The 113,160-nt window shown below is 54.7% G+C and carries 114 protein-coding genes, 2 tRNA genes and 2 other RNA genes (1 of these 118 running past the window's edge); 69 read left to right on the forward strand and 49 right to left on the reverse strand.

Annotated elements, in window-relative coordinates:
* The first annotated feature begins 259 nt into the window (after positions 1–259).
* The gene (locus WFN75_RS03815) at positions 260–439 is read left to right on the forward strand and encodes a general stress protein (RefSeq protein WP_040076236.1); all 180 of its coding nucleotides are present in this window, start codon (positions 260–262) and stop codon (positions 437–439) included.
* A gap of 145 nt (positions 440–584) precedes the next feature.
* A complete protein-coding gene (locus WFN75_RS03820) occupies positions 585–1,490 on the forward strand; it encodes a DMT family transporter (protein WP_336995642.1) in 906 nt (301 codons plus the stop codon).
* A 44-nt stretch (positions 1,491–1,534) separates the two neighbouring features.
* On the opposite strand, the gene rutG is transcribed toward WFN75_RS03820, so the two are convergent.
* From rutG to rutA, 7 genes are read right to left on the reverse strand one after another with little or no spacing between them, the layout of a single operon-like run.
* Positions 1,535–2,863, reverse strand: a complete 1,329-nt coding sequence (rutG, locus tag WFN75_RS03825) for a pyrimidine utilization transport protein G (protein WP_212477593.1) — start codon at positions 2,861–2,863, stop codon at positions 1,535–1,537.
* A gap of 21 nt (positions 2,864–2,884) precedes the next feature.
* On the reverse strand, positions 2,885–3,379 hold the full coding sequence (rutF, locus tag WFN75_RS03830; protein ID WP_040076233.1) for an NADH-dependent FMN reductase RutF: 495 nt from the start codon (positions 3,377–3,379) through the stop codon (positions 2,885–2,887).
* Between the two features lie 9 nt (positions 3,380–3,388).
* Positions 3,389–3,979, reverse strand: a complete 591-nt coding sequence (locus WFN75_RS03835; RefSeq protein ID WP_212477595.1) for a malonic semialdehyde reductase — start codon at positions 3,977–3,979, stop codon at positions 3,389–3,391.
* 9 nt (positions 3,980–3,988) lie between these two features.
* Positions 3,989–4,789 carry a pyrimidine utilization protein D gene (rutD, locus tag WFN75_RS03840; RefSeq protein ID WP_207293445.1) on the reverse strand — a complete coding sequence of 267 codons (801 nt, stop codon included), beginning with the start codon at positions 4,787–4,789 and terminating at the stop codon, positions 3,989–3,991.
* A gap of 7 nt (positions 4,790–4,796) precedes the next feature.
* Positions 4,797–5,183, reverse strand: a complete 387-nt coding sequence (gene rutC, locus WFN75_RS03845) for a pyrimidine utilization protein C (protein ID WP_336995643.1) — start codon at positions 5,181–5,183, stop codon at positions 4,797–4,799.
* Between the two features lie 11 nt (positions 5,184–5,194).
* Positions 5,195–5,887 (reverse strand): pyrimidine utilization protein B, encoded by a 693-nt coding sequence (rutB, locus tag WFN75_RS03850; RefSeq protein ID WP_040076228.1) that lies wholly within the window; start codon positions 5,885–5,887, stop codon positions 5,195–5,197.
* Positions 5,887–6,978: a pyrimidine utilization protein A gene (gene rutA, locus WFN75_RS03855; RefSeq protein WP_046886637.1), complete on the reverse strand. Its 1,092-nt coding sequence runs from the start codon at positions 6,976–6,978 to the stop codon at positions 5,887–5,889. Before rutA ends, rutB begins: the two co-directional genes overlap by 1 nt.
* A 285-nt stretch (positions 6,979–7,263) precedes the next feature.
* Here rutA and rutR point away from each other — a divergent pair, with 285 nt between their 5' ends.
* Positions 7,264–7,902 carry an HTH-type transcriptional regulator RutR gene (gene rutR, locus WFN75_RS03860; RefSeq protein WP_040076226.1) on the forward strand — a complete coding sequence of 213 codons (639 nt, stop codon included), beginning with the start codon at positions 7,264–7,266 and terminating at the stop codon, positions 7,900–7,902.
* Here the strand turns inward: rutR and WFN75_RS03865 are convergent.
* Positions 7,899–8,294 carry a lysozyme inhibitor LprI family protein gene (locus WFN75_RS03865; RefSeq protein WP_233803830.1) on the reverse strand — a complete coding sequence of 132 codons (396 nt, stop codon included), beginning with the start codon at positions 8,292–8,294 and terminating at the stop codon, positions 7,899–7,901. The genes rutR and WFN75_RS03865 overlap by 4 nt on opposite strands.
* A gap of 61 nt (positions 8,295–8,355) precedes the next feature.
* Positions 8,356–12,318: a trifunctional transcriptional regulator/proline dehydrogenase/L-glutamate gamma-semialdehyde dehydrogenase gene (gene putA, locus WFN75_RS03870; protein ID WP_336995644.1), complete on the reverse strand. Its 3,963-nt coding sequence runs from the start codon at positions 12,316–12,318 to the stop codon at positions 8,356–8,358.
* Between the two features lie 420 nt (positions 12,319–12,738).
* On the opposite strand from putA, the gene putP reads away from it, so the two are divergent.
* Entirely contained in the window at positions 12,739–14,247 is a 1,509-nt protein-coding gene (gene putP, locus WFN75_RS03875; RefSeq protein WP_207293447.1) for a sodium/proline symporter PutP, read from the forward strand.
* A gap of 103 nt (positions 14,248–14,350) precedes the next feature.
* On the forward strand, positions 14,351–14,770 hold the full coding sequence (locus WFN75_RS03880) for a DUF3574 domain-containing protein (protein ID WP_046886633.1): 420 nt from the start codon (positions 14,351–14,353) through the stop codon (positions 14,768–14,770).
* A gap of 32 nt (positions 14,771–14,802) precedes the next feature.
* Here WFN75_RS03880 and WFN75_RS03885 read toward each other — a convergent pair whose 3' ends face one another.
* Positions 14,803–15,987 carry a NupC/NupG family nucleoside CNT transporter gene (locus tag WFN75_RS03885; RefSeq protein ID WP_046886632.1) on the reverse strand — a complete coding sequence of 395 codons (1,185 nt, stop codon included), beginning with the start codon at positions 15,985–15,987 and terminating at the stop codon, positions 14,803–14,805.
* A 251-nt stretch (positions 15,988–16,238) separates the two neighbouring features.
* Between WFN75_RS03885 and efeU the strand changes: the two genes are divergently transcribed.
* From efeU to phoH, 4 genes are all read left to right on the forward strand, one after another.
* Positions 16,239–17,072, forward strand: coding sequence for an iron uptake transporter permease EfeU (efeU, locus tag WFN75_RS03890; RefSeq protein WP_046886631.1), 834 nt, complete (start codon positions 16,239–16,241; stop codon positions 17,070–17,072).
* A 43-nt stretch (positions 17,073–17,115) separates the two neighbouring features.
* A complete protein-coding gene (gene efeO / locus WFN75_RS03895; RefSeq protein WP_212477606.1) occupies positions 17,116–18,243 on the forward strand; it encodes an iron uptake system protein EfeO in 1,128 nt (375 codons plus the stop codon).
* Between the two features lie 5 nt (positions 18,244–18,248).
* Entirely contained in the window at positions 18,249–19,532 is a 1,284-nt protein-coding gene (gene efeB, locus WFN75_RS03900) for an iron uptake transporter deferrochelatase/peroxidase subunit (protein ID WP_336995645.1), read from the forward strand.
* Positions 19,533–20,029: 497 nt separating this feature from the next.
* On the forward strand, positions 20,030–20,818 hold the full coding sequence (phoH, locus tag WFN75_RS03905; protein ID WP_040078532.1) for a phosphate starvation-inducible protein PhoH: 789 nt from the start codon (positions 20,030–20,032) through the stop codon (positions 20,816–20,818).
* A gap of 129 nt (positions 20,819–20,947) precedes the next feature.
* On the opposite strand, the gene WFN75_RS03910 is transcribed toward phoH, so the two are convergent.
* The 4 genes from WFN75_RS03910 to WFN75_RS03925 all read right to left on the reverse strand — a co-directional run bounded on the left by WFN75_RS03910 (position 20,948) and on the right by WFN75_RS03925 (position 21,768).
* Positions 20,948–21,083: non-coding RNA, RtT sRNA (locus WFN75_RS03910), on the reverse strand.
* 46 nt (positions 21,084–21,129) lie between these two features.
* Positions 21,130–21,217, reverse strand: a tRNA-Ser gene (locus WFN75_RS03915).
* Between the two features lie 281 nt (positions 21,218–21,498).
* A non-coding RNA gene (locus WFN75_RS03920) (RtT sRNA) lies at positions 21,499–21,634 on the reverse strand.
* A 46-nt stretch (positions 21,635–21,680) separates the two neighbouring features.
* Positions 21,681–21,768 (reverse strand) — tRNA-Ser (locus WFN75_RS03925).
* A 230-nt stretch (positions 21,769–21,998) separates the two neighbouring features.
* On the opposite strand from WFN75_RS03925, the gene ghrA reads away from it, so the two are divergent.
* The 4 genes from ghrA (at position 21,999) to WFN75_RS03945 (ending at position 24,912) form a co-directional block, all read left to right on the forward strand.
* Positions 21,999–22,937, forward strand: coding sequence for a glyoxylate/hydroxypyruvate reductase GhrA (gene ghrA / locus WFN75_RS03930; protein WP_040076215.1), 939 nt, complete (start codon positions 21,999–22,001; stop codon positions 22,935–22,937).
* Positions 22,938–23,020: 83 nt separating this feature from the next.
* A complete protein-coding gene (locus tag WFN75_RS03935) occupies positions 23,021–23,758 on the forward strand; it encodes a phosphatase (RefSeq protein ID WP_233803868.1) in 738 nt (245 codons plus the stop codon).
* Between the two features lie 20 nt (positions 23,759–23,778).
* Positions 23,779–24,333: a TorD/DmsD family molecular chaperone gene (locus tag WFN75_RS03940; protein ID WP_212478666.1), complete on the forward strand. Its 555-nt coding sequence runs from the start codon at positions 23,779–23,781 to the stop codon at positions 24,331–24,333.
* A 96-nt stretch (positions 24,334–24,429) separates the two neighbouring features.
* Positions 24,430–24,912 (forward strand): DUF1097 domain-containing protein, encoded by a 483-nt coding sequence (locus WFN75_RS03945; protein ID WP_207293454.1) that lies wholly within the window; start codon positions 24,430–24,432, stop codon positions 24,910–24,912.
* Between the two features lie 46 nt (positions 24,913–24,958).
* Here WFN75_RS03945 and csgG read toward each other — a convergent pair whose 3' ends face one another.
* The 4 genes from csgG to csgD are packed head-to-tail and all read right to left on the reverse strand — an operon-like array spanning position 24,959 to position 27,304.
* A complete protein-coding gene (gene csgG, locus WFN75_RS03950) occupies positions 24,959–25,792 on the reverse strand; it encodes a curli production assembly/transport protein CsgG (protein WP_040076211.1) in 834 nt (277 codons plus the stop codon).
* Positions 25,793–25,818: 26 nt separating this feature from the next.
* Complete coding sequence (gene csgF / locus WFN75_RS03955) at positions 25,819–26,235, reverse strand: curli production assembly/transport protein CsgF (protein WP_040076210.1); 417 nt, start codon at positions 26,233–26,235, stop codon at positions 25,819–25,821.
* A 24-nt stretch (positions 26,236–26,259) separates the two neighbouring features.
* On the reverse strand, positions 26,260–26,649 hold the full coding sequence (gene csgE, locus WFN75_RS03960; protein WP_040076209.1) for a curli production assembly/transport protein CsgE: 390 nt from the start codon (positions 26,647–26,649) through the stop codon (positions 26,260–26,262).
* A 4-nt stretch (positions 26,650–26,653) separates the two neighbouring features.
* Positions 26,654–27,304, reverse strand: coding sequence for a biofilm master transcriptional regulator CsgD (gene csgD / locus WFN75_RS03965; protein WP_212478665.1), 651 nt, complete (start codon positions 27,302–27,304; stop codon positions 26,654–26,656).
* Between the two features lie 744 nt (positions 27,305–28,048).
* On the opposite strand from csgD, the gene csgB reads away from it, so the two are divergent.
* The 6 genes from csgB to WFN75_RS03995 all read left to right on the forward strand — a co-directional run bounded on the left by csgB (position 28,049) and on the right by WFN75_RS03995 (position 31,917).
* Positions 28,049–28,501 carry a curli minor subunit CsgB gene (csgB, locus tag WFN75_RS03970; protein ID WP_046885728.1) on the forward strand — a complete coding sequence of 151 codons (453 nt, stop codon included), beginning with the start codon at positions 28,049–28,051 and terminating at the stop codon, positions 28,499–28,501.
* Between the two features lie 39 nt (positions 28,502–28,540).
* Entirely contained in the window at positions 28,541–28,996 is a 456-nt protein-coding gene (csgA, locus tag WFN75_RS03975; RefSeq protein WP_212478664.1) for a curli major subunit CsgA, read from the forward strand.
* Between the two features lie 61 nt (positions 28,997–29,057).
* Positions 29,058–29,384, forward strand: coding sequence for a curli assembly chaperone CsgC (gene csgC / locus WFN75_RS03980; protein WP_336995646.1), 327 nt, complete (start codon positions 29,058–29,060; stop codon positions 29,382–29,384).
* Positions 29,385–29,538: 154 nt separating this feature from the next.
* A complete protein-coding gene (locus WFN75_RS03985; RefSeq protein WP_212478662.1) occupies positions 29,539–29,856 on the forward strand; it encodes a type 1 fimbrial protein in 318 nt (105 codons plus the stop codon).
* 98 nt (positions 29,857–29,954) lie between these two features.
* Positions 29,955–30,497, forward strand: a complete 543-nt coding sequence (ymdB, locus tag WFN75_RS03990) for an O-acetyl-ADP-ribose deacetylase (protein ID WP_040076201.1) — start codon at positions 29,955–29,957, stop codon at positions 30,495–30,497.
* Positions 30,433–31,917 carry a phospholipase D family protein gene (locus WFN75_RS03995; protein ID WP_212478670.1) on the forward strand — a complete coding sequence of 495 codons (1,485 nt, stop codon included), beginning with the start codon at positions 30,433–30,435 and terminating at the stop codon, positions 31,915–31,917. Before ymdB ends, WFN75_RS03995 begins: the two co-directional genes overlap by 65 nt.
* A 34-nt stretch (positions 31,918–31,951) precedes the next feature.
* On the opposite strand, the gene mdoC is transcribed toward WFN75_RS03995, so the two are convergent.
* Positions 31,952–33,112, reverse strand: coding sequence for a glucans biosynthesis protein MdoC (gene mdoC / locus WFN75_RS04000; protein WP_336995647.1), 1,161 nt, complete (start codon positions 33,110–33,112; stop codon positions 31,952–31,954).
* A gap of 273 nt (positions 33,113–33,385) precedes the next feature.
* Between mdoC and mdoG the strand changes: the two genes are divergently transcribed.
* The 3 genes from mdoG to WFN75_RS04015 are packed head-to-tail and all read left to right on the forward strand — an operon-like array spanning position 33,386 to position 37,727.
* Positions 33,386–34,921: a glucan biosynthesis protein G gene (mdoG, locus tag WFN75_RS04005; protein ID WP_207293457.1), complete on the forward strand. Its 1,536-nt coding sequence runs from the start codon at positions 33,386–33,388 to the stop codon at positions 34,919–34,921.
* Positions 34,914–37,442: a glucans biosynthesis glucosyltransferase MdoH gene (mdoH, locus tag WFN75_RS04010; protein ID WP_046885721.1), complete on the forward strand. Its 2,529-nt coding sequence runs from the start codon at positions 34,914–34,916 to the stop codon at positions 37,440–37,442. The genes mdoG and mdoH overlap by 8 nt, the downstream gene beginning before the upstream one ends.
* Before the next feature lie 57 nt (positions 37,443–37,499).
* The gene (locus tag WFN75_RS04015) at positions 37,500–37,727 is read left to right on the forward strand and encodes a YceK/YidQ family lipoprotein (protein ID WP_040076197.1); all 228 of its coding nucleotides are present in this window, start codon (positions 37,500–37,502) and stop codon (positions 37,725–37,727) included.
* Here the strand turns inward: WFN75_RS04015 and WFN75_RS04020 are convergent, their stop codons facing one another.
* From WFN75_RS04020 to WFN75_RS04030, 3 genes are all read right to left on the reverse strand, one after another.
* Positions 37,728–38,102 carry a MysB family protein gene (locus tag WFN75_RS04020; protein WP_040076196.1) on the reverse strand — a complete coding sequence of 125 codons (375 nt, stop codon included), beginning with the start codon at positions 38,100–38,102 and terminating at the stop codon, positions 37,728–37,730. It lies immediately after the preceding gene.
* A 97-nt stretch (positions 38,103–38,199) separates the two neighbouring features.
* The gene (gene mdtG, locus WFN75_RS04025) at positions 38,200–39,450 is read right to left on the reverse strand and encodes a multidrug efflux MFS transporter MdtG (RefSeq protein ID WP_212478658.1); all 1,251 of its coding nucleotides are present in this window, start codon (positions 39,448–39,450) and stop codon (positions 38,200–38,202) included.
* A 126-nt stretch (positions 39,451–39,576) separates the two neighbouring features.
* Complete coding sequence (locus WFN75_RS04030) at positions 39,577–40,503, reverse strand: Kdo(2)-lipid IV(A) acyltransferase (RefSeq protein WP_212478657.1); 927 nt, start codon at positions 40,501–40,503, stop codon at positions 39,577–39,579.
* Positions 40,504–40,721: 218 nt separating this feature from the next.
* Between WFN75_RS04030 and trhO the strand changes: the two genes are divergently transcribed.
* Positions 40,722–41,771, forward strand: coding sequence for an oxygen-dependent tRNA uridine(34) hydroxylase TrhO (gene trhO / locus WFN75_RS04035; RefSeq protein WP_046885718.1), 1,050 nt, complete (start codon positions 40,722–40,724; stop codon positions 41,769–41,771).
* A gap of 44 nt (positions 41,772–41,815) precedes the next feature.
* Here trhO and WFN75_RS04040 read toward each other — a convergent pair whose 3' ends face one another.
* The 10 genes from WFN75_RS04040 to mdtH form a co-directional block, all read right to left on the reverse strand.
* On the reverse strand, positions 41,816–42,391 hold the full coding sequence (locus WFN75_RS04040; RefSeq protein WP_040076191.1) for a YceI family protein: 576 nt from the start codon (positions 42,389–42,391) through the stop codon (positions 41,816–41,818).
* Position 42,392: 1 nt separating this feature from the next.
* Positions 42,393–42,959, reverse strand: coding sequence for a cytochrome b (locus WFN75_RS04045; protein WP_207293461.1), 567 nt, complete (start codon positions 42,957–42,959; stop codon positions 42,393–42,395).
* A gap of 254 nt (positions 42,960–43,213) precedes the next feature.
* Positions 43,214–43,333: a YceO family protein gene (locus WFN75_RS04050; protein WP_046885716.1), complete on the reverse strand. Its 120-nt coding sequence runs from the start codon at positions 43,331–43,333 to the stop codon at positions 43,214–43,216.
* 57 nt (positions 43,334–43,390) lie between these two features.
* Entirely contained in the window at positions 43,391–44,506 is a 1,116-nt protein-coding gene (gene solA, locus WFN75_RS04055) for an N-methyl-L-tryptophan oxidase (RefSeq protein ID WP_336995648.1), read from the reverse strand.
* 116 nt (positions 44,507–44,622) lie between these two features.
* Complete coding sequence (gene bssS / locus WFN75_RS04060) at positions 44,623–44,877, reverse strand: biofilm formation regulator BssS (protein ID WP_040076189.1); 255 nt, start codon at positions 44,875–44,877, stop codon at positions 44,623–44,625.
* 269 nt (positions 44,878–45,146) lie between these two features.
* Positions 45,147–45,392, reverse strand: coding sequence for a DNA damage-inducible protein I (gene dinI, locus WFN75_RS04065; RefSeq protein ID WP_046885715.1), 246 nt, complete (start codon positions 45,390–45,392; stop codon positions 45,147–45,149).
* 74 nt (positions 45,393–45,466) lie between these two features.
* Positions 45,467–46,513 (reverse strand): dihydroorotase, encoded by a 1,047-nt coding sequence (pyrC, locus tag WFN75_RS04070; protein ID WP_336995649.1) that lies wholly within the window; start codon positions 46,511–46,513, stop codon positions 45,467–45,469.
* Positions 46,514–46,637: 124 nt separating this feature from the next.
* Complete coding sequence (locus tag WFN75_RS04075) at positions 46,638–47,198, reverse strand: lipoprotein (protein ID WP_046885713.1); 561 nt, start codon at positions 47,196–47,198, stop codon at positions 46,638–46,640.
* Between the two features lie 124 nt (positions 47,199–47,322).
* Entirely contained in the window at positions 47,323–47,970 is a 648-nt protein-coding gene (gene grxB / locus WFN75_RS04080) for a glutaredoxin 2 (RefSeq protein ID WP_046885712.1), read from the reverse strand.
* A 62-nt stretch (positions 47,971–48,032) separates the two neighbouring features.
* The gene (gene mdtH, locus WFN75_RS04085) at positions 48,033–49,241 is read right to left on the reverse strand and encodes a multidrug efflux MFS transporter MdtH (RefSeq protein ID WP_046885711.1); all 1,209 of its coding nucleotides are present in this window, start codon (positions 49,239–49,241) and stop codon (positions 48,033–48,035) included.
* A 232-nt stretch (positions 49,242–49,473) separates the two neighbouring features.
* Here mdtH and rimJ point away from each other — a divergent pair, with 232 nt between their 5' ends.
* The 4 genes from rimJ to murJ all read left to right on the forward strand — a co-directional run bounded on the left by rimJ (position 49,474) and on the right by murJ (position 53,309).
* A complete protein-coding gene (rimJ, locus tag WFN75_RS04090) occupies positions 49,474–50,058 on the forward strand; it encodes a ribosomal protein S5-alanine N-acetyltransferase (RefSeq protein WP_040076182.1) in 585 nt (194 codons plus the stop codon).
* Between the two features lie 9 nt (positions 50,059–50,067).
* Complete coding sequence (locus WFN75_RS04095; protein ID WP_040076181.1) at positions 50,068–50,718, forward strand: YceH family protein; 651 nt, start codon at positions 50,068–50,070, stop codon at positions 50,716–50,718.
* Between the two features lie 2 nt (positions 50,719–50,720).
* The gene (locus tag WFN75_RS04100; RefSeq protein WP_336995650.1) at positions 50,721–51,644 is read left to right on the forward strand and encodes a Gfo/Idh/MocA family protein; all 924 of its coding nucleotides are present in this window, start codon (positions 50,721–50,723) and stop codon (positions 51,642–51,644) included.
* Between the two features lie 129 nt (positions 51,645–51,773).
* A complete protein-coding gene (gene murJ / locus WFN75_RS04105; RefSeq protein ID WP_040076179.1) occupies positions 51,774–53,309 on the forward strand; it encodes a murein biosynthesis integral membrane protein MurJ in 1,536 nt (511 codons plus the stop codon).
* Between the two features lie 53 nt (positions 53,310–53,362).
* Here the strand turns inward: murJ and flgN are convergent, their stop codons facing one another.
* From flgN to flgA, 3 genes are all read right to left on the reverse strand, one after another.
* Positions 53,363–53,788 (reverse strand): flagella biosynthesis chaperone FlgN, encoded by a 426-nt coding sequence (gene flgN, locus WFN75_RS04110; RefSeq protein WP_040076178.1) that lies wholly within the window; start codon positions 53,786–53,788, stop codon positions 53,363–53,365.
* Between the two features lie 7 nt (positions 53,789–53,795).
* Complete coding sequence (gene flgM, locus WFN75_RS04115) at positions 53,796–54,083, reverse strand: flagellar biosynthesis anti-sigma factor FlgM (RefSeq protein ID WP_336995651.1); 288 nt, start codon at positions 54,081–54,083, stop codon at positions 53,796–53,798.
* Between the two features lie 93 nt (positions 54,084–54,176).
* Positions 54,177–54,836: a flagellar basal body P-ring formation chaperone FlgA gene (gene flgA / locus WFN75_RS04120; RefSeq protein ID WP_046885740.1), complete on the reverse strand. Its 660-nt coding sequence runs from the start codon at positions 54,834–54,836 to the stop codon at positions 54,177–54,179.
* A gap of 159 nt (positions 54,837–54,995) precedes the next feature.
* On the opposite strand from flgA, the gene flgB reads away from it, so the two are divergent.
* From flgB to flgL, 11 genes are all read left to right on the forward strand, one after another.
* Complete coding sequence (gene flgB / locus WFN75_RS04125) at positions 54,996–55,412, forward strand: flagellar basal body rod protein FlgB (protein WP_046885708.1); 417 nt, start codon at positions 54,996–54,998, stop codon at positions 55,410–55,412.
* Between the two features lie 2 nt (positions 55,413–55,414).
* Positions 55,415–55,819 (forward strand): flagellar basal body rod protein FlgC, encoded by a 405-nt coding sequence (gene flgC / locus WFN75_RS04130; protein WP_040076175.1) that lies wholly within the window; start codon positions 55,415–55,417, stop codon positions 55,817–55,819.
* Between the two features lie 11 nt (positions 55,820–55,830).
* Positions 55,831–56,526 (forward strand): flagellar hook assembly protein FlgD, encoded by a 696-nt coding sequence (gene flgD, locus WFN75_RS04135; protein ID WP_040076174.1) that lies wholly within the window; start codon positions 55,831–55,833, stop codon positions 56,524–56,526.
* A gap of 26 nt (positions 56,527–56,552) precedes the next feature.
* Positions 56,553–57,815: a flagellar hook protein FlgE gene (flgE, locus tag WFN75_RS04140; RefSeq protein ID WP_263616318.1), complete on the forward strand. Its 1,263-nt coding sequence runs from the start codon at positions 56,553–56,555 to the stop codon at positions 57,813–57,815.
* Positions 57,816–57,835: 20 nt separating this feature from the next.
* Positions 57,836–58,591, forward strand: coding sequence for a flagellar basal body rod protein FlgF (locus WFN75_RS04145; protein WP_046885706.1), 756 nt, complete (start codon positions 57,836–57,838; stop codon positions 58,589–58,591).
* Between the two features lie 11 nt (positions 58,592–58,602).
* Entirely contained in the window at positions 58,603–59,385 is a 783-nt protein-coding gene (gene flgG, locus WFN75_RS04150) for a flagellar basal-body rod protein FlgG (protein WP_040076171.1), read from the forward strand.
* A 57-nt stretch (positions 59,386–59,442) separates the two neighbouring features.
* Positions 59,443–60,141 (forward strand): flagellar basal body L-ring protein FlgH, encoded by a 699-nt coding sequence (gene flgH / locus WFN75_RS04155; protein ID WP_040076170.1) that lies wholly within the window; start codon positions 59,443–59,445, stop codon positions 60,139–60,141.
* Between the two features lie 12 nt (positions 60,142–60,153).
* Positions 60,154–61,251, forward strand: coding sequence for a flagellar basal body P-ring protein FlgI (locus WFN75_RS04160; RefSeq protein WP_040076169.1), 1,098 nt, complete (start codon positions 60,154–60,156; stop codon positions 61,249–61,251).
* A complete protein-coding gene (gene flgJ / locus WFN75_RS04165) occupies positions 61,251–62,204 on the forward strand; it encodes a flagellar assembly peptidoglycan hydrolase FlgJ (protein ID WP_040076168.1) in 954 nt (317 codons plus the stop codon). The genes WFN75_RS04160 and flgJ overlap by 1 nt, the downstream gene beginning before the upstream one ends.
* A gap of 75 nt (positions 62,205–62,279) precedes the next feature.
* Positions 62,280–63,923 carry a flagellar hook-associated protein FlgK gene (gene flgK / locus WFN75_RS04170; RefSeq protein WP_046885705.1) on the forward strand — a complete coding sequence of 548 codons (1,644 nt, stop codon included), beginning with the start codon at positions 62,280–62,282 and terminating at the stop codon, positions 63,921–63,923.
* Between the two features lie 14 nt (positions 63,924–63,937).
* Complete coding sequence (gene flgL, locus WFN75_RS04175) at positions 63,938–64,891, forward strand: flagellar hook-associated protein FlgL (protein ID WP_212478648.1); 954 nt, start codon at positions 63,938–63,940, stop codon at positions 64,889–64,891.
* Between the two features lie 79 nt (positions 64,892–64,970).
* Here flgL and WFN75_RS04180 read toward each other — a convergent pair whose 3' ends face one another.
* Positions 64,971–66,185, reverse strand: coding sequence for an MFS transporter (locus tag WFN75_RS04180; RefSeq protein ID WP_212478647.1), 1,215 nt, complete (start codon positions 66,183–66,185; stop codon positions 64,971–64,973).
* 109 nt (positions 66,186–66,294) lie between these two features.
* Between WFN75_RS04180 and WFN75_RS04185 the strand changes: the two genes are divergently transcribed.
* On the forward strand, positions 66,295–67,236 hold the full coding sequence (locus WFN75_RS04185) for a LysR family transcriptional regulator (protein ID WP_336995652.1): 942 nt from the start codon (positions 66,295–66,297) through the stop codon (positions 67,234–67,236).
* 44 nt (positions 67,237–67,280) lie between these two features.
* Here the strand turns inward: WFN75_RS04185 and rne are convergent, their stop codons facing one another.
* Positions 67,281–70,457, reverse strand: coding sequence for a ribonuclease E (gene rne, locus WFN75_RS04190; RefSeq protein WP_336995653.1), 3,177 nt, complete (start codon positions 70,455–70,457; stop codon positions 67,281–67,283).
* 571 nt (positions 70,458–71,028) lie between these two features.
* Between rne and rluC the strand changes: the two genes are divergently transcribed.
* Positions 71,029–71,982, forward strand: coding sequence for a 23S rRNA pseudouridine(955/2504/2580) synthase RluC (rluC, locus tag WFN75_RS04195; RefSeq protein ID WP_040076159.1), 954 nt, complete (start codon positions 71,029–71,031; stop codon positions 71,980–71,982).
* Between the two features lie 29 nt (positions 71,983–72,011).
* Here the strand turns inward: rluC and WFN75_RS04200 are convergent, their stop codons facing one another.
* Positions 72,012–72,596, reverse strand: coding sequence for a Maf family protein (locus tag WFN75_RS04200; RefSeq protein WP_212478644.1), 585 nt, complete (start codon positions 72,594–72,596; stop codon positions 72,012–72,014).
* Between the two features lie 140 nt (positions 72,597–72,736).
* Here WFN75_RS04200 and yceD point away from each other — a divergent pair, with 140 nt between their 5' ends.
* The 14 genes from yceD to ptsG all read left to right on the forward strand — a co-directional run bounded on the left by yceD (position 72,737) and on the right by ptsG (position 85,063).
* Positions 72,737–73,258: a 23S rRNA accumulation protein YceD gene (yceD, locus tag WFN75_RS04205; protein WP_006174678.1), complete on the forward strand. Its 522-nt coding sequence runs from the start codon at positions 72,737–72,739 to the stop codon at positions 73,256–73,258.
* Positions 73,259–73,274: 16 nt separating this feature from the next.
* Entirely contained in the window at positions 73,275–73,448 is a 174-nt protein-coding gene (rpmF, locus tag WFN75_RS04210) for a 50S ribosomal protein L32 (protein ID WP_003857964.1), read from the forward strand.
* Positions 73,449–73,527: 79 nt separating this feature from the next.
* Positions 73,528–74,562, forward strand: a complete 1,035-nt coding sequence (plsX, locus tag WFN75_RS04215; protein WP_154298858.1) for a phosphate acyltransferase PlsX — start codon at positions 73,528–73,530, stop codon at positions 74,560–74,562.
* Positions 74,563–74,568: 6 nt separating this feature from the next.
* Positions 74,569–75,522, forward strand: coding sequence for a beta-ketoacyl-ACP synthase III (locus tag WFN75_RS04220; RefSeq protein WP_046885700.1), 954 nt, complete (start codon positions 74,569–74,571; stop codon positions 75,520–75,522).
* 15 nt (positions 75,523–75,537) lie between these two features.
* Positions 75,538–76,467: an ACP S-malonyltransferase gene (fabD, locus tag WFN75_RS04225; RefSeq protein ID WP_207293473.1), complete on the forward strand. Its 930-nt coding sequence runs from the start codon at positions 75,538–75,540 to the stop codon at positions 76,465–76,467.
* A 12-nt stretch (positions 76,468–76,479) separates the two neighbouring features.
* Positions 76,480–77,214 carry a 3-oxoacyl-ACP reductase FabG gene (gene fabG / locus WFN75_RS04230; protein WP_040076152.1) on the forward strand — a complete coding sequence of 245 codons (735 nt, stop codon included), beginning with the start codon at positions 76,480–76,482 and terminating at the stop codon, positions 77,212–77,214.
* A 154-nt stretch (positions 77,215–77,368) separates the two neighbouring features.
* Positions 77,369–77,605, forward strand: a complete 237-nt coding sequence (acpP, locus tag WFN75_RS04235) for an acyl carrier protein (protein ID WP_003857954.1) — start codon at positions 77,369–77,371, stop codon at positions 77,603–77,605.
* Positions 77,606–77,697: 92 nt separating this feature from the next.
* Positions 77,698–78,939 carry a beta-ketoacyl-ACP synthase II gene (gene fabF / locus WFN75_RS04240; RefSeq protein ID WP_040076150.1) on the forward strand — a complete coding sequence of 414 codons (1,242 nt, stop codon included), beginning with the start codon at positions 77,698–77,700 and terminating at the stop codon, positions 78,937–78,939.
* A gap of 121 nt (positions 78,940–79,060) precedes the next feature.
* Positions 79,061–79,870, forward strand: a complete 810-nt coding sequence (gene pabC, locus WFN75_RS04245; protein WP_233802231.1) for an aminodeoxychorismate lyase — start codon at positions 79,061–79,063, stop codon at positions 79,868–79,870.
* 2 nt (positions 79,871–79,872) lie between these two features.
* Positions 79,873–80,895 carry a cell division protein YceG gene (gene yceG / locus WFN75_RS04250; RefSeq protein WP_212478640.1) on the forward strand — a complete coding sequence of 341 codons (1,023 nt, stop codon included), beginning with the start codon at positions 79,873–79,875 and terminating at the stop codon, positions 80,893–80,895.
* Positions 80,885–81,526, forward strand: coding sequence for a dTMP kinase (gene tmk / locus WFN75_RS04255; RefSeq protein ID WP_040076147.1), 642 nt, complete (start codon positions 80,885–80,887; stop codon positions 81,524–81,526). The genes yceG and tmk overlap by 11 nt, the downstream gene beginning before the upstream one ends.
* Complete coding sequence (gene holB / locus WFN75_RS04260) at positions 81,523–82,527, forward strand: DNA polymerase III subunit delta' (protein WP_336995654.1); 1,005 nt, start codon at positions 81,523–81,525, stop codon at positions 82,525–82,527. The genes tmk and holB overlap by 4 nt, the downstream gene beginning before the upstream one ends.
* Before the next feature lie 10 nt (positions 82,528–82,537).
* Entirely contained in the window at positions 82,538–83,332 is a 795-nt protein-coding gene (locus WFN75_RS04265) for a metal-dependent hydrolase (protein WP_040076145.1), read from the forward strand.
* A 297-nt stretch (positions 83,333–83,629) separates the two neighbouring features.
* Entirely contained in the window at positions 83,630–85,063 is a 1,434-nt protein-coding gene (gene ptsG, locus WFN75_RS04270) for a PTS glucose transporter subunit IIBC (protein WP_040076144.1), read from the forward strand.
* Positions 85,064–85,198: 135 nt separating this feature from the next.
* Here ptsG and fhuE read toward each other — a convergent pair whose 3' ends face one another.
* Positions 85,199–87,385 (reverse strand): ferric-rhodotorulic acid/ferric-coprogen receptor FhuE, encoded by a 2,187-nt coding sequence (gene fhuE, locus WFN75_RS04275; RefSeq protein WP_212478638.1) that lies wholly within the window; start codon positions 87,383–87,385, stop codon positions 85,199–85,201.
* Between the two features lie 351 nt (positions 87,386–87,736).
* On the opposite strand from fhuE, the gene hinT reads away from it, so the two are divergent.
* The 8 genes from hinT to WFN75_RS04315 all read left to right on the forward strand — a co-directional run bounded on the left by hinT (position 87,737) and on the right by WFN75_RS04315 (position 93,833).
* Complete coding sequence (gene hinT, locus WFN75_RS04280; RefSeq protein WP_040076141.1) at positions 87,737–88,093, forward strand: purine nucleoside phosphoramidase; 357 nt, start codon at positions 87,737–87,739, stop codon at positions 88,091–88,093.
* Positions 88,094–88,097: 4 nt separating this feature from the next.
* Positions 88,098–88,472, forward strand: coding sequence for a YcfL family protein (locus WFN75_RS04285; RefSeq protein WP_046885692.1), 375 nt, complete (start codon positions 88,098–88,100; stop codon positions 88,470–88,472).
* Between the two features lie 10 nt (positions 88,473–88,482).
* Positions 88,483–89,133, forward strand: coding sequence for a penicillin-binding protein activator LpoB (lpoB, locus tag WFN75_RS04290; RefSeq protein WP_040076139.1), 651 nt, complete (start codon positions 88,483–88,485; stop codon positions 89,131–89,133).
* Positions 89,114–89,938, forward strand: coding sequence for a thiamine kinase (thiK, locus tag WFN75_RS04295; protein WP_336995655.1), 825 nt, complete (start codon positions 89,114–89,116; stop codon positions 89,936–89,938). Before lpoB ends, thiK begins: the two co-directional genes overlap by 20 nt.
* 11 nt (positions 89,939–89,949) lie before the next feature.
* Positions 89,950–90,975 (forward strand): beta-N-acetylhexosaminidase, encoded by a 1,026-nt coding sequence (gene nagZ, locus WFN75_RS04300; RefSeq protein ID WP_336995656.1) that lies wholly within the window; start codon positions 89,950–89,952, stop codon positions 90,973–90,975.
* 35 nt (positions 90,976–91,010) lie between these two features.
* Positions 91,011–91,553, forward strand: coding sequence for an alpha/beta hydrolase YcfP (gene ycfP / locus WFN75_RS04305; RefSeq protein WP_040076135.1), 543 nt, complete (start codon positions 91,011–91,013; stop codon positions 91,551–91,553).
* Positions 91,554–91,791: 238 nt separating this feature from the next.
* Positions 91,792–93,096, forward strand: a complete 1,305-nt coding sequence (locus tag WFN75_RS04310; protein ID WP_040076133.1) for an NAD(P)/FAD-dependent oxidoreductase — start codon at positions 91,792–91,794, stop codon at positions 93,094–93,096.
* Positions 93,097–93,293: 197 nt separating this feature from the next.
* Positions 93,294–93,833 (forward strand): glycine zipper 2TM domain-containing protein, encoded by a 540-nt coding sequence (locus WFN75_RS04315; protein WP_072039520.1) that lies wholly within the window; start codon positions 93,294–93,296, stop codon positions 93,831–93,833.
* 540 nt (positions 93,834–94,373) lie between these two features.
* On the opposite strand, the gene WFN75_RS04320 is transcribed toward WFN75_RS04315, so the two are convergent.
* Complete coding sequence (locus WFN75_RS04320; protein WP_046885690.1) at positions 94,374–95,009, reverse strand: TetR/AcrR family transcriptional regulator; 636 nt, start codon at positions 95,007–95,009, stop codon at positions 94,374–94,376.
* Positions 95,010–95,254: 245 nt separating this feature from the next.
* Between WFN75_RS04320 and bhsA the strand changes: the two genes are divergently transcribed.
* Positions 95,255–95,512, forward strand: coding sequence for a multiple stress resistance protein BhsA (gene bhsA / locus WFN75_RS04325; RefSeq protein ID WP_040076128.1), 258 nt, complete (start codon positions 95,255–95,257; stop codon positions 95,510–95,512).
* A 77-nt stretch (positions 95,513–95,589) separates the two neighbouring features.
* Here bhsA and ldtC read toward each other — a convergent pair whose 3' ends face one another.
* The 3 genes from ldtC to WFN75_RS04340 all read right to left on the reverse strand — a co-directional run bounded on the left by ldtC (position 95,590) and on the right by WFN75_RS04340 (position 101,321).
* Positions 95,590–96,543 carry a L,D-transpeptidase LdtC gene (gene ldtC / locus WFN75_RS04330; protein ID WP_442913258.1) on the reverse strand — a complete coding sequence of 318 codons (954 nt, stop codon included), beginning with the start codon at positions 96,541–96,543 and terminating at the stop codon, positions 95,590–95,592.
* Between the two features lie 141 nt (positions 96,544–96,684).
* The gene (mfd, locus tag WFN75_RS04335) at positions 96,685–100,131 is read right to left on the reverse strand and encodes a transcription-repair coupling factor (protein WP_336995658.1); all 3,447 of its coding nucleotides are present in this window, start codon (positions 100,129–100,131) and stop codon (positions 96,685–96,687) included.
* 128 nt (positions 100,132–100,259) lie between these two features.
* A complete protein-coding gene (locus WFN75_RS04340) occupies positions 100,260–101,321 on the reverse strand; it encodes an acyltransferase family protein (RefSeq protein ID WP_336995659.1) in 1,062 nt (353 codons plus the stop codon).
* A 268-nt stretch (positions 101,322–101,589) separates the two neighbouring features.
* Between WFN75_RS04340 and lolC the strand changes: the two genes are divergently transcribed.
* Genes lolC through cobB form a run of 5 tightly spaced genes read left to right on the forward strand, consistent with a single transcriptional unit; the run spans position 101,590 to position 106,529 of the window.
* Positions 101,590–102,789 carry a lipoprotein-releasing ABC transporter permease subunit LolC gene (gene lolC, locus WFN75_RS04345; RefSeq protein ID WP_207293487.1) on the forward strand — a complete coding sequence of 400 codons (1,200 nt, stop codon included), beginning with the start codon at positions 101,590–101,592 and terminating at the stop codon, positions 102,787–102,789.
* The gene (lolD, locus tag WFN75_RS04350) at positions 102,782–103,483 is read left to right on the forward strand and encodes a lipoprotein-releasing ABC transporter ATP-binding protein LolD (RefSeq protein WP_040076120.1); all 702 of its coding nucleotides are present in this window, start codon (positions 102,782–102,784) and stop codon (positions 103,481–103,483) included. Before lolC ends, lolD begins: the two co-directional genes overlap by 8 nt.
* Positions 103,483–104,727: a lipoprotein-releasing ABC transporter permease subunit LolE gene (lolE, locus tag WFN75_RS04355; protein WP_040076119.1), complete on the forward strand. Its 1,245-nt coding sequence runs from the start codon at positions 103,483–103,485 to the stop codon at positions 104,725–104,727. The genes lolD and lolE overlap by 1 nt, the downstream gene beginning before the upstream one ends.
* Positions 104,728–104,780: 53 nt before the next feature.
* On the forward strand, positions 104,781–105,692 hold the full coding sequence (gene nagK, locus WFN75_RS04360) for an N-acetylglucosamine kinase (RefSeq protein ID WP_233802215.1): 912 nt from the start codon (positions 104,781–104,783) through the stop codon (positions 105,690–105,692).
* 15 nt (positions 105,693–105,707) lie between these two features.
* Positions 105,708–106,529: a Sir2 family NAD+-dependent deacetylase gene (gene cobB, locus WFN75_RS04365; protein WP_040076117.1), complete on the forward strand. Its 822-nt coding sequence runs from the start codon at positions 105,708–105,710 to the stop codon at positions 106,527–106,529.
* A 34-nt stretch (positions 106,530–106,563) separates the two neighbouring features.
* Here cobB and potD read toward each other — a convergent pair whose 3' ends face one another.
* The 4 genes from potD to potA are packed head-to-tail and all read right to left on the reverse strand — an operon-like array spanning position 106,564 to position 110,372.
* Positions 106,564–107,610: a spermidine/putrescine ABC transporter substrate-binding protein PotD gene (gene potD / locus WFN75_RS04370; RefSeq protein WP_336995660.1), complete on the reverse strand. Its 1,047-nt coding sequence runs from the start codon at positions 107,608–107,610 to the stop codon at positions 106,564–106,566.
* Positions 107,607–108,398: a spermidine/putrescine ABC transporter permease PotC gene (potC, locus tag WFN75_RS04375; RefSeq protein ID WP_040076115.1), complete on the reverse strand. Its 792-nt coding sequence runs from the start codon at positions 108,396–108,398 to the stop codon at positions 107,607–107,609. Before potC ends, potD begins: the two co-directional genes overlap by 4 nt.
* Positions 108,395–109,252 (reverse strand): spermidine/putrescine ABC transporter permease PotB, encoded by an 858-nt coding sequence (gene potB, locus WFN75_RS04380; RefSeq protein WP_040076113.1) that lies wholly within the window; start codon positions 109,250–109,252, stop codon positions 108,395–108,397. Before potB ends, potC begins: the two co-directional genes overlap by 4 nt.
* Positions 109,236–110,372, reverse strand: coding sequence for a spermidine/putrescine ABC transporter ATP-binding protein PotA (gene potA / locus WFN75_RS04385; RefSeq protein WP_052452763.1), 1,137 nt, complete (start codon positions 110,370–110,372; stop codon positions 109,236–109,238). The genes potB and potA overlap by 17 nt, the downstream gene beginning before the upstream one ends.
* Positions 110,373–110,623: 251 nt before the next feature.
* Between potA and pepT the strand changes: the two genes are divergently transcribed.
* Positions 110,624–111,847 (forward strand): peptidase T, encoded by a 1,224-nt coding sequence (gene pepT / locus WFN75_RS04390; RefSeq protein ID WP_040076112.1) that lies wholly within the window; start codon positions 110,624–110,626, stop codon positions 111,845–111,847.
* 47 nt (positions 111,848–111,894) lie between these two features.
* On the opposite strand, the gene WFN75_RS04395 is transcribed toward pepT, so the two are convergent.
* Positions 111,895–113,016, reverse strand: a complete 1,122-nt coding sequence (locus WFN75_RS04395; protein ID WP_207293493.1) for a ribosomal protein uL16 3-hydroxylase — start codon at positions 113,014–113,016, stop codon at positions 111,895–111,897.
* 92 nt (positions 113,017–113,108) lie between these two features.
* Positions 113,109–113,160, reverse strand: partial view of a two-component system sensor histidine kinase PhoQ gene (phoQ, locus tag WFN75_RS04400; RefSeq protein WP_263616300.1) — the final stretch only. 1,412 nt of this gene lie beyond the right edge of the window; only the last 52 of its 1,464 coding nucleotides appear in the window; its start codon lies beyond the right edge, outside the window — the gene reads right to left on this strand; the stop codon is at positions 113,109–113,111.

Consider the following 113,160-nt stretch of genomic DNA (forward strand, 5'->3'; position numbering starts at 1 on the left):
GTTGCAATATGAAACATATTTGCCGTATCGAATTTTCGGAACGATAAGAGGTGCTTATGTGTAAGCGGCAAGAATTTTCATACGAAAGGCTGATTTCCTGTTGCTGAATATTACGATTCACTGGCCGGATGCCCTATGTCCACTAAGCTTAGTTTCACGCGGCGCAGATAAACTCGCTGAGTAAGTGTCGCCAGGTGAAAGAATCCTCTTTTACTGAATGCAGTATGATGTCTAATATGTCGAACTCTGGAGGTAGAACATGGCTAACCATCGTGGTGGGTCAGGTAATTTCGCAGAAGATCGTGAAAGAGCATCAGCAGCAGGCCGTAAAGGTGGCCAGCAGAGCGGGGGTAATTTCAAAAATGACCCTCAGCGTGCGTCAGAAGCTGGCAAAAAAGGGGGCAAAAACAGTCACGGCAGCGGTAACAATAGCAAGTAGTGACTAAAGTCTACGATACGGATAGCGTAATCCGTAACGTTGCTCCCACCGCCGGATAGCCCGGCGGTTTTTTTTATCTCCGCAACATTGAACTGTTATCACCGACATCGCACACTAGCGGATTGATTCTTGTCTTTGGTGTTACATGTCTGCCTCTCGTTATGCTTTCTCCGTTAAACCGCAAGAAGCGCTATTAATTCTCATCACTATGTTCTGGGGTGGCACGTTTCTGGCCGTCCAGTATGCGGTGACTCTGAGCGATCCCTTTTTCTTTGTCGGCCTGCGCTTCGCCACGGCGGCGATTGCGGTGGCGTTAATCTCACTGAAATCTTTGCGCGGGCTTACGCTTAAAGAGCTCAAAGCCGGCGTGGCGATCGGCGTGGCGATCGCCATGGGTTACAGCCTGCAAACCTGGGGTTTACAAAGCATCTCCAGCAGTAAATCGGCCTTTATCACGGCGATGTACGTTCCGCTGGTGCCACTATTGCAATGGTTATGCCTCGGCAGAATACCGGGAATCATGTCCTGTGTGGGCATCGTGCTGGCCTTTATAGGCCTGATACTGCTGGCCGGGCCGGGCGATAATCTGCTGGCATTAGGACCGGGTGAGATCATTACCCTGGTAGGCGCGATTGCCATTGCGGCGGAGATCATTCTTATCAGCGCGTGGGCGGGACAGGTCGATGTAAAACGTGTCACCGTGGTGCAGCTCGCTACCGCCTCGCTGGTGGCATTTGGCGCGATGGTTCCTGCCGGCGAAGCCGTTCCAGCGCTGTCGCCGGGGCTGATTGTTGTTGCGCTCGGTCTGGGCATTTTTAGCGCCATTATTCAGGTCACCATGAACTGGGCGCAGAAAAGTGTCTCCCCGACGCGTGCGACCGTCATCTACACCGGCGAACCGGTCTGGGCCGGTATTTTTGGCCGCATCGCCGGCGAACGACTGCCTGTCCTGGCCCTGCTTGGCGGCGTCTTTATTGTCGTGGGTGTGCTGGTGAGCGAACTGAAGTTAAAAAAGAAGCGTAAAGTGGCCAGTGAGCTAACCTCAGACTAAATCGTGGTGAACAGAAATGCCCCTCATCGGAGGGGCATTGGCTATTAACTGTCCTGCCCGACAACCTCCCCCTGGGGGACGGCTGCCGCCCGTCGGCTTAACAGCGCATTCAACAGAATTGCGCCGAAGGTCGCGGTGCCAATGCCGCCCAGAGTAAAGCCACCCAGCGACAGGGCAAAATCTCCCGCCCCCAGTACCAGCGTCACCGCCACCATGATCAGATTCCCGTTCTGACTCAGATCGACATGGTTTTGCACCCAGATGCGCGCTCCCGCCACGGCAATCAGGCCAAACACCACGATCGAGGCGCCGCCAATCACCGGAGCAGGAATGGTGTGGATCAGCGCGCCAAACTTCGGCGAGAAGCCCAGCAGCAGGGCAATTACCGCCGCGGCCACAAACACCAGCGTAGAGTAGACTTTGGTCACCGCCATCACGCCAATGTTCTCGGCATAGGTGGTCACGCCGCTGCCGCCCACCGAGCCTGAAAGCAGGGTCGCCAGTCCGTCACCGACAAAGGCGCGGCCCATGTACGGGTCCATATTGCGCCCGGTCATCCCCGCCACCGCCTTCAGGTGGCCCAGGTTTTCCGCCACCAGGATCACTGCCACCGGGGCAATCAGCATCATAGCCTGGCCGCTAAACGTGGGGGAGGTGAGCTGCGGCACACCAAACCAGGCGGCGTTGTGTACCAGCGTAAAATCCACCGGTTTCCCCAGCCCGAGCACGTTAGTGACCAGCGCATAGAGCAGGCAGGCGATGATCAATCCCACCAGAATCAAAAGCCGTTGCACCATGCCGCGGGTGAAGACCGCGACCAGGCCAATGCACAGCACCGTCATCACCGCCATCCAGCTATCAAATGCCGAGCCAGAGACCCCTTTCACCGCAATCGGCGCCAGGTTAAGGCCAATGGCCATCACCACCGCCCCCGTGACCACCGGCGGCATGAGCCGCTCTATCCAGCGGGTACCGCTTTTCATCACGATCAGCCCAATCAGGGTATAGACTGCCCCGCAGGCGATAATTCCCCCCAGCGCCACGCTGAGATTGGGGTTTACCCCCTGGCCGCTAAAGCCGGTGGCAGCAATCACTACCCCCACAAAGGCCGCGCTGGAGCCGAGATAGCTTGGCACCCGCCCCCCGGTTATCAGGAAGAACAGCAGGGTGCCGACGCCTGACATCAGGATCGATAAGTTCGGATCCAGCCCCATCAGGATGGGCATCAGCACCGTGGCACCAAACATCGCCACCGCGTGCTGCACCCCCATCACGGCGGTCTGAGGATACGAGAGTCGTTCATCCGGCGCGACCACGCCGCTACCCGTAGAGGTCGATTTCAACTGCCAGTGGGGAAAACCGAACATTGCCATGGGCAAACTCCTTCAGGAGGGTTAACAGGCTGGTCGCATAAGTGCGTGATAGCCGCGATCAAACCACACCAGCCCCTGCGGCGCGGGGTGGCACGTAATAGCCACGATGCTACAAAACAGAATGTCGTGGGTGCCCACGCTCACCACCTGGCTAATGTGGCAATCGAACGACACCAGCGCCTCTTCCAGCCGCGGGCAGCCGGTCTCCCCCCTCTGCCAGCGGGCGGCGGCGAAACGCTCCACCATCGGCGTTTTGCCGCCAAACAGATTAGAGAGCGGTTCTTGTCCGGCGCTCAGGGTATTCACGCACAGGGTGCGGTTTTCGCTAAACGTGGGCCACACCGAGGCCCCCCGGTTCAGGCACACCAGCAGGGTCGGCGGCTCGTCAGTGACGCTACACACCGCACTGGCGGTAAAGCCCGCCTGTCCGGCAGGACCGTCCGTGGTGATGATATTCACCGCCGCCCCCATGCAGGCCATGGCGTCGCGAAAGGTCTGTTTATCAGGAAGGGTCATGATGGCTCCTTACGCCAGCCCGCAGGCGTCTTCAAAGGTGAGGCGCGGCAGGCGGGCATACACTTTGCTGGCATCGCCATAGCCGATGTTAACGAGCAGATTGCTCTTGAGAGGGGTGCCGGTGAAAAAGGCGGCGTCCACCTTCTCTCGGTCGAAGCCGGACATCGGCCCGGTATCCAGCCCCAGCGCCCGGCAGGCGAAAATGAGATAGGCCGCCTGCATGGCGCTATTACGGAACGCCGTCTCCTCGGCCAGCGCCGGGCTTGAGGTAAACCAGCTTCGCGCATCGCCGTGCGGAAACAGCGCAGGGAGGCGATCATAGAACGTGCTGTCCCAGGCGACGATGGCCGTCACCGGAGCGGTAAGCGTCTTTTCCAGGTTGCCGCTGGAGAGCGCGGGGCGCAGCTTCTCTTTGCCCTCCGGCGTACGGATAAACACGAAGCGCGCCGGAGAACAGTTAGCGGAGGTGGGCCCCCATTTCAGCAGCGCATAGATCTCGCGCAGGGTCTCGTCACTCACCGGCTGGGGCAGCCAGCCGTTGTGCGTGCGCGCCTGGGTAAACAGCGTATTGATTGCGGTGGGGTTGAGTGCTTCGCTCATTTCGACTCCTTAAAAAACGGGTTCGGGTCTGTGTAGCAGGCTGGCCAGCCCGTTCAGCAGCAGGGTGTTAAAGGACTCGGGTTCGGTGACATTGCAGGCGTGGCCGCCATGGCGCATCACCACCTTTGTGCTGCGGGGCAGGGCCGCATGCAGCGCTGTGGAGCAGACCGTCGGCACCAGCAGATCGTCGGCGGAACAGATCACCTGCACCGGGCAGGCCACGCGCGCAGCCTGATGGCTAAAATCGGCTGACTTGAGGGCGGCGAGCCTGCGCAGCAGATTGGTTTTGCCCTGGAAGTGGGCCAGCGCCAGCGCCTCTTCCGCCTCCATACGTGGCGCACGGGCGGCCATCCAGTCTGCCGGGTAGAGAAACAGCGGCTGGGCCTCGACCCACGCCTGAGCACCGCCCGCATGCAGGAGCCGCTCGCGAATCTGGAAGCAGCGTCGGGTGTGTGGATTAAGCGTCAGCCACCCGTTGATGCAGACCAGCGCGCTCACGGCCTCAGGCGAGTCGATGGCCAGTTGCAGCCCCACCAGGGCGCCCAGCGCATGACCCACCACGGCATAGCGTGAGATGCCCGCTGTTAAAAGCGCCTCGTGAAGTTCCCGGGCCATCTGTGCCAGGGAGTAATCCTCGGGCAGCGTCGCGGTATTGCTACCCGTGCCGCGCTGGTCGTAGCAGACCACCTGATACTCCTGCTCCAGCGCGGCGAGCTGAGGAAGCCAGTAGCTGGCGCTGCCCCCGAGCCCCGAAATCAATACCACGACTGGCGCGCCCGCCCAGGGCGGCGGTGAGACGGAGAGTTTCATCAGTCCCTCACTTAGCGATATGCGCAACAGAGGCGATCTCAACCAGCGCTTCCGGCTTCACCAGTCCGCACTGAATGCAGAATCGCGCCGGCTTATCGCCGGGGAAAAACTCCGCGTAAATTTCGTTAATCGCGGCGTAGTTTTTCCAGTCGGTGATAAAGATGCTGTTGAAGGTCACATCCTCCAGGGTGCCACCCGCCGTCTCGATAACGCTTTTGATGGTCTCGAGCACGTGGCGGGTTTGCCCCTTTGGGTCGTCGGGATAGACCACGTTATTCTGCTTATCAAACGGCAGGGTACCGGAGACATAGACCACGCCATCGGCAAGGGTGCCCGGCACAAACGGGGCGATGGGGGTGCTGGTGCCTGGCGGGATAATGATGGATTTAGGCATGGCGTGACTCCTCAGGCGATACGGGCAAGTGTGGCGGGTGAAAGGGCATGGCAGAAGCTTTCGACATCGCTGACCCAGCCAAAAAAGGTTTCGATATTGAACAGCGCGGCCTCTTGCGCAAATGCAGGGCCCGCCTGGTGGGTCGCGTCCTCCAGCACAACGCCGAAATATTCGAGGAAAAAGCCGTCGCGAAGGGTCGACTCCACGCAGACGTTGGTCGCGATTCCGGTAAAGACCAGATGACGAATGCCCCGGCTTCGCAGGATGCTGTCCAGCGGGGTGTTGAAAAAGCCGCTATAGCGCGGTTTTGGCAACACGATATCGCCGGGCTGAGGCACCAGCTCATCCACGAGCTGGTAATCCCAGCTCCCTTTTGCCAGCAGCTTGCCCTGCAGTTCAGGCCGTTTGCGCATGGTTTTCAGGGCGTTCGATTTGTGGTAGTTGGGGGAGCCGGGGCCTCCCGCCTCGACGTACTGCTCATCCCAGCCGTTCTGGAACCAGATGATCAGCATCCCCGCTTCTCGTGCGGCGGTGACGGCGGTATGAATGTTCTCAATCACAGGCCGGGTGGTGGAGACGTCAAATCCGGCCAGATCGAGATAGCCTCCCGGGGTGGCATAGGCGTTCTGCATATCCACCACAATCAGGGCACTCTGCTGCGGCGCAAAGGTAATCGCCTCCGGGCGTGCAGGTAAGGTTGTCATTACGCGACCTCCCGGGTGGTAGCCGGGATATTCGCCCGACACTGCATCAGGGGCTGAATGCGTTCCCCGAAGGCCTCGATGCCCATCAGGAAATCGTCAAAGGTAAGCAACACCCCTTCGGCACCCGGTACGCTGGCGACTTCATCCAGCATTTTCGCTACGCTGGCGTAAGAGCCAACCAGCGTGCCCATATTGATATTCACCGCTGAGGTGGGGTCGGCCATCTGGCGCACGTTGGTGTCGGTGCCGGAGCGGGTGTCTTTCTGGCTCTGCTCGGTGAGCCAGCTCAGGGCCTCTTCGTCTGCCCCTGCTTTATAGTGTTCCCACTTCGCCCGTGCAGCCTCGTCGGTTTCGTCAGCAATCACCATAAACAGGACGTAAGAACCCACGTGGCGCCCGGTTTTCTCCGCCGCCTGCTGCATGCGAGCGGCCGTCGGCGCGAAGGCACTCGGGGTATTGACCCCTTTGCCGAAGCAGAAGTTAACGTCCGCATGCTCGGCGGAGAAGGCCATGCCCGCATCGCTCTGTCCGGCGCAGATCACCTTCATTGGCACCTGCGGCTGCGGGCTGACGCGACAGTCGTTCATGGTGAAGTAGTCGCCCTTGAAATCGCTTTTCCCCGTGCCCCACAGGTCGCGCAGGACGGTGACATATTCGGTCAGGTAGTCGTAACGTTTTGAGAAGTACTCGTCGCCCGGCCAGAGCCCCATCTGCTCATATTCGGGCTTCTGCCAGCCGGTGACCAGATTCACGCCAAAGCGTCCACCGGAGATAGAGTCGATGGTTGAGGCCATCCGCGCCACAATGGCCGGCGGCAGCGTCAGGGTCGCGGCGGTCGCGTAAATCTGGATGCGGGTGGTCACCGCCGCAAGGCCCGCCATCAGCGTGAAGGAGTCCATGTTGTGATCCCAGAACTCGGTTTTACCGCCAAAACCGCGCAGCTTGATCATCGAGAGGGCAAAATCAAAATGGTAGTGCTCTGCTTTTTGCACAATCGCTTTGTTCAGCTCAAAGGTCGGCAGGTACTGGGGGGCATGGGTGGAGATCAGCCAGCCGTTGTTGCCGATAGGGACAAATACGCCAATTTTCATCACAAACCTCTCTTACTCTGTGTGGGGTGAAAGTCAGACGTGGCGCTGCATCCTGCATCTCCTCTTCAGCCGCGTACTCCTGTTTTGCAAAGGCGATGCCAGTTTTGAAAAGGTTAATGTTATTAGTGTGTTAAAAGTAAGTTGATAAAAAAGGCATTTGAAAAGTGGACTAAACGGTCAAAAAGTCTGCACATAAATCAGGCAGTCATGCGCGATCGCGGTGCAGAATATCGTGTCATGTCAGGGGTTTTGCTATGCTGTTGGCAAAGAAAAAGGAGTGAGCACATGGCACAAGGCGCAGTGAAGGGCACCGGTAAGCGGTCGCAGGCGGTGAGCGCAAAGAAAGCGGCGATCCTGGCGGCGGCGCTTGAGACCTTTTCCCAGTTTGGCATCCACGGTACTCGCCTCGAACAGGTCGCTGAGCTGGCCGGGGTGTCGAAAACGAATCTGCTCTATTACTACCCGTCTAAAGAGGTGCTGTACGTGGCGGTATTACGCCAAATTCTTGACGTCTGGCTGGCACCGCTGAAGGCGTTTCGCGAGGAGTTCACTCCGCTGGTGGCCATCTCGGAGTACATTCGCCTGAAACTGGAAGTGTCGCGTGACTACCCACAGGCCTCCCGGCTTTTCTGTCTGGAGATGTTGCAGGGCGCTCCGCTGCTAAAAGAAGAGCTGACCGGGGGCGTGAAAGCGCTGGTGGATGAAAAATCGGCGATTATTGCGGGCTGGGTGGCCAGCGGCAAACTGGCGGCGGTGGATCCGCACCATCTGATCTTTATGATCTGGGCCGCGACCCAGCACTATGCTGACTTCTCGGCGCAGGTAGAGGCGGTGACGGGCAAGACCTTACAGGATGAGGCGTTCTTCCAGCGCACCGCCGAAAACGTGCAGCGGATGATTATCGAAGGGATCCGCGTGCGTTAGTTGGCCGGGGGAAGCGGGCAGCTCAAATCGCCCTCTTCACACTGCATCAGGCTGGCGAGCATGGCTTCGCGCTCGCTGGTCTTCTCGGTAAGGCACTGATTGATGATCATGGGCTGTACGGAGCCGCCCTCGGTGCCTGAGCCGATAAAGGCGCAGTCAGCGTCGCGCAATTTAATCCACGCCAGTTGGGCGTTTTTCAGCAACCCTTGCTGCGCGCCAGCCGCACGCTTCATTGCTGCCTGGTATGTCTGGTTCAACTTACTATCCGCTTCCTGATACTGTTTTGCCGTGCAGATATTCAGATCCAGTTGCGTCGTCGCGTTTGCGCACTCATCCGCCAGCGCACTGGCGCTTAACAGCAACGCGATGCCGGCGATCAGTAAAGATTTCATGTTTTCTCCCAGGGCCTAAAACGAAAAAAGCTCCGTTACCGGAGCTTTTATTAGCATAGCGTTAACCGATTGTCATCAGGCTTGCGTTGCCCCCGGCTGCGGCGGTGTTGACGCTGAGCGAACGCTCAACGTACAGACGCTCCAGCAGCAGATTCGTTTCACCGCGGGCGAAGCCCTGCACTGAAACAATCGCCCCCTCGCGGGCCGCAACCTCTTCGCACAGTTCCCGCAGCTGGTCAGAGTCGCCGTGGTAAATCACCGCATCGAACGGCTGGCGGGCCAGCTCCTCTTGTTTTGCAAAGTGGATCCGCTCGTTGACCGCCTTAGGCAGCTGTTTAGCCAGGTCGCGGTGCAGGCCATCTTCTGGCCACAGCACTTCACAACCCGTTGCCAGCGCACCGGCCAGCTGGACCAGGGCATCCTGCTCGTTTTCCGCCACACAGAGCACACGCTCACGCGGCATCAGCGTCCAGGTGTTGCGCTCGCCGGTTGGGCCCGGAAGCAGACGCTGCGTACCGGCCTGCGCCAGCTCGCCATATTGCAGGCACAGGGCATGCAGTTCCGGGCGTTTCTCTGCCCAGGCTGCCAGCGCCTCCAGCGGACGGGTAAGGACGGTTTTCACCTGGGTGTCCACCGCGTACTGCGCATCCTGACGCGCCAGGGTTACACCCAGTGCGTTCTCCGGGCGGTTCGCCAGCAGACGATAAAGGTACATTGGACCACCGGCTTTCGGACCGGTACCCGACAGGCCTTCACCACCAAACGGCTGCACGCCGACCACGGCACCGACCATGTTGCGGTTGACGTACAGGTTGCCCACTTTGGCGCTGCCCGTCACCTGCGCGATGGTTTCGTCGATACGGGTATGCACGCCGAGAGTCAGACCGTAGCCGGAGGCGTTGATCTGTTCAATCAGCGCGGCAAGGTTATTACGGCTGTAGCGCACCACGTGCAGCACCGGGCCGAAGACCTCTTTTTTCAGCTCATCGAAGCTGGCGAGCTCAATCAGGGTCGGTGCCACGAAGGTACCGGTTTTCCACTCACGAGCGTCGTCACTATTTTCACGGACGGCCTGGTAGACCGGGCGGCCTTTAGCACGCATCGCCTGAATGTGATTTTCAATGTTGGCTTTCGCTTCGGCATCGATGACCGGCCCGATATCGGTGGTGAGACGACCCGGGTTGCCCATGCGGCACTCGGCCATCGCACCACGCAACATTTTCAGCGTATGGTCGGCAATGTCGTCCTGCAGGCAGAGAACACGCAGGGCGGAGCAGCGCTGACCCGCGCTGTCGAAGGCGGAGGAGAGCACGTCTACCACCACCTGTTCGGTCAGGGCAGAAGAGTCGACAATCATGGCGTTCATGCCGCCGGTTTCCGCAATCAGCGGCGTTGGGCGGCCCTGTGCGTCAAGACGGGTAGCAATGTTGCGTTGCAGCATCGAGGCCACTTCAGTGGAGCCGGTAAACATCACGCCGCGCACCCGGGTGTCGGCGGTGAGCTGAGCACCGACGGTTTCACCGCGTCCTGGCAACAGCTGCACCACGCCCGGCGGTACGCCCGCTTCCAGCAGAATAGAGATGCCCTGGGCCGCAATCAGCGGGGTTTGCTCAGCCGGTTTTGCCAGGACGCTATTGCCTGCGGCCAGCGCGGCGGCAATCTGGCCGGCGAAGATCGCCAGCGGGAAGTTCCACGGGCTGATACAGACGACCGGCCCCAGAGGACGATGCGTTTCGTTATCGAAATCATCGCGCACCTGGCCTGCATAGTAGTGCAGGAAATCGACCGCCTCACGCACTTCGGCGATAGCATTACTGAAGCTCTTGCCCGCTTCGCGCACCAGGATGCCAATCAGTTGCTGCATCTGGTCTTCCATCAGCACCGCGGCGCGCTCCAGAATGGCGGCACGTTCCTGCGGCGGGGTGGCGAACCAGATCGGGGCGTTATTCACTGCGCTATCCAGCGCCTGGTTAACTTCCTCTTCGGTGGCTTCACGCACATAGCCAACAATATCTTTTGGCTCTGCCGGGTTGAGCACCGGCTGCATATCACCGTCAGCCACCGGCTGTTCGAGGATCGGTTTGGCCTGCCATTTATGCAGGGCGCTGTTCAGCAGGGAAGAGGAGAGGGAGGCCAGACGGTGTTCGTTCGCCAGGTCCAGACCCGCGGAGTTGACGCGACCTTCGCCGTACAGATCGCGCGGCAGGGCAATTTTCGGATGCGGCAGGCCAACCTGACCTTCCTGCGCGGCCATTTTCTCTACCGCCTGTACCGGATCGGCCACCAGCTCATCCAGCGGCAGGGTGGTATCGGCGATACGGTTAACGAAGGAGGTATTAGCACCGTTTTCCAGCAGACGACGAACCAGATACGCCAGCAGCGTTTCGTGGGTGCCGACCGGAGCATAAATGCGGCATGGACGGTTGAGTTTCCCTTCCGCCACTTTACCGGTAACCTGCTCGTACAGAGGCTCACCCATACCGTGCAGACACTGGAACTCATACTGACCCGGGTAGTAGTTCTGCCCCGCCAGCTGATAAATCGCCGCCAGCGTGTGCGCGTTGTGGGTTGCAAACTGCGGGTAGATCAGATTGGGCACGCCAAGCAATTTTTTCGCACAGGCAAGGTAAGAGACATCGGTATACACCTTGCGGGTATAGACCGGGTAGCCTTCCAGCCCTTCCATCTGGGCGCGTTTGATTTCGCTATCCCAGTAGGCACCTTTCACCAGACGGATCATCAGGCGGCGACGGCTGCGCGAGGCCAGGTCAATCAGGTAATCAATAACGAACGGACAGCGTTTCTGATAGGCCTGAATAACAAAGCCGATCCCGTTCCAGCCCGCCAGCTCTGGCTCAAAGCACAGTTTTTCCAGCAAATCTAATGAGATCTCCAGACGATCGGCCTCTTCGGCGTCGATGTTAATGCCAATGTCATACTGCCGCGCCAGCAGGGTCAGGGATTTCAGACGGGGATAGAGCTCTTCCATTACGCGGTCGTACTGCGCGCGGCTGTAGCGCGGGTGCAGCGCCGAAAGCTTAATGGAGATACCCGGGCCTTCATAAATGCCGCGCCCGTTGGAGGCTTTACCGATGGCGTGGATCGCCTGCTGATAAGAGACCATATAGGCCTGCGCATCGGCGGCGGTCAGGGCCGCTTCGCCCAGCATATCGTAGGAGTAGCGGAAGCCTTTGTCTTCCAGCTTGCGGGCGTTCGCCAGCGCTTCGGCGATGGTTTCGCCGGTCACAAACTGCTCGCCCATCAGGCGCATCGCCATATCCACGCCTTTGCGGATCAGCGGTTCGCCGCTTTTACCGATAATACGGTTAAGGGAGCGGGAGAGGCTGGCTTCGTTGTGGGTAGAGACCAGGCGACCGGTAAACAGCAGTCCCCAGGTGGCGGCATTAACAAACAGCGACGGGCTGCGGCCAATGTGTGACTGCCAGTTGCCGTTGCTGATTTTGTCGCGGATCAGGGCATCGCGGGTGGCTTTGTCCGGAATACGCAGCAGCGCTTCGGCCAGGCACATCAGGGCGACACCCTCCTGAGAGGAGAGGGAGAACTCCTGCAGCAGGCTCTGCACCATGCCGGCACGGCCGCTGGCGGTTTTCTGGTTACGCAGCTTCTCGGCCAGCTGGTATGCCAGGTTATGCGCCTGAGTCGCGATCGGCTCGGGCAGGCGGGCCTGCTCCAGCAGCATTGGCACGGCGTCGGTCTCTGCACGGCGGTAAGCGGCAGTGATGGCGGCACGGCTGACAGACTGCGGCAGGATCTGCTCGGCGAACTCCAGGAAGGGCTGATAGCTCTCTTCCGCTGCGTCGGCCGTCTCGTCGCCCTCGTTAGCCGCGCCGTTCAGCAGGGCTGGCAGCTCCGGTAACCCCTCTTCGCTCTCCAGTCGCTCCAGATAATTAAAAATGGCCTGCTTAATTAACCAGTGCGGCGTACGGTCAATGCGGGTCGCCGCGCTCTTAATCCGTTCGCGGGTTGCGTCATCCAGCTTAACCCCCATGGTGGTCATGCCCATGCCAAAACTCCTGTTGTTCTTTAATGATGTTCTAACGTTTCGAGAAATATCCACCATGTTGCAACTTTGTGCAACCGTGTTAATTGTGACAGGGCTTGCAAGCTGAAAAATGAATGGATTGTTAACGACTGGTTAGCTGAAAAAAGAGGTGGCCGGCGGCGGCTAAGGCCCGTTTTTATGCGGTGCTTAACACTTTTACAAGGTGCAACCCGTAAAAGCGTGAGCGAGTGCAACCTATAGGAAAGACCTATAAATTCTGGGATGAATTCGGTGTAAATGCAGTGTTAAATCGTTTGTGTGCGAGCACTGCTTACGGCAGGATACGCGCGGCCAACAGAAATAGAGATCATCATCACGTTCCGATGATGCAATAACAAGACAATCCGGATGATTGTCGCAGAACATTTGCGGAGTAGTTATATGGCAATAAGCACACCGATGCTGGTGACCTTCATCGTTTATATTTTTGGCATGATCCTTATTGGCTTCCTGGCCTGGCGATCTACCAATAGCTTTGATGATTATATTTTAGGTGGCCGCAGTTTAGGGCCGATGGTGACAGCACTCTCAGCGGGCGCCTCCGACATGAGCGGCTGGCTGCTGATGGGCCTGCCGGGTGCCATCTTCATCTCTGGTATTTCAGAAAGCTGGATCGCGATTGGTTTGACCGTCGGGGCCTGGATCAACTGGAAACTGGTGGCGGGCCGTCTGCGCGTACATACCGAAGCCAACAACAATGCGCTAACCCTGCCGGACTACTTCACTGGCCGCTTCGAAGATAACAGCCGCGTGCTGCGCATCATCTCGGCGGTGGTAATTTTAGTGTTCTTCACCATCTATTGCGCTTCCGGCATTGTGGCCGGTGCGCGTCTGTTTGAAAGCACCTTCGGTATGAGCTATGAGACCGCGCTGTGGGCCGGTGCCGCAGCGACCATCCTCTATACCTTTGTCGGTGGGTTCCTGGCCGTCAGCTGGACTGATACCGTGCAGGCGAGCCTGATGATCTTCGCCCTGATCCTGACGCCGGTCATTGTGATTATCACCGTGGGTGGGTTTGGCGATTCGCTGGAAGTGATTAAGCAAAAAAGCATTGAAAACGTCGATATGCTGAAAGGGCTTAACTTCGTCGCTATCGTCTCCCTGATGGGCTGGGGGCTGGGCTATTTCGGTCAGCCACACATTCTGGCGCGCTTTATGGCGGCGGATTCTCACCACACCATCGTGCATGCGCGTCGTATCAGCATGACCTGGATGATTCTCTGCCTGGCGGGTGCCTGTGCAGTAGGCTTCTTCGGTATCGCTTACTTCAATAACAATCCGGCGCAGGCGGGCGCGGTGAACCAGAACGCCGAGCGCGTATTCATTGAGCTGGCGCAGATCCTCTTTAACCCATGGATCGCCGGGATTTTACTGTCCGCTATTCTGGCCGCGGTGATGTCCACCCTGAGCTGCCAGCTGCTGGTCTGCTCCAGCGCCATTACGGAAGATCTCTATAAGGCTTTCCTGCGTAAAGGGGCAAGTCAGAAAGAGCTGGTATGGGTAGGGCGCTTTATGGTGCTGGTGGTGGCGCTTATTGCCATTGCGCTGGCGGCAAATCCGGATAACCGCGTACTGGGTCTGGTGAGCTACGCCTGGGCGGGCTTTGGTGCCGCTTTCGGCCCGGTAGTCCTCTTCTCCGTACTCTGGTCGCGTATGACCCGTAACGGCGCGCTGGCGGGGATGATCATCGGTGCGGTTACCGTTATCGTCTGGAAACAGTTCGCCTGGCTGGGCCTGTACGAAATCATCCCGGGCTTTATCTTCGCCAGCCTGGGTATTGTGATCTTTAGCTTGCTGGGCAAAGCGCCATCTGCGGCCATGCAGAAACGCTTTGCTGAAGCGGATGCCCATTACCACACGGCACCGCCGGTTAAGCTGCAGGCGGAATAAGCCTGACGCACGCTCTCTAAGCCGGGTACGCCCGGCTTTTTTATTGCTAAATTTTCTGTTTTACGTTGATATCTCGGGGCTTATAACAATGAGGATAGCAACCATGATGTTCAAAACAGGGTTAATGGCAGGCGCACTTTTACTGCTGGCTGGCTGCAGCGCACCGTCGCAACACGCGGCGGTAGCGGAATGTAAAGCCGATAACCAGATGCAGCAAACCACGCTCTATTTCGGGCTTAACCGCCCGGCAGGGGCAGAGATTACCGGTGCGGAGTGGCAACAGTTTGTCGATCAGGACGTTACCCCACGTTTTCGTGATGGCTTAACGGTGTTTGATGCACGTGGGCAATGGCTGGGGAACGACGGGAAAGTGGCGCGGGAGCCGAGCAAGGCGCTGATGCTGATTCACGGTAAAGACGCGCAGAGTGAGAAAAATATTGAGGCACTGCGGGGGATTTATAAATCACGCTTCGCCCAGGAGTCGGTGATGCGTATTGACCAGCCGGTGTGCGTCCAGTTTTAACGAAAAACGGCGGGATACCCCGCCGTCAAGATTTACAGCACCAGGCCGGCAAAGCTCGCCGAGAGCAAGCTCACCAGCGTCGCACCGTAGACCAGGCGCAGGCCGAAGCGTGATACCACGTTACCCTGCTGCTCGTTCAGCCCTTTAATTGCCCCGGCGACGATACCGATAGAGGCAAAGTTGGCGAACGAAACCAGGAACACCGACAAAATGCCCAGCCCGCGCGGCGTCATCTCCGCGGCAATTTTTTGCAGCTCAATCATCGCCACAAATTCGTTCGCCACCAGCTTGGTGGCCATAATGCCACCTGCGTGCAACGCATCGCTGAGCGGGATGCCCACCAGCCAGGCCAGAGGATAAAACACATAGCCCAGGATCTGCTGGAAGCTTAAACCAAAGATGCTGGAGAAGAGGGCGTTGACGGCGCTAATCAGTGCAATAAAGCCAATCAGCATCGCCAGAATAATCATCGCCACCTTAAAGCCAGCCAGAATATACTCTCCGAGCATTTCGAAGAAACTCTGGGATTCGTGCATCTTTTCCAGCTTAATATCCGGCTCAGCTTCCGGGCGCGTCGGATTAATGACCGACAGAATGATAAAGGTGCTGAACATATTCAGAATCAGCGCCGCCACCACATATTTGGCCTCCAGCATCGTCATATAGGCACCCACGATCGAGAGCGAGACGGTCGACATGGCCGTGGCCGCCATCGTGAACAGACGACGGGAGGAGAGATCGCCTAACACCCCTTTATAAGCAATGAAGTTTTCTGACTGGCCGAGCGTAAGGGAGCTGATCGCGTTAAACGACTCCAGCTTACCCATGCCGTTCACTTTTGCCAGCGCGCTACCAAGCAGGCGAATAAAGATCGGCAGAATGCGCCAGTGTTGCAATATCCCAATCAGGGCGGAGATAAAGACGATGGGGCAGAGCACGCCAAGGAAGATGAAGGCCAGCCCTTTATCACCCATACCGCCAAAGACAAAGTTGGTGCCCTCGGCGGCATATTTCAGCAGCGTTTCAAAGAAGCCCGAAACATATTTAATAATGAATAGACCGCTTTCGGCATGCAGGAAAAAGAACGCCAGCGCTATTTCGATCACGATGAGCTGTAAAATATAGCGGATACGAATTTTACGGCGATCGAAACTAACCAGCCACGCCAGCGCCAGGATAACCACCAGGGCCAGCAGGAAGTGCAAAATAGTAGACATATTTATTAATCAGCAGGTTTTCGAGGGGCACATTTAGCCACAGCCGCGTTTAAGGGTAAATGGACTTTTATTCATGAGCTTATAAAGCCGTTAGTTAACAGGGTAATGATTACCCTGCAAGGGGTTTACATCCTGTCATTAAAACGTCGCATATTTCGCTTGTATTTCTGCATGCCGTAATGATAATCACTATCACAAGAATTTACCTTTCTTTGCATCAATTGACGGCGATAAACATTTAAGGTGTCGGCATGTTTGTTCCATTTCTCATTATGTTACGTGAAGGCCTTGAAGCGGCCTTAATTGTCAGTCTTATCGCCAGTTACCTGAAACGCACCCAACGCGGGCGCTGGATTGGGGTGATGTGGATTGGGGTTTTCCTCGCCGCAGCGCTCTGCCTGGGGCTGGGCATTGCCATCAACGAAACCACCGGCGAGTTTCCGCAAAAAGAGCAGGAGTTATTCGAAGGCATCGTGGCGGTAATTGCCGTGGTGATCCTCACCTGGATGGTGTTCTGGATGCGTAAAGTGTCCCGTAACGTCAAAGTTCAGCTGGAGCAGGCGGTTGATAGCGCCCTGCAGAAAGGCAATCATCACGGCTGGGCGCTGATCATGATGGTCTTTTTCGCCGTCGCCCGCGAAGGGCTGGAGTCGGTCTTTTTCCTGCTGGCGGCATTCCAGCAGGACGTAGGTATCTGGCCGCCGCTTGGCGCGGTACTGGGGCTGGCGACCGCCGTGGTGCTCGGTTTTCTTCTCTACTGGGGCGGCGTGCGTCTGAACCTCGGCGCTTTTTTCAAATGGACCAGCCTGTTTATCCTGCTGGTGGCCGCCGGGCTGGCAGCGGGCGCTATCCGCGCTTTCCACGAGGCCGGGCTGTGGAATCACTTCCAGGATGTGGCTTTTGACCTGAGCACTATCCTCTCTACCCACTCACTGGCGGGAACGCTCCTCGAAGGCATCTTCGGTTATCAGGAGACGCCGAGCGTCAGCGAAGTGGCGATCTATTTTATCTATCTTATTCCGGCGCTGGTGCTGTTTTTCATGCCATCACGCCCCAGCACGCAACCGACGCGGACTGCGCTGTAACGTGCTTTGTTTAGTTACAACATACTTATTAACGGGAAGGGTCATGGCTATTCAATTTCGTCGTACCGCGTTACAGGCAGGTATTGCCGCGCTGTTGTCCTCTGCGTTTTATGTGCAGGCTGCCGATATTCCACAGGTGAAAGTCACCGTCAATGATAAGCAGTGTGAGCCGATGACCCTCACGGTCAATAGCGGCAAGACCCAGTTCCTCATTCAGAACCATAGCCAGAAAGCGCTGGAGTGGGAGATCCTGAAAGGGGTGATGGTTGTGGAAGAGCGTGAGAACATTGCCCCGGGCTTTAGCCAGAAAATGACGGCCAACCTGGAGCCGGGTGAATATGAGATGACCTGTGGCCTGCTGACCAACCCGAAAGGCAAGCTGATTGTTAAAGGCGGTGCCACTGCCGAGGCGGCGAAAGGGGAGGCCTTACTAAGCCTGGGCGACGCCATCACCGCCTACAAAGCTTATGTGACGAAAGAGACCGCCGACCTGGTCGCCAGGACCAAAGCCTTCACCGATGCGGTGAAAGCGGGCGATATCGAAAAGGCCAAATCGCTGTATGCGCCGACCCGTCAGCATTACGAACGTATTGAACCTATCGCTGAGCTCTTCTCCGACCTCGACGGCAGCATCGACGCCCGTGAAGATGATTACGAGCAAAAAGCGGCCGATCCGAAATTCACCGGCTTCCACCGTCTGGAAAAGGCGCTGTTTGGCGATAACAGCACTAAAGGGATGGAGCACTATGCCGATCAACTCAATAGCGATGTGCTGGAGCTGCAAAAACGCATCAGCGAGCTGGCATTCCCGCCATCTAAAGTCGTGGGCGGCGCGGCAGGTCTGATTGAAGAAGTTGCGGCCAGCAAAATCAGCGGTGAAGAAGATCGTTACAGCCATACCGACCTCTGGGACTTCCAGGCGAACGTGGAAGGCGCGCAGAAGATTGTCGACCTGCTGCGTCCTCAACTGCAAAAAGAGAACAGCGCGCTCCTGACGAAAGTGGATGCCAACTTCAAAAAAGTGAACACCATTCTGGCGAAATACCGCACCAAAGGCGGCTACGAGACCTATGAAAAGCTGACCGAGGCGGATCGTAATGCCCTGAAAGGACCGATTACTACTCTGGCGGAAGATCTGGCTCAACTGCGCGGCGTGCTGGGTCTGGATTAAGCATCATGAACAAGCACGATGAGTACGACGTTGCCCAGCCTTCGCGGCGTCGGTTGTTAAAAGGGGTCGGCGCGCTTGGCGGCGCGCTCGCTCTGGCAGGGGGTTGCCCGGTAGCGCATGCGGCAAAACCGCAAAGCGCGCCGGGGACGCTCTCCCCGGATGCACGCATGGAGACGCAGCCGTTCTTCGGTAAACATCAGGCGGGTATTCTTACGCCGCAGCAGGCATCGATGATGCTGGTGGCTTTTGATGTTCTGGCCAGCGATAAAGCCGATCTGGAGCGTCTGTTCCGGCTGTTAACGGCCCGTATCGACTACCTGACGACGGGCGGCCAGGCCCCCGATACCCAGAATACACGCCTGCCGCCCATGGATTCCGGTATTCTGGGGGCCTATATTGCCCCGGATAATCTGACCATTACCGTCTCGCTGGGCGAATCGCTGTTTGATGCACGCTTTGGTTTGCAAAAGCTGAAGCCTAAGGCGCTGCAAAAAATGGCGCGCTTCCCGAACGATTCGCTGGATGCCGCCCTCTGTCATGGTGATGTCCTGCTGCAAATTTGCGCCAACACCCAGGACACGGTGATCCACGCGTTGCGCGATGTGATCAAACATACTCCGGACCTGCTGAGCGTGCGCTGGAAGCGGGAAGGGTTTATCTCCGATCACGCGGCGCGCAGTAAAGGCAAAGAGACGCCGGTTAACCTGCTCGGTTTTAAAGACGGGACTGCCAACCCCGACAGTAGCGACAATGTGCTGATGAACGAGGTGGTATGGGTCACAGCGGATCAGGGCGAACCGGCCTGGGCCGTAGGCGGCAGCTATCAGGCGGTGCGTATCATTCAGTTCCATGTGGAGTTCTGGGATCGTACGCCGCTGAAAGAGCAGCAGACCATCTTTGGTCGCGATAAACAGAGCGGGGCGCCGCTGGGAATGAAAAACGAGCACGATGTGCCGGACTACGTCCACGATCCCGACGGGGAGACTATCGCCCTCGATAGCCATATTCGTCTCGCCAATCCTCGCACCAAAGAGACCGCCTCCAGCCTGATGATGCGCAGGGGATACAGCTATTCGCTGGGCGTGACCAACTCGGGGCAACTGGACATGGGGCTGCTGTTTGTCTGTTACCAGCACGACCTGAATAAAGGCTTTTTAACCGTACAAAAGCGGCTAAATGGCGAAGCGCTGGAAGAGTATGTGAAGCCTGTTGGCGGCGGCTATTTCTTCGCGTTACCGGGCGCCCTGGATAAAAATCACTACCTCGCTCAGGGTTTACTCGAAGCCTGAATAACTCTCCCGCATCGTGGTGCGGGAGAGCTTTTTTTACTATGATCTTCCTGATGTTATAATTTTGTAATAATTCTGAATGACACTGTGGTCTGCTGCAGGGCGACTCTGAAAGTTGCATTCAGGTAAAATAAATGTTGCATTTGTTTTAAATCCTGATGTACTTATTCTAGGAAAGCGGTAAATCCCGGCAGTGATGTCTTTCACTATGGAGATCGCGAATGGTAGGGTCCTGTACTGGACAAGGTAAACGCAATAACCGCAGCACCCGACGCGGAGGCTTAGACTCCGACAGCGATTTCTTCACCACAAAAAACGCCCCCACCAACGTAAATCATGATTTTTCCCACGTGCCGAACGGTGCGCGTAGCCGTTCGGCAATGTCCAACAACCAGGCAAGCTATGGCTTAAAAGGAAGCCAAACCTCAGATGTTTGTGCGCATAATCGCGCCGGCAACGGCGTGTGTGATGAATACCAACAACTCAAGGTGCTATCCATGGGAAGACAAAAAGCAGTGATCAAAGCTCGTCGTGAAGCAAAACGTGTGCTGAGACGAGATTCACGCAGCCATAAACAGCGTGAAGAAGAATCGGTCACCTCGCTTGTGCAGATGAGTGGCGTTGAAGCAATTGGCATGGCAAGGGACAGCCGTGATCTTACTCCTGTTGTGGCACGCAATGACGCTCAGGCGCAGTACCTGAATGCTATTGAGAGAAAATCGCTTATCTTTGCAACTGGCGAAGCCGGATGCGGTAAAACCTGGATAAGCGCCGCCAAAGCGGCGGAGGCTCTGATCCATAAGGACGTAGATAAGATTATTGTTACTCGTCCTGTGCTGCAGGCCGATGAAGACCTGGGCTTCCTGCCAGGCGATATCTCGGAGAAGTTTGCGCCTTACTTCCGGCCGGTTTACGACGTCCTCGTTAAACGGTTGGGCGCTTCCTTTATGCAGTACTGCCTACGACCAGAAATTGGCAAGGTAGAAATCGCGCCGTTCGCCTATATGCGCGGACGTACATTTGAAAATGCGGTTGTGATTCTCGACGAGGCTCAGAACGTGACCGCTGCGCAAATGAAGATGTTTTTAACGCGCCTCGGGGAGAACGTGACGGTCATCGTTAACGGTGATATTACGCAGTGCGATTTGCCGGCGGGCGTTCCGTCGGGATTAAGCGATGCGCTGGCACGTTTTGAGGAAGATGAGATGGTGGGTATTGTCCGCTTCACAAAAGACGATTGCGTACGATCGGCTTTGTGTCAGCGAACGTTGAATGCGTATTACTGAGTTCGCTGTTCTGTTCAAGGCCCGGGAAACCGGGCTTTGTTTTTTTGGGAGGGGGGGAATGAGAACCCCCGCAGGGGTGCAAGATACGAAAAAAAAGCCCGTACTTTCGTACGAGCTCTTTCTCAAATATGGCGGTGAGGGGGGGATTGACTCGCTGCGCTCGCCCTTCGGGCAGATTCCTCGCAGGCTCGTCATCTGTCCAACTGGCTGCGCCAGTTGTCGAACCCCGGTCGGGGTTTCTCATCCCCCCCGCAGGCGTGCAATATGCGAAAAAAAAAGCCCGTACTTTCGTACGAGCTCTTTCTCAAATATGGCGGTGAGGGGGGGATTCGAACCCCCGATACGTTGCCGTATACACACTTTCCAGGCGTGCTCCTTCAGCCACTCGGACACCTCACCATATTGTTTTGCTGCCTGACCACGTGGGGGGCAACGGGGCGCTACTATAGGGAGATGGGCTAAAACGGTCAAGCAGATTTTATAATTAATGGTTTGTTCGGTTAAGCAATAATCAGCTCCATCGTTATTATCGCTTGGGAGCGGGCTGTTGACACTGTGAATGGGGCATAGTTGGATGGAGCCAGTTGTCGAACCCCGGTCGGGGGTTCTCATCCCCCCCCGCAGGCGTGCAATATGCGAAAAAAAAGCCCGTACTTTCGTACGAGCTCTTTCTCAAAATATGGCGGTGAGGGGGGGATTGACTCGCTGCGCTCGCCCTACGGGCAGATTCCTCGCAGGCTCGTCATCTGTCCAACTGGCTGCGCCAGTTGTCGAACCCCGGTCGGGGGTTCTCATCCCCCCCGCAGGCGTGCAATATGCGAAAAAAAAAGCCCGTACTTTCGTACGAGCTCTTTCTTAAATATGGCGGTGAGGGGGGGATTCGAACCCCCGATACGTTGCCGTATACACACTTTCCAGGCGTGCTCCTTCAGCCACTCGGACACCTCACCATATTGTCATCCCGTTGTTGCTGGGACGGGCGCTAATGTAAGGAAAACCCGAACGGTCGTCAACTCACTTTTTCAGTAATTTAGCGCGTTCATACAAACTTCAAGCAATATGATTCCTAATTGTTCTGAAAGCGCCTCTTTTATCAGCAACGCAGCAGCCGCATTTATTTGTTATGCTGGCAATCCAGTTGAAAATGAAAATAAAACAGCGCAGAAAAGCAGGAGAAATTATGGATATCATCTTTTATCACCCTACGTTTGATACCGCTTATTGGCTTAATGCCCTGTCAGCAGCATTGCCGGGCGCGCGGGTTCGCGAGTGGAAGCGGGGAGATAAAGATCATGCGGATTACGCCCTGGTCTGGCATCCACCCGTCGAAATGCTCCAGGGACGCGATCTGAAAGCAGTGTTTGCACTCGGCGCCGGCGTTGATTCGATTCTCAGCAAGCTAAAAGCCCATCCAGAGATGTTGCCTGAACATATCCCCCTGTTCCGCCTGGAAGATACCGGGATGGGCGAGCAGATGCAGGAGTACGCCGTGAGCCAGGTATTGCACTGGTTCCGCCGATTCGATGATTATCAGGCCTTCAAGTTACAGGCGCACTGGGAACCGTTAGCGGATTATCAGCGTGAAGACTTTACCATTGGGATCCTGGGGGCGGGCGTGCTGGGCTCGAAAGTTGCCGAAGCGCTGGCACCCTGGGGATTCCCGCTGCGCTGCTGGAGTCGCAGTCGTAAAGAGCTACCAGGCGTAACCAGCTATGCCGGTGTGGAAGAGCTGCCAGATTTCCTCAAAGAGACCCGCGTGCTCATAAACCTGCTGCCCAATACGGCAGAGACGGCGGGCATTATCAATGGGGCGCTGCTCAGACAACTGCCCGATCAAAGTTATCTCATCAACCTGGCTCGCGGCGTGCACGTGGTTGAACCTGACCTGCTGGCTGCCCTCGAGAGCGGAAAACTGAAAGGGGCCATGCTGGATGTCTACAGTAAAGAGCCGCTGCCGCCTGAAAGCCCGCTCTGGGCGCATCCGCGCGTTGCCATGACGCCGCATATTGCCGCCGTCACGCGTCCGGCAGAAGCCGTTGATTATATTGCCCGCACTATCACACAGCTGGAAGCGGGAAAACCCGTCAGCGGACAGGTAGACCGCCAGCGCGGTTACTGAGTCAAACCCGGCGTTTGCCGGGTTTTTGCTAATATTCGCAGACGATAACTGCTATCCTTTGGGAAAGATGAGAGGAGAGAATGATGTATCCCGTTGACCTGCACATGCACACTGTCGCCAGCACCCACGCCTACAGCAACCTTCATGACTACATCGCACAAGCAAAGCTTAAGAACATCAAACTCTTTGCGATTACCGATCACGGCCCTGATATGGCAGATGCTCCGCACTATTGGCACTTTGTGAATATGCGTATCTGGCCACGCGTGGTAGACGGCGTCGGGATCCTGCGCGGCATTGAGGCGAATATCAAAAACACCCAGGGTGAGATTGACTGTACCGGCCCGATGCTCACCTCTCTGGATCTGATTCTGGCCGGGTTCCATGAACCGGTATTTGCCCCTCAGGATCAGGCCACAAATACCGAGGCGATGATTGCCACCATTGCCAGCGGCAATGTGCATATCATCAGCCATCCGGGCAATCCTAAATATCCAATCGACATTAAGGCAGTGGCGCAGGCCGCGGCCGAACACCGCGTGGCGCTGGAGATCAACAACTCGTCATTCGTTCACTCGCGCAAGGGCAGTGAGGCGAACTGCCGGGCTGTCGCGGCGGCGGTACGAGACGCCGGAGGGATGGTGGCGCTGGGTTCCGACTCCCACACCGCGTTCACGCTGGGTGATTTTAGCGAGTGCCGTAAAATCCTCGACGAGGTCGACTTCCCGGAAGATCAGATTCTGAACGTGACGCCTCGACGCATGCTCGACTTCCTGGCGTCGCGGGGGATGGAACCTATCCCTGAATTTGCTGAATTTTAACTGTGTAATGGACTAAATAAATGAATGAGTTTTCCATCCTCTGCCGCGTGCTGGGCTCTTTGTACTACCGTCAGCCTCAGGATCCGCTGCTGGTGCCGCTCTTCACCCTGATTCGTGAAGGCAAACTGGCGCAGAGCTGGCCGCTGGAGCAGGATGAGCAGTTACAGCGTCTGCAGAATAGCTGCGATATGCAGCAAATTGCCGCAGATTACAACGCTCTGTTTGTTGGGGAGGAGTGCCGCGTGTCACCTTATCGTTCCGCCTGGGAAGAGGGGGCAACAGAGGCCGAGGTAAGGGCTTTTCTTTCAGAGCGCGGTATGCCCCTGTCTGATACGCCGGCGGATCACATCGGTACCTTGCTGCTGGCAGCATCGTGGATTGAAGATCATGCCGGGGACGACGAAAACGAGGCGCTTGAAACGCTCTTTGCGGATTACATTCTGCCGTGGTGTGACACCTTCCTGGGGAAAGTTGAAGCCCATGCGGCCTCTCCATTCTGGCGGACCATGGCTCCCTTAACCCGTGACGCTATCGCAGCCATGTGGGATGAACTTCAGGAAGAGAACGAAGAGTGATGTCCGTCACATAAATAATGTAACGGTGAATCTCATTTTACATATTATGTGCTTCTGATCGCATTTCACCGGCGCGCATCTGCTAAGATGCGCGCCATGAACATACTCCTTTCTATCGCAATCACGACAGGCATCCTCTCCGGTATCTGGGGGTGGGTAGCCGTCTCATTAGGGCTACTGAGCTGGGCCGGTTTCCTGGGATGCACGGCCTATTTCGCCTGCCCACAGGGCGGACTTAAGGGGCTCTTTATCTCCGGCTGCACCCTGATGAGCGGTGTTGCGTGGGCGTTGATTATCATTCACGGCAGCGCGCTGGCACCGCATATGGAGCTGGCAGGCTACGTTATGACCGGTATAGTGGCGTTTCTGATGTGCATACAGGCAAAACATCTGCTGCTTTCGTTCGTACCGGGTACCTTTATCGGCGCGTGCGCTACCTTTGCAGGGCAGGGAGACTGGGCGCTGGTGGTGCCGTCTCTGCTGCTGGGGTTGGTATTTGGGTATGCCATGAAAAATAGCGGGCTGTGGATTGCCGCCAGGCGAGAACGATCGCAACGCGTAGCGGCGCTAAATGAATAAAAAAGGCGAGACATCTGTCTCGCCTTTTTTGATGCGCCATTAGCAATCAGGATTCCGGCGGTACCGACATCTGACGGTATTTAACCAGGATATCGTTTTTCACATCATTTTTATTCTGCAGATCCCATAAGCCACGATCGATACCGTCGTTAATCAGGAAAATAACCCCTGTCTCGATAGCAGACATCAGGCAGAGCATGACCGGTTCATTCGAGGTGTAGCCAATTTCACCCTCAAGCAGGCGCTGGTAATCAATAAAGCGGAAGACCCCTGCCTGAACCTCATAAGAGAGGATCGTTTTGCTGGTGGTGACCGAAGATAAGATCTCACCCGTGCTAACGTTAATAACACGAAGGTTAACCGCTATCTGATCCAGCTGGTACTGGGTATCGCCGCCGATACCAAAATACCGGGCCCCCACGCCGCCAGATTTCACGTTACTTTCGTAACCAATAATCGAACCTTCCACCATGACGTTTGCTGCAGTTAACGACTCGAGCGGAACACGGTTATTGATGGCAACGGTTCCGTTCTCCTGTGCGGCACGAATAATCTTACGTTCGTTCAGCAGGTTTTGCAGTCCCTGACGTTCCAGCGGCACAAACCAGCGAGAATCTTTTAACGCCGTCACCAGCATTGCCGTGGCGCTTTGCGGTACTGCAGTAGAGAAGTTACTCGCCGGGTAAGGTTTGAATTGTCCGGTCTCATCCTGGATGTTATAGACCGAGACGAAAACTTTCCCGGTCGGCATCGGCAGATGCGTTAAATCACGATAACTTTGGGCCCGAGGCATTAATGTCGGTTTTGCGGCTTCTTTAGGTGGAGCAGTTAAACAACCGCTCAATAAGCACACTGCAACAAGTAACAGTAAGCGCTGCATGATTATTGTCCTTATTACGACGTTGTCTAAAAGTCGGTTGAGTTAGTTTGTAAACCCGAAACCTGGATAGTGGAGGTTTTCCCCGTTTTCCGGTCGGTTACGTTTAACTGCAACTGCCCATCTTTATTAGCAATATCAACGATGTAATCGCTGGTCACCATGCGGCCAGGCTTACCGGTATTAATATTGGTTAACAGTCCACCCAGTATTTGCGACTGAATAGCCTGGGTAAAGTTATCCAGCGCAGAGGGCGTTTCGATGCCAAAGTCATCATCAAAACTGGGATCTTTATAGGAGTTCTGTGCCTGGGCACTGTTTAAAAGGAATGCGCCATTATTGGGGTTTCCACCAAAATTAGGGTTGCGGAACTGGAAAGTCATATTCCCGGCCCAGGTAATGGGTGAAATAAACATTAATACAATCACTGCATGTTTTATACGCATGACAGCCTCCGGATAATAATGCTTTTAAAATTCGTCTTGTGCTAAATCGCCTGTGCTCAATAGAGCTTTATCTATTTGCAAACGATTAAGCGCCTCTTCGGTTTGCGCCAGGGCAACATTCACGTTGTCATCGAGACCTTGTTTGCCTGGGAATAAGAAAGTCTGAAATATCACGTCCTGATTGACCGTTATGGTTATCCAGCTTCCCCAACGTGCGCTGGGCCGCTCATTGATGGTTAAGTTGCCGGGGTAATCACTTTCCCATTTGTCGCTAAATGCACGATAAAAGCTGTGTCCGACAGACGAAACTGTGTGATCGGTCAATAATCCGGGGATCTCCACTTCAACCGCGTGCAGCTCCCCGGCAGCAAGTAAAAACCCTGCTGCGGCAATCCAACTCATGGTGCGTTTCATAGCGTTAACGCCTGAGGTTATCGTTTGCCCATGAAACAGCCTGAGTTCGGTTTTTAACAGCTATCTTCTTGAAAAGATTATATAGGTGAGTCTTAACCGTATTTTCGCTGATAAATAACGAACGGGCGATTTCAATATTTGAAGCTCCGATGCGAAGTTTATTCAAAATCTCTTTTTCGCGATGCGTAAGCAAAGCGGATTCCGAACTGTTGTAGCGATAATTTCCGGAGTGGGTGATGAGATAGCTAGCAAGCTTTTGCGAAAAGTAGCATTCGCCGCGCAATATGCTTTGCAGCCCATCGATAACGCGCGTCTCGTCTTCACTGACATAAAAAACGCCGTTGATATGGGGCCAGCTTTCGATATCTCTGAAGGGATACTCGTCAGGAGTATTCAATAAAAGTACACGGATATTATTGTTTTTCCTGCTTAAAATATCCTGCCAGTAATGGATAAGCTTTTTGTCGACTTCCATCATATCGAAAAGAATAATACTGCCAGTCGTAATGTCGTCAAAAGAACGTTGAATATTATGCAATTTCCCGTTCAGTGACAGAGTATGTTTCAAATGCTGTAGTAAAGCTGTGGCTTGTAACGAAGGTTTGGTGATCAACAATAAAGCATGACCATGAATACTATGGACTTCATTAAACATGATGAAACCCCTTTTTTCGGGACATCCGGCAGCTGCCCTCTTATATTAAGAGGGCACCAGAAGTACTGACAGATGTTGCACTGCTGTGTGTAGAAGAAAATCATATCCTCCAGAAGGAGGTAAAATAAAAAATACTACTGAACTTCTGATTTCAATCTAGCTATTACGATTTTTAAAGCAAGTGTTAAACATGTAACAGGATGTAAAAATCAATATTAATTTGTAAAAGTAGGGGGTTTAAAATGCTTATATTTGATAGTAAAGTTGTACATAGTGATATTGGTGCACACATTTTAAAAATCATACAAATATTTATAACAAGATGAATTTAAATGTAAATTTAATTTATACAGGCTTGCGCATCAGGTATGAGTTCTGCCCGGAAACTACGACTCAGGTTACAATCTGTAAACGTCTTAAGAAATGACGCCTTGTGTCACGCTCTTAAAAATATATCCTGTTTTATCACCTATAACGAAGCCGTAATGCCCGGTTCGCTGTCTGCAACGCTTTATTGTTAAAAGTGGAGAATGACCCGTCTGACATAACGATAACCAGACTTATCGCTACCTTGATGAGTATTAATTAATACTTTGGGGTGACCACAAGAATAAAAATACAACTGGCGGGTGAGATATTTAAATTGTTTACCCCGACATACTGTTCTTCGTAACGCGGCGTTAACAAATTTTCACTGTTGTTAACACAATGTTATTCACGTAAGTCCAGGTCCAGGGTGACAACATGAAGAGCAAGATGTTATTGATGTTAACATTGCTGGGTGCGCCTGGGGTAGTTTTCGCGGCAACATCAGATTTAGCGGTTTCTGAATATAATTTCGCGGTTAATGAATTAAGTAAAGCTTCATATAACCAGTCAGCCATTATAGGTCAGCAGGGCGTTAATAATAACGCTGCTGTTCGGCAGGACGGCTCGAAATTATTATCTGTCGTCTCACAGGAAGGCGGAAATAATCGTGCAAGGATAGATCAATCAGGCAGTTACAATCTTGCATATATTGATCAGTCCGGTAATTCGAATGATGCAAGCATTAAACAAGCTGCATACGGTAATACCGCGATGATTATCCAGAAAGGTTCTGGTAATAGAGCGAGCATTGCGCAGTACGGTACACAGAAAACAGCAGTTGTAGTACAGAGACAGTCGCAAATGGATATTCGCGTTATCCAACGCTAACCACGCGCGGCACTTAAATCAATCCGATGGGGGTTTACCATGAAACTTTTAAAAGTGGCAGTTATTGCAGCGATCGTAGTTTCTGGCAGTGCTATGGCAGGTTCTGTTCCTCAATATGGCCACGGTGGTAATGGCGGCTGGGGCGGTAATAATAGCGGCCCAAATTCAAATTTGAGCATTTATCAGAGTGGCGGCAGTAACGCAGCACTTGCTCTGCAAACGGATGCAAGAAATTCAGATCTGACTATTCGTCAGAACGGTTTTGGCAACGGCGCAGACGTTGGCCAGGGTGCTGACGACAGCGATATTCTGCTGACCCAGCACGGCTTTGGTAACAACGCTACCATCGACCAGTGGAACGCTAAAAACGCGGATATCAACGTCTCTCAGAGTGGCGGTCGCAACGCCGCGGCAGTTGACCAGACTGCATCAGGCTCGAACGTCGTTGTTCAGCAGGTTGGTTTCGCCAACAACGCGACTGCACATCAGTATTAATCGCCAAATCTGTGCTACAAAAAAACAGGGCCATTGCCCTGTTTTTTTTCGGGGGTAATTTATGAATACGCTGCTTCTTCTTGCTGCGCTCTCCAGTCAGATAACGTTTCAAACCTCTCAGGAGAACGGCATGCTGACCATTATTCCGCAGGTCACGCTAACGGAATCCTGTCTTTGCCAGGTACAGATCGTCACGTTACGCAAAGGACAGGGGGGACAAAGTACCTCTCAGCAGCGTAATACACTGACGCTACCGGCGAACAGGACTGTCGACTTGAGCCGCATCAGCGTAAACGCCGGGCCTGATGATGCCATCAATATGGTTGTGACAGTATTTGACGGTAATTCGCTTCACCTGTCCCAGCAGTGGCCGCCGTCGAAATCCTGATTTAAAACATTCAGTAAATCAATATATTATAGTTCTGGAATTAGTTTGAGCCCCTGTCTATGCTGACGTAATGGGTGTCGTCGATACCCGCCCACAGGTCCATTTTGGGCAGGTGGTTTCATCATCAAGGACGATATCATTAAGGGTCTCACTAATGGTTACGTCAGCCATCAAATATCTCTCTGGTCTCTCTGTCACCCTCCTTTTCCTTGCGCCTGCTCTCTCTGCCACGCTGGAAAACGCAGCGGTTATCAAAATCGTTGGCCGCGTTGTGGAAGATCCCTGCGTCATCTCGCCGCAACAGCAAGCGGTACAATTTACCTGCTATCAGGCCGGTGAAAAGCACAGTCGCAACGTTAGCTATCAGGCAGTCAGTGACGGGGCGACCGTGAATGTTGGGGTCGCAGATTTAAGCATGAAATACCTGACTCCAGAGCGAAAACTGGCCATTCTTGAGGTCAATTACCGCTAGGCCCGGCCTCGATTAAAACAGGGAAGAGGGCAAAATCTTCCCTTTATCTACGTGGCCTCTGCGATACAATTAAAAGAAAACCGCAAGCAGAGGTACTTATGCAGGCGCGAATTGAAGTTATCCAGGGCGATATCACCACACTGCAGGTGGATGTCATAGTGAATGCGGCCAATCCTTCCCTGATGGGCGGCGGCGGCGTGGATGGGGCCATCCACCGGGCGGCAGGTCCGGAATTACTAGAGGCCTGTAAAAAGGTGCGTCAGCAGCAGGGCGAGTGCGCCCCGGGTCAGGCGGTCATAACCCTCGCAGGCAATCTTCCTGCTAAAGCGGTGATCCATACCGTCGGCCCTGTCTGGCATGGTGGCGATCACCATGAAGCCCGTACCCTTGAAGAGGCCTATCTGAACAGCCTGAAACTGGCCGCAGCCAATGGCTATCAAAGCCTGGCATTCCCGGCCATCAGTACTGGCGTTTACGGTTTTCCGCGCGTGGCCGCTGCAGAAATCGCCGTCGCTACGGTTTCAGACTATCTCACCCGCAAGCCTCTGCCGGAGCGGGTATACTTTGTCTGTTATGATGAAGAAAATACCCGGCTATATCAGCGACTCCTTACCCAGGGAGGACAAGAAACCGACGCATAATACGCGGCTAGGCCGCGCCATTGCGCCGGTAAGCTCTGCACATCCCGGCCTGTGTGGTCTACTCCCGCTGGATGACAGCCTCGACGCTTTTGCCTGTCGTTACCGGCTGGCCGAGATGGCAGAGCGCTCGCTTGATGTGCAGTATTACATCTGGGAAGACGACATGTCCGGGCGGCTGTTGTTTTCCGTACTCTTAGCCGCAGCCTCGCGCGGGGTGCGGGTTCGCCTCTTGCTGGATGACAATAACACCCAGGGCCTGGATGAGATCCTCTCTCTTCTGGATGCGCATCCCAATATCTCTGTTCGCCTTTTTAACCCATTCTCTTTTCGTAGCCTGCGTGCGCTGGGTTATCTGACCGATTTTGCCAGGCTCAATCGGCGCATGCACAATAAATCGTTCACGGTTGATGGCGAAGCGACCATCATTGGCGGACGCAACGTGGGTGACGCCTATTTTGGCGCCGGTGAAGAGCCGCTCTTTTCTGACCTGGACGTCATGGCCGTTGGGCCCGTGGTGAAGGACGTGGCAGACGATTTTGAGCGTTACTGGCGCTGTGCATCGGTTTCGACTTTGCGACAAGTGTTAGAACTTTCCGAGACGGAGATCGCGGAAAAACTCACCCCGCCGGAAACCTGGTATCAGGGGGATATTACCCGCCGCTATCTCGACAAGCTCGCGTCGAGTGAATTTATCACTCGCCTCGAAGCCCGTGACCTACCGCTGATTTGGGCCAAAACGCGACTACTCAGTGACGATCCCGGTAAAGGGCAGGGTAGGGCAAAGCGACACTCTCTATTGCCGCAGCGTTTGCTGGATGTAATGGGCTCGCCGGAACAGCAGATCGATATTATCTCTTCTTATTTTGTTCCCACCCGTTCGGGCGTGGCGCTGCTGCTGCAAATGGTACGGAAAGGGGTGAAGATTGCCATTCTCACCAATTCTTTAGCGGCCAATGATGTGGCGGTAGTTCATGCAGGTTATGCCCGCTGGCGTAAGAAATTGCTGCGACACGGTATAGAGTTATATGAATTAAAACCGACCCAGGAAGGGCCGCCGGTACTGCATGATCGGGGGATAACCGGGAATTCCGGTTCCAGCCTGCATGCGAAAACCTTTAGCATTGACGGGGAGAAGGTCTTCATTGGTTCGCTCAATTTTGATCCCCGCTCCACGATGCTCAATACCGAGATGGGCTTTGTAATTGAGAGCAAAACCCTGGCACAGTTGATTCATAAGCGCTTTTCGCGTAGCCAGCGTCATGAGGCCTGGCAACTACGGCTGGACAAATTCGGGCGTCTGAACTGGATTGAGTACAAAGAGGGCGAAGAGATTGTGCACAAAAAGGAGCCCAAAACCCGCTTCTGGCAGCGCGTGCTGGTCCGCCTCACTTACTGGCTGCCGGTGGAGTGGCTACTGTAAAAGCTGCGCCGGACCATAATCCGGCGCACCGTGATTAGTTTGCGGCGTGTTTGACGCTTTCAGCCTTGTTCTGCGGTTTACCCGAGAAGAGGAAACGCAGCAGGGGAATGCGCAGATGAATTTCGTACAGCACAATCGCCAGGCCGACGACAAACACCAGTCCGGTAATAAATCCTAACAGGTTCGAACCGATATGCGGCGTAATGTATGCACCAAAGAAGAGCGTCAGTGGGTGGTGCACCAGGTAGATGAAGAGCGAGGCATTAACGAAATAGGTCACCCGTGACGATTTAAAATTCAGCAGGCGGTGGCCCAGCGCAAAGACCACATTTACCATCCACAGCCCAAGTAGCTTGGTGATCACGCTTTCAGTTTCATACATCCAGGCATCGCCGCTGCCATATTTCTGATTCAACAGATAAGCCATAAATGCCAGCGCCGCACCCAGCGTACATCCGCGGGAAGGGGTGGTAAAAAGCGCCTTCAGCTGAGGATAGATAAAGGCCAGCGCGCCCAGGAGGTAGAAAGGCAGATAGTAGAGCGTCTGCATGACCACAAAGTTGAACATGCCGTCGCTAAGAATAGGGGGGTAGAGGATAAACAGCGTGCGACGAACCGCCGCGTAAGCGATGCCCAATAGCAGGAAGACAATCGACAGTTTACCCAGCGTAATTCGTTCAAACAGACCTTCGCTACGGGTAGCAAGGTGATGCCGCACGCGGCTAAAGATCCACAGACTAATGGTCGTTAATACCACCAGTACCAACAGGAACCAGAGATGTGAAATCAGCTCCCAGGCGAGGGTGTTGTATTTTTCATACCCGGAGAGGTTATGCCAGCCATCCGCTTTTCCCTTCACATACTGAAGCATGATGAATTGAGGTAGCGTGAGGAGCGGAATGGCGGTCAGCATCGGTATCCCGACGCGCTCAACACGCACTTTCCACCAGCGTTTCAGCGGATAGCGCAAAAACAGCATGTAAGAGAAGTAGCCGGAGATAACAAAGAAAACCTGCATCCGGAAAGAGTGAATAAAGTCGTTAAACAGCGTTAGCCACCAGGAGGGCTCGGCGCTATTCACGTGCCAGACGTGGCTTGAATAGATTAATGAGATATGAAAGGGGATCCCCAACAGCATGAGCCATGCCCGAATGGAGTCGAGGAAATATTCACGTTGTGCAGGTGCTGTGCTCATATAACGTTGTGCATTCTCAGACTTTTCGTCTTATCCCTAAGGGTCATAGTGGTTACATTCGAGGCCAACCCTACACGAAGTCCGACACACTGTCTCCAGGATAAGCACGCAAAGTGAAAATGGGTTACTTTCACTTGCTTAATCCATGAGCCAGCGCGCTGAACAAAGCGGTGATTATGTTGTCGGAATGCCTGATTTTCCATTAAAATGGATCGGATCGATATAAGCACACAAAGGGGGAAGTGCTTACTTATTATGAAACATAAACCACAAATGATGAAAATGCGTTGGTTGGGGGCAGCTGTACTGTTGTCTCTATATACCTCATCGGCCTGGTCCTTTACCATCGACGACGTCGCAAAACAGGCAAAATCGATGGCGGGCAAGAGCTATGAAGCGCCAAAAAGTAACCTGCCCTCCGTTTTCCGCGACATGAAATATGCGGACTATCAGCAGATCCAGTTTAACCGCGACAAAGCTTACTGGAACAACACTAAGACCCCGTTCAAGCTTGAGTTTTATCACCAGGGGATGTATTTCGACACGCCAGTCACCATTAATGAAGTGACCGCCACGGCAGTGCGTAAAATCAAGTACAGCCCGGATTATTTTAATTTTGGCAACGTACAGCACGATAAAGACACGGTAAAAGATTTGGGCTTTGCTGGCTTCAAGGTGCTTTACCCTATTAACAGCAAAGATAAAAATGACGAAATCGTCAGCATGCTTGGCGCAAGTTATTTCCGCGTGATCGGTGCCGGCCAGGTGTACGGTATCTCTGCGCGCGGTCTGGCCATTGATACGGCGCTGCCCTCTGGCGAAGAGTTCCCGCGTTTTCGTGAGTTTTGGGTCGAGCGTCCAAAACCTACCGACAAGCGTCTGACGGTTTATGCACTGCTGGATTCCCCTCGCGCGACCGGCGCGTACCGTTTTGTGATCATTCCAGGCCGCGATACGGTGGTTGACGTTCAATCCAAAGTTTACCTGCGCGATAAAGTGGGCAAGCTGGGCGTTGCGCCATTGACCAGTATGTTCCTGTTTGGGCCGAACCAGCCCTCTCCGGCGACCAACTTCCGTCCTGAGCTGCATGATTCCAATGGACTGTCGATTCATGCCGGTAATGGCGAGTGGATCTGGCGTCCACTGAATAACCCGAAACATCTGGCTGTTAGCAGCTTCGCGATGGAAAACCCGCAAGGCTTCGGCCTGCTGCAGCGTGGCCGCCAGTTCTCTCGTTTTGAAGATCTTGATGACCGCTATGACCTGCGCCCAAGCGCCTGGATTACGCCGAAGGGCGAATGGGGTAAAGGCAAGGTTGAACTGGTAGAGATCCCAACCAACGATGAAACCAACGATAATATCGTTGCGTACTGGACGCCGGATCAGCTGCCGGAAGCCGGTAAAGAGATGAACTTCAAGTACACCATCACGCTGAGCCGCGATGAAGACAAACTTCATGCTCCGGATAACGCGTATGTCATGCAAACACGTCGCTCTACCGGTGATGTGAAGCAGTCGAACCTGATTCGTCAGCCCGATGGCACCATCGCATTTGTGGTGGATTTTGCCGGTCAGAACATGAAGACGCTTGCGCCAGATACCCCTGTAACCGCTCAGGCCAGCATTGGAGACAACGGTGAAATCGTTGAAAACAGTGTGCGCTATAACCCGGTCACTAAGGGATGGCGTTTAACCTTGCGCGTGAAAGTGAAAGATGCGAAACAGCCGACTGAAATGCGTGCCGCTCTGGTGAACGCCGACCAGCCGCTGAGTGAAACCTGGAGCTATCAGCTACCTGCCAATGAATAAGACAACTGAGTATATCGACGCCATGCCGCTCTCTGACATAGAGAAAGCGGCATTGCCGAAGGACGATATCCGCGCGGTACACACCGCGCTGGATGCAGAACGTCACCCATATACCCGTGACGACGATACGCCGCTGGGCTCGGTCAAGGCTCGCCTTGAGCAGGCCTGGCCCGATTCGCTGGCTGAAGGGCAACTGATAAAGGATGACGAAGGGCGTACCCAGCTTGAGGCAATGCCGAAGGCGACGCGTTCTTCCATGTTCCCGGATCCGTGGCGCACGAACCCGGTAGGCCGCTTCTGGGATCGTCTGCGCGGGCGCGACGTTACGCCGCGTTATCTTTCTCGTCTCACAAAAGAGCAGCAGGCGAGCGAGCAAAAATGGCGTACCGTGGGCAGCATCCGTCGCTATATTTTGCTGTTGCTGACCGTGGCGCAAACCGTTGTCGCTACCTGGTACATGAAAACCATTCTGCCTTACCAGGGGTGGGCACTGATCAACCCGGCAGACATGCTCGATCAGGATCTGCTCGTCTCCTTTATGCAGATCCTGCCGTACATTCTGCAAAGCGGCATCCTGCTGCTGTTCGCCGTACTCTTCTGTTGGGTCTCGGCCGGTTTCTGGACCGCGCTGATGGGCTTCCTGCAGCTGCTGATAGGCCGTGACAAATACAGCATTTCGCACTCTACGGTGGGGGATGAACCCCTGAATCCCGAGCACCGTACTGCGCTGATCATGCCGATTTGTAACGAAGACGTGGATCGCGTCTTCGCCGGACTGCGCGCTACCTGGGAGTCGGTGAAAGCCACCGGTAACGCGGCGCACTTCGACGTTTATATTCTGAGCGACAGCTACAACCCCGATATCTGCGTTGCTGAGCAGAAAGCGTGGATGGAACTGATTGCGGAAGTGCAGGGCGAAGGGCAGATCTTCTATCGTCGCCGCCGCCGTCGTGTGAAGCGTAAAAGCGGTAACATCGATGACTTCTGCCGTCGCTGGGGTAACCAGTACAGCTATATGGTGGTGCTGGACGCCGACTCCGTCATGACGGGCGACTGTCTGACCGGTCTGGTGCGCCTGATGGAGGCGAATCCGAACGCTGGCATTATCCAGTCTTCGCCGAAAGCGTCGGGTATGGATACGCTGTATGCGCGTTGCCAGCAGTTTGCCACCCGTGTTTACGGGCCGCTGTTTACCGCGGGCCTGCACTTCTGGCAGTTGGGTGAATCCCACTACTGGGGCCATAACGCCATCATCCGTGTTCAACCCTTTATCGAGCATTGCGCCCTGGCGCCGCTGCCAGGCGAAGGGTCTTTTGCCGGTTCTATCCTCTCCCATGACTTCGTTGAAGCCGCCCTGATGCGTCGTGCCGGGTGGGGGGTGTGGATCGCTTACGATCTGCCAGGCTCTTATGAAGAGCTTCCGCCAAACCTGCTGGATGAACTGAAACGCGACCGCCGCTGGTGTCACGGGAACCTGATGAACTTCCGTCTGTTCCTGGTTAAAGGGATGCACCCGGTTCACCGTGCGGTGTTCCTCACCGGGGTAATGTCTTACCTCTCTGCGCCGCTGTGGTTTATGTTCCTTGCGCTGTCCACGGCGCTCCAGGTGGTGCATGCGCTCACCGAGCCGCAATACTTCCTGCAACCGCGCCAGCTTTTCCCGGTGTGGCCGCAGTGGCGCCCTGAACTGGCGATTGCGCTCTTTGCGTCAACCATGGTGCTGCTGTTCCTGCCGAAGCTGCTGAGTATTGTGCTCATCTGGTGTAAAGGCTCGAAGGAGTATGGCGGCTTTTTCCGCGTCACGCTCTCGCTGCTGCTGGAAGTGCTGTTCTCGGTACTGCTGGCGCCGGTACGTATGCTGTTCCACACCGTGTTCGTGGTTAGCGCCTTCCTCGGCTGGGAAGTAGTCTGGAACTCACCGCAGCGTGACGACGACTCCACGCCGTGGAGCGAAGCCTTTATGCGTCATGGCTCGCAATTGCTGCTGGGTCTGGTTTGGGCAGTGGGTATGGCATGGCTGGATCTGCGTTTCCTCTTCTGGCTGGCGCCGATTGTCTTCTCGCTGATTCTGTCGCCGTTTGTGTCGGTGATATCCAGCCGTTCAACGGTCGGTCTGCGTACCAAGCGCTGGAAACTGTTCCTCATTCCGGAAGAGTATTCGCCGCCGCAGGTGCTGGTTGACACTGACAGATTCCTTGAGCTGAACCGTAGCCGTTCGCTGGAAGATGGGTTTATGCACGCCGTATTTAACCCATCCTTTAACGCGCTCTCTACGGCGATGGCAACGGCCCGTCACCGGGCAAGCCAGGTGCTGGAGATCGCCCGCGATCGTCATGTGGAACAGGCGCTGAATGAAACGCCTGAAAAACTGAACCGTGACCGTCGTCTGGTGCTGTTGAGCGATCCGGTGACCATGTCGCGTCTGCACTATCGCGTCTGGTCAGCCCCGGAGAGATACTCGTCGTGGGTTAGCCATTACGAGACGCTGAAGCTTAATCCGTTGGCGCTGAAGGCGAAATAAGCCTGAGGTAAAAAAAATACCGGCCTGTGGGCCGGTATTTTTTTCTATGAGGTAACCATGAAAGTCATCATCGTCATCATGATGTCCCTGATGCTAACTGGATGCGGAAGCATCATTAGTCGCACCATCCCTGGACAGGGGCATGGTAATCAATATTATCCCGGTGTGCAGTGGGATGTACGCGATTCCGCATGGCGCTACCTGACGGTGCTGGACCTGCCGTTCTCGCTGATATTTGATACGCTGCTCCTGCCCATTGATGCCCATCACGGGCCGTACGAATAGTTAACGCTCGTCCCACTCGTCTGCCGCGGTCTGCCCCTCTTCGGTATCCAGCGGCGGTTCGAGCTGGAACTCACCTTCATCCCACTCATGGAGGGTATTCTCCTCCAGCCACTCCTGGCGCAGTTCAATTTCATCGAAATCGCCGTCGAAAACAGCCTGCGCTGCTTCGCCACTTAATACCGGCAGGCATTCCCCCTCCTGGCCATCGTCGGCAAAAAACTCGACCTGCCACATAATGTCCCCATCCTGCAGAACATATTTTTGAATATTGAGTTGCTCAATATTCGCATTCTCTTCCTCAATGCCTGGATTATTGGCGAGATACTCCTCGCGTGCAGCGTCAATAGCTTCTTCCAGCGTGGCGTACATAGTCATAAGTGTCTCCCTGTTTTCGACATAGCATTCAGGGAAAGGATAGCTTATCCACTGAAATTGCAAGTATGAATGCGCAGAAAGCCGTCAGCCATTTTTCTTAATGACGCACTGCCGGGGAGGAAGAAGGGGAATTTCGCGGCGATTTGCGCGTAGCTCTCGCCATGCTGAGCCAGGAATAGATGGCGTTGAAGAGCACGACGCAGGCCGTCACAATAAAGACGGCCCTGAAGCCGAAGCTCGCAGAGACACCGGCCCCCACCAGCGGCCCGGTGACATTACCAATATCGCGAAAAGACTGGTTATAACTGAATATCCGCCCGGCAATCTGGTTGGTGGAGTTGTAGACCAGCAGGGTCTGTACGGCGGGCAATAGCGCCCCGTCAGCAGCTCCTAACAGGAAACGTAATACGCCCAGTTGCCAGGGGGACTGCACCATCGACATAGGAATCAGCAGCAGCACCGAAATGATCAGGGCTGCGATCAGGATTTTCTCTGGGCCAATGCGATCGCCGAGTTTACCCAGTCGCGGCGCACTGATCAGCGCCGCCACGCCGGGTACCGAGGCAATCATCCCGCTAATAAAGGCGATATTGCTCACGTTGCCCGCTAAATCGCGCACATAGAGCGTAAGGATGGGCGCTATAGAGCCGGTCGCAACCTGAATGATTAAGGTCGTGACAAAGAGACTTAACACCAGTTTCGGATTTTTCAGGGCGCCTATCACCTGACGCGCATGGAGCATCTCTTTTTTCGCCACCGGGGTAAAGTTTTCCCGAATGCACAGCAAGGTGACAATAAAACAGATGAACAACACTGCCGCGGTGATGAAAAAGACCGGCCGCAGACCATAAATATCGGCCATAAAACCGCCCGCCAGCGGGCCGAGGAGTGCGCCGCTTACCGCCCCGGTAGAGAGCGTACCCAGCGCCCAGCCGCTTTTATGTCGCGGTATCTGCGTAGCAATAAGCGCGTTAGCATTGGGCACAAACCCGCCCAGCAAACCCAGCAAGGCGCGCAAAATCAGCAACTGCCAGACATTTTGTGCCAGCCCCATCAGCACCATGATAATGGACATGCCCAGCGCTGAGCGCAGCAGCATGACTTTGCGCCCTTTCCGGTCAGCAAGTCCGCCCCAGAAGGGGGAGGCAATGGCCGAAAAGAGAAAAGTAATGCTAAACACCAGCCCCGACCACATATTCAGCGCGCTATGGCCGGTCACCCCGAGCTGTTCGACATACAGCGGCAGAAAAGGCATGACCAGACTGAAGGCTGCGCCGGTTAAAAAACAACCGAACCACGCAACCGCGAGATTACGTTTCCAGTTTATAGGGGCATCTGAGGGCGACATAGCAATCCGCAATAATATTATGAGAGGTAATAAGCCTGCTAATTATGCGCCTGCGTGATGATTGCTGCAATGGAGGAGGGCTTTTATCGCTAAAAGAGAGGCGGCCTGCTGGCCGCCCCGGGGAGATTAATAGCGGGAGGGAACGCCCTCCGGCCGGGTTTTAAAGCGACGATGTAGCCACATATACTGTTCAGGTGCCAGCATGATGCACTTCTCCACAACCTCATTCATCCAGCGGGCGGTGGTCTCGGCATCGTCAAGCGGGGGAGCCAGCTCGGGCTCCAGCATCATCAGTTCATAACCTTTACCATCAGGTTTTCGCCGCGGTACGAAGGGAACAATCGCCGCTTTGGACATGCGCGCCAGCATCCAGGTACCGGAGGTCGTCGCTGCCTCTTCTACGGCAAAGAAAGGGACAAAGACGCTGGCGTTACGACCATAGTCATGATCTGGCGCGTACCAGATGACCTCACCTGATTTCAGGGCGCGAATCATCCCTTTCAGGTCTTTACGGTCAATCATGCTCTTATTGGAACGCATACGTCCCCAGGTTTGTAACCAGTCAATCACCGGATTATCGTTGGGGCGATAAACGCCGATGCCGGGCGCCTGCATGCCAAACATACGTGCACCGATTTCGAGGGTGAGGAAATGGACCCCTATCAACAGCACGCCGGTCTTATCGGCCTGAAGTTGATGCACCGGATCCATGCCGGTACCGGTGACGTCATACCAGCGTGCCATCCGCTTATCAGACCAGAACCAGGCCATGCCTGTTTCCATCAGCCCCATACCGACGGATTCAAAGTTTTTAACCACCATCTCATGGCGTGCCTTTGCGTCCATTTGCGGAAAGCAGAGCTCCAGATTGCGATCGGCAATGCGGGCACGGCGTTTCATCAGGCGCAGGGCAAGGTGCCCCAGCACGCAGCCAAGGCGATAGATGATGGGGTAGGGCAGCTTTACCACTAACCATAATAAACCGATCCCCAGCCAGGTAGGCCAATAACGTGGATGGAGTAGCGCCATGGAAAATTGAGGTAAATGGGTCATGTTTTTCCTGTTCTTAAACGTCCTTATGCAGCATTGTCGCATTTTTCAATCTATTGCCCAAATTTCTGCAAAAAAAGCGATCTCATGTTGCGGGTAAAGCGCAAAACGAAATTTTGTGAGTCAGAAATGTAGCGCAAAATGAAGGGATGTAAATTCTCATTGTTTGCTATATCATGCGGCCCGATTTGATTCTCTAACGATTGCAGGAACCGTACACCATGCCAGTGTTACACAACCGCATTTCGAACGAGGAGTTAAAAGCGCGCATGCTGGCCGAAACAGAGCCGCGCACGACTATCTCGTTCTATAAATACTTCACCATCGTCAATCCGCACGAAACGCGTGACACCCTTTACAAAGCCCTGACTGCGCTGAACGTATTTGGCCGCATTTATCTGGCTAAAGAGGGCATCAATGCGCAGATTAGCGTGCCTGAAAGCAAAGTCGACGCGTTACGTGATTATCTCTACGGCTTCGATCCTGCACTGAATGGGCTGCGTCTGAACGTGGCGCTGGAAGATGACGGTAAATCCTTCTGGGTGCTGCGTTTGAAAGTGCGTGAACGCATCGTCGCCGATGGGATTGACGACCCGACCTTCGATGCCAGTGACGTGGGTGACTATCTGAAGGCGGCTGAAGTGAATGCCATGCTCGACGATCCCGATGCAGTGTTTATCGATATGCGTAACCACTATGAATATGAAGTGGGCCATTTCGAGGATGCGCTGGAGATCCCGGCAGATACCTTCCGTGAGCAACTGCCTAAAGCCGTTGAGATGATGCAGGAACATAAAGATAAAAAGATCGTTATGTACTGTACCGGTGGGATCCGTTGTGAAAAGGCCAGTGCCTGGATGAAGCACAACGGCTTCAATAAGGTGTGGCATATTGAGGGCGGCATTATTGAGTATGCCCGCCGTGCCCGTGAGCAGGGCCTGCCGGTACGATTTATCGGTAAAAACTTCGTCTTCGATGAGCGGATGGGTGAGCGAATTTCAGAGGATGTGATCTCGCATTGCCATCAGTGCGGTACATCATGCGACACGCATACCAACTGCAAAAACGATGGTTGTCATCTGCTGTTTATTCAGTGCCCGGCATGTGCTGAGAAGTTTAATGGCTGCTGTAGTGAACTGTGCAGCGAAGAGAGCGCTCTGCCTGAAGAGGAGCAGCGCCGTCGCCGCGCGGGACGTGAAAACGGTAATAAAATCTTCAATAAGTCGCGTGGTCGTCTCAATACCCGCCTGGGTATTCCTGACCCGGAATAACGGCTGTCCGGCCCGGCTGCAGCGAGCAACCGGGCCGACTTCACTTACTTCTTCTGCACGCCTTCAACAGAAATAATCAGATCCACTTCCTGCGATGCCGGACCCAGATCGGTAGTGATATTAAAGTCCTTCAGACGGATTTTACCCTCAGCTTCAAACCCGGCGCGTTTGCCGCCCCACGGATCGTCGCCCTGACCAATCAGCTTCGCTGCCAGCGTCACTGGTTTAGTCACGCCGTTTAAGGTCAGGTTACCGGTGATATCCAGTCCGTCACCTGCTTTTTTAACTTCTGTAGACGCGAAAGTCGCCTGCGGGAACTTCGACACGTTCAGGAACTCTGCGCTGCGCAGGTGTTTATCACGCTCAGCGTGGTTAGTGTCTACGCTGTTGGTATTGATCGTGACATTCACTTTATCGGCAGCCGGATTTTTTTCATCGAAGGTAAAAGACCCATCGAAATCATTAAAGGTGCCGTACAGCCAGCTGTACCCCAGGTGCTGGATGCGGAAGTTGACGAAGGCGTGCTGCCCTTGTTTATCAATTGTATAGTCTGCTGCAACGGCGGCGCCGGTGGTGAACAGCAGAGTTCCTAAGGTTAATCCCAGCAGGCTTTTTTTCATCTTATGCTCCAGAGTCAGACGACGCTTTACCCAACATACGTGTCAGGGTGGCATCTTTATCGATAACGTGATGTTTGATGGCGGCGAGGCCATGTAAAACGGAAAGAACAACCAGGCTCCAGGCGAGCCATAGATGTAGTGAACCCGCGAGATCCGCCTGCGTACCGGCATCTGCCAGTAGTGCAGGGACATCAAACAGGCCGAATACGCTGATGGGCTTGCCGTCGGCGGTGGAAATCAGGTAGCCGCTAATCAGAATGGCAAAGAGTAGGCCGTAAAGGGCGATATGGGCCGAGGCGGCGGCCAGTCGGGTCAGGCGAGTCTGGCTTTGCAGCGGCGGCGGTACCGGGGAGACGTGGCGCCAGATAATGCGGATCACCAGACCCATCATCAACAGGATGCCAATGCTCTTATGCAGCTCGGGTGCCTGATGGTACCAGCCATCGTAATAGCTAAGCGTGACCATCCACAACCCGAGGCCAAACATGGCATAAACGACAATGGCCGTGACCCAGTGTAATAAAAGGGAAATAACACCATAGCGTGTCGGGGAATTACGTAACTGCATAGTCAATACCGCAATAATATTAATGTGCGGTCAACATGACGTGTCGGAAATAGTAATGCAAATGATATTTAATAATAATGAATATTAATTTTTATCTTTCAGTTACTTTGATGATGACAGGGATTTTACATCAGCTTTTTCGTAAAAAATGAACTGTTTAACAGCCCTAAAGCCGATTTGATTGGGTTAATAACATTCAAATTATTTGCGATGAATTTATAGTTATTTTAAGAAATGTAAGGTTGTGTCAGGGGTTATGCCGCATAGAACAGAATATAAACGACATCGATAACGGCTAATAATGACCACAGCACAATATAGAGCATCAGATGCTCACGAATATTGTTGATCAGATAGTTAAGAAGGCGTCGCATTCACTTCCCATTTGCGAAAAGTTAAAGGCTTCGGCATCCCGAAGCCTGGGGCAATTATCAGCGAAAGCGTGCTAAGGAGAAGGGCGTCAGATCAAAGGACGGCGTGATATCCTGGGCAAATTGCGCGGCAATCTCACCCAGTACGCTGGCAAACTTAAAGCCATGACCGCTGAGGCCGGTGATCAGCAACGTATTATCATGCCCTGGCAGCGTATCGATAATAAAATCTTCGTCTGGGGTATTGTCATAGGTGCAGGCTGCTCCATGCAGCAGACCGCCTACGCCCGGCAGCACATTCCGTAAGAATGTAAAACACTCCGATCCATCACTGGCTATGGCACCAAAGGGGACGCGCTCTTGCTGGGACGTGATGGGTTGCCCGCCGTTATGTTTACCGATCTTGAGTTCATCATTTTCAGCAGGAAAACCGTAGAACTGATTGCCGTCTGGCAACTCGCCGGTAAACGCCGGGAAGTGGTTTTTACTGCTATAGCGGCCATCGGCCTGGAACCACGCAAAGACTTTGCGCACTGGCTGCACTGGCAGATCAGGCACCAGGCTGGAGACCCAGGTCCCCGAACTGACCAGCAGTCGATGCGCGCTATAAGCACCATCAGCCGTTTCTACCGTCACCTCATCATCACCATGCTGAATGCGGCTCACCGGGCAGTTAAATAGCTGCGCGCATCCGGACTCTTTCGCCAGAGCGATCCAGGTCTTAATCGCCAGTTCGCTACGTAACACCCCAGAACTGCCTTCAAACAGACCGACATAGTTGTCAGGCACCCGAATTTCAGGCCAGCGCGCCATTATGGCCTCGCAGCTCATAGACTCTACGTTGAGGTTAAACTTCTGCGCGCTCTGGGCGACATTTGTCAGAAATTCAGAATCAGCAGGGCCCAGGTTGATCACGCCGGTATGCTCAAAGACGGCCTCACCACTGATCTCTGCCAGCTCATCCCACAGCGCCTGCGCGCGTAACACCATCGGGACATAGCGCTCGCCCTCGCCGTAAGCGTGACGAATCAGGCGGGTATCACCATGGTGGCTCCCTTCGGTGTGTGGCGGCATATGGGCATCTATCATCAATACCTTCAGCCCGGCACGCGTTGCATAATAACCTGCGGCGGCGCCGACGGAACCACTGCCAATAATGATTAGATCGTATTTCATATAAATCTCTTTACGCTGCACTTTACATAGCAGAGTAATTAACATGGCGGGGTTATACAAGGGAGAAATAAATAAGGCACCCTGAGGTGCCTGTTGAGTGAGAAATGGGCATATTCTTAATGCCGACGATACTCATTTTCCTGGTAGTCACCAGATTCTATTTTTGCAATTCCTGCTTCTAAAATAGAAATAAACTGGCGTGCGACATCTGTTGTTAACCACAGAGTCTGCCCAACCTCCGCTTCTTCACGGTCCGCCTGATTTGGGGTCTGGTAGTGTAAGCGCAACATCAGCGCGTCGTAGCTGTCTACGGTGCTAATATCCCAGCCGACGAGAGGATGGGTCTGGATGACTTCATTATTCTTTTCCATCTTAACCCCCTTAATACGTGTTAGAAGACAACGACTTTGAGGTTCAATGCGTGTTTTTCTGAAGCTACTTCAGTATACATTAAATAAGGGTTCTGATCGGAAAAAGAAACCATCGCAACGTAAATAGTTACATTTTAGGAATGTTCGAACAATAAATCACCGTGATGCTCACGATTTTAAAAGAAGTCAGGCAGGGCGGGGAACTTTCTTAAAACGAAACGAAAAAAAGCCGGGGCGACCCGGCAAAAAACACAATGAGGGCGTAAAACTTAATCGGTAATAAACCAGTCGTCAGCGCTCTCCCAGGTCTCCTGCAGGATTTCGCTGATGCGCTCTTTATCTTCTTTGGCACCGCCTAATACTGACAGGTTATTGGCGGCAGCATAACGCACGGTAACGGCACCATCGCGCTCGGGAAAGGAATCGTTGATACGACGGGATAATTCACCCGCCAGCGCATCCAGCGCGCCGGCAGGCATGGCTGTGGTTCTGGCGATCGTGACTTCAATACGCATAATAACCCCTGTGCAATATACTGTGTATTTATACAGTTCTATTGTTGCCAACGCAACAGGGGGAGACCACTTTTTTAACCTTTAACCGTCCATTGCACGGTTTCACCCGCCAGGAATGGAATTACGGTGTCATCCGTCAGGGCAATCGACTCCACCACCTGGCTCTCTTCGCGCACCAGTTCAACGAACGTATCGTTAACCGGCAGGTTGTAGAATTTCGGGCCGTTAAGCGAGCAGAAGGCTTCGAAGTGTTGCAAGGCATTCATCTCCTCAAAGACCTGGGCATAGCTCGCCAGTGCGGTAGGCGCATTAAAGCAGCCTGCACAGCCGCAGCTGGCCTCTTTGCGATGACGTGCATGCGGCGCGGAGTCTGTACCCAGGAACACGCGGTCAAAACCGCTGGCGACCAGCTCACGCAGCGCCTGCTGGTGGATATTACGCTTCAGGATCGGCAGGCAGTACAGATGCGGACGCACGCCGCCAACCAGCATATGGTTGCGGTTAAACATCAGGTGCTGTGGGGTAATGGTTGCCGCCAGATGCTCGTTGCCCTCGCGGACATAATCTGCGGCATCTTTAGTGGTGATGTGTTCAAACACCACTTTCAAACCCGGCAGGCGCTGGCGAAGCGGTTCCATCACGGTATCGATAAAGCGGGCTTCACGATCGAAGATATCGATGTCGGCATGAGTCACTTCACCGTGCACCAGCAGCGGCATGCCCAGTTTCTCCATGCGCTCCAGTACCGGCACAATGGCATCGACGCTGGTCACGCCGTGGCTGGAGTTGGTGGTGGCGTTTGCCGGATAGAGCTTGGCGGCGGTGAAAACCCCTTCGGTAAAGCCTCGCTCAATCTCTGCCGGATCCAGCGTGTCAGTCAGGTAGCAGGTCATCAGCGGCGTAAAGTCATGCCCGGCCGGTACGGCAGCGAGGATGCGGTCGCGATAGGCAATAGCGGCATCAACGGTAGTGACTGGCGGTACCAGGTTAGGCATGACAATCGCGCGGCCATAAATTTCACTGGTATAAGGCACGACGGTGGCCAGCATGTCGCCATCACGCAGATGGATATGCCAGTCGTCAGGACGGCGGATTTTCAGAACCTGGGGATGTGCAGTCATTAGTATGCTCCGGCTTGGTAGGAATCAGTCATGAAGGCTGTTTTTTGCCGGACACAAAGGATAGGCGGAAACGTTTTCGTTTGCACTCTTTTTACAAAAAAAAGGCGCCGAAGCGCCGTTATATTTACTCAGTGAAGGGGATTATGATTTCTCCCGGCTTCACTTCAATGCCTTTGGCATATTTCTTCGCCAACGCTTCGCCTTTGCTCTTATCTTCACTCAGGATATAGGCTGGCTGTTTATTGAAGTAGCTGCGCAGCGACTGGTTGAGATAAGGCATCAGGGTCTGAAGTACCGGTTTCATTTTCTCCGGCGTGACGACCGCATCGGCAATCTCCATCTCCTGCAGATAAATCGCCCCTTCTTCTTTGTTGAAGACCGGCAGCGCTTTTAATTTGAGCTGAATATTGGCCTTCTGGCTGCCAAACAGGGAGTTCATGTCCAGGCTGGCATCACCAGAGAGCATCACTTTGTTTGGCTCTTCCCGGCCAATCTTACTGTCCAGGTTGGTCAGTACAATATGCGCATCCGCCACGCCGGGGACGCCGATATCTTTGGCAAAATTATTATGTTTCTGAAGCGCCTGGTTAATTTCCTGCTCGCTGACGGTGTACTGAGTAAGCTGATTGCAACCAACCAGCAGGCCGCTCACTATAAACGCAGCGGCAATAACGATTTTCTTCATGTTTTTCCTCAACATAATGTCAGCACTTAACGCCCGACGAGCCAGTATGTCAGGCGAGAGTGTTACAGACCAGCAGAAAAAGCTGAAATCAACGGGCGGGCAGAGGGTGCCCGCCCGTCCGGGCTTACAGTGCCTGGGAAGAGAGAAGGTTGATTTGGGTCTGCTTCGCCATGTTATCGCGATAGTCCGCGACCCGCGTTGGCCAGGTAATGCCCGCGACCAGCGTCAGGTTACGCAGCAGTGGGAAGAGGTGAATATCATCGTCAGATAACTCGCCATTGACGGCGTTAGGCTGGACGATGAGCTTGTCCAGCGCCCGCAGGTCATCGCTGATATTTTTTACCAGACCGGCGGTGTGGGCCATATGCTCATCAAAGCTGCCGATAGCGGCCTCTTTCTTCTCAACGAAGTACGCACGGGCCTCTGGTGTAGAAAACTCATCAAACGCAGATTTCGCGAAGCGGGGGATAAGCAGACGATTCACGTAACCGTTCACTTTGCGTAGCCACTCTTCAATGGCGGGGTTTTGCTTGCCAGTGAGCAGCGGCTTGCCATCAAGCTGGTCGACATAGTGGACGATATCCATGCTTTCGGGCAGGTAACGGCTGTCGTCTTTTTGCAGGATGGGGGCCATTTTCTTACCAATCATCCGCGTGGGCGTTGCTTCGTCATCATTCTGCAGCGTGATGAGTTCGACGGGTAGATTCTTCAGACCAAAAATCATTCGGGCTTTAAGACAGAACGGGCAGTGATCGTAAATATAAAGTTTCACGTTTCTCCTCCAGTTGTTGACCATCAATAGTCAGTATGGAGGAGAAAAAAGCATGAGACAAATCAGGCCCCGGGCTCCAGCATGGTGCCCGCGCTACGTTTGTGGCTGAACTGCCAGCCCAGCGCGAAGAAGGTGATCACCCCGATCACCGCCAGCATCACCCAGGGTAACTCCGGCTGACTGAATGCTTTGCCGGCATCAAACAGCCAGCCGCCGCCTGCATAACCCAGCGCACCGCCAATCGCCAGTCCGAGGCGGCTAAAGCCCATATAGCTACCGCGTGCACGGGCATCCGCCAGCTGGGCGCTCAGGGTTTCACGTGCCGGTTCGGCGATGATCGAGCCAATGTAAAAAGTGCAGATCAGAATAAACAGCTGCTGTAGCGAGCTGACCATCCCGATCGGCAGCATGCTGATCGACATTAACAGCAGTCCAGCCATTAACCGGTGCTCCAGACGAAACCGCTTTTCGCTCCAGCGGGCAATCGGATAGAGCAGAGTCAGCGACAGGCTGGCTTCGATGGCATACATCCATTTCACCGCTGCCGGAGAGCCGGCGATATCGTTGACCATGATGGGCAGCATAAGCATGACCTGCACCGCCAGCATGTAATAACCCGCCAGGGTGAGCACGTAGGTGACGAAGCGTTTGTCCCGCAGCACCCGGCCCATCCCTTCGCGCACCGGGGCCTTAACGGTGGAGAGTTTCCACGCAGGCAGTAGCCAGGCGTTGAAGCCCGCGCACAGGATAAAGAGGACGGCACCCACGGCGCAGACCAGGCGGAAATCATACTGCAGTAGCCAGCTACCCAGTAGAGCGCCAATCACCGCGCCGGCACTGTCCTGCATCATCAACAGGGAGAAAAACCGTCCACGCTGCTGCGGACGTATCAGTTTCACCACCAGCGCGGTGCGCGGTGGGTCAAACAATGTTCCTCCGAGCCCGGAGATAAGGCAGGAGGCCCACAGTATCCAGGGTTCGTGAGCAATGCCCATGGTGGCAAACCCGGCCGCACGTAGCAGCATGCCGGTGACAATCATCGGTTTGGCGCCGAAGCGGTCGGCAATCGCGCCACCAAAGATCCCCAGCCCTTGCTGCACAAACTGGCGCAGGCCGAGGGCAATACCGACCATTAATGCCGCCCAGCCCATTTGATCCACAAAGCGGATCGAAATCAGAGGGAATACGACAAAAAAGCCCAGTACCACCAGCATGTTATCGACGAGAAGGAAGTATTTACCCAGGTTCCGGGCCTGCGAGATGCGGGACATTTCCCCTCCGGGAAATTAAAAGGTAAGCGCGCTAATATTCTGCGGGGTTATGAACAATTTTCCCACTGTCCCGGCGACAATATTTTTTTATCAAACGAAGACTTTGATTGGCGCTTTTCATCGTAAAGTGTGAAAAGTCACGAAAATGGTATGTCACTGTTTTCACAGACGGCAACCGCACAGGTATAGTAAAGATAACGGGCCGAGGTTGTAACGGGAAGGAGTGGTATCGATGTTTGGCTATCGCAGTAATGTGCCGAAGGTGCGCCTGACGACCGACCGGCTGGTTGTGCGTCTGGTGCACGAGCGTGATGCCTGGCGTCTGGCGGATTATTACGCCGAGAATCGTCAGTTTTTAAAACCCTGGGAGCCCATTCGGGATGAGAGCCACTGTTATCCCTCCGGGTGGCAGGCGCGCCTGGGAATGATTGCAGAGTTCCATAAGCAGGGCTCGGCATTCTATTTCGCGCTGCTCGATCCCGATGAAAAAGAGATCATCGGCATCGCCAATTTTTCCAACGTGGTGCGCGGGTCTTTTCATGCCTGCTATCTCGGCTATTCAATTGGCCAGAAGTGGCAAGGGCAGGGGTTGATGTTCGAGGCGCTCTCCGCCGCCATTCGCTATATGCAGCGCACCCAACATATTCACCGCATTATGGCGAACTATATGCCGCACAATCAGCGCAGCGGCGATCTGCTGGCGCGTCTCGGCTTTGAAAAAGAGGGATACGCGAAAGATTATCTATTGATAGACGGCGAGTGGCGCGATCATGTCCTCACGGCGCTCACAACCAAAGAGTGGAGCGCAGGACGCTAAGGAGATGTTATGAAATATCAGTTATCGCTTATGGAAGCGCGGGTGATCGGCAGCCTGCTTGAAAAACAGATCACCACCCCTGAACAGTATCCCCTGTCGATCAATGCCGTGACGCTTGCCTGTAACCAAAAAACTAACCGCGAGCCGGTGATGAACCTTGCAGAACATGAGGTTCAGGATCTACTTGATGCGCTGGTCAAGCGCCACTATCTACGAACAGTGAGCGGGTTCGGCAACCGCGTCACAAAGTACGAGCAGCGTTTCTGTAACTCTGAATTTGGCGACCTGAAACTCAATCCCGCCGAGGTGGCGGTCATTACCACACTGCTGTTGCGTGGGCCTCAAACCCCGGGTGAACTGCGCAGCCGTGCCGCGCGGATGTATGAATTTGCCGATATGCAGGAGATTGAGCAAACGCTGGAACATCTGGCCTCCCGCGAAGACGGGCCCTATGTCTTGCGTCTGCCGCGGGAGCCGGGCAAACGTGAGAGCCGTTATATGCATCTCTTTAGCGGCAATGTCGAAACGCTGATAAACGTCGTTGAGGCGGTGGCACCGGTAGAGGATGAGAGCCTGCTTGCCCGCGTCGAGGCGCTGGAAGGAGAAGTCGCCGACCTAAAACAGCGGCTCGATTCGCTGCTGGCACATCTGGGAGATTAATCGTGACAAAATTACGCGTAGGTGTTGTAGGGTTGGGCGGCATTGCTCAGAAAGCCTGGCTGCCGGTATTGAGCGCCGCCACCGACTGGACGCTGCAGGGGGCCTGGTCTCCGTCGCGGGATAAAGCGCTGCGTATCTGTGAGACCTTCCGCATGCCCTATGCCGGCTCGCTGACCGAACTGGCCCAGCAGTGCGACGCGGTCTTTGTTCATACCTCTACGGCCACCCATTACCAGGTGGTGAGCGAACTGCTCAACGCCGGCGTGCATGTCTGCGTAGATAAACCGCTGGCAGAAAATATCCAGGATGCCGAGCGTCTGATTGAGCTGGCCGCGCGGAAAAAACTCACCCTGATGGTGGGCTTCAATCGCCGTTTTGCCCCCCTGTATCAGTCGCTGAAAAGCCAGCTCTCCGGCGCGGCTTCTCTGCGGATGGATAAGCACCGCGCTGACAGCGTCGGCCCCGGCGATCTGCGCTTCACGCTGCTCGACGACTATCTGCACGTGGTAGACACCGCACTGTGGCTGGCAGGCGGTAACGCGCAGCTCGATAGCGGCACCCTGCTGGCGAACGAGCAAGGCGAGATGGTCTATGCCGAGCACCATTTCAGTATTAACCATTTGCAGATTACGACCGCCATGCATCGTCGGGCGGGCAGTCAACGGGAGTGGATCCAGGCCGTCACGGACGGTGCGCTGGTGGATATCACCGATATGCGTGAGTGGCGAGAAGAGAGAGGGCAGGGGGTGGTACACCGCCCGGTACCGGGCTGGCAGAGTACGCTGGAGCAGCGGGGTTTTGCAGGCTGCGCGCATCACTTTATTGAATGCGTACAAAATCAGACCATTCCGGAGACGGCGGGCGAGCAGGCCATTATGGCTCAGCGCATCGTCGAGAAGCTGTGGCGCGAGGCGATGAGCGAGTAACCGTTATCTGCGGGTTCAACCCCTGTAACATCTGCCGATAGTAATTCCCCGGAATCCAGGTAGACTAAGCGCTTCTTTCAACGCCTGCACTGCAGGCGTTTTGCCGTGTGGTTGTGGAAATTCACGTTAATGAACCTATTAAAATCGCTGGCCGCCGTCAGCTCGATGACCATGTTTTCTCGCGTGCTGGGCTTTGCACGCGATGCCATTGTGGCAAGGGTTTTTGGTGCAGGCATGGCGACCGATGCCTTTTTCGTCGCCTTTAAGTTGCCAAACCTGCTGCGTCGTATCTTTGCTGAAGGGGCTTTCTCGCAGGCGTTTGTCCCAATCCTGGCTGAGTACAAAAGCAAGCAGGGCGAAGATGCCACCCGGGTGTTTATCTCATACGTTTCGGGTCTGCTGACCCTGGCGCTGGCTATCGTCACCGTGGTGGGGATGTTGGCAGCGCCGTGGGTTATCATGGTGACCGCGCCAGGCTTTGCCAACACGGCGGACAAATTTGCTCTCACCACCCAGCTGTTGCAGATCACTTTCCCCTATATTTTGCTTATATCGCTCGCCTCTCTGGCAGGGGCGATTCTCAATACCTGGAACCGCTTCTCGGTACCGGCGTTTGCCCCCACGTTCCTCAATATCAGCATGATCGGATTTGCGCTGTTTGCCGCGCCGCACTTTAACCCTCCGGTGCTGGCCCTTGCCTGGGCGGTGACCGTCGGCGGCGTGTTGCAGCTGGCTTATCAGCTACCGCATCTGAAGAAAATTGGCATGCTGGTCTTGCCGCGCATCAACCTGCGCGATGCCGGGGCGATGCGTGTCGTCAAACAGATGGGGCCGGCGATCCTGGGCGTCTCCGTTAGTCAGATCTCGCTCATTATCAACACCATTTTTGCCTCCTTCCTTGCCTCAGGATCGGTTTCATGGATGTATTACGCCGATCGTCTGATGGAGTTTCCCTCTGGCGTGCTGGGCGTGGCGCTGGGCACCATCTTGCTGCCGTCACTGTCGAAAAGCTTTGCCAGCGGCAATCATGATGAATATTGCCGCCTGATGGACTGGGGGCTGCGGCTCTGCTTCCTGCTGGCACTTCCCAGCGCGGTGGCGCTGGGGATCCTGGCCAAGCCGCTGACCGTGTCGCTGTTCCAGTACGGCAAATTTACCGCGTTTGATGCGGCCATGACCCAGCGGGCGCTCATTGCCTATTCGGTAGGACTGATGGGGCTGATCGTCGTGAAAGTGTTGGCGCCGGGCTTCTATTCGCGCCAGGACATCAAAACGCCGGTCAAAATTGCCATCGTGACTTTAATCATGACCCAGCTGATGAACCTGGCGTTTATTGGCCCTCTTAAGCACGCCGGCCTGGCACTCTCTATCGGTCTGGCGGCATGTCTTAACGCCGCTCTGCTCTACTGGCAACTGCGTAAACAGAAGATCTTTACTCCGCAGCCGGGTTGGGCACGTTTCCTGGTGCGTCTGGTGATAGCGGTGTTGGTGATGGCGGCGGCATTAGTGGGCATGCTGCATGTGATGCCGGATTGGGCGCAGGGCACGATGCTCTATCGACTGCTGCGGTTAATGGCGGTCGTGGTGACCGGCGTGGTGGCTTACTTTGCGACCCTGGCCATTCTCGGTTTTAAAGTGAAAGAGTTCACCCGCCGTACGGCGTAACGAAAAAAGGGGAGTCACAGACTGTGCTCCCCGTTCCTCTCTCGCTGGCGCGATTAGATAGAAAACTTCTTACCGCCGCCGCCGCGCGAGGCGGACTGTTGTCCATTCGCGCCATACAGGCCCGGCTCCTGATGTGGCTTCAGAACCTCCAGCGCCTGCTGGTTGCGGGTAATCTGTCCTTCCAGTAACCAACCATTGTGCTGGTTAAGGTCGCGCAACTGCTGGGTTTTTTCTGTAATTGTTTGCCAGCGTTCGGCGAAATCATCATTCGCACTACGTTGGGAGACTTGCTCAGCGCGACGCTGCTGCTCCAGGTAATCCAGAGTGGCGAGCAGCGAACTTTTATCTTCAGTAATTCGCTGAAGTGCGCTGCCGCTGATATGCCCGGCAGAGAGCTGTTGTTGTTCAGCATCCATTACCGTTTTCAGGTCGTTAAGAATGACCGTCATTTGATCCAGTATTTCCGAGAGACGACTCATACGGTTTTTACTCTAAGAAACTTTGCGCTTCCTGAATCAGCGCGTCAGCAATTTTGCTGGTATCCATTTTTAGTTCGCCATTACGAATAGCGGTTTTCAGCGCGTCAACGCGTTCCATATTAATATCGTTGCTACCCGGCTGCATCAGCTTCGCCTGGGCATCGCTCAGCGTCACGCTGGTGCTGTTAGCCAACGCCGTTTTTTCAAGGCGAGTTTTTGGCGTGGCAGTGTCATTCGTTTCGCGAGTTTGTACAGTGCTAACCGGCTTTACGGGCGATGTACGATCAATGCTCATTGTGTTGTCCTCATAGAGGGTTCGCGGCGTTGGTGCCTGACATCATCATTTGTTACTACTTTATCGGCAGCCGCCGCAAAATCTTTAAAAAGATTATAGGTTAATCAGAATATTCCCATCAGAACCGACCGTTCCACTGACCACCTGGCCGGAAGCCATACGCACGCGGGCATTCTGCGCCACCGCTGCGTTGTTCAACGCCTTGCCTTCACTGTTCACGCTAAAGCCGTCTCCGCTGGCGACAACCATCACGCGTTGACCGGCTTTAATACGCCATGACTGACGCAGCATACTCAATTGCAGCGGCTGCCCTGGCGCCACATCGCGAAGCGTGACGGCATCTTGCGCCTGGTTGATATCCAGCATGGTGCGCGGTGGCAACTGATCCAGTCTGCCGCGCTTAAGCGTTACGCTACCGGGCTGCAACACGCTGCCGCGAGCAATCACCTGGGAGGCGACAACATAATTGCCCATCGCCTGAACTGCAACCTGAATGTAGCGCTTCTCATTGGCGCAACGTGTCTGCACGCTGAGATTGCCCCACAGTCTGGCACTGCCCGGTACGCTAAATGAGGGCTGCTCACAGCTCGGCAACAGGTTAGCCGGGGAACGAATGGTCACGGTGACCTCATCGCTAATGCCGGCCAGCCGCTGGGCAAAAAATGCCGTCAGCTGCGCGTCCAGATCCTGCGCCGAAGAGAGGGCGCTCCAGAGCAATAAGGTTGCCGCAAGACCACGTTTGAAAATGCGCATCATAAAATACCCGCCAGTTCCAGGATGGGAGGGATTCTACCTGTCGTCCTTTCTCATCAACGCAATAAATAGCGACGCATTTTGCGCTTATTCCGTCGATAAGGGTGACGGGTTGAGATTTAAGCTGTGAACTGAAATTTTGCCATCAGCGGAGGAGACATGCTCGATAAACTCGACGCCGCGCTACGTTTTCAGCAGGAAGCGCTCAACTTACGCGCCCAGCGTCAGGAGATTCTGGCCGCCAATATCGCGAACGCTGATACCCCCGGGTTTCAGGCGCGCGATATTGATTTTTCCAGTGAACTTAAAAAAGTGATGGAGCGTGGACGGGCCGAAAACACCGGCGTTGCCCTTGCGCTGACATCTGCACGCCATATTCCCGCTCAGGTCGTTAACACCCCGACCACCGATTTACTTTACCGCGTTCCCGATCAGCCATCCCTCGACGGCAACACCGTAGATATGGACCGGGAGCGTACGCAGTTTGCCGATAACAGCCTCAAGTACCAGATGGGGCTGACCGTTCTCGGTGGACAAATTAAAGGCATGATGAATGTCCTGCAGGGAGGCAATTAATTTTGGCTTTACTGAATATTTTTGATATCGCCGGTTCCGCGTTGACCGCCCAGTCCCAGCGTCTGAACGTGGCTGCCAGTAACCTGGCAAACGCCGACAGCGTGACGGGCCCAGATGGTCAACCCTACCGTGCAAAACAGGTTGTTTTCCAGGTCAATGCTGCGCCAGGCGCAGCGACCGGTGGGGTAAAAGTCGCTGATGTGATCGAGAGCCAGGCGCCGGACAAACTGGTGTACGAGCCAGGCAATCCGCTGGCCGATGCCAATGGCTACGTCAAAATGCCAAACGTGGATGTCGTGGGTGAGATGGTGAACACCATGTCTGCCTCCCGCAGCTACCAGGCAAACGTTGAAGTACTCAATACCGTCAAGGGCATGATGCTCAAAACGCTTACTCTCGGTCAGTAAAGGAGACTCGCATGTCCATTGCAGTCAATATGAATGACACCACCAATGCTACCAGCGCAGCCAGCTCCAGCTCGTTGACGGGTAGCAAAGCGTCGGATCTGCAGAGCAGCTTCTTAACGCTACTGGTGGCGCAGTTGAAAAACCAGGACCCCACCAACCCGATGCAGAATAACGAACTGACTACGCAGCTTGCGCAGATCAGTACCGTTAGCGGCATCGAAAAACTGAACACCACCCTGGGCTCTATCTCCGGCCAGATCGACAACAGCCAGTCATTGCAGGCAAGCAGCCTGATTGGTCATGGCGTGATGATCCCGGGTAGCACCATCCTTGCCGGTACCAACACTACCGATGGTACCAGCAATACGTCGACAACGCCGTTTGGCGTTGAGCTGCAGCAGCCTGCCGACAAAGTGACAGCCACCATTACCGATAAGGCTGGCGCCGTCGTTCGCACCATTGATATTGGTGAACTGAAAGCGGGTGTTCACACCTTTACCTGGGATGGCACGCTGGCCGACGGCACGACCGCGCCGAACGGCTCTTATAACGTTGCCATTTCTGCCAGCAGCGGCACGACCCAGTTGGTGGCACAACCTCTGCAGTTTGCGCTGGTTCAGGGCGTCACGCGGGGTAGCGATGGCAACAAACTGGATTTGGGTACCTACGGTACCACCACGCTCGACCAAGTTCGGCAGATTATCTAAGCCTTAATACTTATCAGGAGTAAGTCATGGCCTTTTCTCAAGCGGTCAGCGGCCTGAATGCTGCGGCCACCAACCTCGATGTCATTGGTAACAACATTGCCAACTCCGCGACCTATGGTTTTAAATCCTCAACCGCCTCTTTTGCGGATATGTTTGCGGGTTCTAAAGCGGGTCTGGGCGTCAAAGTGGCCGGCATCACCCAGGATTTCACCGACGGCACCACGACCAACACCGGCCGTGGCCTGGATGTTGCCATTAGCCAGAACGGTTTCTTCCGTATGGTCGACAGCAACGGTTCCGTGTTCTATAGCCGTAATGGCCAATTCAGCCTGGATGAAAACCGTAATCTGGTGAACATGCAGGGTCTGCAGCTGACCGGTTATCCGGTCGCGGGTACGCCACCAACGGTGCAGACCGGTGCGAACCCACAGGCGATCACCATCCCGAATACGCTGATGTCGGCAAAACCAACTGATACTGCCACCCAGCAGATTAACCTGAACTCGACTGACAAAGTGCCGTCCGTCGCATTCGACGCTACGACCAATAGCCCGAACCCGGACAGCTATAACAAAAAAGGGACGGTGACGGTCTTCGACAGCCAGGGTAATGCCCACAACATGTATGTCTACTATGTGAAAGCAGCGGACAACAAATGGGATCTCTATACCCAGGACGGTAGCGTAAATGGTTCTACGCCGACCAAAGCGGCGCAGATGAGCTTTGACAGCAGCGGTAACCTGGAAGGCGTCTATAACTACGACGCAGCGGGCGTGCTGAGCGGGACTAAAAATGCGGAACCGTCAATCGCCATCACCACCGGCGCATTAAATGGTGCGACGCCAACCCCGTTCACGCTGAGTTTCCTCAACTCCATGCAGCAGAACACCGGTGCGAACAACATCGTGGCCACTAACCAGAACGGTTATAAGCCAGGCGATCTGGTCAGCTATCAGATCAACGATGACGGTACCGTTGTGGGTAACTACTCCAACGAACAGACCCAGGTTCTGGGCCAGATCGTGCTGGCGAACTTCGCCAATAACGAAGGTCTGCAGTCCGAAGGTAATAACGTCTGGTCTGCGACCCAGTCTTCTGGTGTGGCGCTGCTGGGTACCGCCGGTACCGGCAACTTCGGTTCACTGACCAACGGTGCGCTGGAAGCGTCGAACGTGGATCTGAGTAAAGAACTGGTGAATATGATCGTTGCGCAGCGTAACTACCAGTCGAACGCGCAGACAATCAAAACCCAGGACCAGATCCTTAACACGCTGGTTAACCTTCGCTAAGTGGCTGACGGGATAGCTTAATGGATCACGCAATATATACCGCGATGGGCGCTGCCAGTCAGACGCTCAATCAGCAGGCAGTGACCGCCAGTAACCTGGCTAACGCCTCGACACCCGGATTTCGCGCCCAGCTCAATGCGCTGCGTGCGGTGCCGGTAGAAGGCTTGTCCTTGCCAACGCGTACGCTGGTCACCGCCTCGACGCCGGGCGCAGATATGACCCCTGGCCAAATGGACTACACCTCGCGTCCGCTGGACGTGGCGCTGCAGCAGGATGGCTGGCTGGCGGTACAGACCGCAGACGGTACAGAAGGTTATACCCGTAACGGTAACATTCAGGTGAATGCGGCGGGACAACTGACGATTCAGGGGCGTCCGGTGATTGGCGAAGCAGGACCGATCGCCGTGCCGGAAGGCTCTGAGGTCACTATTGCCGCAGACGGTACCATCTCCGCGCTTAACCCGGGCGATCCGCCGAATACGGTGGCGCCGGTCGGCCGTCTGAAGCTGGTAAAGGCCGAGGGTAACGAAGTGCAGCGTGGCGACGACGGTATCTTCCGTCTGACGCAGGCGGCACAGGCAACCCGAGGCGCAGCCCTGCAGGCTGACCCAACCATTCGCGTTATGTCTGGCGTACTGGAGGGCAGTAACGTTAAACCGGTTGAAGCCATGACCGATATGATCGCCAGCGCACGTCGTTTCGAGATGCAGATGAAAGTTATCAGCAGCGTGAATGAGAACGCGGGCAAAGCTAACCAACTGTTGGCAATGACTTAACAGGACTTCCTATGATCAGTTCTTTATGGATCGCAAAAACTGGCCTGGATGCGCAGCAAACCAATATGGATGTGATCGCCAACAACCTGGCGAACGTAAGCACCAATGGTTTTAAGCGTCAACGCGCCGTTTTTGAAGATTTGCTTTATCAAACCATCCGCCAGCCAGGTGCGCAGTCGTCTGAACAGACAACGCTGCCGTCCGGTTTGCAGATTGGTACCGGCGTTCGTCCGGTAGCGACCGAGCGTCTGCATAGCCAGGGTAACCTGTCTCAGACCAACAACAGTAAAGATGTGGCCATCAAAGGGCAGGGTTTCTTCCAGGTACAGTTGCCAGATGGCACCTCCGCCTATACCCGTGATGGTTCGTTCCAGGTGGATCAGAACGGCCAGCTGGTCACCGCAGGCGGTTTCCAGGTACAGCCAGCGATCACCATTCCGGCCAACGCCCTCGGCATCACTATCGGGCGTGACGGGGTCGTGAGCGTGACCCAGCAGGGCCAGGCGGCACCTGTGCAGGTTGGCCAGCTCAACCTCACCACCTTTATGAACGACACCGGTCTGGAAAGCATCGGTGAGAACCTGTACATCGAAACCCAGTCTTCCGGCGCGCCGAACGAGAGCACGCCAGGTTTGAATGGCTCAGGTTTGCTTTATCAGGGGTACGTTGAGACCTCTAACGTTAACGTCGCGGAAGAGCTGGTGAATATGATCCAGGTTCAGCGTGCGTATGAAATTAACAGTAAAGCAGTGTCGACGACCGACCAGATGCTGCAGAAACTGACGCAACTCTAAGGTGTAGCCCGGTGCGGTAATCCCCGCACCGGCTCCCTGTTTTCGAAGATGAAGGCAATGCAAAAACACGCGGCGAATCGTTATCCTATAGTGACTCTGCTGGCCGTGACCCTGAGCGGTTGCGCCTGGATCCCGTCTAAACCTTTGGTGCAGGGTGCGACCACCGCCCAACCCGTTCCCGGCCCCGCGCCGGTCGTTAACGGCTCTATTTTCCAGACCGCGCAGCCTATTAACTACGGTTATCAGCCGCTGTTTGAAGATCGTCGTCCGCGTAACGTGGGTGACACACTCACCATCGTCCTGCAGGAAAACGTCAGTGCGAGCAAGAGCTCGTCGGCGAACGCCAGCCGCGATGGCAAAACGAATTTTGGCTTTGACACCGTGCCACGCTACCTGCAAGGGCTGTTTGGTAATGCACGTGCCGATGTCGAGACCTCTGGCGGCAACTCCTTTAATGGTAAGGGCGGCGCCAACGCCAGCAATACCTTTAGCGGCACCCTGACGGTGACCGTCGATCAGGTGCTGGTGAACGGTAATTTACATGTTGTGGGTGAAAAACAGATTGCCATCAATCAGGGCACTGAGTTCATTCGATTCTCCGGTGTGGTTAACCCTCGCACCATCAGCGGCACTAACACCGTACCGTCCACCCAGGTGGCGGATGCGCGCATTGAGTACGTCGGTAACGGCTACATCAACGAGGCGCAGAATATGGGTTGGCTGCAGCGTTTCTTCCTTAATTTATCGCCGATGTAAGCGAGGTGACCTATGTTTAAATCCCTCTTGGGTATCGCGTTGGTGCTGGTGGCAAGCTTTGCCCAGGCTGACCGTATCCGCGATCTCACCAGCGTACAGGGCGTACGACAAAACTCCTTGATAGGCTACGGCCTGGTCGTGGGGCTGGATGGTACCGGTGACCAGACGACGCAAACCCCGTTCACCACCCAGAGCCTGAACAACATGCTCTCGCAACTGGGGATCACTGTACCCACGGGCACCAACATGCAGCTGAAGAACGTGGCGGCCGTTATGGTTACCGCGAGCTTCCCCGCGTTTGCGCGTCAGGGGCAGACCATTGACGTGGTGGTCTCTTCCATGGGTAACGCCAAAAGTCTGCGCGGCGGTACGCTGTTAATGACCCCGCTGAAAGGGGTGGACAGCCAGGTCTACGCGCTGGCCCAGGGTAACATTCTGGTTGGCGGCGCAGGCGCCTCCGCGGGTGGCAGCAGCGTGCAGGTTAACCAGCTCAATGGCGGGCGCATCACTAACGGCGCCATCATTGAACGTGAGCTCCCGTCTCAGTTTGGTTCCGGTAATACCATCAATCTGCAGCTGAATAATGAAGATTTCACCATGGCGCAGCAGATTGCCGACACCATCAACCGCAGCCGTGGCTTTGGCAGTGCGACAGCGCTTGACGCGCGTACCGTGCAGATTCGCACCTCCAGCGGCGGCAGCAATCAGGTCCGGATGCTGGCCGATATCCAGAATATGGAAGTCAACGTACCGTTGCAGGATGCGAAAGTGATTATCAACTCCCGTACCGGCTCGGTGGTAATGAACCGCGAAGTGACCCTGGATAGTTGCGCCGTGGCGCAGGGGAACCTCTCGGTAACGGTTAACCGCCAGGCGAACGTCAGCCAGCCTGATACGCCATTCGGTGGCGGCCAGACGGTGGTGACGCCGCAGACGCAGATCGATCTGCGCCAGGAGGGGGGTTCACTGCAGAGCGTACGTTCCAGCGCCAATCTCAATAATGTGGTACGTGCGCTTAACGCGCTGGGCGCCACGCCGATGGAGCTGATGTCGATTCTCCAATCCATGCAGACCGCAGGCTGCCTGCGCGCGAAAGTGGAAATTATCTAATGCTCGGCGATAGCAAACTGATGGCAAGTGCGGCCTGGGATGCCCAGTCGCTCAACGAGCTGAAAACCAGTGCAGGTAAAGACCCGGCGGCTAATCTCCGCCCGGTTGCCCGCCAGGTTGAAGGGATGTTTGTGCAGATGATGTTGAAAAGCATGCGTGAAGCGCTACCGAAAGATGGCATCTTCAGCAGCGACTCAACCCGGCTGTACACCAGCATGTATGACCAACAGATTGCCCAGCAGATGACCTCCGGCAAGGGGCTTGGCCTTGCCGATATGATCGTCAAGCAGATGGAAGCCGCACAGGGAGTTAAGCCGGAAGATCAGCCTCAGCAGGTGCCGATGAAGTTCGACCTGCAAACGGTGACCAGTTATCAAAACCAGGCGCTAACCCAGATGGTGCGTAAGGCCGTGCCGAAAGCGCCGGAGAGCAACGATGAGCCGTTATCCGGCGACAGCAAAGACTTCCTGGCGCAGCTCTCTCTGCCCGCGCGCCTGGCGAGCGAGCAGAGCGGCGTGCCGCATCACCTGATTCTGGCCCAGGCGGCGCTGGAGTCGGGTTGGGGCCAGCGCCAGATCCGTCGGGAAAACGGCGAGCCGAGCTTTAACATCTTTGGTGTGAAAGCGTCTGGCAGCTGGAAAGGGCCGACGACCGAGATCACCACCACCGAGTTCGAAAACGGTGAGGCGAAAAAGGTTAAAGCCAGGTTCCGCGTTTACAGCTCCTATCTGGAGGCACTCTCAGATTACGTTGGCTTGCTCACCCGCAATCCGCGCTACGCTGCGGTGACCCAGGCGGCGACGGCGGAGCAGGGTGCACAGGCGCTTCAGAGCGCAGGGTATGCCACCGATCCGAACTACGCCCGCAAGCTCACCAGCATGATCCAGCAGCTAAAAGCAATGGGTGAAAAAGTCAGTAAAGCCTATAGCACAGATCTTGAAAATCTGTTCTGAAAGTTCTCAAGTCCTGATGGTGTCTGCCGATAATCATCATCAGGACTCGTGTCTGAAAGTGTAAAAGGAACCCCCATGTCCAGTTTGATTAACAGCGCCATGAGTGGCCTCGGTGCTGCACAGGCAGCGCTGAATACCGTCAGTAATAATATTTCAAGTTACAACGTGGCAGGGTATACCCGCCAGACTACAGTGCTGGGCGCATCGAACAGCACCCTCACAGGCGGTGGCTGGGTAGGAAACGGCGTTTATGTTTCTGGGGTACAGCGTGAATATGACGCGTTCATCACCAACCAGCTGCGTGCGGCGCAAACCGACAGCAGTGGGCTAACGACGCGCTATCAGCAGATGTCAAAAATTGATGACGTGCTCTCTGATACCACTAATTCTATCTCTACCACGCTGCAAGACTTCTTTAAAAGCCTGCAAACGCTGGTCAGTAACGCCGAAGATCCAGCGGCGCGTCAGACCGTACTGGGTAAAGCCGATGGCCTGGTAAACCAGTTCAAAGTGACCGACCAGTATCTGCGTGACCAGGAAAAACAGATCAACATCGCGCTCACCACCAGCGTTGATCAAATTAATGGTTATGCGAAACAGATTGCCAATCTCAACGATCAGATCTCCCGTCTGACCGGTGTGGGCGCGGGTGCTTCGCCAAACAACCTGCTTGACCAGCGTGACCAGCTGGTGAGTGAGTTAAACCAGATCGTTGGCGTTGAAGTCTCCGTCCAGGATAGCGGTACCTATAACATCTCTATTGGTAACGGATATACCCTGGTTCAGGGTAGCAATTCGAACCAGCTGGCAGCGGTATCATCCAGCGCCGATCCGTCCCGCGTGGCGGTCGCGTTTGTTGACGCAACCGGCACATCAGAGATCCAGGAAAAGCAGCTGAACTCCGGCTCTTTAGGCGGCCTGTTGACCTTCCGTTCGCAGGATCTGGATAAGGTGCGTAATAACCTGAACCAGATGGCGCTGGCGTTTGCCGATGCGATGAACAATCAGCAAAAGCAGGGTTTGGACGCGAATGGTGACACGGGCACAGAGCTCTTCTCCTTCGGGAAGCCTGCGGTCACCAGCAACGCCAAAAACACCGGGACGGCGATCGTCACGGCGACCTTTGATGACACCACCAAAGTTCAGGCAACGGATTATCAGCTGGAAAAAACGGCTTCCGGCTGGACCGTGACCCGCCTTGCGGACAAGACCAGCTTCGCCGTCACGCCGGACGCGAACGGCGATATGAACTTCGATGGCCTGACCGTCAACGTGAGCAATAATGCTGACGCCAACGTGAAAGACAGCTTCATCCTGAAACCGGTTCAGGATGTGATCGTCAACATGAACATGCTGGTCAAAGATGAGTCGAAGCTGGCGATGGCCTCAGCCACCGGCGGTGGCAAGAGCGACAACCGTAACGGCCAGGCTATGCTAGATCTGCAAAACAGTAAGCTGGTAGGCGGTAACAAGTCCTTTAACGATGCTTACGCCTCTCTGGTGAGCACCGTGGGCAGCTCAACGGCTTCCCTTAAGACCAGCAGCCAAACGAAAGCCAACGTGGTCACGCAGTTGAGCAATCAACAGCAGTCCATCTCTGGGGTTAACCTTGATGAAGAGTACGGAAACCTGCAACGTTACCAGCAGTACTATCTGGCTAACGCACAGGTACTGCAGACCGCCAGTACGCTCTTTGATGCGTTAATTAACATTCGCTAAGGACGAGGTAATCGATGCGTATTAGCACCCAGATGATGTACCAGCAGCAAATGCAGGGCATCACCAATTCCCAGAGCAAGTGGCTGAACTATGGCCAGCAGATGTCTACCGGTCAGCGCGTCAACCGCCCTTCCGACGACCCTATTGCAGCGTCTCAGGCGGTGGTGCTCTCTCAGGCGCAGTCTCAGAACAGTCAATATGAGCTGGCGCGTAGCTTTGCGACCACCAAAGTCTCGCTGGAAGAGAGCGTGTTGGGGCAGGTGACTACCGCCCTGCAGAGCGCGCAGGAAAAAATCGTTTACGCGGGCAACGGAACCCTGACCGACAACGACCGTGCCTCGCTGGCGACGGACCTGAAAGGGCTTCGCGATCAGCTGATGAACCTGGCGAACAGTACCGACGGCAACGGACGCTATATCTTTGCGGGCTACAACACCGAAGCTCCCGCGTTTGATGGCGCCACCGGGACCTATAATGGTGGCACAACCCCAATCAGCCAGCAGGTTGACGCCGCGCGTAACATGGAAGTGAGCCACATCGGCAGCGATGTCTTCGCCAAATTCACCAGTAACGCGGTGAAAGAGCCCGATGGCACCACCGGTGAAGCGAACCTGTTTAAGATTCTGGATACTGCCATCGCGGCGCTGAACGATCCTGTGGGCGATGACGCGACGAAGAGCGAGGCGTTGAAAGAGAGTATCGACGTGGCTAACCGTGGCCTGCGTAACTCACTGAATAACGTGCTGACCGTTCGCGCCGAACTGGGCACCCGCCTGAACGAACTGGACAAGCTGGATGCGCTGGGTGATGAACGCACGCTTGGGCAGACTCAGCAGATGAGCGACCTGGTGGATGTTGACTGGAACTCGGTTATCTCGTCCTACACCATGCAGCAGGCGGCACTTCAGGCTTCGTATAAAGCGTTCAGTGATATGCAGGGAATGTCTCTGTTTCAGCTGAATAGATAACATTTTTGACCTTTAGAGTATGGCTTGAAACTGGTCATACTTTGTCTGCCCAACCCGTCATCCCGGGTTGGGCTTTTTTTTATCCGTTTTGCGCAGCGGCGGTTGTCGATGCGGTGCGCCCGGTCAGGCGAATCACCAGTGCGATAGCGCCAGTAAGGGTAGCCAGGGCCACTACGGCTGGCCAGCCAGCAAGGGCATACACCTTAGTACCCAGCGCAGAGCCCAGCGCCATACCAATGAATACCACGGTAAAGAGGAGGGCATTCAGACGCCCGCGCGCCTGCGGCTCAAGGCTATAAACCAGGTTCTGGTGGGCCACCAGGCTGGATTGCAGACCCAGGTCAAACCCCACCGCCGATACGGCAATCAGAATCAGTTGACCATGAACGCCCAGCATAGGCATCAGGAACATCAGGGCAAAAGAGACGGTGACCAGTGCGGCGCCTAGCTGGGTGACTTTACCTGCGCCCAGCTTATCAGCCAGCCCACCGGCCAGCGGAGCCGCCAGCGCACCGGCTGCCCCGGCAATACCGAATCCTCCTGCCACCGCGCTGCCCAACTGATAGCGCTCCAGCAGCATCACCGCCAGCGTTGACCAGAAGGCGCTAAAGGCGATTGAGAGGAACCCTTGCGCCAGCGCGGCACGACGCAATGCGGGGTAGCGGCACCACAGGTGCGCCATCGAGCGCATTAATGCGGGGTAGCTAAGCGTGGAATGAATAGCGAAGCGGGGCAGAACAGCCCACATCACCACACCGATGAGGGCAATACTGGCCGCCGCCAGTTGATACATCACGCGCCAGCCAAAGGCTTCGCCAACGATGCCGCTAACGGTACGGGAGAGCAAAATCCCGAGCAGCAGACCGGTCATCACCGTACCAACGGTTTTCCCTTGTTTGCCCTCAGGGGCAAGAATGGCCGCCGCCGGAACGATATCCTGCGCCATGGTGGCTGCCATACCAATCAGCAGGCTAACAATCAGTAAGCTGTGCAGTTCCGTGACCAGACTACTGGCCAGCAAAACCAGCGCCAGGGCCGTGCTTTTCAGCAGAATCAGGGTTCGACGATCATGGCGATCGCCAAGCGGCAGCAGAAACAGAATGCCGATGGCATAGCCTGCCTGGGTCAGGGTAGGTACCAGCCCCATCCCTTCAATACTCAGGTGCAGGTCGCTGCCCATCAGCGGCAGCAAAGGCTGGGCGTAGTAAATCGAGGCGACGCTAAAGCCAGCGCCAATGGCGAGCAGTAAAATGACCCAGCGGCTAATGGCATGGGCAGGGAGGGTAGTGTTCATAGTGTGTACCTCAATCAGGATGTGAGGCTATTCTTTCGCACCCACGCTTGCGGTGGTAGCCAGCCTGGTGTTAAAACACCTATACGTTAAACGTATAACAGAGGGTGGGATGCAGCGTTCAGAGCGTATAGATAGGGTGGAGTTGATGCGAACCTTCGTCCGCATTGTTGAGGCAGGCTCGCTGTCTGCGGCGGCGAAACAACTTGAAACCACCCAGGCGACGGTCAGCCGCCGTTTGCAATCCCTGGAGTCACTGCTGGGTGTGCGTCTCATTTTACGCACCACGCATGCCATGAAACTGACCGATGACGGCGAACGCTGCTATCAGCACGCAGGTAGGGTGATAGACAGCTGGCTGGCGCTGGAAGATGAGATGGGCCATGCGGAAGATGAACCCGTCGGTGTGCTGCGTGTGCGGGCGCCGCACGCCTTCGGTCAGGAGCAGTTACTGGAGCCATTAACACAGTTTCTGAATCGCTACCCGCGGCTGACGGTCGAGTGGATGCTGAATGACCGTTCGGCAGATTTTATGAGTGAGAATATCGACTGCGCGATTCGGGTCGGGGCGGAGATCGATCCGGCAACGGTTTCAATCCTGCTGGCGGAGGTGCCGCGCTGCATTGTGGCCGCGCCGGAACTCCTGGCTCGCTTCGATCCTGTGCAGTCACCTCAGGCGCTTTCCGCATTGCCCTGGGTGGCATTGAACAGCTTTTATCGTCAACATATCGAGCTCTACACCGACGGAGAGACGCAACCGTTGCGTATCCCTATCTCTCCCCGTTTAAGCACTGACAGCCTGTACGTGACGCGTAAAAGCGCGCTGACCGGGCTGGGGGTAGCGGTGGTGTCGAGCTGGACGGTGGAGGAAGATATCCGGGCAGGGAGGCTGGTGCATCTTTTACCGGAATGGCAGCCTGCGGCACTACCCGTGCACCTGGTCTATCCGTGGTCGCGCTATAACCCTGCGCGCTTAAGACGTTTTCTGGAAATGATGCGTGAAGTGATGCCAGAAATAGCCGGTATGCGTAAGCCGCTGGCGCAAAAAAGGTAAAAAAAAGCCGACCCTAAAGTCGGCTTTTTTATTACGCGGCGCGTTTATTCAACAGACTGCGGACGCGTTGCAGGCGCAGTGGCCTGATGCGTTGCACTGTGGCCACCGGCAGAGCCTTTACCTTCGAAGTTGAAGGCTGGACGTACCCAGTCGCTATGGCGCGGTGCTTCTGCGACGTATTCCGGCGCAGGAGCGCGGGTCATAGGGGCAGTCGCATGGTGCAGTAAGGTGTCAGCTTTCGCGGCTGGCGCTGCGTTGACTTCTGGCGCTTTCTCTACAGAGACATCCGCCTTCGCTTCAGGCTCAGCTTTCACTTCCGGCTCTGCTTCAACCACAGACTCTGCTTCAACAACAGGCGCAATTTCCGGTTCAACGTCGGCCACGGCTGCGACAGCAGGGGCTTCCTGAGCAGGCGCTTCGGATGCTTCAGCCACAACAGGTTCTGCTGCTGCGACCTCTTCAATCACCTCTTTAGCGACCACGACATCTTCGTTGGCGATAATTTGCGGTTGTTCAGCAACAGGCGCGGCAATCACTTCCGGATGGGTTGTCTCCACCGGCGCAACCTGCGACTCAACAGCAATCACTGCAGCGGTATTCACCTCTTCCGGTGCAACAGTAGTGGCGTCGGTCACAACAGGTTCAACGGCATTGGTTTGCTCATCGATCTGCGCTTCTTGCTCCAGCGGGCGAGCAACCGGATAACGGATCCAGGCTTTACCGGACGCCATCTCTGGGGAGGCGCAGGCAATGGCCAGTGGCATCGGCGACTGCAGCGGGTAACGTTCGTCACGGTAACGACGACGACGCTGACCACTTACACGCAGATGACGCGGGGAACGACGTGAACGACGCGGCATACCGGCGTTATCACGCGCTTCGCCGTTGTCGTCCTGCTCCTGCACGTTTTCCACCACGGCTGGCAGATCCACTTTCGCCAGTTCGGTGCTCTGTGCCGGGGCAATAGGTGCCTCAACGGTTTCTACGGCTGCGGCTTCGTCTGCCTGAGACTGGATACGTACAGATTTGGTCAGCTGGCGCTGTTTACGGCGCGGCATCACCTGAACGCGTTCTTCCTGCTCGGTTTCCTGCTCTGGCTGCTCTTCGCGGTTCAGCACTTTAACTTCTTGCTGTGCCTGACGCTTCTCGTCATTACGACGACGGTTGCGCTCACGACGCGGCTGCTGCTGCTCGTCACGGTTACGGGTTTTTTCCGCTTCGGTGCCGGTAGACTGGCGAATTTCGCGCTCTTCCGCGTTCTGCTGCGATTTCTCGCGGCGATTACGACGGTTCTCCTCGCGGCCTTCACGCGCTTCGTTGTTGTCAGCACGGTTGTCGCGACGTTCATTGCGGTCGCCACGGTCGCCACGGTCATTACGATCGCGACGGTTGTTTTGACGTTTACGGCGCTCCTGAGAACGTTCATGCTTCTCTTCTTTTTTCTCGACTTTCGGCTGTTCAGGCTGTGGCTCTTCACCGGCAAACATCTTCTTCAGCGCACTGATGAAGCGGCTCAGCAGGCCTTGCTCAGCAGGGGCTGTGCTTGCTGCAACGGCCGGTTTCTTCGCCGCAGGTTTGGCGGTTGCCTCTTCCTGTGCAGGTGCCGGCGGTGCTTCAGGCATCACGAAAGCGGCCAGCGCAGGCTGCTCTGGCAGTTTACGTTCGGCGTACTCTTCCTCAGACGGCAGGGCCATCGCTTCTTCATGCAGCTTCGGCAGCATGTAGCTCAGGGTGGCCGTCTCTTCGCCTTTACGCACGCGCAGAACGGAGTAATGCGGCGTCTGCATCTGATCGTTTGGCACGATCACGCAACGTACGCCGCCCAGACGCGTTTCGATGGCGCTCACTGCGGCACGTTTTTCGTTCAGCAGATAAGACGCAATCGGCACCGGAACAATGGCGTGAACTTCTTTGGTGTTCTCTTTCAGCGCTTCTTCTTCAATCAGACGCAGAATGGAGAGGGACAGCGATTCGTTGTCACGCACGGTACCCGTACCGGAACAGCGTGGGCAAACGTGATGGCTGGACTCACCCAGAGACGGGCTAAGACGCTGACGAGACATCTCCAGCAGGCCAAAGCGCGAAATATGACTGATCTGGATACGCGCACGGTCCTGACGCACGGATTCGCGCAGTCGGTTCTCAACGGCGCGCTGGTGGCGAACAGGGGTCATATCGATAAAGTCGATAACGATCAGACCACCGAGGTCACGCAGACGCAGCTGACGTGCAATCTCATCTGCCGCTTCCAGGTTGGTGTTAAAGGCCGTCTCTTCGATATCGCCACCGCGGGTTGCACGCGCGGAGTTGATGTCGATTGCGGTCAGGGCTTCGGTAGTATCGATAACGATAGAACCGCCTGACGGCAGACGCACTTCACGCTGGAAGGCGGACTCAATCTGGGATTCAATCTGGTAGTGGCTAAACAGCGGGATTTCACCGGTGTACAGTTTAATTTTGCTGGTGAAATCCGGACGACCCAGCGCGGCGATATGCTGGCGAGCCAGCTCAAGCACTTTAGGGTTATCAATCAGAATCTCGCCGATGTCCTGACGCAGATAGTCGCGGAAAGCACGGACAATGACGTTACTTTCCTGGTGAATCAGGAATGGGGCAGGGCGGCTTTCTGCGGCTTTCTGAATCGCTTCCCAGTGTTTAAGGCGGAAGCTCAGGTCCCACTGCAACGCTTCGGCAGATTTGCCGACGCCCGCGGTGCGAACAATCAGGCCCATGCCGTCCGGCAGCTCAAGGCTTGCCAGTGCTTCTTTCAGCTCAGTGCGATCATCACCTTCGATGCGACGAGAGATGCCGCCAGCGCGTGGGTTGTTTGGCATCAGCACCAGATAGCTGCCTGCCAGGCTAATAAAGGTTGTTAGCGCAGCGCCTTTGTTACCCCGTTCTTCTTTATCGATCTGAACGATAACTTCCTGACCTTCACGCAGAACGTCTTTGATGTTCGGACGACCATGGGCGTTATAGCTGGACGGGAAATATTCGCGGGCAATTTCTTTGAGTGGGAGGAAACCGTGACGCTCAGCACCGTAGTCAACAAATGCAGCTTCAAGGCTGGGTTCAATGCGGGTGATTTTGCCTTTGTAAATGTTCGCTTTTTTCTGTTCGTGGCCTGGGCTTTCAATATCCAGATCGTACAGACGCTGCCCATCCACAAGGGCGACACGCAACTCTTCTTGCTGAGTTGCGTTGATTAACATTCTTTTCATCGTAACTTACTCATTATTCTTACATTGACGACTAAGCTGCGGGCAAGATGACGCTTTCCGGGGTATGAACCGATGGCCTCGTGTCTATTCACGTCGCCAACCTCACGGTTGTCGCTCGCTTAAGAGGCGCAAAGTGTCGGTTGCCTGTATTTCATACGGAAACACAGCGCAATTATCAGGGGAACAGCCTGGGTAAAACTCTCCAGAGAAGATTCCATTTACCGGTAAGTACTGCAACCCGCAGCCCGCTAACTGTCTGAAAGATCAATACGTCTTACGCCATTGCTGCGTGGATGATCGGTCAGACAAAATTGGTCATTCCGTCGTTATCCTTACTTAACCAGGATTTAACACGGAAAACAGCAACATTATTCCATTGCTTCCTGGGATATAGCAAGTTGACTTTTACCATTTATCACCCGGTTACTCACAGTTTTTTCACTTCTTCGAAAGGATCGGTTTAATAACCATCAAATCGATTGCGTAAAGCAAAGAGTAACCGGTCAAAGGTATATATAAGCATAGAAAAATGAGTGGCGCTAACCGCGACTGATAATTAGAATCGCCCACCATGAAAACAGAGACTCCATCAGTAAAAATCGTTGCCATCACCGAAGATGAAGCGGGGCAACGTATCGACAACTTTTTGCGCACCCAACTGAAGGGCGTGCCAAAGAGCATGATCTACCGCATCCTGCGTAAGGGTGAGGTGCGGGTAAATAAGAAGCGCATCAAACCTGAATACAAACTTGAAGCGGGAGATGAAGTCCGCATCCCGCCGGTCCGCGTCGCCGAGCGGGAAGAGCAGGCGGTCTCGCCGCATCTCAACAAAGTCGCGGCGCTAACGGATGTGATTTTATATGAAGACGATCATATCCTGGTGCTGAACAAGCCTTCAGGCACTGCCGTACATGGCGGCAGTGGGCTGAGCTTTGGCGTGATCGAAGGTTTACGCGCCCTGCGCCCGGAAGCGCGCTTCCTTGAACTGGTACACCGCCTCGATCGCGATACCTCTGGCATCTTGTTGGTGGCAAAGAAACGCTCCGCGCTGCGCTCCCTGCATGAACAGTTGCGTGAAAAAGGGATGCAGAAAGATTATCTCGCGCTGGTTCGCGGCCAGTGGCAATCTCACGTGAAAGTGGTTCAAGCGCCACTGCTGAAAAATATTCTGCAAAGCGGTGAGCGTATTGTGCGCGTGAGCCAGGAAGGTAAACCGTCTGAGACCCGTTTTAAGGTTGAAGAGCGTTACGCCTTTGCAACGCTGGTGCGTTGCAGCCCGGTGACGGGGCGTACTCACCAGATTCGCGTCCATACCCAGCACGCAGGCCACCCGATTGCCTTTGATGATCGCTATGGCGATCGCGAATTTGATAAGCAGTTGGCGGGTACCGGGCTTTCACGCCTGTTTCTGCACGCAGCGGCACTGAAGTTTACCCACCCTAATACGGGGGAGGTCATGCGCGTTGAAGCGCCGCTTGACGACCAGCTCAAACGTTGCCTCAAGGTATTGCGGGACGCGAGCTAAAAGAAGAAACCGGCCATTGGCCGGTTTTTTTACGCCATTAACGGGTTGTAATCTTCCCGACGAAGCATCTGGCAGAGCGCAATGAGCGGCAACCCGACCAGCGTATTGGGATCGCGCCCCTCCAGCCGATCGAACAGCGCAATCCCCAGCCCTTCGCTTTTGAAACTGCCTGCGCAGCTCAGCGGGCGCTCTTTGCGCACGTAGTCGTCGATCTCCTGCTCGCTAAGATGACGGAAGTGGACGTCAAAGGGTTCGCACTCTGTCTGTAGATGGCCCGTCGCGGTGTTATACAGCGCCAGCCCCGTATAAAAGGTGACGATGTTGCCGCGCGCTTTCATGAGCTGCTGGCGTGCTCTCTCTTCCGTGTGCGGTTTACCGGTAATCTCGCCATCCAGGACGCAAACCTGATCGGATCCTATAATCAGATGGTTAGGATAACGTGCGGCGAGGCACTGCGCTTTTTCCTGTGCCAGACGAAGAACGAGATGGCGGGGGGACTCACCCGGCTGCGGGGTCTCATCGATGTCCGGTGCGGCACATTCAAACGGTAGACCGAGTTTTTCAAGCAACGCGCGGCGCCAGGGAGATGTGGAGGCAAGAATGAGATTCGGCATATTTTTTTCACCAGATATAGCGTATCGATGCCAGCCATTTTAAACTACAGGCCGCAATGTGTGCGAATAATTGGCAAAAGGCAGCTCTGGTTGCCTTTTTCTTTGACTCTATGACGTTACAAAGTTAATATGCGCGCCCTATGCAAAAGGTAAAATTACCCCTGACTCTTGATCCGGTCCGTACGGCTCAAAAACGCCTCGATTACGAAGGAATCTATTCTTCCGATCAGGCAGAGCGTATTGCCGAATCCGTAGTCAGTGTGGACAGTGATGTAGAATGCTCCATGTCGTTCGCTATCGACAACCAGCGCCTTGCCGTTTTAACCGGTGATGCAAAGGTGACGGTAACGCTCGAATGTCAGCGTTGCGGGAAACCGTTTGTACAGCATGTTCACACAACGTATTGTTTTAGCCCGGTTCGTTCCGACGAACAGGCTGAAGCACTCCCGGAAGCGTATGAGCCGATTGAGGTTAACGAATTCGGTGAAATCGATCTTCTGGCGTTGGTTGAAGATGAAATCATCCTCACCTTGCCAGTCGTTCCGGTGCATGATTCTGAACACTGTGAAGTGTCCGAGGCGGACATGGTCTTTGGGGAACTGCCTGATGAAGCGCAAAAACCAAACCCATTTGCCGTATTAGCCAGCTTAAAGCGTAAGTAATTGAGGAGTAAGGTCCATGGCCGTACAACAGAATAAACCAACCCGTTCCAAACGTGGCATGCGTCGTTCCCATGACGCGCTGACTGCAGTTACCAGCCTGTCTGTAGACAAGACTTCTGGTGAGAAACACCTGCGTCACCACATCACTGCTGACGGTTTCTACCGTGGCCGCAAGGTAATCACTAAGTAATCACGCGCAAGCGTGATGAAGCTTAGTGAGGATTTCCCCGGGCAACTGGGGAAACACCAAACCAGGCTGTGACGATACCTTGACACGTCTAACCCTGGCGTTAGATGTCATGGGGGGAGATTTTGGCCCTTCCGTGACAGTGCCTGCAGCATTGCAGGCACTGAACTCTAATTCGCAACTCACACTTCTTTTAGTCGGTAATCCCGACACAATCACGCCATTACTTGCAAAAGCTGACTTTGAACAACGTTCACGTCTGCAGATTATTCCTGCGCAGTCAGTTATTGCCAGTGATGCCCGCCCGTCGCAGGCTATTCGTAATAGCCGGGGCAGTTCAATGCGAGTGGCGTTGGAGCTGGTAAAAGAAGGGCGAGCTGAGGCTTGCGTGAGCGCGGGAAATACCGGCGCGCTAATGGGGCTGGCCAAATTACTGCTCAAACCCATCGAGGGGATTGAGCGCCCGGCGTTGGTGACGGTTTTACCGCATCAACAGAAAGGCAAAACGGTGGTGCTTGATTTAGGTGCTAACGTCGATTGCGATGGCGTGATGCTGGCGCAATTCGCCGTGATGGGCTCGGTGCTGGCCGAAGAGGTGGTAGGCATCACCAATCCGCGCGTCGCCTTGCTGAATATCGGAGAAGAAGAGACCAAAGGTCTTGATAATATCCGCGAGGCCGCCGAGCGACTTAAAACTGTTCCGACCATCAACTATATTGGTTATCTCGAAGCCAACGAATTATTGACCGGAAAAACGGATGTACTGGTGTGTGACGGTTTTACTGGAAACGTCACGTTAAAAACCATGGAAGGGGTCGTCAGAATGTTTCTCTCGCTGCTGAAATCGCAGGGCGAGGGTAAAAAACGGTCCTGGTGGCTGATTTTATTAAAGCGTTGGTTACAAAAAAGCCTGACGCGGCGATTCAGTCACCTCAACCCCGACCAGTATAATGGCGCCTGTCTGTTAGGATTGCGCGGCATCGTGATTAAGAGTCATGGTGCTGCCAATCAGCGAGCCTTTACCGTCGCGATTGAACAGGCAGTGCAGGCGGTGCAGCGACAAGTTCCTCAGCGGATTGCCGCTCGCCTGGAATCTGTATTAGCAAAAAGTGACTGAGCGTACATGTATACGAAGATTTTAGGTACCGGCAGCTATCTGCCCAAACAAGTGCGAACCAACGCCGATCTGGAAAAAATGGTTGATACCTCTGACGAGTGGATTGTCACACGCACAGGTATCCGCGAGCGTCGTATCGCCGCGCCAGATGAAACCGTTTCTACCATGGGTTATGAAGCTGCTCTGCGTGCGCTCGACATGGCTGGCGTCGATAAAAACGACATTGGTCTGATTATCGTTGCAACGACGTCTGCGACCCATGCTTTCCCAAGTGCAGCCTGCCAGGTTCAGAACATGCTGGGCATTAAAGGTTGCCCGGCTTTTGACGTTGCGGCCGCCTGCGCGGGCTTTACCTACGCGTTGAGCATCGCCGATCAATACGTGAAATCTGGTGCAGTTAAAAATGCGCTGGTGATCGGTTCTGATGTTCTCGCACGCACTTGCGATCCTAACGATCGCGGCACGATTATTATCTTCGGCGACGGTGCCGGCGCGGTACTGCTTGGTCAGTCTGAAGAGCCGGGCATCATCTCTACTCACCTGCATGCCGATGGCAGCTACGGTGAGTTGTTAACGCTGCCGAACGCCAACCGCGTTAACCCGGACGACCCGATTTTCCTGACTATGGCCGGAAACGAAGTGTTCAAAGTCGCGGTAACCGAGCTGGCGCATATCGTTGATGAGACGCTGCAGGCCAATAACCTGGAGCGCACGGCGCTCGACTGGCTGGTGCCACATCAGGCTAACCTGCGCATTATCAGCGCCACGGCCAAAAAGTTAGGCATGTCGATGGATAACGTTGTGGTGACCCTTGATCGTCACGGCAACACCTCTGCGGCATCCGTACCTTGCGCGTTTGACGAAGCGGTACGCGATGGGCGAATTCAACGGGGTCAGCTGGTGCTGCTCGAAGCCTTCGGCGGCGGGTTCACCTGGGGCTCTGCACTGGTTCGTTTCTAAAAAGGATTAATAAAAATGACGCAATTTGCATTTGTGTTTCCGGGGCAGGGCTCTCAGGCCGTTGGCATGTTGTCTGATTTAGCAGCAAGCAACCCGGTTATTGAAGAGACTTTCCGTGAAGCTTCTGATGCCCTGGGGTATGATCTCTGGGCACTGACTCAGCAGGGTCCTGCTGAAGAGCTGAACAAGACCTGGCAGACGCAGCCTGCGTTACTGACCGCCTCCGTCGCGCTCTGGCGCCTGTGGCAGCAGCAGGGCGGGAAAGCCCCTGTCATGATGGCTGGCCATAGCCTTGGCGAATACTCCGCACTGGTCTGTGCCGGGGTGATCGGCTTTGCGGATGCGGTGCGTCTGGTTGAACTGCGTGGCAAATTCATGCAGGAAGCCGTGCCTGAAGGGACCGGCGGTATGTCGGCCATTATTGGTCTGGACGATGCGTCTATCGCCAAAGCCTGTGAAGAGTCAGCCGAAGGGCAGGTTGTATCGCCTGTTAACTTCAACTCCCCGGGCCAGGTCGTGATCGCAGGTCACAAAGAAGCAGTGGAACGTGCAGGTGCAGCCTGTAAAGCAGCAGGCGCGAAACGCGCACTTCCTCTGCCCGTCAGCGTACCTTCTCACTGTGCACTGATGAAACCCGCCGCAGATAAGCTGGCGCTGGAGCTGGAAAAAATCACCTTCAACGCACCGTCTGTTCCGGTGGTGAATAACGTTGACGTGCAGGCTGAAACCGCACCTGAAGCGATCCGCCAGGCGCTGGTACGTCAGCTGTACAGCCCGGTTCAGTGGACCAAAACCGTTGAATTTATGGCATCGCAGGGCGTTGAGCACCTGTATGAAGTTGGCCCGGGTAAAGTCCTCACCGGCCTGACTAAACGTATTGTTGATACCCTGACTGCCTCGGCCATTAATGAGCCGGAAGCAATGTCAGCGGCACTCTCGCAATAAAAGAGGAAAACCATGAGTTTTGAAGGAAAAATCGCACTGGTCACCGGCGCAAGCCGCGGTATCGGTCGCGCAATCGCTGAGACGCTCGTTGCCCGTGGCGCGAAAGTTATCGGCACTGCAACCAGCGAGAATGGCGCACAGGCCATCAGCGACTATCTGGGTGATAACGGGAAAGGTCTGGTACTGAATGTGACCGATCCTGCATCTATCGAATCTGTTCTGGGAAATATTCGCGCAGAGTTTGGCGAAGTCGATATTCTGGTAAATAATGCCGGTATCACTCGCGATAACCTGCTGATGCGAATGAAAGATGATGAGTGGGACGATATTCTCGAAACCAACCTGTCATCTGTATTCCGTCTGTCAAAAGCGGTAATGCGAGCTATGATGAAAAAGCGTCATGGCCGTATTATCACTATCGGTTCTGTGGTTGGTACCATGGGAAATGCTGGTCAGGCTAACTACGCTGCGGCGAAAGCAGGTCTGATCGGTTTCAGTAAGTCGCTGGCGCGCGAAGTTGCGTCCCGCGGTATTACTGTAAACGTTGTTGCTCCGGGCTTTATTGAAACGGACATGACGCGTGCGCTGACCGATGATCAGCGTGCGGGTACGCTGGCAGCTGTTCCTGCGGGTCGTCTTGGCGATCCTAAAGAAATTGCCAGCGCGGTTGCATTTTTAGCCTCTGACGAAGCGGGTTACATCACTGGTGAGACCCTCCACGTCAACGGCGGGATGTATATGGTTTAACCACGATCGAAAATATTTGCGTTATTGTAGGGATTGGCCTCAAAATAACGTAAAATCGTGGTAAGAACTGCCGGGATTTAGTTGCAAATTTTTCAACATTTTATACACTACGAAAACCATCGCGAAAGCGAGTTTTGATAGGAAATTTAAGAGTATGAGCACTATCGAAGAACGCGTTAAGAAAATTATCGGCGAACAGCTGGGCGTTAAGCAGGAAGAAGTTGTGAACTCCGCTTCCTTCGTTGAAGACCTGGGCGCAGATTCTCTTGACACCGTTGAGCTGGTAATGGCTCTGGAAGAAGAGTTTGATACTGAGATTCCGGACGAAGAAGCTGAGAAAATCACCACCGTTCAGGCTGCCATTGATTACATCAACGGTCACCAGGCGTAAGTGAACATCTCCAGGCGGTCATTCGACCGCCTGAGTTTTATCTTTTATCGTCCCACGAATCTCTTTTATTTATCCCTCCCTGGAGGACAAACGTGTCTAAGCGTCGTGTAGTTGTGACCGGACTTGGCATGTTGTCTCCTGTCGGCAATACCGTAGAGTCCACCTGGAAAGCTCTCCTTGCCGGTCAGAGCGGCATCAGCCTAATCGACCATTTCGATACTAGCGCCTACGCAACGAAATTTGCTGGCTTAGTAAAGGATTTTAACTGTGAAGAGATCATCTCGCGCAAAGAACAGCGCAAGATGGATGCCTTCATTCAATATGGAATTGTCGCTGGCGTTCAGGCCATGCAGGATTCTGGCCTTGTTATTACGGAAGAGAACGCAACCCGTATCGGTGCTGCAATCGGCTCCGGAATCGGCGGTCTTGGTCTGATTGAGGAAAACCATACCTCTTTAGTGAATGGTGGCCCGCGTAAAATCAGCCCGTTCTTCGTTCCGTCCACGATTGTTAACATGGTGGCAGGTCACCTGACCATTATGTATGGCCTGCGTGGCCCAAGCATCTCTATCGCAACCGCCTGTACCTCTGGCGTGCATAACATCGGCCAGGCCGCGCGTATCATCGCGTATGGCGATGCGGATGCCATGGTTGCGGGTGGGGCTGAAAAAGCCAGTACACCTCTTGGCGTAGGCGGTTTCGGCGCAGCACGTGCGCTCTCTACGCGCAACGACAACCCTCAGGCAGCGAGCCGTCCATGGGATAAAGACCGTGATGGTTTTGTGCTGGGCGACGGGGCAGGCATGATCGTACTGGAAGAGTACGAACACGCGAAAAAACGCGGCGCGAAAATTTATGCTGAAGTCGTTGGCTTTGGGATGAGTAGCGATGCTTACCACATGACATCACCACCAGAGAACGGCGCAGGTGCTGCGCTGGCGATGGAAAACGCGATTCGTGATGCAGGTATTACCCCTGCACAGATTGGCTACGTGAATGCGCACGGTACCTCTACCCCTGCGGGCGACAAAGCTGAAGCGCAGGCTGTTAAGTCTATCTTCGGTGAAGCAGCCAGCCGCGTAATGGTGAGTTCGACCAAGTCCATGACCGGCCACCTGTTGGGTGCGGCGGGTGCAGTAGAATCTATCTACTCCATTCTTGCGCTGCGCGATCAGGCTGTCCCTCCAACCATCAACCTGGATAATCCGGATGAAGGTTGCGATCTGGACTTCGTTCCACACGAAGCGCGTCAGGTCAGCGGAATGGAGTACACCCTGTGTAACTCCTTCGGCTTCGGCGGAACCAACGGTTCTCTGATCTTCAAAAAGGTCTGAGACTGACTCTCCGCTAGTCCTGTTTAAAGGTCCGCTTGTCGGACCTTTTTTATTCAACCTTATCTGCTTGTTCAAGACCCGCCGTCCTGCCAGACTTAATCTCCCCTATAAAGGAGCCATCATGTATTTAATCAATGGATTGCCTCAGGACAGTCTGCCCGTGAACGACAGGGCAGTGCAGTTTGGCGATGGTTGCTTCACCACGGCGCGGATCGCCGATGGAGAGGTCTGTTTACTGACAGCGCACCTGCAGCGTTTGCGCAGTGCCTGTGAAAAACTCTTTATCCCTTTTGAGCAGTGGTCGGCGCTGGAAGCTGAAATGACTACCCATGCCCAGGGAATATCCCGGGGCGTGCTGAAGGTGATCATTACCCGCGGCGGCGGGGGGCGGGGTTACAGTGCGGCAAACTGCCTGCAACCGACCCGTATCCTGTCGGTTTCCGCCTTTCCTGCCCACTATGATCGCTGGCGCAATGAGGGTATTCGCCTGGCATTAAGTCCGGTACGTTTAGGGCGTAATCCGATGCTGGCAGGCATTAAGCATCTTAATCGCCTTGAGCAGGTCTTGATTCGCACGCATCTTGAACAGACGGACTGTGATGAGGCGCTGGTTCTTGACAGCGAAGGGATCATTACGGAATGCTGTGCCGCTAATTTGTTCTGGCGCTGCGGGCGCGAGGTGTTTACCCCGCGGCTTGACCAGGCGGGTGTAAATGGCCTGATGCGCCAGTTTTGTCTGCAACAACTGGCACACTCCGACTATCGTGTTGTCGAAGTCTGTGCACAGGAAGAGGCGCTGGGCGCGGCCGAGGAGGTCATTGTGTGTAATGCCCTGATGCCTCTGGTGCCCGTGCGTCAGTATGGCGAACACCACTGGTCATCGCGAGAGTTGTACCAATTTTTAGCCCCACTGTGTGAGCAAACCAGATAATCATGAAGAAAATGTTTCGTTTTATTCTCCTCATCATCGTCGTGCTGGGTATTGCGGCCGGCGTGGGAATGTGGAAAGTGCGCCAGCTGGCGGACAGCAAGATCCTGATCAAAGAAGAGACCATTTTTAGCCTGAAAGCGGGAACCGGGCGTCTGGCGCTTGGCGAACAGCTTTACGTTGAAAAGGTGATTAACCGTCCACGCGTCTTCCAGTGGCTGCTGCGTATCGAGCCAGAACTCTCTCACTTTAAGGCCGGGACGTACCGCCTGATGCCAGGGATGAGCGTGCGCGAAATGCTGGAACTACTTGAAAGCGGAAAAGAGGCGCAGTTCCCGCTGCGATTCGTTGAAGGCATGCGGTTGAGCGATTATCTTGCGCAGCTTCGTGATGCGCCATATATCAAGCACACTCTGAAGGACGACGATTACGCTACCGTTGCCCAGGCTCTTAAATTCGACAATCCAGCGCATATTGAGGGCTGGTTCTGGCCCGATACCTGGATGTATACCGCAGGAACCATCGATATTGCCATGCTGCAGCGCGCGCATAAAAAAATGGTGAGCGCGATAGAGAAAGCCTGGGAAGGCAGGGCAGAAGGTCTGCCTTATAAAGATCAGAATCAGTTTGTCACGATGGCCTCAATTATTGAGAAGGAGACGGCGGTGGCCAGCGAGCGGGATCAAGTCGCTTCGGTGTTTATCAACCGTCTGCGTATTGGCATGCGTTTGCAGACCGATCCCACGGTGATCTACGGGATGGGTAAAAACTATAACGGGAAACTAAGCCGTAAAGACCTGGAAACCCCGACCGATTATAATACCTACGTCATTAGCGGCTTACCGCCAGGACCGATCGCCACACCGGGCCAGGCATCACTGGATGCTGCCGCTCACCCGGCTAAGACGCCTTATCTCTATTTTGTTGCTGATGGCAAGGGCGGGCACACATTCAATACTAATCTTGCCGCTCATAACCGTTCGGTTCAGGACTATCTGAAGGCACTTAAGGAAAAAAATGCGCAGTAATTACATCGTCATTGAAGGGCTGGAAGGCGCCGGAAAGACCACCGCACGGGATACGGTCGTTGAAACCCTGAAGGAGTGCGGCGTAGAAGAGATGGTCTTCACCCGTGAGCCGGGCGGCACGCAGTTGGCTGAAAAGCTGAGAAGCCTGGTGCTGGACATCAAATCCGTCGGCGATGAAGTGATTACCGACAAAGCTGAAGTGATGATGTTCTATGCGGCGCGCGTACAGTTGGTAGAAACGGTTATCAAGCCGGCACTGGCTCAGGGGCAATGGGTGATTGGCGATCGTCATGATCTCTCTACGCAGGCCTATCAGGGCGGAGGGCGTGGAATCGATCAACAGATGCTGGCGACGCTGCGTGATGCGGTACTGGGGAGTTTCCGCCCGGACCTCACGCTCTATCTGGATGTGACGCCGGAAGTGGGCCTCCGACGCGCACGTGCGCGTGGAGAGCTGGATCGGATCGAGCAGGAGTCTCTGGATTTCTTTAATCGTACCCGCGCGCGTTACCTTGAACTGGCCGCCCAGGACCCCTCAATTCGCACTGTCGATGCGACTCAATCGCTGGATGAAGTGAAGCAGGCGATTCGCCAGACCGTGCGTGACTGGCTGAAGGAAGTACAGGCATGAAATGGTACCCATGGTTGCGCCCGCATTTTGAACAACTGGTGAAGGGTTATCAGTCGGGGCGGGGGCATCATGCGCTACTTATTCAGTCGTTACCCGGTATGGGTGATGATGCACTTATCTACGCGATAAGCCGCTTAATGATGTGTCAGCAGCCGCAGGGTACCAAAAGCTGCGGACACTGTCGCAGCTGCCAGTTGATGCAGGCCGAAACCCACCCGGATTACTACACGCTCGAGCCGGAAAAGGGGAAAAGCACCCTGGGCATTGATGCAGTACGCGTGGTGAGCGAAAAGCTCTACGAGCGCGCACGGCTGGGTGGCGCCAAGGTAGTGTGGTTGAAAGATGCCGCACAGCTAACCGAGGCGGCTGCCAATGCTTTGCTGAAAACCCTGGAGGAGCCGCCGGAGAACACGTGGTTCCTGCTCTCGTGTCGGGAGCCGGGGAAGTTACTGGCGACGCTGCGTAGCCGCTGCCGCTTACATCACCTCGGTGCTCCTCAGGAATCCTGGGCAATGAACTGGCTCCAGCGAGAAGTGACGGTGTCACAGGACGCGGCATTAACGGCGCTGCGTCTTTGCGGCGGCGCGCCAGCCGCGGCTTTAGAATTACTCCAGCCGGGCCTCTGGACGCCCCGTGAGCAGCTCTGTCAGGCCGTGGGCAACGCCAGCGAAAGTCGGGATTGGCTGAGCCTGCTGGCTATCCTCAATCATGACCAGGTGACAAGCCGACTGCAGTGGTTCTCCACTCTGCTGCTGGATGCGTTAAAAATGCAGCAGGGGGCGACACAGGTGAGCAATGTCGACTCCTGGCAACTGATTACCCTCCTGGCTCAGCGTCACAATGGCGCCTGGCTGCGCGCCGTACTACACGATGTTTGCCAGTGTCGTGAACAGCTCATTAGCGTCACCGGGCTTAATCGCGAGCTTGTGCTGACAGACCTGTTACTGAATATTGAGCATTACCTGCAACCGGGTGCCGTCTTGCCCGATACCCACCTCTGAGAGAGACATTATGTTTTTAGTCGACTCACACTGCCATCTCGATGGCCTTGATTACCAAACACTCCATAAAGACGTCGATGATGTGCTGGCGAAAGCCGCCGCACGCGACGTGAAATTCTGCCTCGCGGTCGCGACCACGTTACCAGGATACCGCAGCATGCGCGAGCTCGTGGGGGTACGTGATAACGTCGTCTTCTCCTGCGGTGTCCATCCGCTTAACCAGGATGAAGCCTACGACGTGGACGATCTGCGCCGGCTCGCGGCAGAAGAGGGCGTGGTCGCTATGGGCGAAACCGGGCTGGACTATTTTTACACGCCGGAAACAAAACCGCGTCAGCAGGAGTCCTTCCGCAACCATATCCGTATTGGGCGAGAGCTGAACAAGCCAGTGATTGTTCACACCCGCGATGCACGTGCCGACACCCTGGCGATCCTTAGCGAAGAAAAGGTGACGGATTGCGGAGGCGTACTACACTGTTTCACAGAAGATAGAGAAACAGCAGGTAAGCTGCTGGATATGGGGTTTTATATCTCGTTTTCCGGGATTGTGACGTTCCGTAATGCTGAACAGCTGCGCGATGCGGCGCGTTATGTACCGCTCGATCGCTTGCTGGTGGAGACCGATTCTCCCTATCTGGCACCGGTACCGCATCGCGGTAAAGAGAATCAGCCCGCAATGGCACGGGATGTGGCCGACTATATGGCCGTGTTGAAAGGCGTCGAGGTTCAAGAACTGGCACGCATTACTACTGAAAACTTTGCCAGCCTGTTTCATATCGACCCCTCCCGCCTGCAATCTGCCTGATTAACCTCTTTTTTTAAGGCTCGTAATTAATAGTTAAAGCGAGTAAAGTTCTCCGCCCTGAAAGGGGCGGTAGAGACGATTTTGGAAACACTTTGACATCTATTTTGTAAAAAACTGCAAGTTTTTAGGATGCCATAAGCTGAAACGTGATAACCGTCAAACAACGACGCGGAGATTTATTTTACTCTGTGTAATAAATAAAGGGCACTTAGATGTCCTGTCCACGGCGCGGTTCTCCCCCCGTGCCAATGCGTGAAAGCGTAAAAAAAGCACAAATACTCAGGAGCACTCTCAATTATGTTTAAGAATGCATTTGCTAACCTGCAGAAGGTCGGTAAATCGCTGATGCTGCCAGTATCCGTACTGCCTATCGCAGGTATCCTGCTGGGCGTCGGTTCGGCTAACTTCAGCTGGCTGCCAGCCGTCGTATCTCATGTTATGGCTGAAGCAGGTGGTTCTGTTTTTGCAAACATGCCGCTGATCTTCGCAATTGGTGTTGCCCTCGGCTTCACGAATAACGATGGTGTATCCGCACTGGCCGCGGTCGTTGCCTACGGCATCATGGTTAAGACCATGGCGGTCGTTGCGCCTCTGGTGCTGCATTTACCTGCTGAAGAAATCGCGGCAAAACACCTGGCTGATACCGGTGTTCTGGGTGGTATCATCTCGGGTGCGATTGCGGCATATATGTTCAATCGCTTCTATCGCATCAAGCTGCCTGAGTATCTGGGCTTCTTCGCTGGTAAGCGTTTTGTTCCAATCATCTCTGGTCTGGCGGCGATCTTCACTGGCGTGATTCTCTCATTCATCTGGCCACCGATTGGTTCCGCTATCCAGACCTTCTCCCAGTGGGCTGCGTATCAGAACCCGGTAGTGGCGTTCGGTATCTACGGCTTCATTGAGCGCTGCCTGGTACCGTTCGGTCTGCACCATATCTGGAACGTTCCATTCCAGATGCAGATTGGTGAATTCACCAACGCGGCAGGTCAGGTCTTCCACGGCGATATCCCACGCTACATGGCGGGTGACCCGACTGCAGGTAAACTCTCTGGCGGCTTCCTGTTCAAAATGTACGGCCTGCCGGCTGCGGCAATTGCTATCTGGCACTCTGCTAAACCAGAGAACCGTGCAAAAGTGGGCGGTATCATGATCTCCGCAGCGCTGACCTCGTTCCTGACCGGTATTACCGAGCCGATCGAGTTCTCCTTCATGTTCGTTGCGCCGATCCTGTACATCATTCACGCAGTACTGGCTGGCCTGGCATTCCCTATCTGTATCCTGCTGGGTATGCGCGACGGTACCTCCTTCTCGCACGGCCTGATCGACTTTATCGTACTGTCGGGTAACAGCAGCAAACTGTGGCTGTTCCCAATCGTGGGTGCGGGCTATGCGATTGCTTACTACACCATCTTCCGCGTGCTGATCAAAGCACTGGACCTGAAAACACCGGGTCGTGAAGATGCAACAGAAGACAGCAAAGCAGGCGTGACCAGCGAAATGGCTCCGGCCCTGGTTGCAGCGTTCGGCGGTAAAGAAAACATCACTAACCTGGACGCATGTATCACTCGTCTGCGTGTGAGCGTTGCTGATGTTGCGAAAGTAGACCAGCCGGGTCTGAAAAAACTGGGCGCAGCGGGCGTAGTTGTTGCAGGTTCTGGTGTACAGGCTATCTTCGGGACGAAGTCCGATAACCTGAAAACCGAAATGGATGAGTACATCCGCAACAGCTAAGTTGTGACCTGGGGAGACTAAGGCAGCCGTATGGCTGCCTTTTTTATTGGCGGCATTAGTGTGTATTAACTGCCAGACAATGTGCAGTCCATAAAAAAAGGGAGCCAGTTGGCTCCCTTGTTTGTCATGTTATTATCAGAACTGATAACTCGCGGTCACGCTTACGTTACGCGGTTCGCCATACACGAGGGCACCTTCCACGTTGGTGTCGTAAGTTTTGTCGAACAGGTTGTTCAGGTTGCCCTGCACAGAGAAGTTCGGAGTAACCTGGTAACGTGTGAAAAGATCAACCAACGCATAGCTGCCTTGTTTTGCACGCCAGGTGCCGTAAGGCGTAACAACATCTTTGTAGACGCTATTTTGCCAGTTCACGCCCCCGCCGACAGTTAACTCAGGCAATACCGGCAGGCGGTAGCTGGTAAACATTTTTACGCTGGTTCGAGGCAGATTCGGATTTACGGCGTTACCCTCACTGTCTTCTGCAACATAGCGAGTTGCACCAAAGGTCAACTGCCAGTTATCTGTCAATGCGCCATTGATCTCAAACTCAACACCTTTACTTACGGTACCGTCAGCGGCTTTATATGCGGTGTCGGTTGAACCCTGAATAGGCACCCCAGTGCTCTGTCCAAGGTTATCCTGTTCGATACGGAAGATAGCCAGCGTAGTGGTCAGGCGGCTGTTCATCCAGTCCGACTTCAGTCCAAGCTCGTAGTTATTACCCGTAATAGGTGCGAGATACCTACCCGAGCTATCACGCACATTCTGTGGCTGGAAGATTGAGGTGTAGCTTGCGTAAGTCGACCAATTTTCGTTGATGTCAAAAACCAGACCCGCATAAGGCGTCGTATGGTTCTGCTCCATCCCGTAGGTCATAGTATCGACCTTCCAGTTGGTATAACGCGCTCCGAGAATCAGGTGCAGCGGGTCAGCCAACGAGATGCGGGTCGCTGCGTAGAGCGACTTCATGTCAGTGGTGTCGTCCTGCGCAAGCGACTGAGAACCCCAGTTGGTTTCAGGGAAGTGGCCGTTGTAGTCGTAGAAGCTGCCAAACTCGTCGGGGAAGACATTTGCCCATGAATTGGTGTAACGGTTGGTCTGCCTGCTGTAACTGCCGCCAAACATCAGGGTATGCTGACGACCAAATAACTCGTAACCGCCATCAGCAAAGAGATCCAGCGCATCCACTTTACGTTTGCCACTGTTCCAGCCAGTCCCACCAATATAGGTGTAGTCAGGTCCGTAGCTAGCGTAAGGACCGACCAGCATGCCGGTGTTTTTATCGACATAAGCATCAAGATACATCGCTTTACTGTCGAACTTCGCTTCGGTGTGAGTGGCATTCAGGGTTGCTTGCCAGTTATCCGAAAAACGCTGCTTCAGCGTAAAGTAAACTTTATTGAACTCTTTATCATTGTAGGCCCAGTCCGGCGCGGTGCTTTTGGCGCGGTCGTAGTGATTGACACTACCGTCGGTGTTCCAGCGTGGTAATCCGCCCCAGGTCTGGTTGTTCACGTCAATGCGTTGATATTCGTATCCTGCCGATAATGTGGTATCTGAACCTAAATCGGCGTCAATGATGCCGGAGAAGAATGTTTTCTTCTGGTTGTAATGGTCGAGCCAGGAGTCGTTATCCTGGTAACCCGCAACCACGCGGCCCCGGAGATTTCCATCTTCGGTAAGCGGGCTCTGCAAATCCATCACATAACGTTGCTTATTCCAGCTACCGTATTCCGCAGAGAGATTACCTTTGAATTCGCGGCTGGTGGCGTGCTTACGCACCATGTTAATCGCCGCAGAGGGGTTACCAGTACCCGTCATTAAACCATTGGCACCGCGAACAACTTCTACACGCTCAAAGAGCGCCATATCGGAGAGTGAGTCGCCGAGATTCCAGCGTGACTCAAAATAGGTCGGGATGCCGTCGATCATGTAATTATCGATTTGGAATCCACGAGAGTAGTAACTGCTACGATCGGAATCTGCGGTACTTTTGCTGATACCCATCGTGCTATCCATGACGTCACCCAGCGTTTGCAGCTGCTGATCCTGCATACGTTGTTCGCTAACAATCGTAACGGACTGAGGGATATCACGCTGCACCATCTGCATTTTCGTGCCAACGGTGGTGGTTTTTACGCTGTAGTCCTGCGCTTCGTCAGGCTGGTCGTTTGACGTAGAACCGTCAACAATAACCGTCTCTTCCGACGTTGCAGCGAAACTTACGGTCGGCATCAATGCCATCGCAATACAGGCTGCCAGCAACGAGGGGGTTGCTGCAGGCTGACGTTGCCCGTCCCTGGTATGATGAATGAAAGACATTATCAAACCCTTTCTGAGTGAGTTGTAAAAAGCGCCCCAGTCCTGCATTCGGTCTGGGATCATTTGTATGTTCAAAATGCGCATGAAAATGCAAATGCGAAATATACGCATTAGGATTCATCGTGTAAACAGATGTAATCCGGTGAATTAAAATTATGTTTTAGTCTGTCGGGGTGGGTAGCTGGTCACTCTGCGACCAGCAAGAGGGGAATAAGGAAAGAATTCACGGGATAAGGTTGAAAGGATTAGAGAAACTCGCTCATACTCTTATTCTGTGTCACTGAAGAGTGCGCCCGCAGGATGAGATTGCCGGGCACGACGTCTGATTAAAAAAGTAATAAGGAAAACGTCATGGCTGAAGAAACTATTTTCAGTAAAATTATTCGCCGCGAGATCCCGGCCGACATCCTCTATCAGGACGATCTGGTGACCGCTTTCCGCGACATTTCGCCTCAGGCACCTACACACATCCTGATTATTCCTAATATTCTGATTCCGACGGCTAATGACGTGAAAACTGAGCATGAACTGGCATTAGGCCGTATGCTGACAGTAGCCGCAAAAATTGCCGCGCAGGAAGGCATTGCTGAAGACGGCTACCGTTTAATCATGAACTGCAACCGCCATGGCGGCCAGGAAGTCTATCATATTCATATGCATCTACTGGGCGGTCGTCCGCTGGGGCCGATGCTGGCGCATAAAGGTTGATGACATGCTAAATGGGCGTATTGCTGCGCTGATGGTAGGACTGGTGCTGGTGGGGTGCAGTTCGCGTCCGGCTATCCCCGTCAACGACGACCAGACGTTGATTATGGAGTCCTCCGTGCTGGCGGCGGGTATCACCGCAGAGGCACCGTCGCTGGCCATCAGTGAAATCCAGCCGTCTGCGTCCTCAACGCTATTTAATGAAAGAAACGTACCTGTTACCGTCCATTACCGTTTTTTCTGGTATGACGCCAGAGGCCTTGAAATGCACCCGCTTGAGGCGCCGCGTAGCGTAACCATTCCGGCTAAAAAGTCGGTTACGCTGTATGGCAGCGCCAACTATCTGGGCGCGCACAAGGTCAGACTGTATCTCTATTTGTAAGGGGTGAACCTTGATTAAGAACCTGACTCGTTACGCGCTGGTCACGGCTTTCGCACTTTTCCTTTCCGGCTGTATTACCCGTACGGAGCAACCGCCTGCGCCCGTTGACGAGGCGAAACCGGGTACGCAGCAACCTACCCAGCCAACGCAGCCGGTGCCTACTGTACCGTCGGTTCCTTCGGTCCCTTCACAGCCGGGCCCGATTGAGCATCCGGACGAAACTGCACAGCCCACGCCGCGCGAACGTCATTATGACTGGAACGGCGCCATGCAGCCGATGATGGACAAAATGCTGCAGGCCCAGGGCGTGACCTCCGGCAGCGTGCTGCTGGTGGATAGCGTGAATAACCGTACTAACGGTTCGCTGAACGCAAGCGAAGCCACGGAAACCCTGCGCAATGCGCTGGCCAATAACGGTAAATTCACCCTGGTTTCCGCGCAGCAGCTGGCGGTCGCCAAGCAGCAGCTTGGGCTCTCTCCGCAGGACAGCCTGGGTTCGCGCAGTAAAGCCATTGGCATTGCCCGTAACGTCGGCGCACAGTATGTGCTCTACTCCAGCGCTACCGGCAACGTCAACGCGCCTGCATTGCAAATGCAGCTGATGCTGGTTCAGACAGGCGAGATCATCTGGTCGGGCAAAGGTGCAGTTCAGCAACGCTAATCTGTCGCGCGACACGCTGCTGTCGCGCTATTTTCCGCAATATCGACTCCTCGCGCCGCAGGCCCACCCGGGATTGAGCGGCGCGAGCGCCATTATTGAGCACGATAATCACCGGTTGGTACTGCGTCAGTATCATACCGCGCTGGGTTCACCGGCTCATTTTCGCCGTCACTATCATGCGTTACGCCACCTTCCTGAGACGCTGGCGCCGCAGCCGCGTTTTATTGCTCCTGGCTGGATGGCCGTGGAGTATCTTCCGGGCGAAGTGAAACAGGCCCTCCCGGCCTCCCGGGCGCTGGCGGCTATGCTGTATCATCTTCACCGACAGCCGCCGTTTGGCTGGCGGATCGTTTTGATGCCGCTGCTTGAGCGCTACTGGCTACAAGCTTCGCCTTCGCGTCGTTCGCCGTTATGGCTACAACAGTTAAAGCGTCTGCGCAAACTGGGCGAGCCGTCACCCTTGCGACTGGCGCCACTGCATATGGACGTGCATGCAGGTAATATTGTGCACACGACCAACGGCCCGCGGTTACTTGACTGGGAATATTGCGGCGACGGGGATATCGCCCTGGAGCTGGCGAGCGTGTGGTCGGAAAATGAAACGCAACGTCAGGTGCTACTGACAGAATATGCTCATCTCGCCAGGTTGCCAGCGCGGCAATTACACCGTCAGGTCAGACGCTGGCGTCCCTGGGTGCTGATGTTGATGGCTGGCTGGTATGAGCTGCGCTGGCAACAATCGCAAGACAAACAATTTATTACGCTCGCCGATGACATCTGGCAGCAGTTACAAACAAAAGGATAAGAGAGGGTACTGTGGGTCCAGTGATGTTGGATGTGGAAGGGTACGAACTGGATGCGGAAGAGCGTGAAATTCTGGCGCATCCGCTGGTGGGGGGGCTGATCCTTTTTACCCGAAATTATCACGATCCGGCGCAGCTGCGTGAATTGGTGCGCCAAATCCGCGCCGCTTCCCGCCATCGCCTGGTCGTCGCGGTGGATCAGGAAGGCGGGCGCGTCCAGCGTTTCCGTGAGGGCTTTACCCGCCTGCCGGCGGCACAGTCCTTTGCCGCGCTGCTGGGTATGGAAGAGGGTGGGAATCTTGCGCAAGAGGCTGGCTGGTTAATGGCGAGTGAAATGATCGCCATGGATATCGATATCAGCTTCGCGCCGGTTCTGGATGTGGGGCACATCAGCGCCGCCATCGGTGAGCGCTCATACCACGCCGACCCGCAAAAAGCGCTGGCGGTGGCGACCCGCTTTATTGACGGTATGCACGATGCCGGTATGAAAACCACCGGTAAACACTTCCCGGGCCACGGGGCGGTAACGGCGGATTCGCATAAAGAGACGCCGCGCGACCCACGTCCCGAAGCAGAGATCCGCAGTAAGGACATGGCCGTGTTCCGCTCGTTGATTACCGATAAGAAGCTGGATGCCATCATGCCTGCGCATGTTATCTACAGTGACGTCGATCCGCGCCCGGCCAGCGGTTCTCCGCACTGGCTCAAAACCGTGTTGCGTGGAGAGCTGGGTTTTAATGGCGTGATCTTCTCAGACGATCTGTCGATGGAAGGGGCGGCAATTATGGGCAGTTATGCTGAACGCGGTCAGGCGTCGCTGGACGCGGGTTGCGATATGATCCTGGTCTGCAATAATCGTAAAGGCGCGGTAAGTGTGCTTGATAACCTGTCGCCGATCAAAGCTGACCGTGTTACACAATTGTATCATAAAGGTTCATTTAGCCGTCAGGAACTGATGGATTCAGCACGCTGGAAGACGGTCAACGCGCAGCTAGAGGCGCTGAATGAACGCTGGCAGGCGCACAAAGCGGGCCAATAATCCCTTCCTGTTATGAGAAGTGTGGCGAGGATACGATGATCATCTATTTGCACGGTTTTGATTCGAACAGTCCCGGTAACCATGAAAAAGTTCTGCAACTGCAGTTCATCGACCCGGATGTACGTCTGATTAGCTACAGCACGCGCCATCCTAAGCACGACATGCAGCATCTCCTGAAAGAGGTGGATAAGATGTTGCAATTAAATGTCGACGATCGGCCGTTGATCTGCGGTGTGGGGTTGGGCGGTTATTGGGCAGAGCGGATCGGTTTTCTCTGTGATATCCGTCAGGTGATCTTCAATCCTAATCTGTTGCCGAACGAGAACATGGAAGGCAAAATCGACCGCCCGGAAGAGTATGTCGATATTGCCACCAAATGCGTAAGTAACTTTCGCGAGAAGAACCGCGACCGCTGTCTGGTCGTGCTCTCACGCCACGATGAAGCGCTGAACAGCCACCGCTCGGCCGAACTGCTGCATCCCTATTATGAGATTGTTTGGGACGAAGAACAGACCCATAAGTTCAAAAACATCTCCCATCATCTGCAACGCATAAAGGCCTTTAAAACCCTCGGCTAATCCCTGTGCTAAGCAGTAGAAAAACCCGGCGCCTCTCGGTTAGCCGGGTTTTCTTTTGCCATAATTGATTAACATTTAAACGGCAAAACTTGATTAATATCAATTTTGGTATGACCAATGCACCGAACATGCTATTCTCGAAAGTGTTGAATGGTTTCAGTGCGGTAACCCTTTGTTAAGTAAAGGTTATTTCCATAACTTTTACTTAACAATTGGTTAATAATTTGAGGGGGTCACGTTGACTACGCCATTGAAAAAGATAGTGATTGTGGGCGGCGGCGCAGGCGGGCTAGAGCTGGCGACGCAGCTTGGTAAAAAGCTTGGGCGCGGTAAAAAAGCCAAAATTACGCTTGTGGATCGTAACCATAGTCACCTGTGGAAACCGCTGCTGCACGAAGTCGCAACCGGTTCTCTGGATGAAGGGGTGGACGCCCTGAGCTATCTGGCACATGCCCGCAACCATGATTTTCAGTTCCAGCTGGGTTCCGTGGTGGATATCAATCGTGAAAGTAAAACCATCACTCTGGCAGAGCTGCGTGATGAGAAGGGCGAGCTGCTGGTGCCAGAGCGTAAACTGGCGTACGACACGCTGGTAATGGCGTTGGGCAGTACCTCTAATGATTTCAACACACCGGGCGTGAAAGAGCACTGCATCTTCCTCGATAACCCGCACCAGGCGCGTCGTTTCCATCAGGAGATGCTGAACCTGTTCCTGAAGTACTCCAATAACCTGGGGGCGAGCGGTAAAGTGAACATCGCCATCGTGGGCGGCGGGGCCACCGGCGTGGAGCTCTCTGCTGAACTGCACAACGCGGTGAAACAGCTGCATAGCTACGGTTATAAAGGGCTAACGAACGATGCGCTGAACGTGACCCTGGTTGAAGCAGGCGAACGTATTCTGCCTGCGCTCCCGCCGCGTATTTCCAGTGCCGCACATAACGAACTCACCAAGCTCGGCGTGCGCGTACTGACGCAGACCATGGTGACCAGTGCCGATGCGGGCGGTTTGCATACCAAAGAAGGTGAGTATATTCAGGCCGATCTGATGGTCTGGGCGGCGGGTATTAAAGCCCCTGATTTCATGAAAGAGATCGGCGGTCTGGAAACTAACCGTATCAATCAGCTGGTGACCGAACCTACGCTGCAAACCACGCGCGATCCCGATATCTTCGCCATTGGCGACTGTGCTTCCTGCGCCCGCCCGGAAGGCGGTTTCGTGCCACCACGCGCTCAGGCCGCACACCAGATGGCAAGCCTGGTCCTGCACAACATTCTGGCGCAGCGCAAAGGGAAAGAGATGAAGAACTATGTCTACAAAGACCACGGTTCTCTGGTATCGCTCTCTAACTTTTCTACCGTCGGTAGCCTGATGGGCAACCTGATGCGGGGTTCAATGATGGTAGAAGGGCGTATTGCACGTTTCGTCTACATCTCTCTGTACCGTATGCACCAGATTGCACTGCACGGTTACTTCAAAACAGGCCTGATGATGCTGGTAGGCAGAATCAACCGCGTGATACGTCCACGCCTGAAATTGCATTAATCTTCTCGCCCCTCCGCACTCGTCGGAGGGGCTTATTCAGCAGATCCTTCTGTTTCAGTGCCCCTGAAAGTCCAGGAGTTCTCTGAATCACTTCGGTTTCCCCTGTCGTACCACATTTTTAATCCTTTATCCCATTTGCAGACCCCTCTGTCTGGTTGCAGAATTGTTACCAATAGCAACACAAAGGAGGAAGCCCCGTGAATAAGTCAATGTTAGCGGGTATAGGGATTGGCGTAGCTGCTGCGCTGGGTGTGGCGGCGGTTGCCAGTCTAAATGTGTTTCAGAGTGGGCCACAATATGCTCAGGTTGTCTCTGCCACACCGATTAAAGAAACCGTAAAAACGCCGCGTCAGGAGTGCCGTAATGTCACCGTAACGCATCGTCGGCCTGTGCAGGATGAGAACCGTATCGCCGGTTCCGTACTGGGTGCCGTAGCGGGTGGGGTTCTGGGCCATCAGTTTGGTGGTGGCCGCGGTAAAGATGTTGCCACCGTTGTCGGCGCGCTGGGTGGCGGCTATGCCGGCAACCAGGTTCAGGGCGCCATGCAGGATCGTGATACTTACACCACGACCCAGCAGCGTTGCAAGACCGTGTATGACAAGTCCGAAAAAATGCTTGGCTACGACGTGACCTACAAAATTGGCGAACAGCAGGGGAAAATCCGTATGGATAAAGATCCTGGCAGCCAGATCCCGCTGAACGATAAGGGTCAGCTGGTCCTGAATAACAAAGCATAAAAAAGCTGTACTCTGCATTTGCTCCCCATTCGCTCAGGCTGGGGAGCTTTTTTATGCCTGCAATAAAAAGACCTTAAACGCCCGTCTCGATCCCGGCAGGTTTAAGGTCTTTTTCATGTCCACAGTTATCAGATATTGAAGAGATTATGCTGGCGGTGTAAAAACCATCCTGTAAGCAGGATGGAGATAAAAGCAAATAACACAGAACCACCACATAAAATCCAGAGACCAAATAACAATGTTATTACTATTAGCACCTTCAATAATGGTAATAGCAAAATCATCTCTATCAATCCTTCTGTATGTGTAGTCAGAAAGTGTTTTGTCCTTGAGGAGAAGTACGATTTTGCCGCCCGCACAGGGTTCAGGAGAGTAAACGTCATTGTTGTTGTTGTCGTCATGACGTTTGCGCAACTTGTGTTGAACGGCTGCTAATCATTAGCAGAACAATAATCACAAGTTAAGGATAGCAAACGCCTTAATTTATGAGAAAGATTTGGCCTATCGTTTAACAGGCCAAACCCTCTTTCTGTGGCAGGTTTACATCTTAATGAGCTCAGGCCACAAGTGCAGCGTGGTCCGGGTAATGCTCTGTAGTTTTTCGAGGGTTGCCCCTTCACGTGCGCTGATAGACATTCCCTGCAGGACACAGCTGAGATACTGCGCCAGCCGGTCTGTTTCACATTGGGCCGGGATCTCACCGCGCTGTTGCCGTTGGCGCAGAAAAAGACCAAGGGTTTCTTCCTGCATGGCGTGGCGCGATTTCACCGTATTCGCAATCTCTTTAGAAGAGGCGGCAAGGGTGGCGGAGGTATTAATCATAAAACAGCCCGCCGGGGTCTCTTTACTGGTGAAGCAGGTTGCCACTGCGGTGAAATAGTCACTCAGTGCCTGCTCAACGCTCTTCTCTTCACAAAACAGCTGGGCTTCATGTTTCGCCGCAAACCGGGTGATATAGCGATCCAGCACCGCGCGAAACAGCCCCTCTTTATTGGTGAACTCTGCATACAATGTTGGCGCTTTCGCACCCGTCGCTTCCACCAGATCCGCGAGGGATGTCGCTTCATACCCGTGTTGCCAGAAGAGTGTCATGGCCTTATCAAGCGCCGCGTCCCTGTCGAACACCTTAGGTCGGCCACGGCTTTTTTTAGCGCAACTCGTCACTGTGGTTGTCATAGGCCGTCGTACCTTAGTTGGATTGTTGAATAACCATTATAAAAATAATCTCATGGCGCGACCAGCACTCATTTCAGAAAAATAATTTAATCATATCTTTATGATAAATAAAGGATTTAAAATTAATATAATGATCATTATAAAAATAATGTTGACGCGTGATGGGGATCACACTTATGATTTACCTATCGATCGTTAAGTAATTAACTTGCGACCCCAAATTCATCTGTCAAAAGGCTATAATCATGAAAAACGTAAAAACTTTGATCGCTGCAACCCTGCTCAGTTCCCTCTCTTTCGCCAGCTTCGCCGCGGTTCAGGTGCAGACCACACCTGCCGATCAGCATAAAGTGGGCACCATTTCTGCCAATGCAGGGACTAACCTGAGTTCTCTGGAAAGTGAGCTGGCCCAAAAAGCCGATGAGATGGGTGCAACATCCTATCGCATCACCTCCGTGGCCGGTCCTAACAACCTGCACGGTACTGCTGTTATCTACAAATAAGCCCTGGCTAAACCCTCATACTGCCACTGCTTTACCACTGCTAGAAAAAGGCCCTGCATCTGCAGGGCCTTTTTTATTTACATAGACTGGCTGGCAGCCACGTGTCGGGTGACATCGGTGGGCATTCCGGAACGCGCCTCCATCGCTCTTTCCATCACGATGCCGTCAGCCTGGCTTTTAAAAGCCTGCATGCTGGCATTAAGCGTGATGGGCAAGGTTTGCGGATCGTCCTCGATGTTTTTCGACAGGGGCTGATGGATCTCCACGAGGTGTCTGCCATCGGGCTCCACGGAGGCTTTAATCGGCGTATTGATGATATTGACCTTCGTGCCCGGGGTTATTACCCGGAACAGGGTTTCGATGTCGTTATCACGCAGACGAATACAGCCAGAGCTGACGCGCATACCGATACCGAAATCCGCGTTAGTGCCATGCAGTAAATAGACGCCGCCGTAGGCTGCCAGACGAATAGCATGATGGCCCATCGGATTATCCGGCCCGGCAGGCACTACCGCAGGCAAATCGATGCCCTGGGCTTTATAGCGGGCACGAATATTCGCCGTCGGGGTCCAGGTCGGATTGGCGCGCTTGTCCGAGACGGTCGTCACCATGGTGGGTGTTAACGTATTGCTATCCAACTGCCCGATACCGATGGGATAGACGGTCACCTCATTTTTTCCAGGCGGGTAGTAATAGAGGCGAAGTTCGGCCAGGTTGATCACAATGCCTGTGCGTGGTGCATCCGGCAGTAATGTTTGCAGCGGGATGGTCAGTACGCTGCTCGGGCGCGGAACATAAGGGTCGACGCCCGGGTTGGCTTGTAACAGGGCCAGAAAACCGACGTTATAGCGTTTTGCGATCGCCTCCAGCGAGCCGCCGTCATCTTCCACTACGTGAAAGCGGTTCTCACCCACCAGACGACTTCCTGCAGCAGGGAGAGGCCAGGTGTTAGCCCACGCAGGGAGGGCCAGGGCGACGGTGGCGACCAGCGCAAAAAACGTTATCCAGCGAGAAAATAGTTGAGTCATCATCACCAAAATCCATAGCAATAATTGGGTTCATGTTATCTGAACGTTAATTGATAATTATGGTGAATAGATGTGTCGAAAAGTGGCAGGAGATTGCAAAGAGTTTGTAAATCCCCGGCCTGTCAGACAAGCCGGGGAGGGGGATCAGGCGACGGCGTTCTCTTCCAGCTGGCGCATAAAGTTTCGTACCCACTCCATGCGGGTCTTGCGCTCCGTCAGCTCCTGGGTGAACTTGAGACGGGTCGGGCCGTCCAGGCGGAAGTGCTGGGGCTCTTTCTGCAGCAGGCCAATCAGCCACATCGGGTCGACGTGATTCTTCTCAGCAAACTCGATCATGCCCCCTTTTTCGTTACCTTCCAGCTTGCGAATACCCAGTTTCTGCGCCTGCTGACGAAGGCGAGCGATATCCAGCAGATTACGTGCCGCATCGGGGAGCAGGCCAAAGCGATCGATCAGCTCGACTTTTATCTCCTCAAGCTCGGCCTCCTTTTTGGCGCTGGCGATGCGCTTATAGAAGGAGAGGCGAGTATTGACGTCAGGGATGAAATCATCCGGCAGCAGAGAAGGCATGCGTAACTCGACCTCCGTTTGCTGGCTGGTCAGATCTTCGAGCGACGGCTCCCGTCCCGCTTTTAGGGCATCGACGGCGTTTTCCAGCAATTCCATATAGAGCGAGAAGCCAATGGTTTCCATCGAGCCGCTCTGGTCTTCCCCTAACAGTTCGCCCGCGCCGCGAATTTCCAGATCGTGGGTCGCCAGCGCAAAACCTGCCCCCAGATCTTCCAGCGAGGCGATGGCTTCGAGGCGTTTTTGCGCGTCGGTAGTCATTGCTTTCGGGTGCGGGGTTAACAGCCAGGCGTAAGCCTGGTGATGCGAACGGCCCACGCGGCCACGCAGCTGGTGCAACTGCGCCAGGCCAAAGTGGTCAGCACGTTCAATAATGATGGTATTCGCCGTCGGGATATCGATGCCGGTTTCAATGATAGTGGTGCAGACCAGCACGTTAAAGCGCTGGTGGTGGAAATCATTCATGACCCGTTCCAGCTCGCGTTCGCGCATCTGGCCATGGCCAATGGCGACGCGGGCCTCCGGCACCAGTTCGGCCAGTCGATCTGCGGCCTTCTGGATGTTCTCCACGTCGTTATACAGATAGTAAACCTGTCCACCACGTAGCACTTCGCGCAGGATCGCTTCGCGTACTACCAGGCTATCGTACTCGCGTACAAAGGTTTTCACCGCCAGACGACGCGCCGGTGGGGTGGCGATAATCGACAGATCGCGCATGCCGCTCATGGCCATATTGAGCGTACGGGGGATCGGCGTTGCGGTGAGGGTCAGGATATCCACATCCGCACGCATCGCTTTGATGCGCTCTTTATGACGCACGCCGAAACGGTGCTCTTCATCGACAATGAGCAGTCCCAGATCTTTCCATTTCACGTCGCTTTGCAGCAGTTTATGGGTACCGATCAGGATATCGATTTTGCCTTCGCTTGCCTCCTGCAGGATCTGCGTCTGCTCTTTAGCGCTCCGGAAACGGGACAGCATTTCGATGCGCACGGGCCAGTTGGCGAAACGGTCGCGGAAGTTATCGTAGTGCTGCTGTGCCAGCAGGGTGGTCGGTACCAGCCCCGCCACCTGCTTGTTGTTCTCCACGGCGAGGAAGGCGGCGCGCATTGCCACTTCGGTTTTACCGAAGCCGACGTCGCCGCACACCAGTCGGTCCATCGCCAGCGGCTGGCACATGTCGCTCAGCACCGCATTAATCGCCTGGCTCTGATCCGGGGTGGTCTCAAAGGGGAAACTTTCACAGAAGAGCTGATACTGTTCTTTATCATGCTTAAAGGCGTAGCCCGTTTTGGCCGCACGCTGAGCATAGATATCCAGCAGTTCCGCCGCCACGTCACGCACTTTCTCTGCCGCTTTCTGACGCGCACGCGACCAGGCATCGCCTCCCAGTTTATGCAGCGGGGCGTTATCTTCCGCACCGCCGGCGTAGCGGCTGATCAGATGCAGCGAAGAGACGGGCACATACAGTTTGGCGTCGTTGGCGTAAGTGAGCATCAGGTACTCCCCTTTGATGCCGCCTGCTTCAAGGGTAGTCATCCCGGCGTAGCGACCCACGCCATGCTCCAGATGGACGATAGGCTGGCCTGGATGCAATTCTGCCAGGTTACGGATCAGCGTGTCCGGGTTTATGGTGCGACGGCTATCCTGGCGACGACGCGCCACGCGCTCGCCCAGCAGATCGCTTTCGCAGATCAGGGCCCGGTTGTTGAGGGTATCGACAAAGCCATGCTCGGCGGCACCGATCATCAGATAGCGGCCATTCCCTGTCGCCTCGTCGAGGCGCAGAATGCGTTTAGGTGCGAGCTTAATTCGCCCCAGCAACTCGCCCAGCGCTTCACGGCGGCCTTCGCTTTCTACGGAGAAGATCACCGGGCCGGTAAAGCTTTCAAGGAATTTGCGCAAATTGTCCAGCGGTGACTTCTGCTGGGCCTGCACCGCCAGGTCTGGCAGTTTCTGGAAACCGAGATTGGTGTTTGCCGCTTTTTCTGCGAGATTTTCAGTTTTAAGCTGCATGCGCGGCCAGCGCTTCAGCTCGCTGAACAGTTCATCGCTGCGTAGCCACAGCTGTTCGGGTGGCAGCAACGGACGCATCGGGTCGACGCCGCGGTTCTCATAACGCGCACGGGTTTCGCTCTCAAAACGGTTTGCGCTACTTTCCAGATCGCCGGTGTTCACCACCAGGGTGTTGGCCGGGAAATAGCTAAACAGCGGCGGCAGCGGCTCGCTGAAGAACAATGGCTGCCAGTATTCAATGCCCGCGGGCAGGGTGCCTTTGCTCACCTGCTGATAGATATGTTCAGCGTCACGTTTCACATCGAACTTATCCCGCCACTGACTCCGGAACAGCTCAATGGCGGTTTTATCCGTCGGGAACTCATGGGCCGGTAGCAGATTAATGGCTTCTACCTCTTCCAGCGTTCGCTGTGTATCGGCATCGAATACGCGCAGGCTATCGATCTCATCGTCGAAGAAATCCAGACGATAAGGGCGATCGCTGCCCATAGGATAGAGGTCGAGCAGCGCGCCGCGCGTAGCATATTCACCGTGCTCCATCACCTGGTCGACGTGACGATAACCCGCACTGTCGAGTTGCGCTCGCAGGGCATCACGCGACAAACGCTGCCCTTTTTTCATCACCAGCGCATGGCCATGCAGGTAACTGTGGGGACAGACGCGCTGCATCAGCGTATTGACCGGCACAATCAACACTCCGCGCTGCATAGAAGGCAGTTGGTACAGCGTCGACAGGCGCGAAGAGATAATCTCCTGGTGCGGAGAGAAGCTGTCGTAGGGGAGGGTCTCCCAGTCGGCAAGGCTGAACACCAGGCTGTCCGTAAATTGACGAATTTCATCATGCAGGCGCAGGGCGTTCTGCATATCTGGCGCAACCAGCACCACCGGCCCCGGATGACGTTCAGCGATCTCCGCCACCAGCGTGGCGCAGGCCGCGCCCGTGAGTTCACCCAACTGGCGTTGGTCGCCCGCTTTGTTGGGCAGGGAATAACGATATTGTTCAGACATAGCTTAGTCAGGATCTCTTATGGGCATATCACTGATACACAATGTCTTTATTATCCTTGATCGTTTTGCTTTAGCAAACCGGAACCGCACGGGAGGAGAAGGCACCCCCCGGCGGGAGCGCCTGGAGGCTAGCGCGAAGCCTGTAGCGCTGGGGGAGAGAAGAAAAGATCGCCAAACAGAATGCCCGACAGTTTACGCGTACCCAGTCCAACCAGGGTGCAGATCAGCAGGCTGGCAAACGGGTAAAACAGCACCAGCGTGAGTTCTGCCCACTGAGGCCATGTCGCCGCATTCATCTGGCCGATAAAGAACAGGCTGAAAGCCTCGATCAGAATGCGGTGCGTGGTATAGATGGCAATGGTGTTGGAGCCAATCACGTTCAGCAGATTGTTCGGTTGCACGCTATAGCGCTGCTCAAAGCCGTAAAAAAGCTTCATGATCAGCAGAATCGACAGCAGTGAGAGCAGCAGCGGCGCGTTGGCAAACCACAGCACGACCGAAATTGCGGCGAAAAGCGCCACCGGTAGCACGTTACGACGCAGCGCCAGCCCTTTCATCCATGTCATCAGCTGTGCGCCGTAACAGGCCCCCAGGCTGTAGTAGATGGCATTACGGACTACGCTGTTCATGCCCCACCAGGGTAACGGCAGGAAGTTAATCGCCAGGCTTGCCAGTGCCAGCAGGGCGATCATGGGCAATTTCCAGCGGCTAAAGAATTTGCACAGGGTGAAATAGACCACCAGCGCGTACAGATACCAGAGACTGGTGCTGGCGGTGAGCATGCCTTTGATAAAGTCCGGTAAGGTAGCGGCGTAAGCGGCATTGGAGCCGTGGGGCAGTTCGCGCTCGGGTGCCAGCCAGGCGTTGATATGGCTCAGGGCTTGCCACTGCAGAACGCCCCACAGAATCAGTACCCAGACGATGCTCCAGATCCGTTTATCGATACTGTCACGCCAGGTCACCTCGTCGATGTACCGGCGAATCAAAAAACCGGAGATAAAGAAAAATACCGGCATACGAAAAGGGGCGAGATAAAGATTAAAGTAGACCCAGCATTTCGCCAGCAGCGCTGAAAGGGGAAGTTGTAGTGCATCCAGATGCGGATAAAAAGTGATCACCGAGTGATAAATGACCACTAAACAGATGCAAAGTCCTTTTATCTGATTAATCCATAATGCTTTTTGTTTCATCGGAAACCGATACCTGTATTGCCAAAAACGAACCGTTAAGTCTGCTAAGGGGCGCTGGTGATGTAATGGGTAAGAGTCTGTATCCGGGCATTTTTAAGAAAAGGTGGAGGGAGTTTGCGGCTAAGTTGTCCACAATTGTGACCTTAGCTGACTGATTTCCGTTGTTTTTTCGGAAAAATGAGAAGCAAAGCTTAGGGTTTCAGTCATTTACGCTTCACGGATTCGCTTATATACTCGTGGGTCTGCTATCAGCAAACAGACGGATTTCATGTACCAACCTGTCGCACTATTCATAGGCTTACGTTATATGCGTGGGCGCGCCGCGGACCGCTTCGGTCGCTTTGTCTCCTGGCTCTCTACCATTGGCATTACGCTTGGCGTGATGGCGCTGGTGACGGTGCTGTCGGTGATGAACGGCTTCGAGCGCGAGCTGCAAAACAATATTCTGGGGCTGATGCCGCAGGCCGTTCTCTCTTCTGCCAACGGGTCGGTTAACCCTCAACAGCTACCGGAAAGCGCGGTGAAGTTGCAGGGCGTAAACCGCGTCGCGCCGCTTACCACTGGTGATGTGGTGCTCCAAAGCGCCCGCAGCGTGGCGGTGGGTGTGATGCTCGGTATCGATCCGGCGCAAAAAGATCCGCTCACCCCTTATCTGGTTAATGTGAAGCAGACCGACCTGCAGCCCGGCCAATATAACGTGATCCTTGGCGAACAGCTGGCCGGGCAACTGGGCGTAAACCGTGGCGATCAGCTCCGGATCATGGTGCCTTCTGCCAGCCAGTTTACGCCGATGGGGCGCCTGCCGAGCCAGCGTCTCTTTAATGTGATTGGCACCTTTGCCGCCAGCAGTGAAGTCGATGGCTATCAGATGCTGGTGAATATTCAGGATGCCTCACGCCTGATGCGCTACCCGGCGGGCAATATCACCGGCTGGCGTCTGTGGCTGAATGAGCCATTGAAGGTTGACGTGCTCAGCCAGCAGACCCTGCCAGAAGGGACCAAATGGCAGGACTGGCGCGACCGCAAAGGCGAGCTGTTCCAGGCCGTGCGCATGGAAAAGAATATGATGGGCCTGCTGCTGAGCCTGATCGTCGCCGTGGCGGCGTTTAATATCATTACCTCGCTGGGGCTGATGGTAATGGAGAAGCAGGGCGAGGTGGCGATTCTCCAGACCCAGGGGCTGACGCCGCGCCAGATTATGGCGGTCTTTATGGTTCAGGGGGCCAGCGCCGGGATTGTCGGTGCGCTGTTGGGTGCCGTACTGGGGGCGCTACTCGCCAGTCAGTTGAACAATTTAATGCCTATTATCGGCGCACTGCTTGATGGCGCGGCGTTGCCGGTCGCCATTGAGCCGCTGCAGGTCGTGGGTATCGCGCTGGCCGCGATGGCCATTGCGCTGCTCTCTACGCTTTACCCTTCCTGGCGCGCTGCCGCCACTCAACCCGCTGAGGCTTTACGTTATGAATAAGATCCTGTTGCAATGCGACAACCTGTGCAAACGCTATCAGGAAGGCAACGTGCAGACTGATGTCCTGCACAATGTCAGCTTCAGCGTAGGAGAGGGGGAGATGATGGCCATTGTCGGGACCTCTGGCTCTGGCAAAAGTACCTTATTGCACCTGCTCGGCGGACTGGATACCCCCACCTCCGGGGATGTGATCTTCTCCGGTACGCCGCTCAGTACCATGTCTTCAACGGCGAAGGCCGATCTGCGTAACCGCGAGCTGGGCTTTATTTATCAGTTCCACCATCTGCTGCCCGATTTTACCGCGCTGGAAAACGTGGCCATGCCGCTGCTGATCGGTAAAAAGAGACCGGCAGAGATCAATGAGCGCGCCAGCGCGATGCTGAATGCAGTTGGTCTGGGCCACCGTGGTAATCACCGTCCATCGGAACTCTCTGGCGGTGAACGCCAGCGCGTGGCCATTGCCCGTGCGCTGGTCAATAATCCGCGTCTGGTGCTGGCGGATGAGCCGACCGGTAACCTGGATGCCCGTAACGCCGACAGCATCTTCCAGCTGTTAGGTGAACTGAACGCCTCTCAGGGTACAGCCTTCCTGGTCGTGACCCACGACCTGCAGCTGGCGAAACGGATGTCGCGCCAGCTTGAGATGCGCGACGGCCGTTTGAATGCGGAACTGACCCTGATGGGGGCAGATTAATGGCTTCACCATTATCGTTACTTATCGGCCTGCGCTTTAGCCGTGGCCGCCGCCGTAGCGGCATGGTATCGCTGATCTCGGTGATCTCCACCGTGGGTATCGCGCTGGGCGTGGCGGTATTAATCGTCGGCCTGAGCGCCATGAACGGTTTCGAGCGCGAGCTGAACAACCGTATTCTGGCGGTGGTGCCGCATGGCGAGATCGAGCCAGTTAATCAACCCTGGAATAACTGGAACGAGGCGCTAAACAAAGTAGAGAAGGTGCCCGGTGTGGCTGCCGCTGCGCCCTATATCAACTTTACCGGCCTGGTGGAGAGCGGCGTTAATCTGCGCGCGATTCAGGTAAAGGGGGTTAACCCTCGTCAGGAAGAGAAACTGAGCGCATTGCCGCAATTTGTGAAAGACGGCGCATGGACGGGCTTTAAAGCGGGCGAACAACAGATCATTATAGGCAAAGGGGTGGCCGACGCGCTGAAAGTGAAGCAGGGCGACTGGGTCTCGATCATGATCCCGAATGCCAGCGCCGATCATAAATTGCAGCAGCCGAAGCGCGTGCGCTTGCACGTTACCGGCATCCTGCAGCTCAGCGGCCAGCTTGATCACAGCTTTGCCATGGTCCCGCTGGAAGATGCCCGTCAGTATCTGGATATGGGTAGCAGCGTCACCGGTATTGCCATCAAGGTGAACGACGTCTTTAACGCTAACAAGCTGGTGCGCGATGCAGGCGAAGTGACCAATAGCTATGTCTATATCAAGAGCTGGATTGGCACCTATGGCTATATGTATCGCGATATTCAGATGATCCGCGCCATTATGTATCTGGCGATGGTGCTGGTGATTGGCGTGGCCTGCTTTAACATTGTCTCGACGCTGGTAATGGCGGTGAAGGACAAGAGTGGCGACATTGCGGTGCTGCGTACTCTCGGCGCCAAAGACGGTCTTATTCGTGCCATTTTCGTCTGGTATGGTTTGCTCGCCGGGCTGCTGGGAAGCCTCTGTGGTGTAGTGATTGGCGTAGTGGTTTCTCTGCAACTCACCCCGATTATCAATGGAATTGAGCGTCTAATCGGCCATCAGTTCCTCTCTGGCGATATCTATTTTATTGACTTCCTGCCGTCTGAATTGCACTGGCTGGACGTCGTTTATGTGCTGATTACAGCACTTTTGTTGAGTCTGCTGGCAAGCTGGTATCCGGCGCGTCGCGCAAGCCGAATCGATCCGGCGAGGGTGCTAAGTGGCCAGTAATTACGTCTTGATGTAGCGATCGTAAGGCCGCTATATCGAAAGAGGAATGCACTATGTATTACGGATTTGATATTGGCGGCACCAAAATTGCGCTCGGCGTGTTTGATGAGAATCTCAAACTGCAGTGGGAAACCCGCGTTCCCACGCCGCATGAAAGCTACGATGAATTCTTAACCACTCTCGTCGCGCTGGTGGGGCAGGCCGATGCGCGCTTTGGTGTGACAGGCAGCGTGGGGATAGGTATTCCCGGCATGCCGGAAACCGATGACGGCACGCTCTACGCCGCCAACGTGCCTGCGGCCAGCGGTAAACCCCTTCGCGCGGATCTCACCCGCCTGTTGGCGCGCGATGTGCGTCTGGATAACGACGCAAACTGTTTTGCCCTCTCTGAAGCCTGGGACGATGAGTTTCGCCGTTATCCACTGGTTATGGGGCTGATTCTCGGCACTGGCGTCGGCGGCGGGCTTATTATTGATGGCAAACCGATCACCGGCCGCAGTTATATAACCGGCGAGTTTGGTCATATCCGGCTTCCTGTCGATGCGCTGGAGGTCGTCGGTCGCGATTTCCCGCTTATCCGCTGTGGTTGCGGCCAGCATGGCTGCATTGAGAATTACCTGTCAGGCCGTGGATTTGCATGGCTGTATGAACACTTCTATCATCAAAAAATGCAGGCACCCGAAATCATCGCCCTGTGGAATCAGGGAGATGAACAGGCGAAAGCGCATGTTGAGCGCTATCTCGACCTGCTGGCGGTCTGTCTGGGTAACATACTTACCGTCGTCGATCCTGACCTGTTGGTCATTGGCGGCGGGTTATCAAACTTTACCGCGATCACGGAGCGGTTATCAGAACGTTTACCGCGGCATTTGCTGCCGGTTGCCCGCCTGCCGCGCATTGAAAAAGCGCGCCATGGGGATGCCGGGGGAATGCGCGGTGCGGCGTTCCTGCACCTCAGCCGCTAGCCAGAAGAGGTTTTTATGTTGTCGCGTCGGTCACATCGCCTCACCCGTTTTCGCAGAAATAAACGTCGTTTGCGTGAACGCTTACGCCAACGAATATTCTTCAGAGATCAGGTAATGCCAGAATTAATGGAAAAACCGAGAGTAGTGGTGCTGACCGGAGCAGGGATCTCCGCAGAGTCAGGCATTCGCACCTTCCGGGCCGCTGATGGGCTGTGGGAAGAGCACCGTGTGGAGGACGTCGCAACGCCGGAAGGCTTTGCTCGTAACCCGCAGCTGGTCCAGTCGTTTTACAATGCGCGTCGCCGTCAGCTGCAATCTGCTGAAATTGCCCCTAACGCGGCGCATCTGGCGCTGGCGAGGCTGGAAGAGGCGCTGGGCGACCGTTTCCTGCTGGTGACGCAGAACATCGATAATCTCCATGAGCGCGCGGGTAATAAGAATGTTATCCATATGCACGGTGAACTGCTCAAGGTACGCTGCGCCTGGAGCGGGCAGGTGCTGGAGTGGACCGGCGATGTCACCCCTGATGACAAATGCCACTGCTGTCAATTTCCGTCTGCGCTGCGCCCGCACGTCGTCTGGTTCGGCGAAATGCCGCTGGGTATGGATGAGATCTACAGCGCGCTGGCGATGGCCGATGTGTTTATCGCCATTGGCACCTCCGGGCACGTCTATCCCGCAGCCGGGTTCGTCCATGAGGCGAAACTGCAGGGGGCGCACACGGTAGAGCTTAATCTTGAACCGAGCCAGGTGGGGAGTGAATTTGAAGAGAAACAGTACGGTCTGGCCAGTGAAGTGGTGCCGGCGTTCGTAGAAAAGTTACTGAAGGGATTGTAAAAAGAGGTGAGGGCGCAGGCCCTCACCGTATTTATTAGCGACCTGCTTTCAATTTCTGATAATACTCTTCGTAGATGCGGCTGGCGTCGCCCACATCGTTTTGCCACTCACCTTTACTGATAGTGTCGGCATCAGGATAGAGCGTCTTATCGTTCGCCACGTCCGGGCTGAGCAGTTTACGCGCCGCGAGATTCGGGGTCGGGTAGCCAATGGTTTCTGCCACCTCTTTGGCCACATCCGGGCGCAGCAGGAAGTTGATCAGCTTCATGGCGCCATCTACGTTCCTGGCGTTTGCCGGGATCGCGAGGCTGTCCATCCAGAAGATGCCCCCCTCTTTTGGCCAGATGACCTCCAGCGGGGTACCGGCCTGACGCGCCACATACGCCGAACCGTTCCACACCATGCCGAGGTTCACTTCCCCTTCCATGTACGGGTTCGCCGGGTTATCGGAGTTAAAGGCCGCCACGTTAGGCATCAGCTTTCTCAGCTCGTTGTAGGCGGCTTCGATCTCTTTCGGATCGGTGGTGTTGCCGGAATAACCGAGTTTACGTAGCGCCATCTGGAACACTTCGCGCGCATCGTCGGTCAACAGCAGGCTACCCTTATACTCGGGTTTCCACAGATCGGCCCAGCTGGTCACCGTTTTCGGATCCATCTCGTCACGGTTTACGCCAATCGCGGTGGCACCCCAGATATAGGGAATGGAGTAGTCGTTGTTAGGATCGAAGGGTTTGTTCAGCATCTCAGGATCAAGGTTAGCGAAGTTGGTCAGCTTCGTCTTATCGATCTTCTGGATCATCCCCTCTTTACGCATTTTATCCACGAAATAGGTCGAGGGTACGACCAGATCGTAGGCGCCGTCTTTATACGTTTTGAGCTTGGCATACATGGTTTCGTTCGACTCGTAGGTCGAATAGATCACCTTGATACCGGTCTCTTTGGTGAACTGCTCCAGCAGGCCTGGCGGCACATACTCGGTCCAGTTATAGAAGTAGAGTGTTTTACTGTCGTCCGCGTGCGCAGCGCTCATACCGAAAGCAAGCGCGCCAGCCGCGAGCAGGTGGCGTGACCATTTCATCATTTTAACGTCCCCTGAACTTTTGTTTTATCACGAGCAATAAGCTGGCTGGTAATGACCAGAACCAGCGATAACATCAACAGAATGGTGGCCAGCGCGTTTACCTCCGGCGAGACGCCCACTTTAACCATCGAATAAATTTTCAGCGGCAAGATCTCATAGCTCGGCCCGGTGACGAACGAAGAAACTACGACATCGTCCATCGACAGGGTAAAGCTCAACAGCCATCCGGCTGCCACCGCGGGCATCGCCAGCGGCAGGAGGATCTTGCGCAGAATCACCATCTCACTGGCACCCAGATCTTTCGCCGCTTCCAGCATGCGCACGTCAAATCCCTTCAGACGGGAGTAAACCGTCACCACCACGAAAGGCAGGCAGAAGGTGATATGCGAAAAGAGCAGCGACCAGAAGCCGAGTTGCACGCCCAGCAGCATAAACAGCACCAACAGCGATATGGCCATGACAATGTCCGGAGACATCATCACCACAAACAGCATGCCGCTCACAAACGGCTTGCCGCGAAAGCGGTAACGGTAGAGGGCCACGGCGGTCAGCGAGCCAATCAAGGTCGCAAACGTGGCCGAGACGATTGCCATCGTCAACGAATGCTGCGCAGCCTGGAGCAAACTGTCGTTGTTGACCAGCAGGCTATACCACTTGGTGGTAAAACCCTGCCAGTTGATCCCGAAACGTGAACTGTTAAATGAATTCACAATCAGGATGATGATGGGAATATACAAATAAGCATAGATGGCGGTCATAAAACCGCCGCGAAGCAGTCGACCCATCATTCCAGCTCACCTTTTTTGTTAAGCAGTCGGGATGCGCGCCAGTAGACCATTAGCATCAGCCCCATAACCACCGTCAGCGTGATGCTGGTGGCGGAGCCAAACGGCCAGTCGCGAATATTGAGGAACTGGCTTTTGATGACGTTGCCAATCAGCAGGTTTTTCGCGCCACCCATCAGATCCGAGACGTAGAACAGCCCCATGGCCGGCAGTATCACCAGCAGGCAACCGGCGATGATACCCGGCATCGTCAGCGGCAGGATTATCCGGATAAAGGTCTGCATCTTACTGGCGCCGAGGTCCCTTGCCGCTTCCAGCAGCGGCTTATCGAGCTTCTCGATGCTGGAGTAGAGCGGCATCACCATAAAGGGCAGCAGTATATAAACCAGGCCGATAATGACGGCGCCCGGGGTGTACATAATGCGAAGCGGGGTCTCGATGATCCCCAGCCACAGCAAAAATTCATTCAGATACCCTTTGGTACTAAGGAAAATCTTCAGGCCATAGATGCGAATCAGAGAGTTGGTCCAGAATGGCACAATCAGCAGAAACAGCAGCAGCGGGCGAATTTTCTGTGGCAGACGCGCCAGAAACCAGGCGAAGGGATAGCCCAGCACCAGACAGGCGAGGGTGGCTATCACGGCCATGTTCAGCGAGTGCATGAGCACCTGGAAATAGAGCGGATCCAGCAGGCGCGCGTAGTTATCCAGCGTAAAGACCAGCTTAACGAAGTGGGCATCGTCGCGGGTCAAAAAGCTGGTGGCGATGATCATCAGGTTGGGTAAGAAGACAAACAACACAAGCCAACCGACGATAGTGGCAATCACCACATTCTGGAACTTACTTGTGTTCTTCATCAGCCAGTACGACCTCCCAGCTCTCTACCCAGTTAATGGCCATTTTCTGGTCAAGGGAGTGGTCGAAGTCGGGATCGTCTTCATTGAAGAACTCACTGACCAACACCATTTTGCCATTTTCGAGTTCAACCACCGACTCCAGGGTCATGCCCTTATAGTTGCGCTCGCGGATATAACCAATCAGACCTTCGACGTCGCTGCTGTCATGGATCTCGTCAACGCGCAGATCTTCCGGGCGCAGCATTACGTTCAGCTTTTGCCCTTTTTCTACCGCAAAGTTAACGGTGATGTTGCACTCATGGCCTTCGACGCTGGCGCGGACGCGCTGCGCATCCAGGCGTTCGATAACCGTGGCGCTAAAGTTATTGATCTCACCAATAAAGCTGGCGACAAAGAGGTTTTTCGGCTCTTCATAGATCTCACGCGGCGTGCCGTCTTGCTCGATTTTGCCTTCGCGCATCACGACGATACGGTCGGACATTGTCAGCGCCTCTTCCTGATCGTGCGTCACGAAAACAAAGGTGATGCCCAGCTTACGCTGTAGCGCTTTCAACTCGTTCTGCATCTGTTTGCGCAGTTTGTAATCCAGCGCGGAGAGCGATTCGTCGAGTAACAACAGGCGGGGTTTGTTCACTACCGCGCGGGCAATGGCGACGCGCTGCTGCTGTCCTCCGGAGAGCTGATGCGGCTTGCGCTGGGCAAACTCTTCCAGCTGCACCATGCGCAGCGCCTCCGTCACACGCGGGGCAATCTCCTGCGCCGGGGTTTTCTGCATGCGCAGGCCAAAAGCGACATTTTCAAAGACCGTCATATGCGGGAAGAGGGCGTAGCTCTGGAAGACGGTATTGACGTGGCGATGCTCGGCAGGGACGTCGGTGATATCCTGGTTTTCAAGATGAATATGGCCGGTGTCGACGTTTTCCAGCCCGGCGATCAGGCGCAATACTGTTGTCTTACCGCAGCCAGAGGGGCCGAGAAGCGTAAGGAACTCGCCGTTGTTAATGGTCAAATTAAGATCGGCGATAACGGTTTTACCATCAAAACTCTTATTAATGCCCGATAAAAGCACCAGCGGTGACAGTGAACCTGGTTGTGTATTCAATTTATGACTCTGTCCCATATCGACGCTGCGATCTATCTAACGCAGCGGGGTTTGTGTGTAACCACCTTGGTGACTCGTAATGAGGGCGGCCATTCTACGGCAAACCATTGAATTCGCCAATCCTTGATGCTCCCCGATAAGCTACCTTTATTAGCAACGGGATGAGATAAACGAAAAATATTCTCGTTTGCGGGATAAAAGTGACCTGACGCAATATTTGCGTTTTAGGGCTTATTGATAATGTTGTCACAAAAAGTGAGGGTGACTGCATGGATAAATTACTAGAGCGTTTTTTACAGTACGTTTCGCTGGATACCCAATCTAAGCCGGGTGTTCGCCAGGTACCGAGCACAGAGGGCCAATGGAAATTACTGCAGCTGCTAAAGTCGCAGCTTGAAGAGTTAGGCCTGGTCAACGTGACATTAAGTGACAAAGGCACGGTCATGGGCACGCTACCGGCGAACGTGCCGGGTGAGATCCCGGCCATTGGTTTCATATCCCATGTTGATACCTCCCCTGATTATAGCGGCAAAAACGTTAACCCTCAGATTGTGGAGAACTATCGCGGCGGCGATATCGCCCTGGGCGTCGGCGATGAGATTTTATCCCCGGTCATGTTCCCTGTGCTCCACCAGTTGCTCGGCCAGACCCTGATCACGACAGACGGTAAAACGCTGTTGGGAGCAGACGATAAAGCTGGCGTCGCCGAGATCATGACCGCGCTGGCGGTGCTGAAGGGTAAAAACATTCCTCACGGTGATATTCGTGTCGCCTTCACCCCCGATGAAGAGGTGGGGAAAGGGGCGAAGCATTTTGATGTGGAGGCGTTTAACGCAAAATGGGCCTACACCGTGGATGGCGGTGGCGTAGGGGAGCTGGAGTTCGAAAACTTCAACGCCGCGTCGGTCAATATCCGCATCGTGGGCAACAATGTGCACCCAGGCACCGCAAAAGGGGTAATGGTTAACGCACTATCGCTGGCGGCGCGTATCCACGCCGAAGTGCCTGCCGGGGAGAGCCCGGAGCAGACGGAAGGTTATGAAGGTTTTTATCACCTCACCAGCATTAAAGGCACCGTTGACCGCGCGGATATGCACTACATCATTCGCGATTTCGACCGCGAGGGGTTTGAAGCGCGTAAACGTAAAATCATGGATATCGCCAAAAAGGTTGGCAAGGGGCTGCACCCGGATTGCTATATCGAACTGGTGATTGAAGACAGTTATTACAATATGCGGGATAAGGTGGTCGCACATCCGCACATTCTGGATATCGCCCAGCAGGCGATGCGTGATTGCGATATTGAACCGCAACTTAAGCCGATTCGTGGCGGAACCGACGGGGCACAGCTCTCCTTTATGGGATTACCTTGCCCGAATCTCTTCACCGGGGGCTATAACTACCACGGCAAGCATGAGTTCGTCACCCTGGAAGGGATGGAGAAAGCGGTGCGGGTTATTGTGCGCATTGCCGAACTGACGGCGAAAGGGTAATCAGGAAGAGTCCGGGTGGCGTTATGGCCACCCGGTACAGGCGCGACTTAGTCCTCAAAGAACCAGTAGCCGCTGTTAACCAGCGCGGCGAGCATCGCCAGGAAGGAGGGGTCATCCAGCGCATCGCCAAACTGTGCGGCATCCAGCACCATATGGCTGGCGATAGCTTCCACGGCAGGGCGGTGAGGTGAATCCAGCTTCTCGCCGTTAACATAAACCTCGCCATCGATACGCAGTACGCGCAGACCACCCAGGCGTACCAGTTTGTCGCCCTGCTGCAGCGCATCGTAGATTTCGTCTGGCTGGTAAGGTGGCTCCGGCGGCGAAACGTCCAGCTCGTGACGAGACTGGCTGACAAACTCACCAAACCACTGGTTAAAATGTTCTGGTTGATTAATCAGATCCAACATCATCCCGCGCAGTTTATCGAGCTCCTGCGGCAGGATATCGGCGGGATGTTCACGGGCAGGAACGTCCGGATCGGCAAAGCGGTGGCTTCCCAGTTCGCGCTGCAGGACGTAGTCCGCAAAGCTGCTGATCATCTCCCGGCCGCTTGGCGCGCGGAATCCGACGGAATAGTTCATCGAATTCTCCAGCGAGTAGCCTTCGTGCGGGAATCCTGGCGGAATATAGAGAATGTCGCCCGGCTCCAGCTCTTCATCAATAATGCCTTCAAAGGGAGCAACCTGCAGCAAATCCGGATGCGGGCAGTGCTGCTTCATGGGCACTTTGTCACCCACGCGCCAGCGGCGACGGCCGGTGCCCTGAATGATAAAGACGTCATACTGATCGAGATGCGGGCCTACGCCGCCGCCAGGCACGGAGAAGGAGATCATCAGATCGTCCATCCGCCAGTCAGGCAGCGCGCGGAACGGGCGCATCAGCGCTGCGGTAGGTTCATGCCAGTGGTTGACGGCCTGAACTAACAGCGACCAGTTGGTCTCGCCGAGGTGATCGTAGCTCTCGAACGGACCATGGCTAACCTGCCATTTCCCATCCTCATGACTGACCAGGCGGCTATCGACCTCATTCTCCATCGCTAAGCCAGCGAGTTCATCAGGGGAGATAGGATCGACGAAATTTGCAATGCCGCGTTTCAGAACGACCGGGCGTTTTTGCCAGTAACGTTCAATAAACTCAGGCCAGTTAAGTGTTAAGTGATAATCCATAATATTTTATTCCGCAGGCTCTTACTGAGACGGATTATAACGGAAGCTCAGACACCTGCGCGTGAGAATCTCGCTTTTTTCACCCGGAGGGCTTAACTCTCATGGTCACCAGGCTGTTGGCGGCCAAAGATTGCCACCATGCGG

This window comes from Leclercia sp. UBA7405 (assembly GCF_037152215.1).
Taxonomy (GTDB): domain Bacteria; phylum Pseudomonadota; class Gammaproteobacteria; order Enterobacterales; family Enterobacteriaceae; genus Enterobacter; species Enterobacter pneumoniae.

Coding starts and splice junctions, on each gene's coding strand:
- WFN75_RS03815 (WP_040076236.1), top strand. CDS start 260: ATGGCTAACCATCGTGGTGGGTCAGGTAATTTCGCAGAAGATCGTGAA.
- WFN75_RS03820 (WP_336995642.1), top strand. CDS start 585: ATGTCTGCCTCTCGTTATGCTTTCTCCGTTAAACCGCAAGAAGCGCTA.
- rutG (WP_212477593.1), bottom strand. CDS start 2,863: ATGGCAATGTTCGGTTTTCCCCACTGGCAGTTGAAATCGACCTCTACG.
- rutF (WP_040076233.1), bottom strand. CDS start 3,379: ATGACCCTTCCTGATAAACAGACCTTTCGCGACGCCATGGCCTGCATG.
- WFN75_RS03835 (WP_212477595.1), bottom strand. CDS start 3,979: ATGAGCGAAGCACTCAACCCCACCGCAATCAATACGCTGTTTACCCAG.
- rutD (WP_207293445.1), bottom strand. CDS start 4,789: ATGAAACTCTCCGTCTCACCGCCGCCCTGGGCGGGCGCGCCAGTCGTG.
- rutC (WP_336995643.1), bottom strand. CDS start 5,183: ATGCCTAAATCCATCATTATCCCGCCAGGCACCAGCACCCCCATCGCC.
- rutB (WP_040076228.1), bottom strand. CDS start 5,887: ATGACAACCTTACCTGCACGCCCGGAGGCGATTACCTTTGCGCCGCAG.
- rutA (WP_046886637.1), bottom strand. CDS start 6,978: ATGAAAATTGGCGTATTTGTCCCTATCGGCAACAACGGCTGGCTGATC.
- rutR (WP_040076226.1), top strand. CDS start 7,264: ATGGCACAAGGCGCAGTGAAGGGCACCGGTAAGCGGTCGCAGGCGGTG.
- WFN75_RS03865 (WP_233803830.1), bottom strand. CDS start 8,294: ATGAAATCTTTACTGATCGCCGGCATCGCGTTGCTGTTAAGCGCCAGT.
- putA (WP_336995644.1), bottom strand. CDS start 12,318: ATGGGCATGACCACCATGGGGGTTAAGCTGGATGACGCAACCCGCGAA.
- putP (WP_207293447.1), top strand. CDS start 12,739: ATGGCAATAAGCACACCGATGCTGGTGACCTTCATCGTTTATATTTTT.
- WFN75_RS03880 (WP_046886633.1), top strand. CDS start 14,351: ATGATGTTCAAAACAGGGTTAATGGCAGGCGCACTTTTACTGCTGGCT.
- WFN75_RS03885 (WP_046886632.1), bottom strand. CDS start 15,987: ATGTCTACTATTTTGCACTTCCTGCTGGCCCTGGTGGTTATCCTGGCG.
- efeU (WP_046886631.1), top strand. CDS start 16,239: ATGTTTGTTCCATTTCTCATTATGTTACGTGAAGGCCTTGAAGCGGCC.
- efeO (WP_212477606.1), top strand. CDS start 17,116: ATGGCTATTCAATTTCGTCGTACCGCGTTACAGGCAGGTATTGCCGCG.
- efeB (WP_336995645.1), top strand. CDS start 18,249: ATGAACAAGCACGATGAGTACGACGTTGCCCAGCCTTCGCGGCGTCGG.
- phoH (WP_040078532.1), top strand. CDS start 20,030: ATGGGAAGACAAAAAGCAGTGATCAAAGCTCGTCGTGAAGCAAAACGT.
- ghrA (WP_040076215.1), top strand. CDS start 21,999: ATGGATATCATCTTTTATCACCCTACGTTTGATACCGCTTATTGGCTT.
- WFN75_RS03935 (WP_233803868.1), top strand. CDS start 23,021: ATGTATCCCGTTGACCTGCACATGCACACTGTCGCCAGCACCCACGCC.
- WFN75_RS03940 (WP_212478666.1), top strand. CDS start 23,779: ATGAATGAGTTTTCCATCCTCTGCCGCGTGCTGGGCTCTTTGTACTAC.
- WFN75_RS03945 (WP_207293454.1), top strand. CDS start 24,430: ATGAACATACTCCTTTCTATCGCAATCACGACAGGCATCCTCTCCGGT.
- csgG (WP_040076211.1), bottom strand. CDS start 25,792: ATGCAGCGCTTACTGTTACTTGTTGCAGTGTGCTTATTGAGCGGTTGT.
- csgF (WP_040076210.1), bottom strand. CDS start 26,235: ATGCGTATAAAACATGCAGTGATTGTATTAATGTTTATTTCACCCATT.
- csgE (WP_040076209.1), bottom strand. CDS start 26,649: ATGAAACGCACCATGAGTTGGATTGCCGCAGCAGGGTTTTTACTTGCT.
- csgD (WP_212478665.1), bottom strand. CDS start 27,304: ATGTTTAATGAAGTCCATAGTATTCATGGTCATGCTTTATTGTTGATC.
- csgB (WP_046885728.1), top strand. CDS start 28,049: ATGAAGAGCAAGATGTTATTGATGTTAACATTGCTGGGTGCGCCTGGG.
- csgA (WP_212478664.1), top strand. CDS start 28,541: ATGAAACTTTTAAAAGTGGCAGTTATTGCAGCGATCGTAGTTTCTGGC.
- csgC (WP_336995646.1), top strand. CDS start 29,058: ATGAATACGCTGCTTCTTCTTGCTGCGCTCTCCAGTCAGATAACGTTT.
- WFN75_RS03985 (WP_212478662.1), top strand. CDS start 29,539: ATGGTTACGTCAGCCATCAAATATCTCTCTGGTCTCTCTGTCACCCTC.
- ymdB (WP_040076201.1), top strand. CDS start 29,955: ATGCAGGCGCGAATTGAAGTTATCCAGGGCGATATCACCACACTGCAG.
- WFN75_RS03995 (WP_212478670.1), top strand. CDS start 30,433: ATGAAGAAAATACCCGGCTATATCAGCGACTCCTTACCCAGGGAGGAC.
- mdoC (WP_336995647.1), bottom strand. CDS start 33,112: ATGAGCACAGCACCTGCACAACGTGAATATTTCCTCGACTCCATTCGG.
- mdoG (WP_207293457.1), top strand. CDS start 33,386: ATGATGAAAATGCGTTGGTTGGGGGCAGCTGTACTGTTGTCTCTATAT.
- mdoH (WP_046885721.1), top strand. CDS start 34,914: ATGAATAAGACAACTGAGTATATCGACGCCATGCCGCTCTCTGACATA.
- WFN75_RS04015 (WP_040076197.1), top strand. CDS start 37,500: ATGAAAGTCATCATCGTCATCATGATGTCCCTGATGCTAACTGGATGC.
- WFN75_RS04020 (WP_040076196.1), bottom strand. CDS start 38,102: ATGACTATGTACGCCACGCTGGAAGAAGCTATTGACGCTGCACGCGAG.
- mdtG (WP_212478658.1), bottom strand. CDS start 39,450: ATGTCGCCCTCAGATGCCCCTATAAACTGGAAACGTAATCTCGCGGTT.
- WFN75_RS04030 (WP_212478657.1), bottom strand. CDS start 40,503: ATGACCCATTTACCTCAATTTTCCATGGCGCTACTCCATCCACGTTAT.
- trhO (WP_046885718.1), top strand. CDS start 40,722: ATGCCAGTGTTACACAACCGCATTTCGAACGAGGAGTTAAAAGCGCGC.
- WFN75_RS04040 (WP_040076191.1), bottom strand. CDS start 42,391: ATGAAAAAAAGCCTGCTGGGATTAACCTTAGGAACTCTGCTGTTCACC.
- WFN75_RS04045 (WP_207293461.1), bottom strand. CDS start 42,959: ATGCAGTTACGTAATTCCCCGACACGCTATGGTGTTATTTCCCTTTTA.
- WFN75_RS04050 (WP_046885716.1), bottom strand. CDS start 43,333: ATGCGACGCCTTCTTAACTATCTGATCAACAATATTCGTGAGCATCTG.
- solA (WP_336995648.1), bottom strand. CDS start 44,506: ATGAAATACGATCTAATCATTATTGGCAGTGGTTCCGTCGGCGCCGCC.
- bssS (WP_040076189.1), bottom strand. CDS start 44,877: ATGGAAAAGAATAATGAAGTCATCCAGACCCATCCTCTCGTCGGCTGG.
- dinI (WP_046885715.1), bottom strand. CDS start 45,392: ATGCGTATTGAAGTCACGATCGCCAGAACCACAGCCATGCCTGCCGGC.
- pyrC (WP_336995649.1), bottom strand. CDS start 46,513: ATGACTGCACATCCCCAGGTTCTGAAAATCCGCCGTCCTGACGACTGG.
- WFN75_RS04075 (WP_046885713.1), bottom strand. CDS start 47,198: ATGAAGAAAATCGTTATTGCCGCTGCGTTTATAGTGAGCGGCCTGCTG.
- mdtH (WP_046885711.1), bottom strand. CDS start 49,241: ATGTCCCGCATCTCGCAGGCCCGGAACCTGGGTAAATACTTCCTTCTC.
- rimJ (WP_040076182.1), top strand. CDS start 49,474: ATGTTTGGCTATCGCAGTAATGTGCCGAAGGTGCGCCTGACGACCGAC.
- WFN75_RS04095 (WP_040076181.1), top strand. CDS start 50,068: ATGAAATATCAGTTATCGCTTATGGAAGCGCGGGTGATCGGCAGCCTG.
- murJ (WP_040076179.1), top strand. CDS start 51,774: ATGAACCTATTAAAATCGCTGGCCGCCGTCAGCTCGATGACCATGTTT.
- flgN (WP_040076178.1), bottom strand. CDS start 53,788: ATGAGTCGTCTCTCGGAAATACTGGATCAAATGACGGTCATTCTTAAC.
- flgM (WP_336995651.1), bottom strand. CDS start 54,083: ATGAGCATTGATCGTACATCGCCCGTAAAGCCGGTTAGCACTGTACAA.
- flgA (WP_046885740.1), bottom strand. CDS start 54,836: ATGCGCATTTTCAAACGTGGTCTTGCGGCAACCTTATTGCTCTGGAGC.
- flgB (WP_046885708.1), top strand. CDS start 54,996: ATGCTCGATAAACTCGACGCCGCGCTACGTTTTCAGCAGGAAGCGCTC.
- flgD (WP_040076174.1), top strand. CDS start 55,831: ATGTCCATTGCAGTCAATATGAATGACACCACCAATGCTACCAGCGCA.
- flgE (WP_263616318.1), top strand. CDS start 56,553: ATGGCCTTTTCTCAAGCGGTCAGCGGCCTGAATGCTGCGGCCACCAAC.
- WFN75_RS04145 (WP_046885706.1), top strand. CDS start 57,836: ATGGATCACGCAATATATACCGCGATGGGCGCTGCCAGTCAGACGCTC.
- flgG (WP_040076171.1), top strand. CDS start 58,603: ATGATCAGTTCTTTATGGATCGCAAAAACTGGCCTGGATGCGCAGCAA.
- flgH (WP_040076170.1), top strand. CDS start 59,443: ATGCAAAAACACGCGGCGAATCGTTATCCTATAGTGACTCTGCTGGCC.
- WFN75_RS04160 (WP_040076169.1), top strand. CDS start 60,154: ATGTTTAAATCCCTCTTGGGTATCGCGTTGGTGCTGGTGGCAAGCTTT.
- flgJ (WP_040076168.1), top strand. CDS start 61,251: ATGCTCGGCGATAGCAAACTGATGGCAAGTGCGGCCTGGGATGCCCAG.
- flgK (WP_046885705.1), top strand. CDS start 62,280: ATGTCCAGTTTGATTAACAGCGCCATGAGTGGCCTCGGTGCTGCACAG.
- flgL (WP_212478648.1), top strand. CDS start 63,938: ATGCGTATTAGCACCCAGATGATGTACCAGCAGCAAATGCAGGGCATC.
- WFN75_RS04180 (WP_212478647.1), bottom strand. CDS start 66,185: ATGAACACTACCCTCCCTGCCCATGCCATTAGCCGCTGGGTCATTTTA.
- WFN75_RS04185 (WP_336995652.1), top strand. CDS start 66,295: ATGCAGCGTTCAGAGCGTATAGATAGGGTGGAGTTGATGCGAACCTTC.
- rne (WP_336995653.1), bottom strand. CDS start 70,457: ATGAAAAGAATGTTAATCAACGCAACTCAGCAAGAAGAGTTGCGTGTC.
- rluC (WP_040076159.1), top strand. CDS start 71,029: ATGAAAACAGAGACTCCATCAGTAAAAATCGTTGCCATCACCGAAGAT.
- WFN75_RS04200 (WP_212478644.1), bottom strand. CDS start 72,596: ATGCCGAATCTCATTCTTGCCTCCACATCTCCCTGGCGCCGCGCGTTG.
- yceD (WP_006174678.1), top strand. CDS start 72,737: ATGCAAAAGGTAAAATTACCCCTGACTCTTGATCCGGTCCGTACGGCT.
- rpmF (WP_003857964.1), top strand. CDS start 73,275: ATGGCCGTACAACAGAATAAACCAACCCGTTCCAAACGTGGCATGCGT.
- WFN75_RS04220 (WP_046885700.1), top strand. CDS start 74,569: ATGTATACGAAGATTTTAGGTACCGGCAGCTATCTGCCCAAACAAGTG.
- fabD (WP_207293473.1), top strand. CDS start 75,538: ATGACGCAATTTGCATTTGTGTTTCCGGGGCAGGGCTCTCAGGCCGTT.
- fabG (WP_040076152.1), top strand. CDS start 76,480: ATGAGTTTTGAAGGAAAAATCGCACTGGTCACCGGCGCAAGCCGCGGT.
- acpP (WP_003857954.1), top strand. CDS start 77,369: ATGAGCACTATCGAAGAACGCGTTAAGAAAATTATCGGCGAACAGCTG.
- pabC (WP_233802231.1), top strand. CDS start 79,061: ATGTATTTAATCAATGGATTGCCTCAGGACAGTCTGCCCGTGAACGAC.
- yceG (WP_212478640.1), top strand. CDS start 79,873: ATGAAGAAAATGTTTCGTTTTATTCTCCTCATCATCGTCGTGCTGGGT.
- tmk (WP_040076147.1), top strand. CDS start 80,885: ATGCGCAGTAATTACATCGTCATTGAAGGGCTGGAAGGCGCCGGAAAG.
- holB (WP_336995654.1), top strand. CDS start 81,523: ATGAAATGGTACCCATGGTTGCGCCCGCATTTTGAACAACTGGTGAAG.
- WFN75_RS04265 (WP_040076145.1), top strand. CDS start 82,538: ATGTTTTTAGTCGACTCACACTGCCATCTCGATGGCCTTGATTACCAA.
- ptsG (WP_040076144.1), top strand. CDS start 83,630: ATGTTTAAGAATGCATTTGCTAACCTGCAGAAGGTCGGTAAATCGCTG.
- fhuE (WP_212478638.1), bottom strand. CDS start 87,385: ATGTCTTTCATTCATCATACCAGGGACGGGCAACGTCAGCCTGCAGCA.
- hinT (WP_040076141.1), top strand. CDS start 87,737: ATGGCTGAAGAAACTATTTTCAGTAAAATTATTCGCCGCGAGATCCCG.
- WFN75_RS04285 (WP_046885692.1), top strand. CDS start 88,098: ATGCTAAATGGGCGTATTGCTGCGCTGATGGTAGGACTGGTGCTGGTG.
- ycfP (WP_040076135.1), top strand. CDS start 91,011: ATGATCATCTATTTGCACGGTTTTGATTCGAACAGTCCCGGTAACCAT.
- WFN75_RS04320 (WP_046885690.1), bottom strand. CDS start 95,009: ATGACAACCACAGTGACGAGTTGCGCTAAAAAAAGCCGTGGCCGACCT.
- bhsA (WP_040076128.1), top strand. CDS start 95,255: ATGAAAAACGTAAAAACTTTGATCGCTGCAACCCTGCTCAGTTCCCTC.
- ldtC (WP_442913258.1), bottom strand. CDS start 96,543: ATGATGACTCAACTATTTTCTCGCTGGATAACGTTTTTTGCGCTGGTC.
- mfd (WP_336995658.1), bottom strand. CDS start 100,131: ATGTCTGAACAATATCGTTATTCCCTGCCCAACAAAGCGGGCGACCAA.
- WFN75_RS04340 (WP_336995659.1), bottom strand. CDS start 101,321: ATGAAACAAAAAGCATTATGGATTAATCAGATAAAAGGACTTTGCATC.
- lolC (WP_207293487.1), top strand. CDS start 101,590: ATGTACCAACCTGTCGCACTATTCATAGGCTTACGTTATATGCGTGGG.
- lolD (WP_040076120.1), top strand. CDS start 102,782: ATGAATAAGATCCTGTTGCAATGCGACAACCTGTGCAAACGCTATCAG.
- lolE (WP_040076119.1), top strand. CDS start 103,483: ATGGCTTCACCATTATCGTTACTTATCGGCCTGCGCTTTAGCCGTGGC.
- nagK (WP_233802215.1), top strand. CDS start 104,781: ATGTATTACGGATTTGATATTGGCGGCACCAAAATTGCGCTCGGCGTG.
- cobB (WP_040076117.1), top strand. CDS start 105,708: ATGTTGTCGCGTCGGTCACATCGCCTCACCCGTTTTCGCAGAAATAAA.
- potD (WP_336995660.1), bottom strand. CDS start 107,610: ATGATGAAATGGTCACGCCACCTGCTCGCGGCTGGCGCGCTTGCTTTC.
- potC (WP_040076115.1), bottom strand. CDS start 108,398: ATGATGGGTCGACTGCTTCGCGGCGGTTTTATGACCGCCATCTATGCT.
- potB (WP_040076113.1), bottom strand. CDS start 109,252: ATGAAGAACACAAGTAAGTTCCAGAATGTGGTGATTGCCACTATCGTC.
- potA (WP_052452763.1), bottom strand. CDS start 110,372: ATGGGACAGAGTCATAAATTGAATACACAACCAGGTTCACTGTCACCG.
- pepT (WP_040076112.1), top strand. CDS start 110,624: ATGGATAAATTACTAGAGCGTTTTTTACAGTACGTTTCGCTGGATACC.
- WFN75_RS04395 (WP_207293493.1), bottom strand. CDS start 113,016: ATGGATTATCACTTAACACTTAACTGGCCTGAGTTTATTGAACGTTAC.